General features: G+C 42.2%; 103 protein-coding genes and 1 pseudogene (1 of these 104 running past the window's edge). 29 read left to right on the top strand and 75 right to left on the bottom strand.

Features of this window, described 5'->3' with window-relative positions; genetic code table 11:
• On the top strand, nt 1–1,068 hold a 1,068-nt coding region (locus tag FNZ24_RS00760), incomplete at its 5' end, for a GntP family permease (RefSeq protein WP_153912505.1).
• A 193-nt stretch (nt 1,069–1,261) separates the two neighbouring features.
• The gene (locus FNZ24_RS00755; protein WP_153912504.1) at nt 1,262–1,840 is read left to right on the top strand and encodes an outer membrane protein; all 579 of its coding nucleotides are present in this window, start codon (nt 1,262–1,264) and stop codon (nt 1,838–1,840) included.
• A gap of 93 nt (nt 1,841–1,933) precedes the next feature.
• Here FNZ24_RS00755 and glnG read toward each other — a convergent pair whose 3' ends face one another.
• From glnG to typA, 5 genes are all read right to left on the bottom strand, one after another.
• Nucleotides 1,934–3,349 (bottom strand): nitrogen regulation protein NR(I), encoded by a 1,416-nt coding sequence (gene glnG, locus FNZ24_RS00750; RefSeq protein WP_153912503.1) that lies wholly within the window; start codon nt 3,347–3,349, stop codon nt 1,934–1,936.
• A gap of 30 nt (nt 3,350–3,379) precedes the next feature.
• Nucleotides 3,380–4,417 carry a nitrogen regulation protein NR(II) gene (glnL, locus tag FNZ24_RS00745; RefSeq protein WP_153912502.1) on the bottom strand — a complete coding sequence of 346 codons (1,038 nt, stop codon included), beginning with the start codon at nt 4,415–4,417 and terminating at the stop codon, nt 3,380–3,382.
• 135 nt (nt 4,418–4,552) lie between these two features.
• Complete coding sequence (locus FNZ24_RS00740) at nt 4,553–5,116, bottom strand: DUF4124 domain-containing protein (RefSeq protein ID WP_228768318.1); 564 nt, start codon at nt 5,114–5,116, stop codon at nt 4,553–4,555.
• A gap of 113 nt (nt 5,117–5,229) precedes the next feature.
• Complete coding sequence (locus FNZ24_RS00735; protein WP_153912501.1) at nt 5,230–5,541, bottom strand: pyrimidine/purine nucleoside phosphorylase; 312 nt, start codon at nt 5,539–5,541, stop codon at nt 5,230–5,232.
• Between the two features lie 218 nt (nt 5,542–5,759).
• Nucleotides 5,760–7,574 carry a translational GTPase TypA gene (gene typA, locus FNZ24_RS00730; RefSeq protein ID WP_153912500.1) on the bottom strand — a complete coding sequence of 605 codons (1,815 nt, stop codon included), beginning with the start codon at nt 7,572–7,574 and terminating at the stop codon, nt 5,760–5,762.
• A 471-nt stretch (nt 7,575–8,045) separates the two neighbouring features.
• On the opposite strand from typA, the gene glnA reads away from it, so the two are divergent.
• From glnA to FNZ24_RS00700, 6 genes are all read left to right on the top strand, one after another.
• The gene (gene glnA, locus FNZ24_RS00725; protein ID WP_153912499.1) at nt 8,046–9,455 is read left to right on the top strand and encodes a glutamate--ammonia ligase; all 1,410 of its coding nucleotides are present in this window, start codon (nt 8,046–8,048) and stop codon (nt 9,453–9,455) included.
• A gap of 196 nt (nt 9,456–9,651) precedes the next feature.
• A complete protein-coding gene (locus tag FNZ24_RS00720) occupies nt 9,652–11,883 on the top strand; it encodes a carbohydrate-binding family V/XII (protein ID WP_228768317.1) in 2,232 nt (743 codons plus the stop codon).
• A 102-nt stretch (nt 11,884–11,985) separates the two neighbouring features.
• Nucleotides 11,986–13,212, top strand: a complete 1,227-nt coding sequence (locus FNZ24_RS00715; RefSeq protein WP_153912498.1) for a dicarboxylate/amino acid:cation symporter — start codon at nt 11,986–11,988, stop codon at nt 13,210–13,212.
• 339 nt (nt 13,213–13,551) lie between these two features.
• Nucleotides 13,552–15,141 (top strand): diguanylate cyclase domain-containing protein, encoded by a 1,590-nt coding sequence (locus tag FNZ24_RS00710; protein WP_153912497.1) that lies wholly within the window; start codon nt 13,552–13,554, stop codon nt 15,139–15,141.
• A 315-nt stretch (nt 15,142–15,456) separates the two neighbouring features.
• Nucleotides 15,457–16,020: a type II secretion system protein gene (locus FNZ24_RS21860; protein ID WP_153912496.1), complete on the top strand. Its 564-nt coding sequence runs from the start codon at nt 15,457–15,459 to the stop codon at nt 16,018–16,020.
• 56 nt (nt 16,021–16,076) lie between these two features.
• Nucleotides 16,077–16,970, top strand: coding sequence for a hypothetical protein (locus tag FNZ24_RS00700; RefSeq protein ID WP_153912495.1), 894 nt, complete (start codon nt 16,077–16,079; stop codon nt 16,968–16,970).
• A 51-nt stretch (nt 16,971–17,021) separates the two neighbouring features.
• On the opposite strand, the gene FNZ24_RS00695 is transcribed toward FNZ24_RS00700, so the two are convergent.
• The 23 genes from FNZ24_RS00695 to FNZ24_RS00585 all read right to left on the bottom strand — a co-directional run bounded on the left by FNZ24_RS00695 (nt 17,022) and on the right by FNZ24_RS00585 (nt 35,609).
• A complete protein-coding gene (locus tag FNZ24_RS00695) occupies nt 17,022–17,303 on the bottom strand; it encodes a hypothetical protein (RefSeq protein WP_153912494.1) in 282 nt (93 codons plus the stop codon).
• Nucleotides 17,304–17,354: 51 nt separating this feature from the next.
• A complete protein-coding gene (locus FNZ24_RS00690) occupies nt 17,355–17,786 on the bottom strand; it encodes a hypothetical protein (protein ID WP_153912493.1) in 432 nt (143 codons plus the stop codon).
• A complete protein-coding gene (locus FNZ24_RS00685; RefSeq protein ID WP_153912492.1) occupies nt 17,786–18,787 on the bottom strand; it encodes a flagellar motor protein MotB in 1,002 nt (333 codons plus the stop codon). Before FNZ24_RS00685 ends, FNZ24_RS00690 begins: the two co-directional genes overlap by 1 nt.
• Nucleotides 18,787–19,644, bottom strand: coding sequence for a flagellar motor stator protein MotA (motA, locus tag FNZ24_RS00680; protein ID WP_153912491.1), 858 nt, complete (start codon nt 19,642–19,644; stop codon nt 18,787–18,789). Before motA ends, FNZ24_RS00685 begins: the two co-directional genes overlap by 1 nt.
• A gap of 15 nt (nt 19,645–19,659) precedes the next feature.
• The gene (locus tag FNZ24_RS00675) at nt 19,660–20,382 is read right to left on the bottom strand and encodes an RNA polymerase sigma factor FliA (RefSeq protein WP_153912490.1); all 723 of its coding nucleotides are present in this window, start codon (nt 20,380–20,382) and stop codon (nt 19,660–19,662) included.
• Between the two features lie 14 nt (nt 20,383–20,396).
• Nucleotides 20,397–20,855, bottom strand: a complete 459-nt coding sequence (locus FNZ24_RS00670) for a flagellar basal body-associated FliL family protein (protein ID WP_153912489.1) — start codon at nt 20,853–20,855, stop codon at nt 20,397–20,399.
• 15 nt (nt 20,856–20,870) lie between these two features.
• Entirely contained in the window at nt 20,871–21,980 is a 1,110-nt protein-coding gene (locus tag FNZ24_RS00665) for a flagellar hook-length control protein FliK (protein ID WP_194944960.1), read from the bottom strand.
• 4 nt (nt 21,981–21,984) lie between these two features.
• Nucleotides 21,985–22,308 (bottom strand): hypothetical protein, encoded by a 324-nt coding sequence (locus tag FNZ24_RS00660; RefSeq protein WP_153912487.1) that lies wholly within the window; start codon nt 22,306–22,308, stop codon nt 21,985–21,987.
• A complete protein-coding gene (gene fliS, locus FNZ24_RS00655; protein ID WP_153912486.1) occupies nt 22,277–22,657 on the bottom strand; it encodes a flagellar export chaperone FliS in 381 nt (126 codons plus the stop codon). Before fliS ends, FNZ24_RS00660 begins: the two co-directional genes overlap by 32 nt.
• A gap of 17 nt (nt 22,658–22,674) precedes the next feature.
• Nucleotides 22,675–24,030, bottom strand: a complete 1,356-nt coding sequence (gene fliD / locus FNZ24_RS00650) for a flagellar filament capping protein FliD (protein ID WP_153912485.1) — start codon at nt 24,028–24,030, stop codon at nt 22,675–22,677.
• A gap of 352 nt (nt 24,031–24,382) precedes the next feature.
• Complete coding sequence (locus FNZ24_RS00645; RefSeq protein WP_153912484.1) at nt 24,383–25,180, bottom strand: flagellin; 798 nt, start codon at nt 25,178–25,180, stop codon at nt 24,383–24,385.
• A gap of 235 nt (nt 25,181–25,415) precedes the next feature.
• Nucleotides 25,416–26,447: a hypothetical protein gene (locus FNZ24_RS00640; protein ID WP_153912482.1), complete on the bottom strand. Its 1,032-nt coding sequence runs from the start codon at nt 26,445–26,447 to the stop codon at nt 25,416–25,418.
• A gap of 20 nt (nt 26,448–26,467) precedes the next feature.
• Nucleotides 26,468–27,385 carry a flagellar hook-associated protein FlgL gene (flgL, locus tag FNZ24_RS00635; protein ID WP_153912480.1) on the bottom strand — a complete coding sequence of 306 codons (918 nt, stop codon included), beginning with the start codon at nt 27,383–27,385 and terminating at the stop codon, nt 26,468–26,470.
• A gap of 12 nt (nt 27,386–27,397) precedes the next feature.
• Nucleotides 27,398–28,768, bottom strand: a complete 1,371-nt coding sequence (gene flgK / locus FNZ24_RS00630; protein ID WP_153912478.1) for a flagellar hook-associated protein FlgK — start codon at nt 28,766–28,768, stop codon at nt 27,398–27,400.
• Between the two features lie 60 nt (nt 28,769–28,828).
• Nucleotides 28,829–29,305: a rod-binding protein gene (locus FNZ24_RS00625; protein WP_153912476.1), complete on the bottom strand. Its 477-nt coding sequence runs from the start codon at nt 29,303–29,305 to the stop codon at nt 28,829–28,831.
• Complete coding sequence (locus FNZ24_RS00620) at nt 29,305–30,414, bottom strand: flagellar basal body P-ring protein FlgI (RefSeq protein WP_416384803.1); 1,110 nt, start codon at nt 30,412–30,414, stop codon at nt 29,305–29,307. Before FNZ24_RS00620 ends, FNZ24_RS00625 begins: the two co-directional genes overlap by 1 nt.
• Nucleotides 30,415–30,529: 115 nt before the next feature.
• Nucleotides 30,530–31,213, bottom strand: a complete 684-nt coding sequence (gene flgH / locus FNZ24_RS00615; RefSeq protein ID WP_153912471.1) for a flagellar basal body L-ring protein FlgH — start codon at nt 31,211–31,213, stop codon at nt 30,530–30,532.
• 95 nt (nt 31,214–31,308) lie between these two features.
• Nucleotides 31,309–32,094 (bottom strand): flagellar basal-body rod protein FlgG, encoded by a 786-nt coding sequence (gene flgG, locus FNZ24_RS00610; protein ID WP_055025314.1) that lies wholly within the window; start codon nt 32,092–32,094, stop codon nt 31,309–31,311.
• A 64-nt stretch (nt 32,095–32,158) separates the two neighbouring features.
• Nucleotides 32,159–32,893 (bottom strand): flagellar basal body rod protein FlgF, encoded by a 735-nt coding sequence (locus tag FNZ24_RS00605; RefSeq protein WP_153912469.1) that lies wholly within the window; start codon nt 32,891–32,893, stop codon nt 32,159–32,161.
• A 9-nt stretch (nt 32,894–32,902) separates the two neighbouring features.
• Complete coding sequence (gene flgE / locus FNZ24_RS00600; RefSeq protein WP_153912467.1) at nt 32,903–34,111, bottom strand: flagellar hook protein FlgE; 1,209 nt, start codon at nt 34,109–34,111, stop codon at nt 32,903–32,905.
• Nucleotides 34,112–34,133: 22 nt separating this feature from the next.
• Nucleotides 34,134–34,802 (bottom strand): flagellar hook assembly protein FlgD, encoded by a 669-nt coding sequence (locus FNZ24_RS00595; protein WP_153912465.1) that lies wholly within the window; start codon nt 34,800–34,802, stop codon nt 34,134–34,136.
• Nucleotides 34,802–35,221 carry a flagellar basal body rod protein FlgC gene (flgC, locus tag FNZ24_RS00590; RefSeq protein WP_153912463.1) on the bottom strand — a complete coding sequence of 140 codons (420 nt, stop codon included), beginning with the start codon at nt 35,219–35,221 and terminating at the stop codon, nt 34,802–34,804. Before flgC ends, FNZ24_RS00595 begins: the two co-directional genes overlap by 1 nt.
• A gap of 37 nt (nt 35,222–35,258) precedes the next feature.
• On the bottom strand, nt 35,259–35,609 hold the full coding sequence (locus FNZ24_RS00585; protein ID WP_153912461.1) for a flagellar basal body rod protein FlgB: 351 nt from the start codon (nt 35,607–35,609) through the stop codon (nt 35,259–35,261).
• Between the two features lie 86 nt (nt 35,610–35,695).
• On the opposite strand from FNZ24_RS00585, the gene flgA reads away from it, so the two are divergent.
• From flgA to flgN, 3 genes are all read left to right on the top strand, one after another.
• On the top strand, nt 35,696–36,442 hold the full coding sequence (gene flgA / locus FNZ24_RS00580; RefSeq protein ID WP_153912459.1) for a flagellar basal body P-ring formation chaperone FlgA: 747 nt from the start codon (nt 35,696–35,698) through the stop codon (nt 36,440–36,442).
• 144 nt (nt 36,443–36,586) lie between these two features.
• Nucleotides 36,587–36,877 carry a flagellar biosynthesis anti-sigma factor FlgM gene (gene flgM / locus FNZ24_RS00575; protein ID WP_153912457.1) on the top strand — a complete coding sequence of 97 codons (291 nt, stop codon included), beginning with the start codon at nt 36,587–36,589 and terminating at the stop codon, nt 36,875–36,877.
• Nucleotides 36,870–37,358, top strand: coding sequence for a flagellar export chaperone FlgN (gene flgN / locus FNZ24_RS00570; protein WP_228768316.1), 489 nt, complete (start codon nt 36,870–36,872; stop codon nt 37,356–37,358). Before flgM ends, flgN begins: the two co-directional genes overlap by 8 nt.
• Nucleotides 37,359–37,446: 88 nt before the next feature.
• On the opposite strand, the gene FNZ24_RS00565 is transcribed toward flgN, so the two are convergent.
• From FNZ24_RS00565 to FNZ24_RS00525, 9 genes are all read right to left on the bottom strand, one after another.
• Nucleotides 37,447–37,629, bottom strand: coding sequence for a hypothetical protein (locus FNZ24_RS00565; protein ID WP_153912455.1), 183 nt, complete (start codon nt 37,627–37,629; stop codon nt 37,447–37,449).
• A 1,183-nt stretch (nt 37,630–38,812) separates the two neighbouring features.
• Entirely contained in the window at nt 38,813–39,226 is a 414-nt protein-coding gene (locus FNZ24_RS00560; RefSeq protein WP_153912453.1) for a flagellar FliJ family protein, read from the bottom strand.
• 46 nt (nt 39,227–39,272) lie between these two features.
• The gene (locus tag FNZ24_RS00555) at nt 39,273–40,646 is read right to left on the bottom strand and encodes a FliI/YscN family ATPase (protein WP_324187459.1); all 1,374 of its coding nucleotides are present in this window, start codon (nt 40,644–40,646) and stop codon (nt 39,273–39,275) included.
• Entirely contained in the window at nt 40,636–41,457 is an 822-nt protein-coding gene (fliH, locus tag FNZ24_RS00550; RefSeq protein ID WP_153912452.1) for a flagellar assembly protein FliH, read from the bottom strand. Before fliH ends, FNZ24_RS00555 begins: the two co-directional genes overlap by 11 nt.
• Before the next feature lie 35 nt (nt 41,458–41,492).
• The gene (locus FNZ24_RS00545) at nt 41,493–42,503 is read right to left on the bottom strand and encodes a flagellar motor switch protein FliG (protein WP_153912450.1); all 1,011 of its coding nucleotides are present in this window, start codon (nt 42,501–42,503) and stop codon (nt 41,493–41,495) included.
• Nucleotides 42,504–42,525: 22 nt separating this feature from the next.
• Complete coding sequence (fliF, locus tag FNZ24_RS00540; RefSeq protein ID WP_153912448.1) at nt 42,526–44,241, bottom strand: flagellar basal-body MS-ring/collar protein FliF; 1,716 nt, start codon at nt 44,239–44,241, stop codon at nt 42,526–42,528.
• 78 nt (nt 44,242–44,319) lie between these two features.
• Entirely contained in the window at nt 44,320–44,658 is a 339-nt protein-coding gene (fliE, locus tag FNZ24_RS00535) for a flagellar hook-basal body complex protein FliE (protein WP_153912518.1), read from the bottom strand.
• Nucleotides 44,659–44,718: 60 nt separating this feature from the next.
• Nucleotides 44,719–46,014 (bottom strand): sigma-54 dependent transcriptional regulator, encoded by a 1,296-nt coding sequence (locus tag FNZ24_RS00530; protein ID WP_153912446.1) that lies wholly within the window; start codon nt 46,012–46,014, stop codon nt 44,719–44,721.
• Nucleotides 46,011–46,817, bottom strand: coding sequence for an OmpA family protein (locus tag FNZ24_RS00525; RefSeq protein WP_228768315.1), 807 nt, complete (start codon nt 46,815–46,817; stop codon nt 46,011–46,013). Before FNZ24_RS00525 ends, FNZ24_RS00530 begins: the two co-directional genes overlap by 4 nt.
• 699 nt (nt 46,818–47,516) lie before the next feature.
• Here FNZ24_RS00525 and FNZ24_RS00520 point away from each other — a divergent pair.
• From FNZ24_RS00520 to flhA, 7 genes are all read left to right on the top strand, one after another.
• Complete coding sequence (locus FNZ24_RS00520; protein ID WP_153912442.1) at nt 47,517–48,398, top strand: FliM/FliN family flagellar motor switch protein; 882 nt, start codon at nt 47,517–47,519, stop codon at nt 48,396–48,398.
• Complete coding sequence (gene fliN, locus FNZ24_RS00515) at nt 48,391–48,753, top strand: flagellar motor switch protein FliN (protein WP_153912440.1); 363 nt, start codon at nt 48,391–48,393, stop codon at nt 48,751–48,753. Before FNZ24_RS00520 ends, fliN begins: the two co-directional genes overlap by 8 nt.
• Before the next feature lies 1 nt (nt 48,754).
• On the top strand, nt 48,755–49,483 hold the full coding sequence (gene fliP / locus FNZ24_RS00510; RefSeq protein ID WP_153912438.1) for a flagellar type III secretion system pore protein FliP: 729 nt from the start codon (nt 48,755–48,757) through the stop codon (nt 49,481–49,483).
• Between the two features lie 100 nt (nt 49,484–49,583).
• Nucleotides 49,584–49,853, top strand: coding sequence for a flagellar biosynthetic protein FliQ (locus FNZ24_RS00505; RefSeq protein WP_153912436.1), 270 nt, complete (start codon nt 49,584–49,586; stop codon nt 49,851–49,853).
• A 66-nt stretch (nt 49,854–49,919) separates the two neighbouring features.
• The gene (gene fliR, locus FNZ24_RS00500) at nt 49,920–50,693 is read left to right on the top strand and encodes a flagellar biosynthetic protein FliR (RefSeq protein WP_153912434.1); all 774 of its coding nucleotides are present in this window, start codon (nt 49,920–49,922) and stop codon (nt 50,691–50,693) included.
• Between the two features lie 3 nt (nt 50,694–50,696).
• Nucleotides 50,697–51,830 (top strand): flagellar biosynthesis protein FlhB, encoded by a 1,134-nt coding sequence (gene flhB / locus FNZ24_RS00495; RefSeq protein ID WP_153912432.1) that lies wholly within the window; start codon nt 50,697–50,699, stop codon nt 51,828–51,830.
• Between the two features lie 15 nt (nt 51,831–51,845).
• Nucleotides 51,846–53,927, top strand: coding sequence for a flagellar biosynthesis protein FlhA (gene flhA, locus FNZ24_RS00490; protein ID WP_153912430.1), 2,082 nt, complete (start codon nt 51,846–51,848; stop codon nt 53,925–53,927).
• A gap of 242 nt (nt 53,928–54,169) precedes the next feature.
• On the opposite strand, the gene FNZ24_RS00485 is transcribed toward flhA, so the two are convergent.
• The 3 genes from FNZ24_RS00485 to FNZ24_RS00475 all read right to left on the bottom strand — a co-directional run bounded on the left by FNZ24_RS00485 (nt 54,170) and on the right by FNZ24_RS00475 (nt 56,566).
• Nucleotides 54,170–55,360, bottom strand: coding sequence for a GGDEF domain-containing protein (locus tag FNZ24_RS00485; protein ID WP_153912428.1), 1,191 nt, complete (start codon nt 55,358–55,360; stop codon nt 54,170–54,172).
• Nucleotides 55,361–55,667: 307 nt separating this feature from the next.
• Nucleotides 55,668–56,315 (bottom strand): DUF2959 domain-containing protein, encoded by a 648-nt coding sequence (locus FNZ24_RS00480; protein ID WP_153912426.1) that lies wholly within the window; start codon nt 56,313–56,315, stop codon nt 55,668–55,670.
• A gap of 29 nt (nt 56,316–56,344) precedes the next feature.
• Entirely contained in the window at nt 56,345–56,566 is a 222-nt protein-coding gene (locus tag FNZ24_RS00475) for a hypothetical protein (protein WP_153912424.1), read from the bottom strand.
• 86 nt (nt 56,567–56,652) lie between these two features.
• On the opposite strand from FNZ24_RS00475, the gene FNZ24_RS00470 reads away from it, so the two are divergent.
• From FNZ24_RS00470 to FNZ24_RS00445, 6 genes are all read left to right on the top strand, one after another.
• Entirely contained in the window at nt 56,653–57,729 is a 1,077-nt protein-coding gene (locus FNZ24_RS00470) for a virulence factor BrkB family protein (RefSeq protein ID WP_153912422.1), read from the top strand.
• A gap of 261 nt (nt 57,730–57,990) precedes the next feature.
• On the top strand, nt 57,991–58,560 hold the full coding sequence (locus FNZ24_RS00465; RefSeq protein ID WP_153912420.1) for a hypothetical protein: 570 nt from the start codon (nt 57,991–57,993) through the stop codon (nt 58,558–58,560).
• 51 nt (nt 58,561–58,611) lie between these two features.
• The gene (gene dtd / locus FNZ24_RS00460) at nt 58,612–59,076 is read left to right on the top strand and encodes a D-aminoacyl-tRNA deacylase (RefSeq protein WP_153912419.1); all 465 of its coding nucleotides are present in this window, start codon (nt 58,612–58,614) and stop codon (nt 59,074–59,076) included.
• 132 nt (nt 59,077–59,208) lie between these two features.
• On the top strand, nt 59,209–59,643 hold the full coding sequence (locus FNZ24_RS00455) for a thioesterase domain-containing protein (protein WP_228768320.1): 435 nt from the start codon (nt 59,209–59,211) through the stop codon (nt 59,641–59,643).
• 150 nt (nt 59,644–59,793) lie between these two features.
• Nucleotides 59,794–60,423 carry an SCO family protein gene (locus FNZ24_RS00450; RefSeq protein ID WP_153912417.1) on the top strand — a complete coding sequence of 210 codons (630 nt, stop codon included), beginning with the start codon at nt 59,794–59,796 and terminating at the stop codon, nt 60,421–60,423.
• Between the two features lie 100 nt (nt 60,424–60,523).
• Nucleotides 60,524–61,915, top strand: a complete 1,392-nt coding sequence (locus FNZ24_RS00445; protein WP_153912415.1) for a methyl-accepting chemotaxis protein — start codon at nt 60,524–60,526, stop codon at nt 61,913–61,915.
• Nucleotides 61,916–61,990: 75 nt separating this feature from the next.
• On the opposite strand, the gene FNZ24_RS00440 is transcribed toward FNZ24_RS00445, so the two are convergent.
• The 30 genes from FNZ24_RS00440 to gmk form a co-directional block, all read right to left on the bottom strand.
• Nucleotides 61,991–62,752 (bottom strand): hypothetical protein, encoded by a 762-nt coding sequence (locus tag FNZ24_RS00440; protein WP_153912413.1) that lies wholly within the window; start codon nt 62,750–62,752, stop codon nt 61,991–61,993.
• A gap of 41 nt (nt 62,753–62,793) precedes the next feature.
• Nucleotides 62,794–64,026, bottom strand: a complete 1,233-nt coding sequence (locus FNZ24_RS00435) for a beta-ketoacyl-ACP synthase (RefSeq protein WP_153912411.1) — start codon at nt 64,024–64,026, stop codon at nt 62,794–62,796.
• Nucleotides 64,023–64,754: a 3-ketoacyl-ACP reductase FabG2 gene (locus FNZ24_RS00430; RefSeq protein ID WP_153912409.1), complete on the bottom strand. Its 732-nt coding sequence runs from the start codon at nt 64,752–64,754 to the stop codon at nt 64,023–64,025. Before FNZ24_RS00430 ends, FNZ24_RS00435 begins: the two co-directional genes overlap by 4 nt.
• 63 nt (nt 64,755–64,817) lie before the next feature.
• Complete coding sequence (locus tag FNZ24_RS00425; protein WP_153912516.1) at nt 64,818–65,294, bottom strand: hotdog family protein; 477 nt, start codon at nt 65,292–65,294, stop codon at nt 64,818–64,820.
• 37 nt (nt 65,295–65,331) lie between these two features.
• A complete protein-coding gene (locus FNZ24_RS00420) occupies nt 65,332–66,699 on the bottom strand; it encodes a beta-ketoacyl-[acyl-carrier-protein] synthase family protein (protein ID WP_153912515.1) in 1,368 nt (455 codons plus the stop codon).
• Between the two features lie 48 nt (nt 66,700–66,747).
• Nucleotides 66,748–67,329, bottom strand: a complete 582-nt coding sequence (locus FNZ24_RS00415; protein WP_153912407.1) for a DUF3261 domain-containing protein — start codon at nt 67,327–67,329, stop codon at nt 66,748–66,750.
• 2 nt (nt 67,330–67,331) lie between these two features.
• On the bottom strand, nt 67,332–68,654 hold the full coding sequence (locus FNZ24_RS00410; protein WP_153912405.1) for an NAD(P)/FAD-dependent oxidoreductase: 1,323 nt from the start codon (nt 68,652–68,654) through the stop codon (nt 67,332–67,334).
• Nucleotides 68,644–71,220 (bottom strand): MMPL family transporter, encoded by a 2,577-nt coding sequence (locus FNZ24_RS00405; protein ID WP_153912403.1) that lies wholly within the window; start codon nt 71,218–71,220, stop codon nt 68,644–68,646. Before FNZ24_RS00405 ends, FNZ24_RS00410 begins: the two co-directional genes overlap by 11 nt.
• Nucleotides 71,220–71,978 carry an outer membrane lipoprotein carrier protein LolA gene (locus FNZ24_RS00400; RefSeq protein WP_153912401.1) on the bottom strand — a complete coding sequence of 253 codons (759 nt, stop codon included), beginning with the start codon at nt 71,976–71,978 and terminating at the stop codon, nt 71,220–71,222. The genes FNZ24_RS00405 and FNZ24_RS00400 overlap by 1 nt, the downstream gene beginning before the upstream one ends.
• Nucleotides 71,979–72,034: 56 nt before the next feature.
• Complete coding sequence (locus tag FNZ24_RS00395; protein WP_153912399.1) at nt 72,035–72,544, bottom strand: acyl-CoA thioesterase; 510 nt, start codon at nt 72,542–72,544, stop codon at nt 72,035–72,037.
• Nucleotide 72,545: 1 nt separating this feature from the next.
• Nucleotides 72,546–74,111 carry an HAL/PAL/TAL family ammonia-lyase gene (locus FNZ24_RS00390; protein WP_153912397.1) on the bottom strand — a complete coding sequence of 522 codons (1,566 nt, stop codon included), beginning with the start codon at nt 74,109–74,111 and terminating at the stop codon, nt 72,546–72,548.
• Between the two features lie 4 nt (nt 74,112–74,115).
• Nucleotides 74,116–75,876 (bottom strand): glycosyltransferase family 2 protein, encoded by a 1,761-nt coding sequence (locus FNZ24_RS00385; protein WP_153912395.1) that lies wholly within the window; start codon nt 75,874–75,876, stop codon nt 74,116–74,118.
• Entirely contained in the window at nt 75,873–76,247 is a 375-nt protein-coding gene (locus FNZ24_RS00380) for a thioester dehydrase (protein WP_153912514.1), read from the bottom strand. The genes FNZ24_RS00385 and FNZ24_RS00380 overlap by 4 nt, the downstream gene beginning before the upstream one ends.
• Complete coding sequence (locus FNZ24_RS00375) at nt 76,240–77,607, bottom strand: AMP-binding protein (protein WP_153912393.1); 1,368 nt, start codon at nt 77,605–77,607, stop codon at nt 76,240–76,242. Before FNZ24_RS00375 ends, FNZ24_RS00380 begins: the two co-directional genes overlap by 8 nt.
• Nucleotides 77,600–78,151 carry a hypothetical protein gene (locus tag FNZ24_RS00370; RefSeq protein WP_153912391.1) on the bottom strand — a complete coding sequence of 184 codons (552 nt, stop codon included), beginning with the start codon at nt 78,149–78,151 and terminating at the stop codon, nt 77,600–77,602. The genes FNZ24_RS00375 and FNZ24_RS00370 overlap by 8 nt, the downstream gene beginning before the upstream one ends.
• Complete coding sequence (locus FNZ24_RS00365) at nt 78,151–78,399, bottom strand: acyl carrier protein (RefSeq protein ID WP_153912389.1); 249 nt, start codon at nt 78,397–78,399, stop codon at nt 78,151–78,153. Before FNZ24_RS00365 ends, FNZ24_RS00370 begins: the two co-directional genes overlap by 1 nt.
• 8 nt (nt 78,400–78,407) lie before the next feature.
• Nucleotides 78,408–78,662, bottom strand: a complete 255-nt coding sequence (locus FNZ24_RS00360; RefSeq protein WP_153912387.1) for a phosphopantetheine-binding protein — start codon at nt 78,660–78,662, stop codon at nt 78,408–78,410.
• Between the two features lie 28 nt (nt 78,663–78,690).
• Nucleotides 78,691–79,554, bottom strand: a complete 864-nt coding sequence (locus FNZ24_RS00355; RefSeq protein ID WP_153912385.1) for a lysophospholipid acyltransferase family protein — start codon at nt 79,552–79,554, stop codon at nt 78,691–78,693.
• 6 nt (nt 79,555–79,560) lie between these two features.
• Complete coding sequence (locus FNZ24_RS00350; RefSeq protein WP_153912383.1) at nt 79,561–80,313, bottom strand: beta-ketoacyl synthase chain length factor; 753 nt, start codon at nt 80,311–80,313, stop codon at nt 79,561–79,563.
• A gap of 252 nt (nt 80,314–80,565) precedes the next feature.
• A complete protein-coding gene (locus tag FNZ24_RS00345; protein WP_153912381.1) occupies nt 80,566–81,432 on the bottom strand; it encodes a DUF3014 domain-containing protein in 867 nt (288 codons plus the stop codon).
• A gap of 132 nt (nt 81,433–81,564) precedes the next feature.
• The gene (gene recG / locus FNZ24_RS00340; RefSeq protein WP_153912379.1) at nt 81,565–83,640 is read right to left on the bottom strand and encodes an ATP-dependent DNA helicase RecG; all 2,076 of its coding nucleotides are present in this window, start codon (nt 83,638–83,640) and stop codon (nt 81,565–81,567) included.
• Nucleotides 83,641–83,864: 224 nt separating this feature from the next.
• On the bottom strand, nt 83,865–84,488 hold the full coding sequence (locus FNZ24_RS00335; RefSeq protein WP_153912377.1) for a response regulator transcription factor: 624 nt from the start codon (nt 84,486–84,488) through the stop codon (nt 83,865–83,867).
• Nucleotides 84,488–85,675 carry a sensor histidine kinase gene (locus FNZ24_RS00330; protein WP_228768314.1) on the bottom strand — a complete coding sequence of 396 codons (1,188 nt, stop codon included), beginning with the start codon at nt 85,673–85,675 and terminating at the stop codon, nt 84,488–84,490. The genes FNZ24_RS00335 and FNZ24_RS00330 overlap by 1 nt, the downstream gene beginning before the upstream one ends.
• Before the next feature lie 135 nt (nt 85,676–85,810).
• Nucleotides 85,811–86,497, bottom strand: a complete 687-nt coding sequence (locus FNZ24_RS00325; RefSeq protein WP_153912375.1) for a tetratricopeptide repeat protein — start codon at nt 86,495–86,497, stop codon at nt 85,811–85,813.
• 226 nt (nt 86,498–86,723) lie between these two features.
• Nucleotides 86,724–87,650: a calcium/sodium antiporter gene (locus tag FNZ24_RS00320; protein WP_153912373.1), complete on the bottom strand. Its 927-nt coding sequence runs from the start codon at nt 87,648–87,650 to the stop codon at nt 86,724–86,726.
• Between the two features lie 175 nt (nt 87,651–87,825).
• Nucleotides 87,826–89,481, bottom strand: coding sequence for an AMP-binding protein (locus FNZ24_RS00315; protein ID WP_153912371.1), 1,656 nt, complete (start codon nt 89,479–89,481; stop codon nt 87,826–87,828).
• Between the two features lie 396 nt (nt 89,482–89,877).
• Entirely contained in the window at nt 89,878–90,261 is a 384-nt protein-coding gene (locus FNZ24_RS00310; RefSeq protein WP_153912369.1) for a RidA family protein, read from the bottom strand.
• A gap of 187 nt (nt 90,262–90,448) precedes the next feature.
• Entirely contained in the window at nt 90,449–92,563 is a 2,115-nt protein-coding gene (spoT, locus tag FNZ24_RS00305) for a bifunctional GTP diphosphokinase/guanosine-3',5'-bis pyrophosphate 3'-pyrophosphohydrolase (protein ID WP_153912367.1), read from the bottom strand.
• A gap of 13 nt (nt 92,564–92,576) precedes the next feature.
• The gene (rpoZ, locus tag FNZ24_RS00300; protein ID WP_055025248.1) at nt 92,577–92,855 is read right to left on the bottom strand and encodes a DNA-directed RNA polymerase subunit omega; all 279 of its coding nucleotides are present in this window, start codon (nt 92,853–92,855) and stop codon (nt 92,577–92,579) included.
• A 60-nt stretch (nt 92,856–92,915) separates the two neighbouring features.
• The gene (gene gmk, locus FNZ24_RS00295; protein WP_153912365.1) at nt 92,916–93,539 is read right to left on the bottom strand and encodes a guanylate kinase; all 624 of its coding nucleotides are present in this window, start codon (nt 93,537–93,539) and stop codon (nt 92,916–92,918) included.
• Nucleotides 93,540–93,880: 341 nt separating this feature from the next.
• Here gmk and FNZ24_RS21910 point away from each other — a divergent pair, with 341 nt between their 5' ends.
• From FNZ24_RS21910 to FNZ24_RS00275, 5 genes and pseudogenes are all read left to right on the top strand, one after another.
• Complete coding sequence (locus tag FNZ24_RS21910; protein ID WP_416384801.1) at nt 93,881–95,131, top strand: hypothetical protein; 1,251 nt, start codon at nt 93,881–93,883, stop codon at nt 95,129–95,131.
• A pseudogene (locus tag FNZ24_RS00290) lies at nt 95,125–95,313 on the top strand (IS110 family transposase); the annotation flags it as partial. The gene FNZ24_RS21910 and the pseudogene FNZ24_RS00290, both read left to right, overlap by 7 nt.
• Before the next feature lie 802 nt (nt 95,314–96,115).
• Nucleotides 96,116–96,493: a lactoylglutathione lyase gene (gene gloA / locus FNZ24_RS00285; protein WP_153912363.1), complete on the top strand. Its 378-nt coding sequence runs from the start codon at nt 96,116–96,118 to the stop codon at nt 96,491–96,493.
• Nucleotides 96,494–96,547: 54 nt separating this feature from the next.
• A complete protein-coding gene (locus FNZ24_RS00280) occupies nt 96,548–97,645 on the top strand; it encodes an alkene reductase (RefSeq protein WP_153912361.1) in 1,098 nt (365 codons plus the stop codon).
• A gap of 257 nt (nt 97,646–97,902) precedes the next feature.
• Nucleotides 97,903–98,778 carry a DMT family transporter gene (locus FNZ24_RS00275; protein ID WP_153912359.1) on the top strand — a complete coding sequence of 292 codons (876 nt, stop codon included), beginning with the start codon at nt 97,903–97,905 and terminating at the stop codon, nt 98,776–98,778.
• Between the two features lie 101 nt (nt 98,779–98,879).
• Here FNZ24_RS00275 and FNZ24_RS00270 read toward each other — a convergent pair whose 3' ends face one another.
• From FNZ24_RS00270 to FNZ24_RS00250, 5 genes are all read right to left on the bottom strand, one after another.
• Complete coding sequence (locus FNZ24_RS00270; RefSeq protein ID WP_153912357.1) at nt 98,880–101,390, bottom strand: cache domain-containing protein; 2,511 nt, start codon at nt 101,388–101,390, stop codon at nt 98,880–98,882.
• Nucleotides 101,391–101,579: 189 nt separating this feature from the next.
• On the bottom strand, nt 101,580–101,816 hold the full coding sequence (locus FNZ24_RS00265) for a hypothetical protein (RefSeq protein WP_153912355.1): 237 nt from the start codon (nt 101,814–101,816) through the stop codon (nt 101,580–101,582).
• Between the two features lie 139 nt (nt 101,817–101,955).
• A complete protein-coding gene (locus tag FNZ24_RS00260; protein WP_153912353.1) occupies nt 101,956–102,402 on the bottom strand; it encodes a polysaccharide deacetylase family protein in 447 nt (148 codons plus the stop codon).
• Nucleotides 102,403–102,677: 275 nt separating this feature from the next.
• Nucleotides 102,678–104,150, bottom strand: a complete 1,473-nt coding sequence (locus FNZ24_RS00255) for a phospholipase D family protein (protein WP_153912351.1) — start codon at nt 104,148–104,150, stop codon at nt 102,678–102,680.
• 101 nt (nt 104,151–104,251) lie between these two features.
• Nucleotides 104,252–104,554, bottom strand: partial view of a carboxylesterase family protein gene (locus FNZ24_RS00250; RefSeq protein WP_153912349.1) — the final stretch only. Its footprint extends 1,767 nt past the window's final position; the window shows 303 of its 2,070 coding nt (coding positions 1,768–2,070); its start codon lies beyond the right edge, outside the window; it ends in the stop codon at nt 104,252–104,254.

The raw sequence follows: 104,554 nt of genomic DNA, 5'->3' as shown, positions 1-104,554 counted from the left end.
TTCGCWGAAAAAGCGCCACTGGCATTGGGTATTGCATCATTGCTATTTGGTTTCCCGATCTTTTTTGATGCGGGCCTAATTGTGATGATGCCGATTATATTCAGTGTGGCCAAACGCTTTGGCGGCTCACCATTAAAATACGCACTGCCATCTGCAGGTGCATTCGCTGTTATGCATGCTTTTGTGCCGCCACACCCTGGACCTGTTGCCGCAGCTGATTTGCTTGGGGCGAACATAGGCATGCTACTAATGATTGGTATTTTAGTGGCGATCCCAACCTGGTATATAGGGGCTTATTTGTTTGGCTTATATGCAGGCAAGAAGTTTGATATTCCTCTATCTAAGGTCTTCTTAAGTTCTGAGACCGTGATTGACCCTGCTAAAAAGCCTAAGTTCATTACTGTATTAATGATCTTACTGTTGCCAGTATTGCTGATCTTCCTAGATACAGGCTTAAACACCTTGAGTGTTGCTGGCGTGATAGATGGCAGTGCCACTTGGGTTGAAAGCCTACGAATGCTAGGTAAAACCCCCATTGCATTGCTAATAACCTTGTTAGTTTGTCTTGCTGTGTTTGCCAAAGACTATGGGATGAAGCATCTTGAAAAACTTTGTGGTGATTCGTTAGCACCTATTTGTGGCGCTATTTTGGTTACAGGTGCTGGTGGCATGTTTGGTGGCGTTTTACGTGCCAGCGGTATTGGTGAAGCGCTGGCAGGTGCTTTAGAAAATACAGGGATGCCTCTTATTGTCGCAGCGTTTGTCATTGCAACGTGTTTACGTGTAGCGCAAGGTTCTGCAACCGTTGCTTTAACCACTACAGCAGCCTTGATTGCACCAATGGTGGCAGCAACCTCAGGACTAACTCAATTTGATTTATGCTTTATCGTGATTGCGATTGCCGGTGGTTCGACAGTGTTATCTCATTTCAATGATTCGGGCTTTTGGCTAGTGGGTCGTTTGATGGAAATGGATGAGAAAACCACTTTAAAGACCTGGACCGTGATGGAGACATTACTTGGGACTATCGCCTTTATTATTGTGGGCGTACTGAGCATGATTATTTAGTCTGCTTCAGGCTTTTAAATCGTTAAGCCAGTATTAATCGATTAGATAATGATAGGAAGGAGCAGCAATGCTCCTTTTTTATTAGCTTATTGTTATTGACACATTTTTGAACAAATACCTACATTTCAAGTGATTGATTAGACGGTTCTTTCTGCTATGCTGCCTGCGCTGATAAAATTATTAAGGAATGATGATGAAACGTTTATCTGTAGTAGCAAGTGCAATATTAATGGTTGGTTTATCTTTTAATGCCGCAGCCGAAGAGCAAAAGGCCCGCGATACAGGTTGGTATGTGGGTGGTGAACTGAGTAATGTGCAACTGGATGTCGGCAGTTTTGACGATTCAGGTGCAGGTTTTGGCGCTTATGGTGGTTATAATTTCAATCATTGGTTTGGCATTGAAGGAAAGTGGGTGCTGACAAATGATCTACAAGATGGTCGTGTTGATCTTGGTCTAGCCGTGTTTTCAGCAGCGCCGAAATTTACTTGGGCTATCAATGACACTTTTTCTGTTTTCGGTAAAGTGGGCTTAGCGATTCGCGCACTCGAAGTTGATCCTGATTACGATTATGACGAAGGCTTTGATACTGCCGATTGGAGTGGTGTTAATGTGCTTTACGGTGTTGGTATAACTGCCGCCGTTTCCGAATCTCTGCGTTTACGTTTAAGTTATGATTATGCCAGTGGTGATTTAGATTCCGATCGTTCTGAATTGCTAGATATTGATGCTGACACTTCGCAGTTAGCATTAGGGCTGCATTACCAGTTTTAAGCTTGGCGCTCTTTAACAAAAATAAGATAAAGCGAGTGAAAATAAAAAGGATAGCTCTCGCTATCCTTTTTCTGTTTTAACGGTTGCCGTAAATTAATCCATTTCTAATTCTTTTAATTTACGCGTTAAGGTGTTTCGCCCCCAACCTAAGCGTTTTGCTGCTTCTTGTTTATGGCCTTGAGTATGCTTAAGCGCTGTTTTTAATAATATCCGCTCAAAGGCTGGTTGAACTTCGGTGAGTAAGTCACTTTCGCCAGCAGCTAATTTTTCATCTATCCATTGGGTTAACGCCACTTGCCAATCTGATACACCATTGACTCTTTCGCCAGCACTGACAGGATCTTTTAATAACTCTGTCGGCAAATCTTGAGGCAGAATTTCTTGGCCAGAAGCCATTACAGTTAACCAACGACAAGTGTTTTCAAGTTGCCTGACGTTACCTGGCCATGGCAATTGTTCTAACTTGGTTGCGGTTTCTTTGGTGAGTACTTTAGGTTCAACACCAATTTCTTTAGCTGCAGAGACGAGGAAGTGTGTTGCTAGTTGAGCAATGTCTTCACGGCGCTGGGATAATGGTGGTAGATGAACTCGAATAACATTGAGACGATGGAATAAATCTTCACGGAAGTCACCTTTTTGCACGAGTAACTCTAAATCTTGGTGAGTTGCGGCAATGATCCGAACATCGACCTGCACTGCAATATGACCACCAACACGATAAAATTGCCCATCAGCAAGCACTCGTAATAAACGAGTTTGCACATCAAGAGGCATATCACCGATCTCATCTAAAAATAAGGTCCCACCATTGGCTTGCTCAAAGCGGCCTTGGCGAACATTAGCCGCGCCAGTAAAGGCGCCTTTTTCGTGGCCAAATAATTCTGACTCGATAAGATCTTTAGGAATCGCAGCCATGTTAAGTGCGATAAATGGGCTGTCTTTTCGCGGGCTATGCTTGTGCAGCGCGCCAGCGACGAGTTCTTTACCTGTACCTGATTGTCCATTAATGAGCACACTAATCGATGAGCGAGAAAGGCGGCCAATGGCTCTAAACACTTCCTGCATGGATGGCGCTTCACCAATAATTTCAGGTGTTTTAACCACTTCTGGTTCTGCACTTGGTGCAGGAACTTGTTCTGTTGCATGGGTTAGTGCACGCTCAACTAAAGCAATGGCTTCATCGATATCAAACGGTTTGGGCAAATACTCAAATGCGCCAGCTTGGTAGGCGCTAACGGCACTGTCTAAATCTGAATGCGCAGTCATGATGATCACAGGAATGTGCGGGTAATGCATTTGTAAGCGATCAAGCAGGGTAAGCCCATCTGTACCTGGCATACGAATATCTGACACAATCACAATGGGTTGCGAGATTTCTAATGCTTGCCACAGTGACTCTGCGGCAGCAAAACTGGCAGTAGAAATTTTAGCCCCAAGTAGGGCTCTTTCTAATACCCAGCGAATTGAGCTGTCGTCATCGAGGATCCAAACTTGTTCGCTTATACTCATGTTACTTCCTCTATAGCCATCAATGGCATGTTATTGTAATGGCAGGATAATAGTAAATTCTGTGTGTCCTGGCGCCGATACGCAATCGATTCGACCTCCGTGTAATCGAGCGATATTGTGTGCGATTGAAAGCCCTAAACCTGATCCTTCCTCACGTCCTGTCACCATCGGGTAAAACAGAGTATCCAACAACTCGGCAGGGATCCCAGGACCGTTATCAATAATGGATAACGCTAGCACTAACTTGAACCTTTGAGTGCCAATAGTGACCTGATGTTGAGTTCGAGTTCGAATTAAAATTTCTCCCCCGTCCTGCTCTAAAGCTTGAATTGCATTCTGGACAATATTAAGCACGGCTTGTTGCAGTTGGTCGGCATCCATACTCATATCAGGAATGGAAGGGTCGTAATCGCGAGAAAGAGTGACCTTTTCGGGTAAGGTTAACTCAATCAATTTTAATACTTTTTGTACCACTTGGTGGATGTTGTGCTCAGTGTGCTGAGTGGGACGCTGTGGTCCTAATAACTTATCGACCAAGTTGCGTAATCTATCAGCTTGCTCAATGATGAGATCGGTAAATTCTTTTAATTCAGGTTCAGCGAGTTCTCGTGAAAGTAGTTGGGCAGCACCACGAAGCCCCCCTAAAGGGTTTTTAATTTCATGGGCAAGGTTACGTACTAAAAACTGTGCAGCTTGTTGTTGTGCATCGAGATTAAGTTGCTGATGAATCCGGTGTTGTTGATCCACCTGTCGAAGCTCTAATAAGCTTAAGTTATCTTCGCTTTCCATAGGGCTTAGGGTGATATCAATAATATGGTGCACGCCATCTAACGTTATGAGCGCAGCAGTATTGACAGTAATGCCTTGGTTGGCATTGACTGAATCAATAAGTAATTGATTTTCAACCCCCATAAACTGATAAAGCTCTGGGAGGCGCTGTTCAAGTAGCTTGTTTGCACCAACACCAAGCAGTTGTTCTGCTGCAGCATTGGCGTAACGAGGCCGTAATTCGCTATCAATAACGAAAACTGCGGTAACTAAATGATTCAGCAGATTATTTGTGTCCATCAATTGTCCTGCATTATGAGGTTGCACCATCATGTTGCACCGATTTGGTGCGTTGTGCAACTTATTCTACATCGACAATCAAATCACAAATTTTTGAACTAAATAATACTATCTATATGAATAATATATTATTTATTAAGTTCTAGGTGTTGGTCTAGTCTTATTTAGAATCGATGCCTGATGTAGAAATATCTTTCTAGCAGAACTAGATGCAAGGACTTTGCCGTTTTGGGTCAAAATTTTAACCACTAAATTATGTTCGCCGCGATTCACTTCGGTGACATTAAATATTGCACTGGGTTGAGGTTGACCATAAAGGATGTCGTCAATATATAAAGCAAGCAGGTAACCTTTTGGTAATTCAGGTGCGGCGCTGGCCACAACAGTGAAATTACCTTGGTTATTACGGATGGTTTCTTCTTGAGTTGGGTTAACAATGCGCACGCGATAGGTGATAGGCTCAGCGCTTTTTTTCATCACTTCAGTTTCAGTCGGAATACTGACTGAAATATTATTTTGAGTGTTTGCACTTAAATCAACAGCTTCAGCGTTCTCTTTGGGCTCGTCACTATAATGGACTTTACCGTTTTCATCGACCCAACGATAAACGGTTGCATGGCTGTTTGAGATAGCCATACTAGATAAAATCAGGCTGATAATTAGGCTAGTCATTAAACTGGTCATTAGAGTCGAGCGCATTGGAGGTTCCTTCACCTTAGCTTTATTCAGTTTAATACTAGCCTCTTTTTAACAAAAAATCAGCAATTACTAGTGGACCGCTTTAGTTCATTACAGACATAAATATCAGCTAATTACTTGTACTGGCAGCGATATTCACTCACTTCAGATGTACGGATCTTAAAGTTAACATTGGCGTCTAGCTCAAATAGATTTCCTGCGGCAATGGTTTTCCATTCAGTGGCTTCTGGCAATAAAACCTCAAATTTACCTGCGGTAATATTCATGATTTCTGCTTGTGTGGTATCGAAATCATACTCTCCAGGCAATACGACGCCTAAGGTTTGATGACTGCCATCAGTGAAATGAATGGTGCGGCTGATGACTTTGCCATCAAAATAAACATTGGCTTGTGTGGCCACATTGACCTGATTAATTACGCTCATTACTGCTCTCCTGTTGGATAGGCTCAAATTTAAATAAGGTTATATGTTAATGAATATAAATGCATTTAACTTGAATATAAAATAATGAAACGTTATAGGTTAGATAGAAAAATAAACTTGATGAATATGACGCTTTAATTTTGAGAATGAGTAAGTTATAGGCAATAAAAAACCCGCCTTAGCGGGTTTTTTGAATCATTTAATATGATTAATAACGATTAAGAACCACGGTTGTGACGCTTACGCTCGTTTTCAGTTAAGTAACGCTTACGAACACGAATGTTCTCAGGTGTTACTTCTACTAATTCGTCATCATCGATGAACTCAAGCGCTTGCTCAAGTGTCATTTCGATATGCGGAGTTAGTACTTGTGCTTCATCAGTACCTGATGCACGCATGTTAGTAAGTTGCTTACCTTTCAGACAGTTAACTGTTAAGTCATTTGCACGAGCGTGTAAACCTACTACTTGACCTTCGTAAACTTCAGCAGCGTGACCAATAAATAGGCGACCACGTTCTTGAAGGTTAAACAATGCGAATGTCAGTGCTTTACCAGTTGCGTTAGAAATCAATACGCCACGAGCACGTTGACCAATATCGCCACCTTTCACTGGACCGTAATGGTCGAATGAATGGTAAATAAGACCAGTACCTGATGTAGCAGTCATGAATTCAGTTTGGAAACCGATTAAACCACGGCTAGGAATAACGAAATCGATACGTACACGACCCTTACCATCTAGCTGCATGTCGCGCATGTCACCCTTACGAGTACCAAGCTTCTCGATAACACTACCTTGATGCTCTTCTTCAACATCAACAGTTAGTGTTTCGTATGGCTCACACATTTCGCCATCGATTTCTTTTTCGATAACTTCTGGACGTGATACAGCTAACTCGTAACCTTCACGACGCATGTTTTCAATCAAGATACCTAAGTGTAATTCACCACGGCCTGAAACACGGAAACGATCTGGAGATTCAGTTTCTTCAACACGTAATGCAACGTTATGAATTAACTCTTGTTCTAGACGTTCTAGGATATTACGTGAAGTAACATACTTACCTTCTTTACCAGCAAACGGTGAAGTGTTTACTTGGAAAGTCATGGTTAGCGTTGGTTCATCAACAGTTAACGCAGGCAGTGCTTCAACAGCAGTTGGTGCACAGATAGTGTCAGAAATCTTAAGCTCGCCTAAACCGGTAATCGCAATGATATCGCCCGCGTTAGCTTCTTCTACTTCGTGACGGTCAAGACCCATGTAACCTAATACTTGGCCCATTTTACCGTTACGTTTTTTGCCATCAGCGCCAACAATAGTTACTTGTTGGTTAGTTTTGATGCTACCACGCTTAATACGGCCAATACCGATAACACCTACATATGAGTTGTAATCGATTTGAGAAATTTGCATTTGGAATTCACCTTCCGCATCAGCGTCAGGAGAAGATACTTTCTCAACGATAGCTTGGAAAAGTGGTGTCATGTCTTCGCTTGTTTCATCAGGATCTAATGTCGCGAAACCATTTAATGCAGAAGCGTAAACGATAGGGAAATCTAACTGTTCGTCAGTAGCACCTAAGTTGTCGAATAAATCGAATACTTGGTCAATAACCCAATCAGGACGAGCACCAGGACGGTCAATCTTGTTGATAACAACGATTGGCTTAAGGCCCTGTGCGAATGCTTTTTTAGTTACGAAGCGAGTTTGTGGCATTGGGCCATCAACTGCGTCTACTAATAATAAAACAGAATCTACCATAGATAGAACACGCTCTACTTCACCACCGAAATCGGCGTGACCAGGAGTGTCTACGATGTTAATACGGTAGTCGTTCCATTTGATGGCAGTATTCTTAGCCAGAATGGTGATACCACGTTCTTTTTCAAGATCGTTAGAATCCATTACACGTTCTGCGGCTTCGCCTCGACTTTCAAGGGTGCCTGACTGAGCCAATAGCTTGTCTACCAAGGTCGTTTTGCCATGGTCAACGTGAGCAATAATGGCGATGTTACGTAAATTCTCTAACACGGATAAAACCTCTATACCATCAAATAAAAAATAGGAGTTTATAGGGGCTAATAAGTATAGCCACTATAAAAAAGCGTGCCATTCTACTCCACCAAGGCCTGAGTAGATAGGATTATTTTTGAACACTTGTTTTTTTGTAAAAATTTAAACCTTAAAGATAGAAGATAAAAATCAAAAAGGATCATAATGCCGCAATAAAGTGACGCTTTAATGAACTAGATCAATTAAGCACGCAATACGATTGCACTGAAATGGACTTTTGCACCATTAGTGCGCATATTGGTGCACCGAAGTTGTGCGTTATTGGCGTTGTATGAAACTAAGATATTTTTATTGGAATAAAAATCAGTGACTTATCTTTCTGGCATGGAATTCGCTTTTAACTGAACAAATTCGAACAGCAGATATTACATCTGACGAATAACAAGATTACATTAAGGGACAACCCTTTACCCTACCGGAGGCTTAAGAATGTCAGTTGAATCAATCCTAAAACAAATTGAAGAACTAGAAGTTAAGTTTGTAGATTTACGTTTTACAGACACTAAAGGTAAAGAGCAGCACGTCTCTATTCCTTCTCATCAAGTGAACGAAGACTTTTTTGAAGATGGCAAAATGTTCGATGGCTCATCTATCAACGGTTGGAAAGGCATCAACGAATCTGACATGGTATTAATGCCAGACCCTTCTTCTTTCTTATTAGATCCTTTCACTGAAGAAGTAACTGGTCTTATTCGTTGTGACATTTTAGAGCCAGCTACAATGACTGGTTACGAACGTGACCCACGTTCAATTGCTAAGAAAGCTGAAGAGTACCTAAAGTCTACTGGTATTGCTGACACAGTATTAATTGGTCCAGAGCCAGAGTTCTTCTTATTTGATGACGTTAAGTTTGGTACTGACATGTCAGGTACTTTCGTTAAAGTTGATGCGAAAGAAGCTGCATGGAACTCAGGTACTAGCTACGAAGACGGCAACACAGGTCACCGTCCATTCGTTAAAGGTGGTTACTTCCCAGTTGCACCAGTTGATTCATCACAAGATATTCGTAGTGCAATGTGTCTAATTCTTGAAGAATTAGGTCAAGTGGTTGAAGCGCATCACCACGAAGTTGCTACTGCTGGTCAAAACGAAATTGCTACACGTTTCAACACGCTTTCAAACAAAGCTGATGAAATCCAAATCATGAAGTATGTGGTTCATAACACTGCTCATGCATACGGTAAAACAGCGACATTCATGCCTAAGCCAATTGTTGGTGATAATGGTAGTGGTATGCACGTTCACCAATCTTTAGCTAAAGACGGTGTTAACTTATTCTCTGGCGACAAGTACGCTGGTTTAAGTGAACTCGCTCTTTACTACATTGGTGGTATCATCAAGCACGCTCGTGCATTGAACGCATTCACTAACCCAAGCACTAACTCTTACAAGCGTCTTGTTCCTCATTTCGAAGCGCCTGTAATGCTAGCTTACTCAGCGCGTAACCGTAGTGCTTCAATCCGTATCCCAGTGGTACCAAGCCCTAAAGCACGTCGTATCGAAACACGTTTCCCAGATCCAACCGCTAACCCATACTTAGCATTCTCTGCATTGCTAATGGCTGGCCTTGACGGTATCCAAAACAAGATTCACCCAGGTGAAGCAATGGATAAAGATCTATATGACCTACCTGCTGAAGAAGCGGCTGAGATCCCACAAGTTGCAACGTCTCTAGAGAATGCACTAGAGAACTTAGCAGCTGACCACGAATTCTTAACTAAAGGTGATGTATTCAGTAAAGACTTTATTGAATCTTACATTGCACTTAAGTCTGAAGAGTGTGAGCAAGTATCTCGTACTACTCACCCAATGGAATTCCAACTTTACTACTCTCTATAAGTAGAAGTTGTTTAACGCAGATGCAGTTTGATTAAACTCAGCTGCCGTTAACGAAAAAGCCCTTACTGGTTTCAGTAAGGGCTTTTTTATTGGTCGTTTATAATAGCTAAATGTAAATAACCTCGTCATATTAGTTTAAACTTTGTTCAACTGTGCTATCTATAGTGTATAGATAAGCAGCAGCTAAGGAATTGTTATGAAAGTAAGATTACCGAGTTCGTTATTCAGGTTAGCTTTTGGAATTTTGATGCTTTGGTTGCTGCCTTTTTTTGCACAGGCGCTTGAGTGGCCACAAGAAGTTGATACTAAACTCGGCACGTTAGTGGTTTACCAACCACAGCCAGAATCCCTTAACGGTAATGTATTACAAAGTCGTGCAGCGATGTCATTTGAGGTAAAAAATCAACCAGATCCCGTATTTGGTGCATTTTGGTTTAGTGCCCGAATTGATACCACTGACGATGTAACAACGGTGCGTAATATTCAGGTGACTGAAGTGCGCTGGCCATCTTCAACAGAAGAAGATCAACAGACCTTTACCGATACCGTTTCAGAGGCATTAGCCACTACAAGCTTTGAAATCTCAATGGAGCGATTGTCAGCCAGCTTAGAAACGGCTGAGCAAGAAAAACGCAGCTTAGATAATATAAATAATGATGCGCCTGAGATTATCTTCAGTTCTACCTTGAGTGTTTTGCTGTCTTACGATGGTGAGCCACAATTTAGGGAAATCGAAAATAGCCCTTATGAACGCATTCTCAATACCCCTTTTGCGGTTGCCCGTGACACCCAGTCGAAAAAACTCTATTTAAGTAGTGGCACATATTGGTATGTCGCTGAAGATCCTATGGGGCCATGGCAAGTCACATTGTATCCTCCTGAAGATTTGGTCAGCATGGTGAATACCGAGGAGGATGAACCCGCTAAAAGCACTGCCAATGCGCCGCATATCATTACCTCTGATACCCCTACGGAATTGATAGCAACTGATGGCTCGCCCAATTGGCAAAGTTTAATTGATGGCAAGCTACTTTATGTAAGTAATACCGAGACAGCTTGGATCCGCGAAACATCATCAGGTGATATGTATGTATTACTGTCAGGTCGCTGGTTTAAATCAAAAAAACAAGCTGGGCCGTGGGCATTTGTGCGCGGGGATAAATTACCTGAAAGCTTCAAAGATATTCCGCCAGAATCAGATATCGGTGGTTTAAGAGTGTCAGTAGCGGGCACTGATGAAGCAAATCAAGCCATGCTAGATGCGCAAATTCCGCAAACAGCAGCGATTAAACGTGACGAAGCCAAACTTGAGGTGGAATATGATGGCGAGCCTAAATTTGAGGCGGTAACAGGCACTTCAGTTTCTTACGCTGTTAACACTTCAACCCAAGTTTTATTGATCAACAAAGTCTATTACGCCGTCGACAATGGGGTGTGGTTTACATCTGCATCAGCAAAAGGCCCTTGGATTGTTGCTGATGATATTCCGAATGAAGAAATTGCAAAAATCCCGGCAAGTTCACCTGTCTATAACACCACTTACGTACAAGTTTATGACTCAACTCCGGAAGTGGTCTATGTAGGTTATACCCCAGGCTATATGTGGTCTTATCCATATTATGGCGTGCCTATTTACGGTACGGGTTGGTATTACCCGCCATATTGGGGGCGTTACTATTATCCTCGTCCACCGACCTGGGGCTTACATGTAGGCTATAACCCTTGGACTGGCTGGAATGTGGGCGTGAGCTGGAGTAATGGATTTTTCCGTGCTGGTGTTGTTTGGGGAGGTGGCTACGGCTATCACCGTCCATATCGATGCTGCAGTGGCTATTATGGTGGTGGATACCGTCGCCCTGTGGTGATTAATACAGGCAATATTAATATTGGTAACAGTATTAGTGTGGGTAATAGAACTAAGGTGTCTAATCGAATCAATTCTACCAATATTAATGGTAATAGAATTGGTAAGCAGAATAATTTGTATAACCGCCCAGCCACTCGGGATCGTTTAGCGAGCCCTGCTGTCGCCAATAAGAACTTGAAAAAAGCCACTTACAATAAGAACCGCAGTAATGATGTGTTTGCTGATAAACACGGTAATGTGGCTCGTGATAATCAAGGTAAGTGGGAGAACCGCAGCGATGGCAAGTGGAATACGGCTCCTGCTACTCGGGACTTGAGCAAGCCCACGAATATCAGTAAACCTAGTAACATCAGTAAACCTAGCACGTTGCCATCCACTCGTCCGTCGACGTTACCTTCGTCAAGGCCGTCAACGATGCCTTCTTCACGTCCATCGAATATGAATAACTCAATCAATCGTAGTCGTCCAAGTGGAGGGTTTGATCATCAAAGCTTGAATCGCTCTCGTCAAGCCCGTCAATCAGGTATGGCAAGAGAAGGGCGAGGACGCGGCCATCGTTAAACTGGTGCTATAGTATATAAAGCCTGCAAGTTGCAGGCTTTTTTATTATTCTGACTATTAAGTGCAATATCTAGCAGCACAACCTTTAAATGGACCTAATTTATGTGGAATGCCCTTCAAGCTTATCGATCTTCAATCATTTTATTATCTGCTTTACTGCTTGGCGGGTTACTTGGGTTTGTATTGCCCGAATTTGCCATTAAGTTGAAACCTATAGGGCAAATTTTCCTGAATCTATTGTTTATGATTATCGTGCCTTTAGTGGCAGTAAGTGTGATGGCATCCATTGCGAGAATGACAGATTTAAAAAAACTAGGCTCAATTCTCGCATCGATAATGGGGGTGTCAGTGGTCATGGCGATGATTCCTGCCATCGGCATTGTCTTATTGGCACTTGCATACGATCCAGCTCAAGGCGTCACGCTGGAACTGAGCGAAACGGTCGAAACTGCTGGCAGCATGGACTTTGTGAGTTTACTCACTACTAATGACTTTGTTGGGTTGCTATCAAAATCGAATATTTTAGCGCTGATCATCATGTCGGTTATTAGCGGCATTGCTATTGGTCAGTCGGGTGAAGATGGTTTAAAAGTATCTGCGCTGCTAGATAGCTTAAATACCGTCATCATGAAGATTATTGCGATATTAATGTATCTCGCTCCATTAGGTTTAGGAGCTTATTTTGCCGCCACTATGGCAAGCCAAGATGCAGAATTAATGGGTACGTTTGCAAGGGCTGTTGGGCTATTTTTAGTCGCAACCCTAATTTACCTAACTTTGGGTTCAACCCTATACGCTTGGGTCGGCGGAGGTTTCAGTGGCGTTAAACGTTTTTGGCAGAATATGCTTGAGCCCGCTGTCACAGCATTAGGTACTAGTTCGTCTTTAGCGACCTTGCCTGTCAATATCAGAAGTGCAGGCAAAATGGGCTTAAATGAACAAATTGCCGAAATTAGCTTGCCATTATTAGTGAATCTTAATAAAGGCGGTGCAGCGATGATTACCGCTTTGAAAATAGTGTTTATCTACTCGCTATTAGGAATGGAATTTACCAGTGATGTGTTCATGCTAACAATATTGATTTCAGTTTTATCGGCATTTGTGATTGGCGGAGTGCCTGGGGGAGCGTTTCTTGGTGAGATATTCATTGTCACCACTTTAGGATTACCTTTAGAGGTGATCCCAATTTTAGTGGTACTAGGCGCAATAACAGATGCGGCATCAACAGTGATTAATGTGGTGCATGATTTAACGGCAACCCAAATTATTGAGCGTATCAATGGTAAACACTACCAATCTGAATCCAATTCCACTGATTCACAGAGCTAATCCCATCATTTAATTGATGGTTTGGCATCATTAATTATCACTCTCATCTTGTGTTGGATCAGCACTGCAACGATTTGGCTGCAGTGTTTTTCATTAAGGCATTAATTTTTGAAGATTTCATAATTAACTTAGCCTCAATATGTGTTTTAGAGTAACTATTCAGATTTGTAAGCTTATGGTTGAACACTCTTTGAGCGTATGTAACAATGCGCCCCTTAATTTGTAACAATTATTTGCAGGTTAAAATGGTAGGCATTAGTAGTGATCATGCCGCGTGATAAAACAATTGAAACGTCATCATTAGACGCATTGATAAGATAACCTGAGCATGGAATCTCGATGAAATTACCTTTTCGCCATTTATTATTTTTGGTGATGATACTAACGTCACTTATCCCTATTACAACAATTTCATTGTGGTCTGCTAATTCAGCCCTCGAAAACGAATACAACATGGTGCATGACAAGCATTTGTTACTTGCCCAAAATATCACTAAAGCATTGAATCGTTATGCCATGGATGCACTGGCAATATTCACGACTGTGACTAATATTAATAATAACCAAGGTGTTGCTAAGGATATGTTTACCTTACTTAATACCATTGATGTTGTGTCTATCGGTGTATTTAATCAGCAAGGTCAACGTGAAGCGGTCGTGTATGGTGAAGCGCAGTCTCAACCGTTAAGTTTGACAGACCCAGCTAACCCATTTGAATTGTCGGATTTATCTCAAGCACATTTTACGCCTATTCATAAGAATGGGGTTAAACAGCCAACCTTGTATATGATCCGCCAAACAGCAGATATGCGAATTTGGTTGGCCACGATGAATGCGACGTATATTGAGCAATTACAATCTGCAGTTATCTTTGGCAATAAAGGTCATGCAGCCATAGTTGATAAGCAAGGTAATGTATTAGCTCACCCTAATAGGCAGTGGCAAGCCGAGGCTAAAAACATCAGTAAAGTGAGCATTGTGCAGCAGATGATGAATGGGGAAAGTGGAGTTAGTCAGTTTTATTCACCAGCGGTAAAAGCTGACATGATTGCAGGCTTTGATGTGGTACCAATCACTGGTTGGGGCGTAATGATCCCACAACCCTTAATCGAGTTAGATCAGAGTGCATTTATTGTTATCAAATTTACCTTATTAGTGGCACTCGTGTCGCTGATAGTATGCAGTATTTTTAGTTGGTGGATCGTTGGTCTCATCACTCGCCCAATTGATATTTTGACTGCGAAAACTCGAGATATTACAGATGTCAGTGCTAAGGGGATTCAACGTCATCCTCGCGGATTCCATACCGCTGAATTTGCCAAGTTATTTGATAGCTTTAGGCAAATGTCATTAGAGATAATTAACGGCCGTGAAGAGTTAGAGGTCAGGGTTGCTGACCGCACTGCTGACTTAGCAGAAGCTCAAGCGAAAGCGCTGCACTTGGCTAATCATGATGCTGTGACTGGTTTGGCAAATCGAGTTGCTATTCGGTTTAAAATTGCTGAATTATTACAACAGAACAAGCACTTTTCATTACTGTTTATTGATTTAGATAGCTTTAAAGGCGTAAACGATCAGCATGGTCATCGCATCGGTGATGAGTTACTAAAAGCACTCGCAGATAAGGTCAATAAACACTTATTTATTCATGATATTTTAGCGAGATACGGTGGTGATGAGTTCATTGTTTTGATGCCAAACATGGATTCGATTTCAGCTGCTGAATGCGCTGCAGAAAAGTTACTGCAATTGTTTTCGCAACCTGTGATTATTGAAGATAAAGTCATTGCTATCAGTGCTTGTATTGGTTTGGCATTGTCTAATGGCACAGATAAAGATACCGACAGTTTAATTCATCGTGCAGATACCGCCATGTACCAAGCTAAGCACCAAGGTAAAAATCAAGTGACGGTTGCTAGGGCCTGTTGATCTTTCGAGGTTGTTTTTGCAGCGAATTGTTGGTCATTTGTACAAGGCAGAGACTTTGTGGTGTAGTTATTCTACATAAAAAGTCGATAACGCAGTAAAAATGACCAACAAACGCTGCCCGAAGGGTTCGACTAAAAGCGTTTTACCCTTTGTTGAATGCATCTTTGTGAATAAAAGGTGCTTAGATGACTAGGCATCAATTCATTCGCCTCGATTAAAACGCTTTTATTTCGAACAAAACTTAACCAGCAAAGATCAACAGGCCCTAGTTAGCAATATGGATAAGATAAAATTCTGGTGTTGTAAGGAAAGACTATGCTTGCAAGAAAAACAGACGCTACGGTTAATATGAAATACTACGTCAATGCTAATGCTTCATTTTGTGCTAAAAACTCAAAAAATCTCTCAAGTGGTTTTACCTTAATTGAGCTAGTTGTGGTCATTATCATTTTGGCGGTACTGGCTGTCATTGCAGCGCCTAAGTTTATTTCGTTAAAAGAAGATGCTTACGCAGGACAAATGCAAGGAGTATCTGGTGCGATTGGAAGTGCAAAAGATTTAATCTACGCGGCTTGCGTGCTCAGTGCTGATTGTGATGAAACTGAAGGACCAGGTAACGGAAATACTATTGAGGCTGAAGGACAAAATATAACATTAGCCTATGGTTATCCAAGGCAGACGGAAGCAGGTATTGCTCGCGCAATTAATATTGTGGACGGAGAGGACTTCGAAATTACCTCGTTTTCTATTAACCCACTAACGGGTTTACGGATTAGACCTGCAGCCGATTACTCAGTGAATGATTGCGAGATACGATATTCAGAGCCAAAAGCTATTGGGGAAATACCAATAGTTGCAAGAGACTTAGACGGTTGTTAGCGTTTGATTATTTAGCCTAAATTGACATTAACCCAGTAAAAATGGATTTTTACCCAATGAATCGATTGTTCATAGCGTTGGTTTTGCTTTTGATGCTGTTGAGTCATCATGCTGCTGCAAATGTATTTAATACTGTTGTGAACATCCAGTGTAACCATTGCACTTCAAATCAAGCATACCGCCAAGCCGCTTTATCAGCCCTAAAAGACAGAGAGCAAAAAGTCGTTAATGTGATTAATTTTAATCAATTCGATGTGCGCAAATTTGATGTCAAAAAATTGCTAGTGGAAGTATGCAGTGACTATGGAAAGTCTGCGACTAAAGGTTACTGTAAAATGGAAGATGGCTCATTGGTAATGTCATTGAAAGTCACTAATATTGCGCGCGAGCAGGTCATTTTATTGGCTGAATCATTATATCAAATGGACTTTTTTAAAAGCCAATATATACAGGTTGATCCTCAAGTCGCTAACACGGCTTGGGAGTTGATTGAGAGTAGTCATGTTATCGGCAAGGTGATGTTTAATTGGCAACAAGAATACCAATATGAATATTCAGCATTTCAGACAAACTGGCAACAAGGTGAGTTAGCAAGCCTTCAAGCTAATATGCCGTTGAAAAACTTATCTCCTCCAATTGTTGTTACCTTTGCTGACGGCTCAGAGAGCTATGCTGAAGTCGATTTTATTGATACGGACAATCAGTTACATTTTAGGTTTTTGCAGATTAAAGATGCTAACAGTAATCACCTTGTTTTAGGCCAGGAAAAACTATTTACATTAGGCGATAAGTTTCAGTTTGAGTCGCAGCAAAGTCATGACTTTATCAAGATGAAACAGCTTGTTGAATTGAGTGGATTTATGGTTGAAACCCAAGAAACACTGACAGGGATCAGTGCTTCTGTTGTGCCATGCTCATCGAGTGAAAATAGATGTAAATTGGGTTATTAATCGCATTTGATAGGCAATATTATGATGACTTTAGGCGCTGGATTACAGCGCTTAAAAAATAAAATAAACCAACAATAAAAAAGATAACAATCCACCACATATCACTGGATAAATAATGTAACCGTCAGTGGTTCTTTTCGCTCTTTTAGTGCACAGTTTGCCTAGAATTAAATTAAACCCTAGCAATAGAGCTAAGGTTAATAGCCCTTGCCTAAAGGTCATTCTACTGATGGTTGTAGTGGTGTAAATGAGTAAAAACCATTCGAGTAATATCAAATACAGGAAGATTTTTTGAAGGCCATCAGGTCCTTTTCTTTTATCTCTGGTCCGCACAATACCTCCCTATCTTTATGTAGGAAAAACGCTGCAAAATAAATCGGTGAATCATTGAGATTTCTGGTTGTTGATCTCAATTAATAGCTTGTTTATTTTGTCCTGATCACTCGACTTCCACTTACCGCCGATAAAGTTCAACCTTTGGTTTACTGGGTATTGACGCATGATGGTGAACGCAAAAAAAGATTGTTTTACTTCAACCCAAATGACTTGATTTAGCTTGAGTGTTGCTGGCGTAATCAATCCTACGCCGCTTAAGCTAATATCTTTGATATTCGCGATGCCAATCTCTTCCATGAGAAACCAGCCTTTTTTATGCAGTTTTACACTGATACCATCACAAGCTTGCGAGAGCTCTTCTGAAGAATCCCGTAGGCTCAGTCTGATATGGTCGCGGTTATCAACCTTAATTGGTTCAGATGAGTCAGTACGCGGCTCACGGGCAATAAATTCGGCACTGGCTTTATGTTCTTCAGTCATTAGTTTGGATACCGCATTCTAGGCATATTGTCTTCAGCTGCTTGTATCGCTTTATCGACTTTGCCACTAATATTACTGTTGCCCTCGGAGTGGCGACTTTGAAGTCCAGTCATCATTCTGAGGTTTTCTTCTGCTTCTTGCGTTAGCACCAGTAACTCGATTCGGCGGTTAGCTGCCGCAGCAGGATCATCCAGTACATAAGGAGATTGATCTGCCATTCCTGTGACTTGGACAACTTGTTTATAGTCAATACCGCCAGCCTCAAGTATCCGTCTTGCTAATAATGCTCGCTGGCTAGATAGTTCCCAATTAGTAAAGGTACTGCCTGCAAATGGCAGTGAATCGGTATGGCCTGAAATGCTTAACCCATTATTGATTTGCCCAAGTAGTGTGCCTAAAGCGATAAGCAAGTCTTCAAAATACGGCTGAATTTCAGCACTTCCACGGGTAAACATAAATTGTTCAACGTTATCGTGTACTAAAATCCGAATACCTTGAGGCACAATCTGTAAGTCCACATTGGCATTCATATTGACGCTGGAAATAATCTGGTCCAACTCTTTGGCTAATACTTCAAGCTGGGCTTGGGTTTCAAATTGGCCTGGCAGCATAGAGTTAAGCTCAACTCCGTCACCCGAAGGAGATGACTGCTCTCCTAGAGCATGGCGCTTGCTAATTGCGATTTCACTTTTACCTTGCCCTGAGGTTGGCACGATTGAAGTTTCGATACTCATACCGCCATCTAGATCAATAATCGAAGAAGAGTTACTTAAATCGAATGGATTAATAGGGCCTGAAGAATACATGTCACCTTTAAGATATTGCACAATCAAAGTTCGCTCTCTTTGATCGGCCACTTGCATGATCCACAACACCATAAACAGTGCCATCATCGCGAGAGTGAAGTCTGCAAAAGCCACTTTCCAGGCGCCACCATGGGCTGCGTGTTTTTTCTTACGCTTTTTCCGGCTGATAATGACCGGTTCTTGATGAATTGCCATTAGCCACGTTGCTCCTCAATCCAGCGCTCAAGTTCAATAAATGAAGGACGGTTCTCTGATTGAATTTGTTTACGGCCGGCATCTAAAGCTAGCATTGGGGGTTTGCCTTTAGCGAAAGCACATAGCGCTGCTGCCACACATCTAAGTTGCGAAGTTTTGCGGTCAACTAAATGTTCAAGGGATTTTGAAAGCGGGTCGAAGAAACAGTAACAGGCAAAAATGCCAATAAAAGTACCCACCAATGCTGCTGCGACTTTGACACCAATCATGGTAATAGGACCATCAATATTAGACATGGTTATAATGATGCCCATGACCGCCGCTAGAATACCAAAGCCAGGCATGGCTTCTGCGATTTTGGCTAAGGCATGGGAAGGGCGAAGACTGTCTTCTTCAATGCGTTCTATTTCTTCAGCAAGCATGTGCTCTAAGTCATGTGGAGATAGCTTGCCAATTGATTGTAAACGAAGGTTATCGATTAGGAATTGCAGTACATGAGGGTGCTCAAGTACCGCAGGGTACATCAGGAATAGTGAGCTTTCGTTCGGTTTATCAATATGCTCATCAAGGACTTTAAGGCCTTGAGATTGAATTTGGCTCATTAACATACCCATTAAGCCAAATAATTGCGGGTAGAGTTCAGGATCTTCTTTATCGGTAGAGAAAACAGTTTTAACTTGGTCAACCATTTCATCTAAAACTGAACGAGGTGAAGCAATAATTAATGCACCCAGTCCAGCTCCAAAAATAATCAATATTTCAGCAGGTTGCCATAATGAGGTTAGGCTGCCTCCAGCCCATACATATCCACCAAATACTGAAAAAATAATGATCGATATCCCAATTAACTTGCTCATATTTCCTGCCTGGTATTATCGCTCCCACTGTTGATATATGTTCTGAAGGTTCATAATAGCCTGTTTATGTAGTTGGCATATTCGAGTTTCAGTTAATCCAAGAGTCGCAGCGATTTCTTTTAAATTAAGTTCATGTTGATAGTAAAGCGACAGGATTACTTGCTCTCTTTTGTTTAATTTTGAAATTGCCTTAAATAAAGTGTCTTTATTGGTTAATTGCTCAATAAAACAACTTTTGTCCTTAAAATTGATTCCATCTGTTAACAACTCATCTAGACTTTTCATCGACTCAGATTGAGTCGCAAATAGACGATCTCGATACTGCTCTTTATTTAGGCCTAAACATTCAGCGACTTCTAAATCTGTAGGTTCACGGCCTAATTCTCGGATCAGTTTTCTTACGGTATCGTTGAGCTCATGGGCTTGCTGTCTCACAGGGCGTGGGCGCCAATCTTGACGACGTAACTCATCTAAAATTGCACCTCGGATCCTTTGCCCTGCAAATGAAATAAACCCATTGTCATATTCACCAGGGTAACGCCTTGCTGATTCTAGTAAGGCCATCATCCCTATCTGTTCCATATCCTCTATGGCCAATGCAGCGCCGCAATGTGTCCTTAAGTGCGAAACTGACTTTTTAACTAAAGGTAAGTATTGCTTCATGACTTGCGCTTCAGATAATCGATGGACATTTTTCTCATCGAACGCTTCTTGATACGCTAATTGACCCGGTTGCATATGGCAGTCTCTCTTTATTGGACAACCATTCTGGTAAACAGAACGTCATCTAATTCAATGGCAAAATTATTTTCATTTAGTACCGTTGCTAGTAATACCTGAGCTTCTTTTTGTAGTAATTTAAGGTGGTTATTAGCCTGAAGTTGTTCGTAATCTTTTTCAGCAAACATCACCATTAAGGCGTTTTTGATCAACGGATCTGCTTCGCGAATTGTCTGGTCTGCATTTTCTGAACGAGTTTTTAACGCCATTTCTAGCAACAAGTAATGAGAAGTGTCTTTTCCTGGCACAGAGAAAATAAATTTCTCTAATGGATAGAATTTTGCGACTTTAGGAGCTGGCTCAAAAGCGCCGAATGGCTCGCCAATGATTTCTGGCGACTTCCAGCCGACATAGAACATTCCCGCTGACCATGTTAGGAAAACGAGACTTAATACACTGAGTTTTCCGACTTTTTTATTACCAATAGCCATTGCTTATTTTCCTTTTTAGGCGAGTAAATCAACCTGATCTTGTTGAGTTAATTCAGTGGCTTGGTTTTGCTCACTTGATTGAAATTCAATATTGTTATTGTGGATCTGTGGTGCTTGTTGATGCTGCGCTTGTTGTTCTGGCTGAGATTGACCTAAGTCCACATCAATCTGTCCGCCATGATCCATGGCTAACTCCATACGCAAACGATCTAACCCCATAAGTAATGCATCTCTAACCGCTGGATTAGCAGCGTGCATTTGCACGTGCAACCTGTCGCCATCGAGTCTGATATTCAGCTCAACTTTGCCAAGTTCTGGGGGATCTAACCTGAGTTCAGCCGATTTAATCTGCTGATCTATTTGAAACCTGAGTTGATCTCTTAGCGGAGACATCATTTCATTGGCTTGTTGGAGCATTGGCGCAGATTGAGACACTGAAACAGGTCCCCACTGGCTGACACTTTGGCCTTTAGTATTGGTTTGAGTTAGTTGGTTAATGACTTGATTAATACTGTCTAATTCAGCGTTGGCAGCATCGGTGACATTGATAACAGCAGGCTGAAAATGAGCTTGACCAGAGACAGTCGTTGCAACTGACATAGGAGCTTCAGCTGTTGTCTGCAAACTGTTCTGAGCTATGGAATTTGAAGATAATCCATTTTGAGCTGGGAGTGATGATTGAGTCCCTTGCATTGATAGCACTGATGCTTGCGGATTAAATCTCGCATTCATATCAGTATGGTTTGCGCTCATATTGCCTGCTTGCTTATGTAAACTTGCTAGCAATGCCGAAAGTTCAGGGCTAAGTGGCTTAGCCTGTGCCGATGCTAGATTAGATAAATCAGCTGCAGTGCCAATGTCTGATTTAGGCGCAAGAGTGATTTGATCATTCAGAGTATTAAGCAGTTGAGGGTGCTGCTTTAACTCAGCCATAAGATGTTCAGGAATAGATGATATTGCAGCTGGCTGAGATGAAATTGTCTTTACTAAGCCTGATTGAGAGGCTTGGTTTTCTGGCATCACAAATCCCATGACTCCATGTTCATTCATTTCTGAATCAAGTGGGCGCATTGGTTGTTGAGATGAGGAGCTCGCTGCCCCTGTTACTGAAATTAAATTTGGCATGTAACTAATCATAAATTTCACCACACAGACTGGTCAGCTTGTAAGCTGAAATGCCATCTTTAGTTGCTTGGAACTGTTTCATTTCTTTACTGAGAGATTCTTTCTCAGCATTCGCTTGCGCAATCACCTGTTGATGAACTTTAGCTAAGGATTGTCTTGCTAATAGCTGCGACTTTGTTTTAGGTTTACCTTGAACGGTGAGCGCCATCATCATTAACTCGTTCACCTTTTCTACTTTTTTCCAATCTTTTAAATTGGCGTATTTCACCAGGGCAACTTCAAATTGTTGCCACTGGCTAGTTGAGGTTGGCCCAGCCGGCTCTGACATCGGTAATAACCTTAATTACGGGGGTTAGCTCTGTGATGCTATTTTCAACACTAGCAGTCACTAATTGGCGACTACAGTAGTCGTATAAGCGATTTAGCGTGGTGGCGACTTCGCCACCATTTTCAAGATCAAGCATGGAATCTAGACCATGAACAATGTTGAGACATTTATTGACGCTTTTACCTTTATCTTCAAAGCTTTGTCGTTCCATATAGCCACTGGTTCGCTCAATTTCTTCCAACAATCCATCCAGTAACATACGTACCATTTCATGGGGATTTGCCGAGGCGACTCTGGCATCTAACGTGGTTTGCTTATAAGCATTAAAAGGATCATATTCGTTCAACATTGTTCATTTATTCCTAATTAAAATAGGCCACTAGCAGTGTTTAGCTTGTTAATGGTGTTTTCCATTGCGGTAAATTGGGCGAGTAAAATTTGGTAGCGTTGACTCATTTGGTTATCGTGACGAGTCATGTTGTCTTCGATTTGCTCTACTTGAGAGTCGAGATTTTTCTGTTTTAAATCGATGTAGCCGTTGTTTTTAGTAAACGGATCAATAATCGAATTAATGTTATCGATGTAGCCACCATCGGCAGTAAACATTTCTTTGATAGAAGCTGAGTCACTGTTAATAGCTTGAGATAGTTTGTCATCATCAACAGATAACTTGCCATCACGGCCCATTTCAATACCGATATCCGAAAGGCGCATGCCATTAGGTGCTTCATTGAAGATGGCATTACGGACACTGTTTTGCAGCATACGCAGACTAGAATCACCTTTTAGGATCCCTATCTGGTCTTCACCAACAGATGAGTTCTCATCGTCATCATCTTCATCATCGTCATCAGTTTCTTTATCATCATTGATATCGTCTAAAACCGAACTGCCCATTGAACGAGTCAGTTGATTTAGTTGGGTCATTAATTCGTTGAAAGAATCGACGAAGTCATTAACGGCTTTTTCAGTGCCTTCAATATCGTTAGCAATAGTTATAGTGGCGCTTTCGCCTACAGCGTGGGCTTTTTTAAGCTCAATATTGACACCATCAATTACGTTATCTAGGTAGTTTGTACTGCTAGTGATATCGATGCCGTTGAGGGTAAACTCTGCGTCTTGTGCCTTTATTCTTTCTTGAGTACCCCAGTCAACACCATTCATTTCCATCGTAATGGTGCTATCAGCGCCAGTTTCTTCAGAGGTAAGCATTAACTCAACTTGACCACCAGTTCGCACTAATGAGGCTTGAACCCCCGGATTATCTGGATGGTTGTTAATGGCGTCACGTAGATCGGCAACGGTGCGAGTACCTGTCGAGTTAAGTTCAGCCATATCAATTTCAATGGTATTACCACCGACATCAATGCTGACTACACCTGTTGTTGGTAGAATTTCATCTTCGCTTGCAAACGACTTGGTGATTTGGTGAGCTTGAGCAAGTTGCTTCACATATAAATCGTACACACCTGTTGGTGCGTCACTGTCTACTGTGATGGTGGCACTATCATCGCTAATTTCTGAACTTTTGCCTTCAAAAGCATCATCACCCAAATTGTCCAAGTTACTGGTCATTTGATTTAGGGTACGTTCTAAAATTTTATAAGCATCAATTTGTGCTTTGCTGTTGTCTAAGTTGTTTTTAAATAAAACATCTTTACTCATTCGCTCTGCAGCAACTAATTGCTCGGCAAATGAGGCGGCACTCATACCTGAAATCATGGCAACTCCTATTGTCTAACGGACTTAAATGGCAATCTTTATGCCAATGGTTAAGTTATTGTTTAATAGCTATTTGTTGTTTTTTCGATTGTTATGTCGGTTAGACAACTTCCGTTTTGTGCAACACAATGGAAGCTGAGCTTCCGTTTGATTCACCGAGTGTCGAAAAAGAATTTATAACAATGAATAAAGGCGACAGGGATAACTGACGGCTAAAGTTTTATTAGTGTTTTTTACTAATAAAATTAGCGTGTTGGGGGATTTATTCTTAAAAGTTTGAAAAAGGCATTACATTGGTTGATCTAAAATTAAAAGGACCATAAGGCCCTTTTTGTAGACTAAATACGTGTTATTAACGTAATAGACCCATTACTAGACCAGTGTTTTGGTTAGCGTTAGAAAGTACAGTAGTACCGGCTTGAACTAATAATTGGTTTTTAGTCATGTTAGCTGATTCAACTGCGAAATCTGCATCCATGATACGGCCAGCAGCAGCTTTAGTGTTTTCAGTAACGTTAGTTAGGTTAGACGCTGTGTGACCTAAACGGTTGATGTTAGCACCAAGTGTTGAACGCTCTTCACCTACTGAATCAATAAATGCATCAACGTTGTCAATTGCAGCGTTAGCACCTGTTGTTAAGTCATCAGCAAGACCAGTTAATGCAGATGCACCTAGAGTTACGTTTAATACTTCGTTAGAACCTGCACCGATTTGGAAATCGATATCGTCTAAAGCAGTGAATAGGTTGTTACCTGAGTACTCAGTATCACCGATAATACGGTCAACTTCAGCACTTAACTCAGCAAACTCATCATTCAATGCATCTAAATCTTCAGCTGAGTTCACGCCGTTAGCTGCTTGAGTAGCGAGTTCTTTTTGACGCATAGCAATAGTCGTTAACTCTTCTAATGCACCATCAGCAGTTTGTAGCATAGAGGTTGCATCGTTAACGTTACGGCTAGCTTGCTCCATGCCAGTAACGTTCGCGTTTAAGCGAGTAGCAATTTGTAGACCAGCAGCATCGTCAGCAGAACTGTTGATGCGAAGACCTGTTGATAAACGCTCCATAGCGTTAGTCATTAGATCGTTGCTTTTTGTTACTGAGTTTTGAGCGATGTTCGAAGCAGTATTAGTATGAACAGATAACATAATGTCTTCCTATAGAATTAAAGTTATTGGTGTTACAACTAATTAAAACGACACTGGAAAACGAAACTTAATCCGCGGACTAAAATAATTAGCAAATTTTTATGAAATTCGATGTTTGAATCAGTTCTAGGTGATGGGATATAGAGGATAAAGCCTACTTTGATAGGCTTTATATACAGATGAGGGCGTTAATTGAAACTTGCCTAATAAAAGTGACTGAGACTTAAAATTAGTGCTATTGCTTAGTTTTTAATAAAGATGAAACATGATCGCGACTGACGTTAGCTTGCGCCATTAACGAGGTGACTTGGGATGAAAATGGATTTGGCTGCATTAACTCTTTTAATTTAGCCATATTTGTATCCAAGTTGCCATGAAGCTGTTCTTGATGATTAGCTCGCTTGAGCTGTTGTTGCACTTTCTGTTTACTGTTGCGAAGCTCAACAAGTTGCTGATTAACTTTTTGCTGGCTTTTAACCACTTTAACTTGGGTTTGCTTAACATCTTCGGCTTTGTCAAAACGCCACTCTTTGGGATCTTGCCATGACAGAATTTCGACCACTTTGACCGTACGAGCTTCACCTGCAGGCAAACGTTGACCTTGACCGGACATTAATAACCCAGATTGGATTTGTAACCATTGTGCATGATCTGTACTCAGCATGGCGGCATTTCGGGCTGGGGCTTGCACGCTAATGCCAATATCTTTAAACGCATTGGTGAGCTGTTTAGCTAAAAATTGATTATTTTGATGCGCAGGTAAAAAAGCGCGAGCATTATTGTCACCGTACTGGATGGTGATTCGCTCATCACGGGATTTAACTCCCACTAGGTCAACTGACTTTAATTGAAAAAAGTGCTTAGCAGCAGGGCGGTTGGCGTTTATCAGATTGAGCTGGTGATCCACTAAAGGCTGTTGCTGATAACTAATATCGAGTGCAACAAGCTGCTGCTGAATTTGTTTTGCAGTATCAGTTTGTTGCTCGGTTAACCCAGATTGTGGACTGGCATTATTCAAGGGAACCTGCAGTTTCTTTAATAGCTGTGAAACACGTAATAACCCTTGTTCAGCCACTTGATTGGCTGATATCGCATGTTGACCTTGGGTTACCTTGGCCCATTTTTGGTAACTGGCAAGCCTATGAGTTGGAATCGATGGCACGGCTTTCGCCGTCGCTGGCTGAGTGTCGTGCACAGCAGTAGGTGCAGGCGCAACCGTTTGGTTGCGCTGCAATACATTTAAACTTTCCGAAATACCTTTAAGCATGGATTTTACTGGCTACTAACTTACATGTGATTGAACAATGATAGCTGACTCACTTGCACAAAAGATTGTTGCGTCACCTGTAATGTGGTCAACTTCAAATTAAATTCCGCTGTGGCTTGTGCGTAATCTAATCCTTCGGTTTCACCGATAACCTCTTCACTAAATAAAATACGTTCAGTGTGGGTGGTTTGCATTAAGCTTAAGGCGTTTTGCTTACCACCGATATCAGTGATAGCACCACTAATCGAAGCCAATGAATCATCTAACGATTGCAGCATATCTTCAGCTGCTTGGGTAAAGGTATCATCACCAGGCGCAAGATTGGGATCGTTCAATACATCAATAAATTGCTTAGTTTGGTTTAAAATATCAGTGCCGCCGCCAGAGAATAAAAACTCCTGTGCTGTCACGTTACCTGTCATCCAAGCAGAACCTGAAATTTGTACTTCACGATGGCCATCATCACCTTGATAGAAGTAGTTACCATCGGCATCAATACCAATTGGAGCAGTACCAGTTTCATTACCTGAGAATAAGTAATTTCCGCCATCATCTTTAGCATTAACCACATCGACAAATGACTCTAATAGCTCACTAAGTTCCGCCGCATATGCCGCTCTGTCTTCAGGAGATAGCGCGCCATTATTAGCACCAATAGTGATCTCACGCATTCTCGCTTGCAGATTGGTCATACTAGAGAGGTATGTCTCTGAGCGGTCTAAACTGGTGCTTAACGATTCGGTGTTTTTTAGATACTGCGAAGTCGCCGCTAAATCTCGTTGAGTGGTAATCACTTTAGCCATACCAATGGGATCGTCAGACGGGCGTAAAATGGACTTGCCAGTTGCCATTTGCTGATTAACCTTAGCAACATCGCTGGTTAAGTGCTGCATGCTTTGTAGGTTTTGGCTGTACATATTCATCATGCTAACGCGCATAGCAGAACTCCTCTATTTGATAGACAGTAAAAGCGTTTGGAATAATTGGTCAGCAGTTGAGATGACCTTGGCGTTGGCTTGATATGATTGTTGATAAATAATCAAGTTAACACCTTCTTCATCCATGCTGACACCACTGGTGCTTGCCCATTGAGACTGGGCTTCCATTTGCAGTTTTAATGCGGTGTCCTGCGACATTTGTGCTTGACGAGATGCAGAGCCTAATTCACCGACTTTACTGGCGAATACATCCCCCATGGTGGTCGTCACGCCCATTGAGTCAAAGGTAAACTCGGTATTTGCGAGTTCGACTAAGTCTTTTAAGTTGTCGTTATCACCTGGGGTGCCATCTTTACCAAACGCTAGCATTTCGGCAGTAAAACCATCGCTGATTTTAATCGTACCCGCTGGGTTTGTTGGGTCGTAGGTAAATAAATCAATCGTTGGTGAGTCACCGTTTAAATCGGTACCGTTACGTAGTACTGCATTAAACTCATCGGCAACGGTTTGAGCTAATTCATTAATGAATTCCATCGATTCAGCTAAGCTAGTATCGCGATAATCCAACAAGGCACCTAAGCTGCCGCCAGTGGTTTCGTCTACAGGAAAACTTGAGTTACCAAACTGAATACTCACTTGTGAAACTTGTGGATTATTCGGATCTGGTTGAGTAGAAAGTGTTGACGATTTGGTGCCAGAAACTAATGGCTGCCCTTGAGTAAGAGAGATATTTTTCATCCCTTGAGAGTCTTCAACGACCCGTATATCAACAATGACGGCTAACTCATCAATCGCAGCATCGCGAGCGTCAAGTAACGCCATTGGCGGGTTATCACCGCCAGATTGAATTTCAGCATTAAAGCTGGCAATGGTTTCTAGTAGCGCATTAATTTCTTTGGTTGAGGCGCCAATTTGGCCCTCGACTTGTTTAAGTTGTGATTCGATTCCGTCACTGATGGAATTAAAGCGTTGGGTCAATGCACGGGATTCATTGAGGACACTCTGACGGTGAGCAATTTCATTGGGTTGCTCCATGGCTGAGTTAAGTGATGCAAACAATAAATCTAACCCGGCTGCAATGCTGTTGCCTTCAGAACCAAAGATTTGCTCAGCTTGGGTATAGTAACTTGCTTGAACACTGGTAAACCCCACATCACTGGTGGTTTTCCACATTTGTGCGACTTCGTATTGATCTGAAATACGGCGAACGCCGTCAACCATGACGCCCATGCCACCGCCATAGGTATTACTGCCCACTGAGCTCATTAATACTGACTGGCGTGAGTAACCTGGCACCATCGCATTGGCGATGTTATTTGATGTCGCATTAAGTGCTGCCATGCTGGCATTAATGCCTGACATCCCAATATTGAGCATGCTCATATCTAATCCTCATGTCACAACAACGAATATATAACCGCTAAGGGGCATGCTTCGCTGTTGTTATTTGTTCGGTTTGGCCATTAGTGGAATATTTAGCGCTGGCTGCATGGCTGTAGTATTAACAGCAACAACTGAATTAGGTTCAGCTATAACAGGCGTTTGGGCGGTATTATTCACGACTTGAGTGACTTGTTCGGTTTGGTTATTAGAAGCGACACTATCAGGGGCAGACTTAAGCGCTGCTGACAATTGTTTTGTCATGACACTCGCAAGGCCAGTGCTTTGTAGCTGGCTTAAACGGCCTGCAAGTTCAGCATCGTGCCAATCACGATACATGCCATCATTTTGAGACGATAATGGACTGTCTTTATCTGCCATCACATCGGAAGCTGAGCGCATTTGTTTCAGCACAGTTTGTAAGAACTGGGCTTCAAATTGTTGGCTCACAAGTTCTAATGCGCCATGCTCACCATTAGCTTCGATTAAGTCTTTGGCATTGAGGTTATTTAAATAACCGTGGTTATTGTCTAATTTCATTAAATCACCACTAGTTCAGCTTCAAGCGCGCCAGCTTCATCAAGCGCCTGCAAAATTGCCATTAAGTCCATTGGAGAGGCTCCTAGACTATTCACTGCACGAACAACATCATTTAAGGCAATACCTTCTGGCCAAACAAACATATGACCATCACCTGTATCTATGTCGATTTCACTGTCACTACCCACAACGGTTTGCCCCTGACCTTGGCCCATAAATGGTGCATTGGGTTGGCTAACAAATTCTTGCTCGACAATGGAAACGACTAAGTTGCCATGGCTTACTGCCGCTTTACGAACAACCACATTACCGCCCATGACGACCGTGCCTGTACGACTATTAAAGACCACTCGAGGGGATTTTCGGCCTTGCTCAATTTGTAATTCTTCTAGAATCGACATAAAGGTGACGCGTTCACGATTTGACTGCGGAGCGCGCACCAATACTTTTGCACTGCTATCTGCTTCAGCGACATCTGGGCCAAATAAATCATTCACAGCACGTTCAATATTACGTGCGGTTTTAAAGCTTGGGTCGCGCAGGTTTAATACGATATGTTCAGTTTCATTAAAGTTACTGTGGATTTCTGCTTCCAATAAACCGCCGTTAGGGATCCTGCCAACGGTTGGCACGTTTATCGTTAATGAAGTGCCATTTCGTCCTTGTGCTGACACGCCGCCAACGACCAAATTACCTTGTGCAACAGCGTAAACTTCACCATCAACTGCACGAAGCGGGGTCATTAACAGCGTTCCACCACGGAGACTTTTCGCATCACCTAAAGATGACACTGTGACGTCAATGGTTTGTCCAGGGCTTGCAAGTGGAGGAATGTTGGCGTGAACGGCAACAGCGGCAACGTTTTTAAGCTTAGGGTCGGTTCTATCATCGATTTGTACGCCAAATTGCTTCAACATGTTGACGATAGACTGGCTAGTAAAGCGGACTTGAGTTCGATCACCTGTGCCATCTAAGCCCACAACTAAACCGTAACCAACAAGTTGGTTATCACGAATACCTTGCACATCCACAATATCCATTAAGTAACGGTTCTGAACAGCTTGTTCATTTTGCGGCGCGGCGGTGGCTTGCAATGACATGATGGTCATTAGGACACTCGCGAAAAATGCGATGGCTTGTTTCATTTAACGCTCCATGTCAGTGCTAATAGTGGGGCACTAACAAAATTAACTATAAAGACTTTGGTTGGTAGTCGTAGATTTATCACAATGGGAACCATGGGCTATTAAAGTAACGTGAAGCCCAACCCATTTGGTTGCTATCTGAAATTGCACCTTGGCCACCGTAAATAATCCGTGCATCCGCAATACGTTGTGATGAAATGGTATTATCAGTGCCAATATCGTCGGTGCGAATAAGACCTAACAAACGCAGGTATTCATCACCTTGGTTTAATCTAAGCCACTTTTCGCCACGGATTAGTAACGCGCCATTAGGTAAGACTTTAGCCACAGTGACAGTAATCGAGCCCGTTAATTGGTTTTGCTGGGTACTCGAACCTGTGCCGTTAAATGAACGGCCAGTGTCAGCGCCGCCGCTTCCGGCAAAACTGCTATTGCCACTTGAACCTTGAGCGCCTATAGACATCGAGCTGTCTTTGCTGGTTTTAGTATCGGCTTTTTTGCTTGAATAGGTTTTCTCGTCCAATGACACCGTTAAGATATCGCCTTCACGAAAGGCACGTTTATCCTTGAATAAGGTCAACATATATCCCTGACGATATAAGCTCCCATTACTGGCTTCAGGCAAGCTGTAGTCAATTTCAGGTGGCGCCCATTCTGGTTTTCCTGGTGCCGTTTCAGGTTCAGGAAGATGTGATGCACAACCAGTCAGTAGTAGTGCTATCGCAATCCAACTATGTCTTATTAAACTCTTTGCTTTGCGCATAATAACCGTCAGTTTCAGTCTAAAAATCAGAGCTAGTCTTATCGATTAACGTTAGTGTTATCCATTAACACTAACGTTATAGATTTAACCCCAAATTACAGTGCTTGGTTCAAGAACTTAAGCATGTCATCAGATGAAGACACCACTTTGGCATTCATTTCATAAGCACGTTGGGTCGAGATCATTTCAACCATCTCTTCAACCACGTTTACGTTCGCACCTTCAAGAGAGCCTTGACGAATTTGGCCAATGGCTTGATCGCCAGCAACACCTTCAATCGCGGCTCCAGAAGCACCAGTTTCACGGTATAAATTGTCTCCGCGTGCTTCAAGACCTGCTGGGTTAGTGAAATTAACTAAGGTGATTTGGCCTAGTTCTTGTGCTTCAGCTTGGCCAGCCATTTGAGCTGACACTTGACCGTCAGAGGCGATAGTGACAGTTAATGCATCTTCAGGTATTTCGATATTCGGTACTAAAGGCAAACCTTGTGATGTCACCATTAACCCATCGCTACTGCGGAAAAATTGGCCATCACGGGTGTAGCCTAAGTCACCATTAGCTTCTTCGATTTGGAAAAACCCTTGGCCTTGAATGGCCATATCTAACTGCTGACCAGTAGTAAGAATATCGCCAGTAGTAAAGACTTTTTGAGTACCAGCAACACGAGTACCTGTACCTAATTGAAGGCCTGATGGTAATTCATTTTGCTCGTCTACTTGACCACCAGGTTGACGCTGTACTTGATAAAACAAGTCGTTAAATGCCACACGGTCACGTTTAAAACCTGTTGTGTTTACGTTTGCCAAGTTGTTGGCAATGGTGGTCATTTTAGTATCTTGAGCGCTTAAACCTGTTTTACTTACCCATAATGCAGACTGCATGATGTTATTCCTTCAAATTCTTTTTATGTCATTGCGAAGAAGCGGCGATCGCTGAAACGATTATTTACGCATCTCGTAGTAATCGATTACCTGCTTCAGACAGCTTTTCTGCGCTTTGCATGAGTTTAACTTGCACTTCAAATTGGCGACTTAAATCCATTGATGCGATCAGTTCGCTGACCGCTTGGACGTTACTGGATTCGAGAAACCCACTGCGAACATGGACTTCTTCGTCTGCTTCTAAAGGCAAACCATTATTGCTATAAAACAAGCCATCTTGACCTTTGGTCATCTGCTGCAGTTCAGGATTGACCAATTTCAGTTGACCAATTTCTTCAGTGATATTGCCTGCGTCTGCCACGATACTGATGCGGCCATCATCGCCGACAAACAGCTCACGGTATTCAGGTACAACAATTGGCCCTTCGATACCTGCCACTGGACGGCCATCAATGGTTAATTGACCTTGGGCATCAGGCACTACAACGCCCGAGCGGGTATATGCTTCACCGTCAGCAGTCATTACGCTGAACAAACCTGCATCACTGATCGCCAAATCTAACGTGCGACCCGTTGGGTTTAAAGTGCCAGCTTGCTGACTAAAACCACTGGTTTCAGTTTGCGCTAATACGCGAGTGTGCAAGCTGTTTCCTGTTGGTGTAATGACTTTGGCATTAACACGTTCAAGGTCGGCCTTAAACCCAGTGGTATCAGCATTGGCTAAATTATTGGCTCTGATCGCTTGCGCTTCCATGACTCTGGCTGCACCAGTGGCTGCGGTGTATAGCATCTTATCCATGGGTTACCCTTAAATGACGTTCAGCAATGCTTGTTGCATTGTAGAGTTAGCATCTAGCACTTTTGCGTTTGACTGATAGTTACGCTGTGCTGTCATTAAGTTAACCATCTCAGCGGTGTTATCGACGTTTGAGCTTTCAAGGTAACCAGCATTGATAGAGCCCAAGGTTCCTGTAGTTGGTGAACCAACAATTGGTTGACCTGCAGCGTTAGTTGCAGCCCAAGCATTTTGGCCAATAGGTGTTAAACCGTTTGGATTATTGAAATCAGCTAATACCACTTGGCCTTGTAATTGCTGCTCGCCATTAGTGTAAGTACCATACAAATTACCTTCGTCATCAAGGCGAATGCCGTTAAGCTCACCAGAAGTGTAACCGTCTTGGCTTAGGCTTGAGTTGTTATAATCAGCAGCATATTGGGTACTTTTGTCATAATTGATATTGAGGTTAATTGGATTTGCACCACCAGTGTTTGCAATTGTTAGATCAAAATCTGATGGTGAGTCTTCATCTAATATGCCATTTTCATCAAACTTAAGCTGGTGGCCACCAGGCATGACATCTTCACCATCTGCCATATAATAAACTTGCCATTCATTATCAGCTGTTTTTACGTAGTACTGGGTTAACGCATGCTCATTTCCTTGGGAATCATAAGTCGTTACAGTACTTGATGAGTGATATGTAGAGGCATCATCTGCGTCGAAGATGTAATCTGGATCATTAATATCTATCGCATCAACTCTAGCATCGAGATTAGAGACTAAACCGACTTTATTTGTAGCTGAAGCGGGCAGCGATCCTGCTTGAATTTGCAAGTCGGTTACGTTGCCATTTTGCAGTTGCCCACCTGGGCCCACACTGTAACCCTGTAAACGGTTTCCAGCAGGATCAGTGACATAACCATTAGCGTCTTGGTTAAACATACCCGCACGTGAATACATTGTAGTGCCATCTTGGCCATTCAGTACAAAGAAACCATCCCCTTGAATGCCCATATCAAGTTGACGACCGGTATAAGCTAAACTGCCAGCCATTGAAAAGTTTTGACTGGTCGACATGGTGTTAACACCACCTGGCTGGCCGCCATTATAAACTGCAGCAAATTCACTACGACCACTACGGAAACCAACAGTTGAACCGTTAGCAATGTTATTACTGATAGTATTTAGGTCTTGAGTTGTAGCCTGTAAACCACTTAAAGCAATATTGAACGACATGGGGTAATCCTTTTAATTCGAGTTATGAAACTTCGGAAATTTCGAGGACAGAAACCGTCCCGAGTCCGTTAGCTAATTCGGCCATCATTACGCCTGATGCGCTGACAAAGTGAACTTTTTCAATGGTTGCGGCAATGAAGGTATCGGCTGTTTCTGTGACGTCATCTGCTGTCATATTCGCTTCGATACTGTATTCGCCAGGAGGTAAATCGAGTGCTTCTGGATCAATGGTAAAGGCCACATCGCCAGGCTCTTGTGAGCCAAGCTCTAAGGTGTGAACCACATCGCCATGCTCATTTAAGATATCGATAGAGAGTTCTTCAACCGCATTGCCTAAGTAGACTTTACCTTCTACTGGTTCGATATCTAGCTCAAGTTCAGAGGCTGGTACCATTGCGGTTTTACCCACAAGTTGCGCTGATTGAACGATGGCTAAATTTTCCATCATCACCATGCTTGTCGCTTGGTTTGCACGCATATGCTCAAGACTTTCTACTTGTGAAAACTGGGCCAGCTGGCTGACATAGTCTGCAGGATCCATCGGATTTGTAGGGTCCTGATTTTGAATTTGTGCAATCATTAATGTCATGAATTCATTGCGGATAGATGATGCATCGTTACCCGGTGAATTCATGACGTCTGTGGCAGTAGTGGCTGGATCGCTACTCGTAGTACTTGGCGTGACATTCATTATTTATTTCCTAGCTGTAATAGCCCTTGCTGCATTGAGCGAGCACGGTTCATCACTTCAACATTGGTTTCAAATGAGCGACTTGCAGCCATCATGTCAGCCATTTCTTCAACGGTATTGACGTTAGAGTAGGCCACATAACCTTGTTCATCTGAAAAGGGATGGTCTGGTTCATAACGCATATCGAGAGGGGCGTCCGTTTCCACAATGGCAGCGACTTCCACATGTGCACCAGCGGCCTTTCCATCTTGCGTTTGATTATAAATAGTCGAAAACACAGGCTTTAATGCACGGAAAGCATCATCAGGGTTTTCTGCTGCTGCACCGGCATTGGCAAGGTTACTTGCAACGGTATTTAAGCGAATTGTCTGTGCATGCATACCTGCGCCAGCAATGTTATAAATTTCACCAAATGACATATCAGTTCCTATTGTCCTTTAAGTATTGCGCTTAGATTTATTGCCCTTCGATGGCTGAGCGTAAGCCGGAAATCTTCATGTTTAAAAATGTCAGACTGGTTTGATAGTCCATGGCATTTTGCGAGTATCTGGCTTGTTCTTTTCCAAGTTCTACTGTGTTCTCATCTGCAGAGGTTTGGTAAGGGACTCGATACGCTGTTTGATAGTCACGGCCCACTTCCATTCCTGCATTAATTTGAGTCATTACCGCTTTGAAATCTAAATCTTGAGCTTTATAACCAGGAGTTTCAGCATTGGCTAAATTACCTGCTAGCATCTTGCTACGTTCGACCCGAAAATCTAACGTTTGTGCGTGAATGCCTAAGGCGGTGTCGAGGTTGATAGCCATTAAAACTCCTAGTATGGTATGAACAATTTCAATATATGTCCCGTATATCCAATTAGTGTGCCAAAAGTTTAAGGTGAGTTTTATCAATGGTTTATGGCTATTTAAAAGATAAGATCGGAACTGCCGTTTCCTATGCGGTCGTCATGTGTTCCTGTTTGTTTCCGCTGACAAGCAGTGCTAAAGATCACATTGCAGCGACGCAACAACTTGAGCGTTCTTTGGTGAAGGTCTTAGAGGCTGAACTGCAGTATTGGCAGCGCCAAGCAGGACTTGAAAGCATTAAAAAAACGATTCAAGTGAACTTGCCTTCGGGCGCTGCAAATTTACAACAATGTCCCAATGAGGTTTATATTGCGACAGGGTCAAGGTTGCCTTTTGGCAATGTGCAGCGCCGTGCAACCTGTGATGCTTTAGGTTGGAGTTTATTCATCAGGGCAAGAGTGGACGTGACGGCTAATGTGCCAGTAGCGAATAGACCATTGGCGCGAGGTGAGCAGATCTCTGCTACTGATATTGAATTACAGTGGCTTAAGTTATCAGCTTCAGATAGAGATTTAATCACTAAAAAGTCGCAGCTCATCGGCAACCAAGTCAGCCATAAAGTCAGAAGGTTTAGAGCAATTAAAGCTAGCCAAGTCACTAATCCACAATGGATTAATATTGGTGACCGGGTGGTGATTGAAGCAAGAATGAATGGTTTCTACGCTAACATGCCAGGTGAGGCATTAGAGTCAGGTGGCAAAGGCTCAACTATCCGAGTGAGGAACTTAAGTTCGGGTAAAATTATCCATGTGTACCCAACTGAAAAGGGTAGAGTAACCACCCTGTTTTAATACTATTTCCAGTTATTGATCATCGTTTTTGTCTTTCTCGCATTGATAGTGAAATATCAGTGCGTTTTCTGATGTTTTTATTTTAGTTTCTGGTTTATTGCGCCGCTTATATATAGATATCGACGACATACATGGTGAACCATTATGGATATCAACAAAATATCGAGTCCAGTGACTGCGGATATGGGGACAACGAAGAGCAAGGCTAATACTTCAGGGCAAACTGAAGTCGCTGAGCTTAAACCCCGTAAAATGCCTGCGCAAAGTACCGTTAGTGATGATTGGAAACTCATAGAAAAAACACAACCTGAGCTAGCGAATATCAGTGATTTTGATGCTGATAAAGTCGCTGAGTTACGCCAAGCTTTGCAAACTGGCACCTTCAGCTTAGATGTGAAAAAAATTGCAGAGGCGATGAAGCAAAATCATGGTTAATAGTGAAAACTCTGCTGCAAAAAAGAAAATAAAACCAGAGCAAGTATCTAAGCGAGAGCAAGTGCAGGGGTTACTGCGCGGCGTACGTTTGGATATCGACGGTTATAAACAACTTCATGCATTATTAGTTCGTCAACGCGAGTTAATGCAACGCCGTGATAATGCAGGCTTAGCAGCCCATAATGAAGAGCAAACTAAGTTATGTGAATTGCTAATGGAGCGAGCCAAAAAACGCTCTATTACCTTGGTCGCGTTAGGCTTTACTGGTAACAGTAAAGGCATGGAAGATTTAATAGCAAGACTCCCAGAATCCAGTCAGAAACAAGTACTTTTATTGTGGCGCAACTTGGTGAAATTAGTACGAGAAAGCCAACAGTTTAATGAAGAAAATGGCAAGCTGTTAGTCAGCCAACAAGAAGTGATTAATTCTTTATTGAACAAGCAACCAGAAAGTCAAAATGACTATGGGCATGCTAGGTAAAGCCTTTTTGAAAAAGGGCTAAAGTATTCCAGTAAATAAGCGAAGCAGAGGGAGTGTAAAGTCTTCTTTGTTGCAAGTTTAAAGGTTGCTACTCGTCTCTCTCTTTGTCTTTCTGCAAGGAGAGAGCTGCCCCAATCGCTGTACCAACTCCAATACCCAAGCCCACATTCCCAAGCGCCACACCGATACCAGAGCCAATAGCTATCCCTACACCAATATAAAATGCTTTGGGATTATTAGTTGAATTTCCATTTTTGTTCCAATTACTCATTGAAGCTCCTGAGAATCTAATGTTTTGCTAAATATTCTATGTAAGTTATTGATTAATAATATCCTATTTTTCTTAAATACTAGATGCAAATAGAGCTTGTTGAGATCCAGCTTAATTAAGATCAAAGTCGTGGCGCTTCGCCCACACCAGAGCAAGAGGGGAAACAACAGCAATCCCCCTCTTGCATTACCCTTGCCGCTCCGACGAAGTGTTGTTCCTCATGCTATAGAGCGAATTTGCTATCGCCTCAGATTCGCCATCCCTGGCTCAATCTGAGGCTATGTCGGCGTCGATAGGCAGGAAGACTGAATGTCATGTAGTGCATGGATGCACGAGAATGACCTGCCTCCATCACGCAAATTAGCTCAACGCATTCGGACACTTCCAACGGAGAATGTTGAGCCCGCAGGTTCGTTTCGTTTAGCTTGGTAAAGAGCATAAAGAATATTGTTTTTGGGTCTTTTTATCTTATCTGTATGTTCAATTTGAATTGAGGTAAGCAAGAAAATTACGTGAGTTTGACCATGGATGGTCAACTAGCTTTCGAGGGGAAGGGACGACCCATCGGAAGCGTTAGTGATTTTTAAAGCTTGCCAAAGCGGGCTACAAATGACGTCGAAAGCTGGATCAGACTCCGTTGGAAATAATCGTTTTTCAGATTATTTCGCCGGAGCGGCGAGGGTGATGCAAGAGGGAGTTGCCGTTCACTCCCTCTTGCTCGGGTGTGGGTGGAAAACCCACGACGTTAATCCAAACGAAGTTTGGAAATACGGGAAGAAATCACGAAAACTTGAATTTGGTGAGGGCGAAGCGCCACGACTTTGATCTAATCCAAACGAAGTTTGAAAATACAAATAGTCCTTACACCATGAAAGTTAGCTACTTTTACTTCTAAAGTAAGTTCTGTGGTTTCTTGATATGTAAGCTAGTCCAAAGCTCAATACTATTATGGGGATTGAGTAATACGTTACCTTTACTCCTACGTAGGTTAAGTTCACCACTAGAAAGAGATATAACAGAGTTGTTGCTATACAAGTGATTGCTGACCATTTATGAAGATTACTCAAAATGACATTCCAGTTTATATTCAAAGTAACCTCTGAGTGTTAATAAAGTAAGGGAGAAGGGAGCTGCAACGTTATCCAAACGAAGTTTGGCAATGAATAACATCATTTAAGTATGTTTACTTAAGCTGATACCTGCAGGCTAAATCATCCAATTGCTTTTGCTCTTGTTTATCCAAATGAGCCTGTCGTTGTTTCAAGCGATCTTGATAGAACCAATTAATCCCTTGTTGGCGTCCTAATTGGCTACGCCAGATCTTATCCACTCTTTGGTGTTCTTGTTCCAATAGAATCTTTTGGCGGGTGAGCTTTTTCTGTAGTGGCTTAATAGCGTTAATCATTTGCACGCTGTTTTGCATCAATAAGGGATTAGCACATTGTTGGGGGTATGCATGGTATTGGCTCACCATGCTAGAAAGCTGTTGTTGCTGATGACCTATTTCAATCAATCGTTGTTGGCTGGCATTTTTTTGCTGACTAAGCTGATGCAGTTTCTTTTCTTCTTGTTGGCATAACTGTAAAAGCTGTTTCATTTAATTTGGCCCATTTTGTAATAGATAAGCGTTAATGCAACATGGTTCATTCAGCAATTGGCGCTTGATAGCCTAAGCCTTCGATTAAGGATTGCAGCAGAGTGATGCTGTGCTGATGATCCGCTTGGCTATGGGTTGTTTGCTGTAAAAATGCTGCCATTTGCGGGTAAGCCTGAACAGCAATATCCAGTTCTTTATCTTGGCCTGGTTGATAACCACCTAACGGCAGTAACTCTTTGACCTGCTGATATTTACTGTTTAAATGCCTGAATACCTGTCCGTGAGACAAGCTATCTGGACTGGCTACTTGTGCAGCGAGTCGGCTCACTGATGCGCCAATATCAATCGCTGGGTAGTGCCCTTGTTCAGCTAATTTTCTGTCTAATACAATATGGCCGTCCAGAATCGCTCTGGCTGCATCTGCAATAGGATCTTGCTGATCATCGCCTTCGGTTAATACAGTATAAAAAGCGGTTAAGGTGCCTGTAGGATGTTGGCCGTTACCTGCCATTTCGACCAAGCTTGGCAGTTGAGCAAACGCTGAAGGTGGATAACCTTTGGTAGCTGGTGGCTCACCTAAACTTAAGGCAATTTCACGTTGTGCTTGGGCATAACGAGTGAGGGAGTCAACCAGTAATAGCACTCGCTTGCCTTGATCGCGATAAGCACATGCAATGTGATGACATAAACGCATGGCACGCATACGCATCAATGGTGTTGTGTCAGCTGGTGCGGCGATTACCACTGAACGCTCTCGACCTTCCTCACCTAAAGATTGTTCGATAAATTCTCGCACTTCACGGCCACGTTCACCGATTAAGCCAACGATGACAATGTCAGCTTCAGTAAATCGAGTCATCATCCCTAGCAAGACACTTTTACCCACACCAGAGCCTGCGAATAAACCCAAGCGTTGACCACGGCCAACTGGCAGCAGGGCGTTGATCGCTCTAATACCCACATCTAGCGGTTCAGTAATCGGTTTACGTTTGAGTGGATTGGTGCTCATTGGCACCATAGGAATTTGTTGAACTTGAGTCAGTGGGCCTAAGTCATCTAATGGCTGACCTAAGCCGTTTAACACTCGACCCAATAAGCCTTTGCCTACTGGAATTTGGCTGCGCTCAGCGATGGGCATGACGCGCGCCCCAGGCATTAACCCTGAGGTTTGCTCAATGGGCATTAAGCAAACGGTATCTTTATAAAAGCCGACGACTTCAGCTTCGACTAATCGGCCGTCACGACATTCAATATTACAACGATCGCCTGTGCCAAGTTGGCAACCCACCGCTTCAAGTAGCAGTCCGTTAACACGGGTCAGTTTACCGTAAACTTGTGCTACAGGCACCGCTGGCCAATCTAAAATTGTGGCGCTAGATTGACTGGATGTGACGATAGCTGACTTGGCGCTAGCTTTCACCTTGGCCTCTATCGGTTTCTAGGTTAGTTTCAGTGTCTGTGGGCTCAAGAGCGGGTTCAAGTACTGGTTCTTGTGCTGCTGATTGCGCCAGTTTTTGCTCGATATCTGTGCGTTTTAAATGGTTTTCTACTTGGTCTAAACAGGCATTTAATCGCGTTTCCATAGAGGCGTCAGCATCTGATTTTTCGCTAACGATACGGCAACCTCCTGCGCTAATAGTGCTGTCTGCAACCAAGGTCCAGTTTTGAATTTTATCTGCAGCCAGCTCTTTAAGCTTGTTCACTGCAGTTGGTTCTAAGTGGATTTTCACTTCAGTGGGGTCGTCAGGAATGGCGGCTAATGTCTCTTCGACCAGCGCAAGAATTTGCTGCGGTTGTAAGGTGAGTTCACAACGGATCACTTGAATTGATACACGGCGTACTAAGTCTAAAATCAGCTCTTGTTGTTGCATGATTTGTTGACTATGGCCTTCTTCTAGCAAAGATTTCATGGCTGCAAGTGGCGCGATGAGTTGATTCAATTGATCATCAATTAAATCTTTGCCTTTATGCTGACCTTCAATACGACCTTGATTAAAACCGGCGGCATATCCAGATTGTTGGCCTTCTTCATGACCTGAAACTAGACCTGCCTCGTGGCCTTTTACGACGCCTTCATCATAGCCTTTATCAAATGCTTGTTGATAATCCTGCCAAGAAGGCTCGCCTACAGCTGGATCGGTTTCATTAGCATGTAACGGACTAAATTGATGGCGACGAATGCGCTCACCATTGAGGCGAAATCGAATATCGGAGCCGTGTGACTTGTTCATTAGGGCACTCTTTTGCTGGTTCAATAATTTACTCATTACTCAACAACCTGCTCTTCAAACAGCTGCAGTTCAATTTGACCTTCATCCATCATTTGCTTAGCCAGTTCCATAATATCTTTACGGGCAGCGGTAGCTTGGCTTAATGGTACGGTACCGATGGCTTCAATTTGAGTTTCAATAGCAGACGACATACGCTTAGGTAGGGCACGTAATAAGGTCTTTTTCAGCTCTGGCTCAATCCCTTTAAGCGCGAGGGCTAAGGTGTCGGCAGGTACTAATGCCATGATTTCTTGTAGGGTTTCAGCTTTCTGACGACCAAGAATAATAAAGTCGAACATGTTGTCAGCGACTTCACCTGCGAGTTTTTGGTCATGGAGTTTAATCATTTCCATTAACTGCTCTCGATTACCTTCGAAACGATTTAATATGTCGGCAACTTGGCGAATACCTGACACTTGAGTGTGACTTTTTTCCATCGCGATCAGCATGCAGCGTTCAACTAAATGACGTAATTCTTCAACCACGCCACGTTCTAATTCACCAAGTTGTGCAATACGCACTAATAGTTCATCTTGACCCGCTTCTGGTAATCCTGATAACACCTGCGCGGCGCTTTCTGGTGGCAGTAAACCTAATAAAACAGCTTGTAATTGACTGTGTTCATTGGTTATTTCACGTGCCAGTAGTTTTGGGTCTACCCACTCTAAGCGTTTTACTAATGTCTTAATTTCATCGCCGTAGATGTTGTCGATTAGGCTTTTAGCCACACGATCACCTAAGGCTAAATCTAAGGTTTTTTGCAGGTAAGAGCGCGAGGCTCTGGCAATACCTGATTGTTCTTGATAGCGCTTAAAGAAGCGCCCAATGACAAAATCAGCTTCGTTTTGAGTAATGCTAGATAGCCGTGCCATTTTATGACTGAGATGCTGAACATCATTGCGGTCTAAATGCGCCATTACCTGTGCAGCGCCTTTTTCGCCCATGCTAAGCAGGATCATGGCGGCTTGATCTAGGTTATCTAAATTGATATCAAGTTCATTCATCATTTTATTATTTCCTGTTCAGCAATTACTGTTGTTTAGCGTCTTTATCGCTGATCCAGTGGGCGATGACTTCGGCAACACGTGCCGGCTCTTTTTCTGCTAATACGCTAAGGTGTTCCATTTTCACTTTCAGTGGCGAGCTAGTCTCTGGTAAGCCAATACTCATCAGATCATCATCTGCTTGCGGCTGACCTAATCCCATTAATTCATCTGCAAGTGATTGTGCATCGTCACTGCTATTTGCCAATTTAGCTGAGCTAGCCTCTTGGTACTGAAGGCTGTCTTTCTCTTCTTCGATATCTTTAAGTGCTGTTAAATCAACAGTTTTAGTTAAGTGACGCACTAATGGTCTTAATACGAAGAAGATTAAGCCGATACCCAGTAATAAACCAATGAAGTATCGAAGGTATGACTCGTAACCTTCAGTTTGCCACCATGGCATAGGTTGGAATTCGGCGATTCTTACTGGCGCAAAATCAAAGCTATTGATACTGAATTGGTCGCCACGTACTGCCGCAAAACCAATGGCGTCTTGAACCATGCTGCTCATTGAGTCTAGTTGTGCCTGAGTCCAACCATTTTCTCCAGCCGCTTGGTTGTTCAGTAGCACTGAAACTGAAATATTTTCTAACTGCATTTGCTGATAACGGGTGTGCGTGACAGTGCGACCGACATCGAAGTTACGGTTCGTTTGTTGAGTGAGGTTACGACGCTGATTATTGTCTTCGCCCTCAACAGCTGGAGCAGGCGGTTGGTTGGCTAATGCCCCAGGAATGCCCATAGCCATATCGCCGTTAACTTCATTTGAACTTTGCTGTTCAGTACGCATAACTGATTGTGGATCTAGTGACTCATTGGTTTCTTCAACTTGATTGAAGTTAACTTGTGCTGCCACTTGAACTTGAAAGTTCTCTTGTCCCAAAATTGGCATCAGCATGCTAGAGGCGCGATTAATTAAGTTTTGTTCTAGTTCGTGAGTGTATTTAAGTTGACGGTCACGAGCTTGGGTAATGTCATTGTTGAGCGTTAATGCAGAGCTTAAGTGATTACCTTGTTGGTCGACGACTTGAACTTGCTCGGCAGTCATACCCGTGACGCTACCAGCGACTAAGTTAACAATTGACTCGACTTGCTCTGTTTGAATATTACTGCCTGCATAAAGATCTAACATGACTGATGCTGATGGTAGTTCTGGCTGCTGGCGAATAAATAAGGTTTTCTTTGGAATAGCAAGATGAACTCGTGCAGTACGAACTGAACGTAACGCCATGATGGTGCGAGATAATTCGCCTTCTAGACTATAACGATATTTTGCCTGCTCCATAAATTGGCTCGTACCGATGCCAGAATCACCCAGTGATTCCATTCCCATCGGCATTTGGGCTTTAACACCACGAGCCGCTAAGATCATCCGTGCCTTGCCTAACCTATCTTCAGGTACAAGCACTAAACCTGAATTAGTATCTAGTCGATAGCTAATTCCTTCGGTTTCCAGTACTTCAATGATTTGCGCGGTTTCGACCTTTTCTTGGCTGCCATACAGCGGGCGATAGCCTTGGCTAGCAGTCCAGAGCATTAACACGATGACACAGGCCACTACAATGGCAAATACTGCTAACACAGCGACTTGTTTGTCACCTTGGTTAAAGCTAGTCCATTTCTCTTTTATCGTCTTAAATGGCGATGCTTTCTCACCAACATCAGTAACAGGTTGGTTAGGCTGAGTAAGAGTTGTAGGCATTGTTTCTAATATCCTTGGGCTAAAATGCTTTGTATCTATAGGGATTTATCGATATTGAGCTCGTTAAAAACTCTACATTTAAATTGGCATTTTCATTACTTCATCAAATGCTTGCACTAAGCGATTACGAATTTGGATCATGGTTGAAAAAGATAAACTGGCTTTTTGTGAGGCCACCATCGCGCCAACAAGATCATCACTTTCACCACTATCTACAGCGCGCATTAACGCAGAAGATGTATTTTGAACAGTGTTTACTGCTGCAACTTTTTGTTCCATCAATTCAGTAAAAGAGGGCGTTTGAGTACCAAAGTCGCGCGGATTAGCGGCTACTTTGATGGCGCCTTTAGCCATTTCTGAATGTACGTTCATCTGATCCATCAAAGATTGAACATTCACCATAGGTGCGTTCACCATAGTTGCATTAGACATCTATTTTCCTATCTATTACTAAGGTACTAAGAGTAAGAGGGTTATTTAAGCCACTTTGCCAAGGGCAAGCTCAATATCAATGCCTTGTTCACGCATTTGAGCCAGCTTGTAACGTAATGCTCTGGTCGTCATACCTAATGAGTCTGCTGTGAGATTTCGTTGACCATTGAAGCGCTTTAAGGTGTCGAGAATATATTGGAACTCAGCTTGACGTTTTGAGCCTTTCAGTCCTGAATCTTGGCTAGCCACTTGCGACGATTGTGGTTGTTCTATACCAAGTTCAACCGCTTGAATTGCTTGACCTCGACGCATGACTAACGCGCGTTGAATGGTATTTTCAAGCTCCCGGACATTACCGCTCCAGTCATGACTTAGCAGTAAATTGCGTGCTTGGTCGCTGAAGTAGCATGCTTGTTCAGTATTGTTATTGTGGTAAATATCTAAAAAGTGCTCTGCAATCGGTAAGATATCTTCACGGCGCTGACGAAGCGGGGTAATTTTTAATGGCAGCACATCAAGCCGATAAAAAAGGTCTTGTCTAAATTCTGCATTTTCTACCGCTAAGCGTAAGTCTTTATTGGTCGAGGCAATGACGCGAATATCTAAAGAGATCGACTTGTGGCTACCTAAACGCTCAACTTCTCGCTCTTGCAACACTCGTAGCAATTTGGCTTGTAACAGCAGCGGCATTTCACCTATTTCATCCAGTAAAAGTGTGCCGCCATTGGCTTGCTCAAATTTACCTGATTGATCGTTAACAGCGCCTGTAAATGCCCCTTTAACGTGACCAAACAAAATAGATTCTAAAATGCTTTCAGGGATTGCCGCACAATTGATTGAAACAAATGGGGCATCAGCGCGGTTTGAATGACGATGAATATAGCGTGCAAGAGGTTCCTTACCAGTACCGCTTTCGCCGGTCAGTAATACAGTGGCATTGGTCACTGCAGCACGCTGCGCTAGCATGAGTAGTTGGCGGCTTACTGCTGATGAAGCAATGATTTCTGAGTCTGTTTTATCTATTGTTTTAAGGCGATTTAGTAAAGAGATGAGCTGCTGATTATCAATAGGCAATAATAAATAATCCTGCACGCCTGATTGCATCGCTATCCCAGCAAGTTCTGTTTGCTCTGGGTCTAATAATGCTATTTGGTTTTTACTTGGGAACATAGACAAGCGCTGGGGGACTTGTTCTGGTTCACAGTCAGATAAATTAACTAAATTGAGCCATGGCTGAGAATGAGGTGTATTCCACAGTTGAAACCCATGATCTAGCAGCAAAGTGGCCCCGGCTTCTGATAGTTGGGTATCAACTAATTGTATTGAATATTGCTGCTTCATCGAACTGCCTTGTGTGGCTGGACTGATGCAAGTGCTTTACCTTTAACTAATCTCACCATCACTCGACGATTTAACTCACGCCCTTGGGTGCTACTATTACTGGCAATAGGATTCCTAGAACCATGGTTTCTCACTTCAATCATACTTGCAGGTACACCGAGCTCGATCAATCTGGACTGGACTTCAAAAGCTCGTTCTTTACTCAGTTGTAAGTTAACTAATCGATCACCTGTCGCATCAGCATGACCATCAATAAGTACTTCAGTGATATTGGCATCTGCATCAATGTAGCGCGCAATAGCAATGAGATCAGATTCGAACTGTTCTTCTAAACGACTTGAATTGCTATTGAATTGCAAATCAACTCGTCGAACATACGAAAAAGGTTTCGGTAATAAATCTTGCTTACACAGTCTAAATTCTCTGACCACACCTCGGGTTGATACTGGTGTTGAGCGAACTTGATATTTAACGTTGCTGACTGGATCTATGTTCACTTGCCATGTCAGCCCTTGTTCTAGCGCTTCTAGAAATGCAGAGCTATTTCGACTGGTGTGAGCAATATTGCCTTGCCAATTTAATTCAGAGACAGCGAAAGGTTTATTAAGTTGCTGTTGCCAAGTTGAGCTTTCAATCAAAATCTCACTTGATTGATTTTGTAACTTCAACCAATCGGCTTGCAAACTAATGATTAATTCATCTCCAGGGCTTGCTGTGAGATTAAATTTACCGAACCCTTCAATTTCGTGGCTAATATCACACTTGAATATATTTCCGGAAAACTCCCAAGAGGATTTCTCCATTGGAGTCTTATAAGTGTTCTCTATGGTATCAGCATAGGCGTTTAATGAAAAAATAAGAGATATAATTGTTATTGGTATTATTTTTTTCAACTATCAACATCCTATTTTAATTTGTAAATTGAATTGTTTAATTAAGTTTTGCAGTATTAAACACTAAATAAAAAACTATTCAAATGAATTTTTTGTAAATCTTTAAATTAATCAAACTATGTGAGCTAATAATGTTTTCTATGTTGTTTTTAATGAATTAAATGATGTAGTATCTTGCGGAAATACTGGTTTTACATAGACATACTAAGATGTTTGTCAGGTATTCAGTTTTTAAATAGCTGATTTTTATAATAAAAATTAATATCTAAGTTTATTTTGAAATTTGTTTTAGTTTTTTGAAAGTTTAGTCGCCTTATATAAAGCTTTTAGTTTTGAATTAATTCTTTTTGGTTTTTATTGTTATTTGGTTGTTTTGTTTTTTTGATTTATGGTCGCCATTAGAAGTTCTATTAATATTTTTTGTTCATATGTAATTCGTCAAAATATATTATTACGTCAAAAAAATGTCGATTTAGTTTTTAATTGACGAGATTGGTTAATTTTAGTTCGACTAACTTCCTTTGGAACTGTTTTTGTCGATACAAATTATTACTAGTATTAAACGTTCATGAATAAATGTATTTATGTTGAAGTGAGTTTTAAATTAAAATGAAAACCACAGCCAAAGCAAGTTTAATAAAAAAACAGCAACTTCAGAAAGTCAGAACTGTCGCGCTAGTTCAAGAGAAATTAGCCCGTAGTCGACTTGTGCTTCAATTAGAGCGCTGTCATCGTTCGTTGCTAGATAATATTAATGACTTATTAGGACCCATTATTGGCCAAGGTCATCATGCGTTATCAAAAGTAGAGTTATCTACAGAGCTTAGTCCAGTTGTCCCTGACTTGAATCATGCTTGGTTCTTAATGAGCTATAGACGCACACCACTTGCATGGTGGCGGATTGACAAATGTACGTTAGATCAGTTGGCCAGTGGTTATTACGGCAGCTTTTCAAGCCCGCTTCAGTCGCCCCTTAGAGCACCAAGTTTGTCGGAGTTTCGATTAGTAAAACGGTTAATGCGTTCTGCGTTAGATGTTTTGCCCATTACTGAACTCGAAGATGACGGCTTAGATCTTGAGCTGGTCGTGAATACCACTCCTATGGAAGTGCCGCTGGCATGGACATTAAGTTTTCCTGCAGAGCATGTTGGCCCGCCAATGATGTTATGCATGACAGAGTTTGCTCTTGGGTTAATGGCTGAACAGCCAAGTGAGTTTCAAGCGGCAACTGACTTGACCGCTAAATTGAGCCAACGATTAAGACAAATTCCGATTAAAGCGACATTAGAACTTGGTCATCAATTGGTGCCTGTAACGTCTCTTGAAGGATTAAAAGTGGGTGATATTTTACCGATGAATTTACATTCTCGATGCCCCGTTACTATAGGTCGCAGACCGTTATTCTATGCCACTGTCCACAATGATGATGGACAAATGGTTGCCAAACTTACCCAGGAAGCGTTTCGCTCAGAGGACACTACCCATGCCTGAAAATATACTTTTACAAGATGATGATTTCTTACTTGATGATGACTTGTTGCTAGAAGATACCTTGGTAGAGTCTCAACCAGATCCAAAACCTAAGGCATTAAAAGATATGTCTTTTTTTCATCAATTACCTGTTCAGGTGACCCTTGAACTCGCCAGCACTGAAATGTCGTTGGGTGAGTTAACCCAAATGGGAGAGGGTGATGTCGTGGCGCTTGATCGTATGGTGGGTGAACCACTTGATATTCGTGTTAACGGTGCTTTATTAGGTCGCGGCGAAGTGGTTGAAGTGAATGGCCGCTATGGTGTGAGACTGCTTGAAGTAGAAGCCATTAGCTTGACTGGAGCGAACGACTAATATGGTTCGTGCCATTCTGCTACTGTTATGTTTATTAGCACCCAATGTTTATGCTAATGATGGCTTAACGCTATTTACACTAGCGGATGGCGACCAGTCGCAGACCGTCAACGTCAAGTTAGAAATCTTAGCCATGATGACCATGCTAAGCTTTATTCCTGCGATGTTGATGATGATGACGAGTTTTACACGGATCATTATCGTTCTGGCGATTTTAAGGCAAGCACTTGGTTTGCAGCAAAGTCCGCCGAATAAGGTACTTATTGGGATCGCGCTAGTATTGTCGGTATTTATCATGCGCCCCGTTGGTGAGGTCATTTATGAAGATGCATTCTTGCCTTATGACCAAGGTGAAATAGAGTTAACTGAACTGATTGTTCGTGCTGAAGTGCCAATAAGACAGTTTATGTTAGCGCAAACCCGCGAAACCGATTTAGAGCAGATGCTTAAGATTGCCAATGAGCCTGTCACGTTAACCGCCGATGAAATTCCATTCTTTGTATTAATGCCTGCGTTTGTATTAAGCGAGCTTAAAACTGCCTTCCAAATTGGGTTCTTACTTTATATTCCCTTTTTGGTGATTGATTTGGTAGTGGCGAGTGTCTTGATGTCGATGGGTATGATGATGTTGTCTCCTTTGATTATTTCCTTGCCCTTTAAGTTAATGGTGTTTGTGCTCGTTGATGGTTGGGCGATGACGGTTGGTACCTTAACTGCGAGTTTTGGTTAGCTAGGGTCAATGACGATGTTGAAAACTAAGATCCACTTTCTAGCAAAATTACAAAGCCCACTTTGGTTTTGTCGGTTAAATGGCTGTAGGAAATTTTAAGATGGACGTGAATGAGCTAACTTCATTTTTTGCGGAAGCCATTTTTTTAGTGGTCATGATGGTCGGGGTGTTAGTTGTACCTGGTTTGCTTGTTGGTCTATGTGTTGCTGTTTTCCAAGCTGCGACGCAAGTGAATGAACAAACCTTAAGTTTCCTGCCTCGCTTAGTGCTGACTTTATTGATGGTGTTATTTGCCGGTGAATGGCTGTTGATGAAAATTAGTGATTTGTTTGAGCGTCTGTTTTATAGCATTCCCCATGTGATTGGCTAAGGCGAAGAAAATGAACGGGATGACCTCATTTAACGGCGCAATATTAATGCTAAATTTAGCCCTATTATGCTGTCGTTAACATCAATTCAAATCAGTTCATTTATCGGTACCTTTTGGTGGCCGTTTTGTCGTTTTATGGGGGCATTTATTGTGATGCCCTTTTTAAGCAGTAATTATATTCCCGCTAAAATACGAATATTATTTGCTGTGCTGCTTAGTGCGCTTGTTGCTCCTTTATTGCCTCCTGTACCTGCGGTAGACGCCTTGTCTTTTGCTGCACTCATTTTGGCTATTGAGCAATTGCTTGTCGGATTTATGCTGGCATTATTTCTACTTTTGCTGATCAGTGTGATGACCAAAATGGGCGCAATGATGTCGATGCAAATGGGCTTAGCCATGGCGATCATGAATGACCCTGCTAATGGCAACTCTAACCCCATTCTTGGCCAATGGTTCTTGCTGTATGGCACGTTACTATTTCTTGCTCTAGATGGTCATTTAGTGGCGATTGGAGTGATTGTCGATAGTTTTTATTTATGGCCAATTGGCACGGGTGTATTCGAATTACCCTTAATGGGGCTAGTTGAGCGGGTGGGGTGGTTATTTGCCGCAGCATTCATGTTGGCGTTACCTGCTATTGTTGCCATGCTGATGGTTAACCTGACTTTTGGTGTACTCAGTAAATCAGCACCTTCATTAAATGTTTTTGCTCTTGGCTTCCCTATGTCTATGTTGATGGGGCTGTTGTGTGTGTTCTTTTCCTTTAGCGGTTTAGCAAGTCGTTATAGTGATATTTGCCTCGATGCGCTTTCTGCAATGCATCAGTTTATTGGGGGGTAATGCATGAGTAATAAAGATACTGGCCAAAGCAAAACAGAAGATGCAACTCCGCAAAAACTAAAGAAAGCACGTGAGCAAGGCCAAGTTCCCCGCTCAAAAGATTTAGCCGCTTCTGCACTGATTATTGGTTGTGCAGTCATGTTAACGACGAGCGCGGATTGGATTGCCAGTGAAATGGCAGAAATCACTCGTTTCAATATGAATATCACCAGAGAGCAGCTAGACGAACCTAAAATGCTAGAAATGCATATTGGGGCCGCAATCGTGGGGATCCTGCATATTTTAGGGCCATTATTTATTTTAGTCGGTGCTATTGCAATGATTGCAGGTGCTTTGCCTGGCGGGCCACTATTTAGTATTAAAAATGCATTTTTTAAATACAGCAGAATCGACCCTATTGCAGGGTTGGGACGCATGGTGTCGATAAAGTCACTGGTTGAGCTTGTTAAGTCGATACTTAAAATTACTTTGCTGATTGGCATCATGCTGTACTTTTTGAGCAGCAATTTGCAAGGGATTATGGCCAGTAGTCAGTTGCCTGTCGATGAAGCTGTTCGATATAGCATAGATACGATTTCAGCAGGGATGTTTTATCTAGGCGTTGGCTTATTGATCATTACCTTTATCGATGTGCCTTATCAGTATTGGCATCACCATAAAGAACTCAAAATGTCTCATCAAGAAGTTAAAGATGAGCATAAACAGCAAGATGGTAAGCCAGAAATTAAAGCAAAAATTCGCCAAATGCAGCAAAAAATCAGTCGTTCACGTGCTGACTCTGCAGTGCCACAAGCAGATGTATTACTGGTTAACCCAACTCATTACTCTGTTGCACTTCGTTATGATGCAGATAAAGCCGATGCGCCATATGTTATTTCAAAGGGGGTGGATGAACTGGCTTTATATATGCGCGAAGTCGCCCAACGCAATGACGTTGAAATAATTGAAATCCCAGCGTTAGCGCGTGCGATTTATTATTCCACCAAAATTGAGCAACAAATTCCGGCTGCATTATTTGTCGCCATTGCACACGTACTGAGTTACGTATTGCAAATCAAAGCCGCAAGAACGGGGACTCAGGATAAACCTGAACCGTTACCGCATTTTTATATTCCTCCACATTTACGACATGATTAAAGGAAGCATTAAGCCATGAATTGGTTTGCGCAAGTATTTACTGGCAATCGAAGTTATATCGGTATTCCGATAATGTTACTCGCCGTTTTGGCTATGGTTATTTTACCTTTGCCACCTTGGCTGTTGGATATTCTATTCACTTTTAACATTGTGCTTGCTGTTATGGTGCTGCTGGTCAGTGTGTCTATTCGTAGACCGCTAGAGTTTTCAGTGTTCCCAACCATATTGTTATTGGCGACGTTAATGCGTTTGACGCTGAACGTTGCATCAACAAGGGTGGTGCTTATTGAAGGCCATCAAGGTGGTGATTCAGCGGGTAAAGTGATTCAAGCCTTTGGTGAAGTGGTCATTGGTGGTAACTATGTTGTCGGTGCCGTTATCTTCTTAATATTGATGATCATTAACTTTGTGGTGATCACTAAAGGTGGCGAACGTATATCTGAAGTATCTGCTCGCTTTACCTTAGATGCCTTACCTGGCAAGCAAATGGCCATTGATGCCGACTTAAATGCTGGTGTACTCACCCAGGAGCAAGCGCGAGTGCGTCGCCAAGAAGTCGCGCGCGAAGCAGATTTCTATGGTTCGATGGACGGTGCCTCTAAGTTTGTTCGTGGCGACGCCATTGCTGGTATATTAATTCTGATGATAAACATCATTGGTGGTATTGCCATTGGTGTATTCATGCATGATATGGGTGCTGCAGATGCATTCAAAACCTTTGCTCTTCTTACCATTGGTGATGGTTTAGTTGCACAAATTCCGTCGCTATTATTAGCAACGGCTGCTGCGATTATTGTTACCCGTGTTTCAGACGCAGAAGAAATGCCAGAGCAGTTACAAAAGCAGCTACTGGCTAATCCGAAAACCTTGGCAACAGCTGCTATTGTGATGCTTATCTTAGGTGTCGTACCTGGTATGCCTGCGATGGTATTTATCTCGTTTGCTGCCTTGCTGGCATTTGCATCCTGGAAGCAGAGTCAAAACAAACCTGAGATCGTGGAATCAAAGCTTGAGCAAAAGCTTGAGACCAATACCGCAGAACCTTCTCCGCCGAGCTGGGATGCCTTACCTTATACCGATTTAATTGAGGTACGTTTAGGCTATCAGCTGGTGCATTTAGTTGAGCGTACTAAAGGGGCTGAATTACAGAAACGTTTAACAGGGATACGCCGCACGTTATCAGAACAAGCGGGCTTCTTGTTAGCCGAAGTAAGGGTGAGGGATAATTTATCGTTAGCGCCTAATGCATATCAAATTAATATGATGGGCAACCCTGCGGTTACTGCTGAGCTGCAGTCAGAAAAGCTGATGGCAATTCAAAGTGGCCCTGTATTTGGTGATATTGACGGCATTATCACTAAAGAGCCTGCTTACAATATGGATGCGATTTGGATTGAGCAGGACTTAAAAGCCCGTGCACTTAATTTAGGCTATTCAGTGGTTGATAATGCTACCGTAATTGCCACCCATGTAAGTAAGCTTATTCGTGAAAACCTGCCTGACATGCTGCAGCATGATGATGTATTAGCCTTAAGTGACCGTTTAGCCAAACAGTCGCCTAAGCTGGCTGAAGCGCTGAATAATGCATTAACGCCGATTGTGCAGTTAAAGGTATATCGCTTATTACTCAAAGAACAAGTGTCGCTGAAAGATATCCGCACCATTGCCACGACGTTATTGGATTGCAGTGAAAACAGCAAAGATCCAGTGTTACTGGCTGCAGATGTACGCTGTGCATTGCGTAATAACATTGTCCACAGTATTGCTGGAGCGGATCCTAAGCTGAATGTGCTCACCTTAGCGCCTGAGCTTGAACAAACATTGATGAATGCTCTAACTCAGTCACAGCAACAAGGCCAGGTTGCGTTAGATAGTTTCCCTGTTGATCCAACACTATTGGCGCAGCTGCAACAAGGCATGCCGCAGATTTTGGCTGATGCTAAAGAGCAGGGGCATAGTCCAATGTTATTGGTCGCACCACAATTAAGACCGATATTAGCCCGTTACGCATTAGCTTTCGCCAGAGGTTTGCACGTTCTGTCTTACAATGAAATTCCTGAAAATCGAGAGCTGATGGTGGCAGGGCAGTTAGGCTAGCTAACTAAGTCCGTCATCAAAATATTGCTAGCGCCTTGAGCATAGCTCCTGTTCTAACTGAACAGGGTCTAACAAAACAGGGTCTAACTAAAAAGCCCAAATCAATCTGATTTGGGCTTTTTGATATCAGTATTTAATAGATGAATAATCACTTATGCATTAACTAGAAAAGATGCTTTGGGTGTTATTCCTTTAGATGATCCACACTTCGAGAAACTTAGTTCTACTAAAGACAGCTTTATTTAAAACCTAACCTGATTACGGCCTCTATCTTTAGCGCGGTATAAGGCTTTATCAGCCAGTTTCATGCTTTGCTCAAAGCTCTGGTCTGGCTTATGTTCGGCGCAACCAATTGAGACGGTCACGTTAACGGTCTTCTTTTTAACAGGTGTTTTACTACGATTTTTCTTAGAACTTGTTTTACGGCTCTCATCACGCAATACAATGTCATAATCTTCAATACTCTGTCTGACATCATCAAGGTGTGAATACACTTGGTCTATGTCTTTGCGCGGGAATACGATAGTAAATTCCTCACCACCATAGCGGAAAGTCTTGCCGCCACCGGTCACTTTAGACAGTTTAACCGCCACCAGTTTTAACACATCATCACCAACATCATGACCATAAGTGTCGTTAAAGCTTTTGAAGTGGTCGATATCGACCATGGCAACGGTATATTTACGTCCCAATGCCAGGCTTAAGTTAAATAATGCTCGTCTAGAAGGCAGTCCAGTTAACTCATCTCGGTATGCTAAGAAGTAAGAGTCAAACAGCACAGTGACCAAAAAACTTACCGCGATACAGCAAAATAATATTGATAGCGGCAAGTTTGTCGGCACCAAGAAATAACAGAGCCAAAGGAGTAGGCAAATGCCTAAGCTTGTTTGGGCTAAATTACTGTTCCAGCTGAGTTTGCAAAATAGCACTATTGCTAATGGGTAAATGGGCAATAGATATAAAGGAGAGCTTTGGGCATTTAAGCCAAAAGTTTGCTGGAATTGCTCTATGGCTTGAGGGTATAGCATGGTGAGGTATACCCAAAGGTAAGCAATAACGCCGCAAACAATAATCCCACCAATACGGAAAAAACTATGCACACTGAGTACGCCCCGGTCTTTAATGAAGCAAAACATGCAAATGACCAAGGTACCAAATAATGGTAAAAACTGATGGATAATAGGCGATAGAAATAAGCGATTATTTTGTAATGTATAAAAAACAAGTAATAACAAGCCAATATAAAACAATCGACTACGATTGAACTGTAGACAAATTAATGAAGAGGCAGCTAACAACCAATACGGCGCGTAATGCAGTGTATCTTGCCAATCTATCCAATGACTTTGAAAATGTTGTAACAAGCCTAATGAGAGAAAAGTGATAAAGATAGGCAGTATAAAAAAGCGCATGGTATGCATTAAGCTGCTCATTGAATCCACCATAATAAGACTGCCGTTAAGCGAGTTGATAAAGAAAATAACCAAGACTAAACAGGTGCGATAACCGTTTTAAATCGACCAGTTATAATACAAAGAAATTAAAAAACTGCTCTAACAGAGCGACCTTGTAATAGCTAAACTGAAATATAATTCAAATAGATTGATTGCTAAAGTCATTTGCCTGTATTTGGTGCGCTATCAGCTGCCTTCATCTTAGAGACTAAAAAAGGCAATAAAAAAGGCGCAAGTGGTTGTTTACGCCTTTCGATTAAGCTTTAGCTAGTTAATGTCAATTGGGCTAGCCTTGCTCCATCGCTTCGATGAATTTATTTGATTCAGCAATCGATTTATTCATTTCAGTGATCAAGCTTGATATGTCAGATTGTAAGCTATTAAACTCGCCTTTAATCGCGCCAATTGCTTGGGCGTTAAGGTTGTGTTTAAGGTAAAGCATATTGTCTTTCATCGCGGTTAAGATTGGTGGCATTTTAGCTTCTGCACGGCGCATTCCCTTCACTAATGAATTATATGAACGCTGAGTTTCATTTAACTTATTGGTACTGTTACGACGAAGGCTTGCTTTGCTTATCTCTTGAATTTCAGTTTCCCACTCGTCAAATAAAGCTTCTGCGACATCTTCTACTTTATCAATACGACTACCTACTTCGTCTGCAGCCGACTGAGCTGATTCATACTCATCTTTTGCTTTGTTGTAAGCATCCTCAAGATCGCCACCATCAAACGCCAGCAAAGCCTGCATTTCTTCTAATGCTGAGCTGAATTGTTCTTGAGCCTCTTCTTGAGATTCTTTCGCTTCTTGAACGCGATCGACCATGATGTCACGCTTGTGATAACCGACTTTTTCCATTGCGCCATAATAGGCACTTTGACAGCCACTTAATAATAAGCTGACGCTGAGGAATGCGAGTGATATCCATTTCTTCATCTTGTGCTCTCTTTATTGTTGTCGTTGAACTAGTCTGCTTTAAATGTGGCAGCGTCAATAACGCTCCAAAGATGAAAGACAGCACCAATAATTGCTGGGATAATTAAAACCCAAAAGAAGTAACCTACTGCTGTAATACAGAAAAATAGAATTGCAGCTATAATGCGTCCTTGAACCAGTTGGCCTAAGCCTGGGAAAAAGAAGCTGGCAATTGCGGCAATAACATTGCCAGCAGAACCTTGTTGAGACATTAAATTGCTCCCTAGGAGTGTAACTATCGTGTTATAACATTGTACGAAGTTAAACGCGTAATTGAAATTAATAATCAGAGAATATTGTGACAAATAAGATAGATGTAGCTTATTTAAAAAATATCAATGTCAGTATTTGGCAATTTTTAGTTCACCTGAAGCAAAGACTGCAGGAAGACCAAATTAATGTCAAAGCAGGGCATTTAGCTTATGTGACTTTATTATCATTGGTGCCAATGGTGGCAGTGATGATGTCGATGTTGTCGGCTTTTCCTGGCTTTTCAGGGATCCGAGGTCAAATCGAAAGCTTCATTTACAGTAACTTCATGCCGGCATCAGGCGATACAGTGCAAATTTATATTAATGAATTTGTCGATAATGCCTCTAAGGCGACCTTTGTGGGGGTGATGGCGCTTGTGGTTGTGGCCTTGATGTTGATATCTGCCATTGATAAAGCGTTAAATAATATCTGGCGAACCACTGAAAAGCGTTCATACGTGGTGTCATTTTCAATGTACTGGATGGTGTTAACTTTAGGGCCAGTATTGATGGGGGCAAGCATTGTAGCTACCTCTTATGTCGTGTCGCTAAAGGTATTTGATAGCAGTGAGATTTCTGCATTGATGACCTGGTTAGTGGAACGTTTGCCAATGCTGTTTTCTGTCGCGTCAATTTTATTGCTGTATATGGTGGTACCCAATAAAAAGGTTCACTTTTGGCATGCGCTAATTGGTGCAATTGTGGCGGCAATATTATTTGAAGCTGGTAAAAAAGGTTTTGCGTTTTATGTGACTCAGTTTCCAAGTTATGAAGCGATATATGGCGCGCTGGCGACCATTCCTATTTTGTTTGTTTGGGTGTATTTATCTTGGGTTATTGTACTTTTAGGCGCCGAAATAACCGCTGCCCTGCCTGAGTATTTAACCCCAGGGTTATTTTCACGTAAGAGAAAAACGTCATTACAACCAGCTGAATCCAATGCAGCAGACGCTAGTCACCAAGTTGCAAGTGATGTCGTAAGCCATGAAGTGACAACTCATGAAGCAACAACTCATGAAGAAAAAAGCCATGAAGCAACAAGCAATAGTGATGTGGCTGAACTGACTCCATCTAGCCAAGCCAAAAAACAGCAAGACACTAACGAAAGAAAAGCTAAGTTCTAAGTTAAGTACTAAGTTAAGTACTAAGTTAAGTACTAAGTTAAGTACTAAGTTAAGTACTAAGTTAAGTACTAAGTTAAGTACTAAGTTAAGTACTAAGTTAAGTACTAAGTTAAGTACTAAGTTAAGAACGCAAGATGAATAATTTAGCTGTGCTTAAGTTACCTGTACACGGTATATTGCCATACAAGTGTTAAATAATAATAAAACTTCGGCTGCAAGTTGAACAACAGTTATGCAGTGAGTACTCAACAAGGATCGAAAATGAAAAAATTAATAATTGCAGCATGTGTATTAGGTTTAACAGCTTGTGCTGCAACGGATAATTCGACAGAAGCCGATGCAAACAATGCCGCGCCTAAAGTCATTAATATGGCGGGCATGACAGATCAACAAGCTGCTGATGAACTTTACAATGCCTTACTAAAATCAAGCTATTTAGCGACTAAACTAAGCCCTAACAGTGTTGCGGTTCAATTTGGTGATAACCAATTTGTATTGCAGCCAAGCATGAGCGAACAAGGTGTAGACCGGATTTTAACTAACCGTTTGTTTGCTGTTCACCCGCAATTACACGGTAGTAAAGAGCTACTGGTATTAATTGGATCATTAAATCAAAAACTAAACTTTGCTAAGTTTGTCATTCGTGAAAATGGCGGTGTTATTCAAGTGCAAGGCGCGGCAACGTTTGTCGATTCTATTGAGTTAGAAGAGTTACGTCGTTTTATGCTATGGACTGATGAAGGTCTTAAACAAGTGGGTAAATCCTTTCCAAAAGGTTCAGAAAACCTGATTAAGCCTATTCCTGTGATAAAGCCTGACACTGGGGCGTAATATTGTAGAATATGGTCACTTTCAATTGGGTGAACATAATAGGAAATAGCATTGATCGGGTTAATCCAAAGGGTGGCACACGCCAGTGTCACCATTGCCTCTGAAGGCGAAGATTCTGAACAGGCTGAGCACGTTACTGGCAGTATTGGTAAAGGGTTATTAGTACTGCTAGGTGTTGAGAAAGATGATGACATTGAAAAGATGCAAAAGCTTGCTAAAAAAGTCATCGGCTACCGTATTTTCAGTGATGAAAACGGCAAGATGAACTTGAACCTTCAACAAGCTGGTGGCGAGCTGCTGGTTGTTTCTCAATTTACCTTAGCGGCTGACACTGGTAGAGGTTTACGTCCTAGTTTTTCTTGTGCTGCGACTCCAGAACAAGCTAATGAGTTATACGAAGCATTTGTGGCTTATTGTCGTGAACAAGGCGTAACGACCCAAACGGGATCATTTGGCGCAAATATGAAAGTCGAATTGCTAAATGATGGCCCTGTGACCTTTAATTTGCAGGTTTAACGGTATAGCTTCATGACAACTGACTCTAAAATGCCTTCGGATGCGACTAATGAAACTGCAGCACAGAATCCTTCAGAAGATTTAAAATTAAGCATTGAAGGGCGCCAGAATAAGAGTGTTAGTGCTCAAGAAATAGAGGCTTTATTACTTGAGTTAAAGCAGACATGGCACCAAACCATTCCTGTGAGTCAGTTTATGCAAGTCACCCCTATGAGTTATGACGGCAATCGCTTTACGGTGTCAGCGCCGATGGCTCCCAATATTAACCTTCATCAAACCATGTTTGCTGGCAGTATTTATACCCTAATGACCCTGACTGGATGGGGAATGCTGTGGTTACAACAACAAATAGCAGGTGTTGAAGGCAATATCGTCTTAGCTGACGCCAATATCCGTTATAACGCCCCAATTACCGAAGCTCCCATCGTTACCGTTATTTGGCCTGAAGCAATCACACTCGCGCCGTTAGCCACTGGTGGCAAAATCAAAGTAAAACTTGAAGTTCAGCTGCATTGTGCTGATAAGCTTTGCGCAACATTCAGTGGCTTATATTTTAGTCTTGCTTGATTAAATTTCTATTATCTCTCCTTATGTATTAGTGCTAATAGTAGCTTTAAAACTGCGGCTATTATTGAAGTGAAGTGTGGCTTTTTTCTTCACTTTTTGTTCTCCAAGCCGATAGACTATTAATGTGTTGTAAGTATTTGGCGTCATTCTATGGGGTTTGTTCAAAAGAGTATTGCTGCTGGCTTGATCCTATTAAGTTTATTTTCTATACCTTTACTTATGCTTTCTCAACAATGGTTCGATGAAAGTGAAACTAGTTATGGTATACAAGCTGGCGATATTGATTCGTTATCGTTCCAATGGTTTGACTGGCAAAGCGAAAAGCAAAGTTTTCCGTTTGAGCAGCCAACAATGACTTATTTGTTTTTGGGTTTTCTGTCTTGTTCAGAAATTTGTCCTATTAGAATCCAACAACTCAGTCAGCTTGAGAGAGCCATTGAACAAGATGAATATTTAGCAAATCAATCTATTCGATTTTTATTTGTCTCCTTTGACCCTGAAAATGATACCGCACAAGTAAGAAAGCAAGTCATTGATAATAAATCAGCACGTTTTACCAGCGCTATTTTACCTGATGAGGATTTGATGACGTTATCAAATCAATTGTCAGAAAACATACAAAGAGAAACTGAAACAATTAACCATGTAGGCAATTTATTTCTGCTGGATGAAGCAGGAAAAATACAAAGGATCTATACCGCAAAACAACTATCGACTAATAAAATGCTAAAGGAACTAGCTCATTATCTAAATCAAGATTCGAGGGCTAGTAATGAATGAAACTCAATCCGAAATTTTAAAAAATCACGATTCATATATTTATCGATTATTAATGCTTCAAGTGCCTATTCTCATTATAAGTGGCTTCTTTGGCGCAAAAATGCTGACTTTTTCCGGCTCTTCAGCCTTAGTTATATTCATACTGGTTCAGTTAAGCTATAGCCTGCTAAAAGGGACTTATTTATTCGGCATTGTTGGTGCTGTATTAATGATGACCGTATCTGCAATGCTAGTACAAAGTCAGATGGGTATGATTGAAATGCATTTTCATATCTTTGCTTCTATGGCTGTATTTTTGATTTATCAACGCTGGCAACCATTGCTAGCCTCCTTACTTACTGTCGCTATTCATCATGTTTTATTTACTTATATTCAGCTGTCTGGCTGGGAGTTATTTGGCACCCCAGTGATGATTTTTGCCGGCGACTGTAACTGGAGCATTATGTTTGTTCACGCAGTATTTGCTGCTGCAGAAACACTCATTCTTATCCGAATTGCAGGCTTTATGCGTGCAGATTCATCGGCTAATCAACGAATTGCTGAGGCTATTCAAAATATTTCCGAGAAAAAAGATTTATCGCTACGGTTAAGCTCTGCCAATACTAGTGCAGAAATTGCTTTTAATAAGATGCTTGAGGAGTTGTCTCAATTATTTTTTGATTACCGTCAGATTGCCAACAAGATGAAATCGACATCAGATAATCTGATGGGGTTAAGCGAACACACTCAAACAGCCATGATGCAACAGTGTCACCAAGCGGTAGAGGCATCTGAAGCGACTCAAAATATTATTAACTACTTCCAACAAGTGGTTGATAACAGCCAAATGTCAGCGCAGCAAGCGAGTGATGCCGCCTCGTTGAGTGTGGAAGACAGGCAGCAAGCATTAGATATTATGACGGACATGCAATTGCTTGAAAGCACCACAACTGAAGTGACAGTGTCCTTAACGGACTTAACTAAGGATGTCGCCGCAATCACTTCACTGTTGCAAGCTATCAGAAGTATTTCCGAGCAGACAAACCTATTGGCACTTAATGCCGCGATTGAAGCAGCAAGAGCGGGTGAGTCAGGGCGAGGTTTTGCTGTTGTTGCTGATGAAGTGAGAGCTTTAGCGCAGCGCACGAGCCAGTCTACCGATGAGATTGAAGTCGTGTTAAACAGATTAAATAGCAGCATGTTAAAGACGGTAGAATCTATGGATGTGGGCAAACAACGTACTAGTGAAAACGTCCAAAATACGAGTGATATTGCACATAGGTTAGAGCAGCGAGAAGTACAGATTGATCAAGTCGCGGGGCTAAGTCGCAATGTAGCTAATGAAACTGAGCAGCAAAGTAGTGAACTAACTCAAATCGGTAGTAAGATTTTAGAAGCTGCAGATACCGCGACTTTACTGTCTGAACAAGTTAAAGAGTTATCGAGTGGTGCGGTAGAAATGAAACGAATAACAGAAGATTACCAAACTAAAGCTGCGGCATACAAAGTTTAAACACGTCTAAATATGGTTCACTCTCTATGGATCAAAATTAAGGCCACTTAATTGTGGCCATATTTGAACATATCGTTAGTAAAACTTTCTTAAATACTTGGTTGCGTATTTACGGAGTTTCTTTTGATCTGCTGTTTCAGCCACCTCTTCGACCACAGGTTTATATTTATCATTGCCTGAACTTGCAAGCGCGCGAGTCACCCATGCGTAGGTATCAATGGCTAATTTACTATCGTCCATAAGACGCATTGGTTTTAACTGCTTAACGAGCTGTTCAAGCATGTAATCGTCAAATATGTACTCACTGGCAATACGTTTAGCTGTTAGTCGCATTAACTCTAAATCATCACCACGAAGTGCTGCTGCGTATACATTTTGGCGGTGAGGTTGGCTGTCGTCATAACCTGATTTGTCTTGCAGAATGACATTCCAAATTTCAAATTTATTTAAATCATTAACCGCGCGTTTAGCGTATTTTCTGATTTTCTTATGGGCGTCGCCTTCAGAGAGGTTAGTTAGAAACTCTCGATATTGTGGGTCGCCAGAATAACCTAAGCCTTTTGTTAACCAAGCAATATTATCAATGGAGTATTTATCGGTGGCTGTTGGTAGCAGAGTTTCAATTTTCGATTGAATGGTTTTATAGATTTCAGGATCTTCAAGACCCACTAAAATCATCGACTCAATGGCTTGTTCTTGCTTGTAGGTATCGTCCCCAGCAAAGATTTGTTGGTATTCTTCCGTTGTATAGCTTTTCGCAAATGTGACAGGGCTGAGAAGTAAGAGACCAATAATAATCAGCGTGTTTAAAATGAGTGCCTTGATAGCAGAGTTCATTACATATCCTTATGAATGATAGTTGAGGTAATTGCAGGCAATTATGCCTGCCAACGTTTAAAAATCAATGAAGTATTAATCCCGCCAAAAGCAAAGTTATTACTCATGACGTAATCGGTATTTAGCTGTCTAATCTCGTCTTTGATGTAATCAAGTGGTGCACACTCTGGGTCAACTTCTTCAAGATTAAGGCTTGGAGCAAACCAACCTGCATTCATCATCTCAATACTGACCCAAGCTTCTAATGCGCCACATGCGCCTAGGGTATGGCCAGTGTAACTCTTAAGGGATGAGATAGGCGTATGCTCACCGAATACGGCGTGAGTTGCTTTTGATTCTGCGATATCGCCTCTATCTGTGGCTGTGCCGTGGGCATTAATATAACCAATTTGATTTGCATCGATTTCGGCATTGCTCAGTGCAAGTCGAATGGCGACTTCCATGGTATCAGCATTTGGCTGAGTGATATGCAGGCCATCAGAGTTAGTGCCAAATCCGACTAGCTCAGCATATATTTTCGCGCCGCGGGCCTTGGCGTGTTCAAGCTCTTCAAGCACGAGTGTACAAGCGCCTTCGCCAATGACTAAGCCATCGCGCTGACGATCAAATGGTCGAGGCGTGGTTTGTGGCTTATCATTTTTGGTGCTGGTGGCGAATAAGGTATCGAATACCACAGCTTCAGTTGGACATAACTCTTCACCACCACCGGCGAGCATCAGTGTTTGCTGGCCAAATTTAATGGCTTCAAAGGCGTAACCAATCGCTTGGCTGCCTGAGGTGCATGCGCTACTTGTGGTGTGTACTCGGCCTTTAAGGCCAAAGAAAACCCCCACGTTAACAGCGGTGGTATGTGCCATCATACGAATATAGCTAGTAGCATTGATACCTGACATATCACCGTTTTTTAGCATATCCCCAAAGCCAATAATCGGCTCGGTGCTGCCGGTCGATGACCCATAAGCAATGCCCATCTCTCCTGATGACACTATAGGATCGTCTAACAGACCAGCATCTTCTAAAGCGACTTCACTGGCACGGGTAGCCATAATAGATACTCGCCCCATGGAGCGAATTTTCTTGCGTGAATAATGTTTAGGCTTTTCAAAGTCGGTGATCGGCGCAGCTAGGCGGGTATTGAGTGATGGGTATTTGTCCCACTCGGCCATGGTAACGACGCAGTTATACTTTTCTTGTAATCGCTTAGCGATTGTTGGCCAGTCGTGACCTAATGCGGAAACGCCACCTATGCCAGTAATAACCACTCTGCGGCTCATATCATGCCTCCATTTACTGAGATGACTTGGCGGGTAATATAAGCTGCGTCATCAGACATCAAGAAGTTGGCAAGTCCTGCGATTTCATTCACCTTCCCCATACGTCTCATTGGCACGATTTGATTGACCATGTCTTTAGGGAAGTCGCTCACCATATCGGTTTCAATTAACCCCGGTGCGATACAATTGACGGTGATTTTTCGTTTGGCAAGCTCCAGAGAAAGCGCTTTAGTGGCGCCAATAAGTCCGGCTTTGGAGGCGCTGTAATTCACTTGACCACGATTACCTGCAATACCTGATACCGAAGCCATAGTAATAATTCGCCCACCACTTCTGGCTTGGATCATTGGCATAATGGTTGGCTGAATAACGTTATAAAAGCCATCAAGATTAGTATGGATAACACTGTCCCACTCATCTTCTGTCATGGCAGGAAATGCGGTGTCTTTGGTGATCCCTGCGTTTAATATCACGCCGTAATAAGCACCATGTTGTTCAATGTCCTGCTCAATTTTTGCTTTAGCAGCAGGTCGGTCAGCGACATCAAAGGCAATTAAACTGGCATTAACGCCTAAGGCTTGAATTTCTGTTTGGGTTTGCTCAGCAGCGCTGGTATTGCTGTGGTAATGGATTGCAATATCAAATCCTTGGCTTGCAAGTTTGAGGGCTATTGCTTTGCCTATACCACGGCTTGAACCTGTGACTAATACGCGTTTATTTGTTGTCATGTTATCTCCATTTAGTGCAGCGCCAGATTATTTTTATTCGATTGAGCCTATGCTCATGGCTTGCTACACCGAACTTTCTTTTATATAAGCTTGAGTATCTTGCGGTTGAAATACGTTTACGTTAGCCGAGGCGATAACGGTTTCATCTGCCTTAATTTGGCAATCAAAAACAGCTAAACCTGAGTCTTCTTGATACAGCCTAGTTACCCTGACTTGATACGCTTTGCCCAGTTGATAATGAGGTTGATGCATTAGTAGTTTGCGAGTACCTAATAAAAAACCGACTCGAATTTTATCATGTCTTAAATGAGCTTCAACACCAGCTAAGGCGGCGATACTTTGCGCCATATATTCAATACCCACGTAATTGGGAACACCATTAATCGCAGGGTTAAAATAGGCACTCTGTTCGGTTATTACTACTTCTGTGAGTAGGCTATCAGCTTGATGTACAATGATGCTATTAATCAGGATCATTGGAGCTCTATGGGGGACGAATTCAGCAATATCTTTTGCTAGCAATTTTTCATCGGCAAGCATATTTTCATTGTTATTCGCAGTCTTGTTGGTCATGTATTCAGACATCTTGATTTCCTGCTTTTGCAAAAATGATACTGGCATTGCTGCCACCAAAAGCAAATGAATTACTCATTATATAATTGAGTGATGTTGACTGTGTCGGGGTGACAAGAGGTAACACAGGATTGTTAGGGTCTTGCTGCTTATCCCAGACTTGAGGTGGTAGCAACTGTTCCCTGTTATAGGAGCTTAGCAATAAATAACAAAATGCCGCTTCTATCGCTCCCGCAGCACCTAAACAATGGCCAGTTAACGGTTTTGTTGAACTGCATAATGGTATTGATTTAGTTGGATCATATTTAGTTGAGTCATATTCAGTTGAGTCATAGTTAGCAGAGTTAGTGGCTGTTTGCTCAGCAAATACTTGATGCATGGCAATGGACTCCATGGCATCATTTTTAGGTGTCGCAGTGCCATGTAAATTCACATATGACACTTGGCTTGCCGTCAGCTCTGCATCATTTAGTGCCGCTTTCATGGCTGCGATTGCCCCTAAACCTTGAGGGTGGGGCGCCGAGATATGATGAGCATCTGATGACTCGCCAATACCTGCAAGTAGTACTTCTGGATGTTTGGCCTCTGGCTGCTTTTCGGCTAATAACTTATCTGTATCTGTATCTGTATCTGTATCTGTATTTGTATTTGTATTTGAACTTGGGCTGGAAAGCTGGAGCATAAATAAAGCGGCTCCTTCGCCAATGTTAATGCCATCTCGATTTTCGCTAAAAGGATTACACAAGCCTTTTGATACCGACTCGAGGGAATTAAAGCCGTTTAAGGTTAACTGGCACAAGCTATCAACGCCGCCGACAATCACCACATCACATAAGTTAGCCTTGAGTAATCGCTGTGCGCTGGCAAACACTTTAGTACTTGATGAGCAAGCGGTTGAAACGGTATAGCAAGGGCCGTTTAAGCCATAGAGTTTTCGTAAAAAATCACTGGTACTACCCAGCTCTTGCTGAGCATAGTGATAACTTGGCGGAAATTGACCATGTTGCTCATGATACTCTAATGCTGCTTCACCTTTTGAAATACCAGAAGTACTGGTACCCAATACAACCCCAATTCTGTCATTTCCAAATACGCTTTTAGCTTGTTCGATATTGGATGATAGCTGCGACGCTGCAGTAAATAATAAGCGGTTATTGCGGCAATTATACTGCTGTAGTTCGTCGGGGATAGTTAATAAATCAGTATCATTGATTGCGCCAACGCGGGTGGTCGCATTAAACATTAAGTCATCACGAAGCACCATAGCGTCAGTATTACCAGTCAGTAAGTTTGCTAACACTGATTCTGGTGTATGTCCTATTGGAGTACATAATCCAATGTGTGAAATTGCTATGGAACAACTCTTGGGCATAGTCATTTTATCTTATCTGTGATTTACATTACTGGTTTAAACAAACGATTAAAGTAATGGCGATATCGTTAAGGTGATATTCGCCGCAGGGAAATGTAAAACCACATCGGCGATCCATGGATTTTCATGGGTATAATCAATCGTGATAGCGCGGCTACTATTTACAACTAATGCGCTGCAACGAGCTTTATCACAGTCCACATCCTGCATTGCGCCTTGGCTGAAATATGGATTAACTTGCTCATGAGGCCAATATATCAGCTGCATTATTGCCATTAAATACTCAGCTTTAAAATCCTCACCCATTAATACGTTCTGTTGACTTAACACTTCATCACCATCAAATGTAACGGTAAATAGTGCTTGGCCTATTGGCGCTAGGCCGACCATGGTCATTGTTGTGGGTGTCAGTTCAAGCTGAGTTAATAATTCATGATGTTTTTCACCGTGAGTGAAACTGATTTTCTGACTTAATATTTTCTCGTCATTTGCTGATCCTGTCAGCATCGGGGCGAGACAGTAATTGACTTCAGGTGTCAATTTGACACAGGTTTGACGCAGCAATTGTTGGCTACAACCTGAAACCAATAAGGCTATTATCACAATCGAAAAATGAATGACTCGATGCATAATTAACTCGCTTTAGTGTGGTCGCGACATAAGTCGACAATCATATTAAGTCGACGTTCAGAGTCTTTTACAAATGGATTTTTAGTATCCCAAGCATAACCCGCCAAGATAGAACAAATCATTTGTTTTATGGTTGGATTTGGGTCTTCGTAAAAAATGACATCTTGAAAACGTCCATCGTACCAAGCTTGCACATAAGTTCGGAAGGTATCGACACCTTGCATTAAGGGTTGAGCATAGTCTTGCTGCCAATTAACATCTTCACCATCGAGCTGCTTCACTAAGGTTTCAACAGCCATTGAAGCTGACTGCATGGCGATGGTCACGCCCGATGAAAATACCGGATCTAAAAACTCACCCGCATTCCCCAGTAGAGCAAACTGCGATGTAGCAAGTGTTGAAACATTGGCTGAATAACCTTTCAGGCTAGCGCTCGGTTGCAACACTTTAGCGTTAGCCAGTAATGCCTCTAAGCCTGGTTCTGCATTAATGAGCTGCCATAGTTGTTGCTCGAGTTCGACTTGAGACTCACCCTCGACTCCACTTTGATGATGTTCAATCAAGTGTGGCTCAGCCACGACTCCTACTGAACAACGTCCATCACTAAAAGGGATCAGCCAATACCAAATATCTTTTTGAGTTGGGTGAACGCTAATTAATATTTTTTCTCGATCAAAATTAGGATCGGTAATATTGTCTTCAATATGAGTAAAAATGGCGCTGCGAGCAGGCAAGTCTGACGGTTTTTCTAAATCTAATAATCGGGGTAATACACGGCCAAAACCACTGGCATCAAGTACATACTTAGCAGTGACTTGATAGGTATTATTTTGCTCGTCTGTTACCGATAATTTGGGCTCTGAAGTTGAATCAAGCCCCAAGTCAATCTCGTTAACACTGTGACCATAGTGGATCTCAACACCTTGTGAAGCTGCAGTATCTGCGAGTAATTTATCAAATTGTCCACGCTGTACTTGGAAAGTCGTTCCTGGACCTTCAGTAAATTTATCGGTGAAGTTAAACGTGGTGTAAGTGCCATCATGACGAAATGCTGCACCATTTTTAAATTGGAATCCCGCTTGTTCAACTGCTTCTAACATACCTGCTTGCTCAATAAACTGCATGCAGTATGGTAGTAGACTTTCTCCTATAGAAAATCGCGGGAAATGCTGTTTTTCAAGCACTAATACTTGTTTGCCCTGCTTGTGGAGCAAACTCGCGGCAATCGCTCCTGACGGACCAGCACCGATGATGACGACATCGACATTAATATTGCGGTGATTCTCTTGTGCATCCTTGCGCGAACCGAACGGGTTACTTTCCATAATGTGCTACTTCTCTGGTTATTTTTTTAGTATTAATGCTGATCAGCGGGGCGAGTAAAAAAGTAAATCCAATGCCAAATAATAATGTCAGGCCAAAATAATGAATCGCATTGGTTTGGCTTAATGCCAGCAGGCCAAAGGCCAATAAGGTCGAACAAGCTGACATAAATACCGCCATCATTACGCCACTTGCTGCAGCAGGTGAACTGGATTTTACGGAGGCAAAAAACAAACTGTAATCAATACCTATCCCTAACACGAGAATAAGTGCTAATGCATGGAATAAACTCAATGGTGAACCCGCAAGCCCTAGACATGCTAACGTCAGTAGTATTGAACAAGCTGGAATAGAGACGATCCCTATGGCCAGCTTTATCCCAAATTTGAAGCTAAAAATACACACTGCGATAGCGCACACCATGGCTAGAAGTACTAGAGTGATCCATTTAAATTTTGCCATCAATTGGGATATTTCAGCGACTTTATCGACTAACTGCACTGAAAGACCGCTTTGAGTCACCCGAGCATTTAACGCGTTTAAGTCTTTAATTCCGCCTAATAAGATAATGCTGCCAAACTGCTCTGAGCTTGAGTCAGTTCTTATACCAGTTCTTGTATCAGCTATTGTACCAGCTCTTGTATTAGCGCTGTCATCGGTTTGAATCCAAAGGCTAGCTAAGTCTTTGCCGGCAATCTTAAGGACTTCATCTGGGGTGATTAGATCATCCTTTGACTGCGTAAGGCTTGAAAGTAAATCTACTTTTATAGATTCATCTAACCCAAGTTGGTCAATAATTTCATCTAAATGCTGTTGATATAAGTGCTGATATGCGAGGTAGTTTCTGTTTTGCGACTCGGCGCTGGGTAAATAGCGGCTTAAACTGACAAAGCTGCTTAGCTCTTGTGCTTCAACCGCTGAAGTTAACATGGCCGATGCACTCGCTAACTCGGTTAATAGTGCTTGTTCACTATCAGCACTCACCAAGATAAACTGATTATCTGTGCCACCACTGAGTACCTGTCTTAGCTTGTTTTCTTCAGCGGTAATACTGGCAGGGCTTTGCTGCAAATTACGAATATCATCATTATTAGTGAGCTTGGATAAACCTAAAGCGGTAAAAAGCACCATAGCTAAGCTCATTAAAGCCAGTTTCATATCGCGGCTATTTTGACTTGCAGAGAACTTAGTGGAGAGCCACAGCAGGTAATTTTCTGCTTTGAGCAAAATGCGGGATGAGGCAGGTAATTTATGGTTCGCGAGTAGTGGGTAGGCCAATACCAGAGTTAAGTATGCGCCTAACAGACCTGCTGCGCAGAATATGGCAACTTGCTGCATCCCCGGAAATGGCGTGAAGCCGATTGCAATAAAGGCAATTGCACTGGTTAATAACGCCAGAGTCATCGCGGGGGTAATCCGTTTGATAACATCCGTGGCGCTATGGGTTTTATGTAGCAGCTTTTCACAATAAAAATGGAAACTGTAATCAATAGCAACGCCAATTAAACTGGTGCCAAATACTAACGTGAGAAGGTGTAACTCGCCGAAGATGGACAAGGTGGCGACAACGGCAAATAAAAAACCATTGGATAGGGTCAGTAATGCCAACGAAAGCGGCATGAGACTTCTAAAGCTAAACCACACTAACAGCATGACCCCGATCAAGGACAGCCCACCTATGGTCGACACTTCAAGTTTTGCAGTTTCTGTCGCTGCTTGTGCATGAAAAAGGGTGCCAGCTTTAAGCACGTCGATATCAGGATAAAGCGCATTTATCGAGCTAAATGCATCAGTTAATACGGCAATTTGTTGCGCTTGACCGTCTGGGTTAAAAGCACTTCTTACTCCCTTAGCAATGACAATCGCTGTACTTTTGGTTACGACAGTCGTGGTAGCTTTAGTCGCGTTAGTTTTAGCCGCGTTAGTTTTAGTATCGGTCGTTTTAGCGTCAGAACTGTTTTGATACTCACCTAAAAGAATATTTTGCTCACTGGTTAACTGATTTGAAGGCGCGAGCGCCATAACATTATCTGGGAATAACAGTAATGGATCTTGAGCTAACAGTGCGCTGCTGGCATAACCAAAACTGCTATATAACTGTTGCTGAGCTGCTAACAGTAACTGCTGCCATTGGTCTGAGTTTTCACTGTCAGCAAGTAATTTATGCTGTTTATCCGTGAGTAGAAAGAAGCGTTTATCAAAGTAATACTGACTTAATGCCTGCATATGCTGACTATCGCCACTGCGGATATCGGTAAATACTTCAGGAGATTGCTGTAATTGCCCGATTAACTTTGTCGCAGCTGCGATTGCCTGCTGTTTATCATCAGCGACCAAGCCAATATAAACTTGATCAGCTAACCGCAGTTCAACACTATCTAACGCTTTTTGAGTTAATGGCGCTTCACTGATTTTAGGCAGCATAGCCAAAATGTTACTTTGGATTTTTGCCCCTGACTGCCATAGCGCAGCGCCATAGGCTGCAACGGCAACAACCAGTAAAAACCAAACGATAAAACGTGTATAGGCTTGTTTGGATGAGGTAAACCAATTAACCAGCTTGGACATTAATTTGCTTCGCTATCAGTATCGCTAGCTTCATAAATCGCAAAGCGTTGAATATCGTCTTGAGTAAGCTGCTGAACAACATTGGCAAAACTGATGATCGTTTTATCGCTGGTTATTGTAGAGTCATTATCTGGCTGAGTGGATAACATAGTGAGGCGCTTGATTTGGTTAGTTCCATCCATGTCACCTCCTTCTATATAGCCTCCTTCTAGCACCATGGCACCAATGGCTTGTTTGATTAAGGGGTCTTTAGCCACTAAACCTAATTGCCAATTGCCAAGATCTGCGAGGCTATTTGCAGTATTGCTTTGAAAAGAGCCATTTGAAGGCATAAATAACTCAAAGTCATTGGCTAATGCCTTAATATCTCCCATCAATAAAGCCTGCATCAATTGTGGTAATTGTTCTGCCATTGCCGAGCTAGTTTGATTGGCTTGGCTATGGGAAATATTACCAAAACTGTCTTGTTGAATAAGGGTGTTTTGCTTTAACACTATTGTGCTAGCGAAAGGGGATGTTTGTTGCCACAACAGGCCAGTATCTTGGCTGAAAATAAATATCCCAGCACTTTTTAAAGGCCGTTTTAGTACAGCGAGATAACGAATTTGGCTAAATTCGCCTTTAGCTTGTTGCCCAAGTTGTAGTTTTTGCGCCAATATCGTGAGCTGAGCATTGGTTGCATGCATGGTGAACAAGTTCGCTAGTTGCTCACCGGTTAACGCTTTTTCTGTATTATCAATTGGTTCTGCGCTAGCCATAGTTAAGCTTATCGCTATGCTAAATATTAGGCTGAATATTAAGGCAAGTCGCAGCTTCATTGGCTATCAACTTCTTGATTAACTGACTGATTGATAGTGTTAGAAACCTCTGCGAGTTCAGCGGCTAATTCTTGTTTTAGCTCACCTTCTTCAAGCAATGGCAGAATTTTTTCTCTAAACACAGGCGGGGTGACAAAGCACAGCTCCTCGGTTTCTATCTCTACAGCGGCTTGAATAGTATAGCCTTTAGTGATCCTTTGATTGGTTTCAGCATCGCGTATTTGGTAATTAATCTTCAGGCGATTTTCCCACTCAACAATGCTTGCATGAACAATTAAGTGTTGATCAAAAGTGCTGTTTTTTACATATTTAAGCTGAGTGTCAACAATCGGCCAAGCATAGCCTGAGTGCATCATTTGACGATAGTTATAGCCAAGTTCATCGAGTAATTTGCAGCGTGCGACTTCAAAGTAGCGCAAATAGTTACCATGCCAAGTGATGCCCATCGAATCAACATCATGGAAAGGGACCACCATGGTAAGCTCGGTGCTGAAAATGGCTTTCATATCAGCAAACCTCCCATTGACCCAATTGAATCTTTTCAACGGTTTGACGTAAAACCGCCTCCAGTGGGCGATCTTCAGTCAGCAACTCAAAATCATTGCTCACTTGTGCAACGGTTTTTGCCAATGACGGCGTTAATGACTCTTGGGCTAATTCGTTTTGCGCAATACGTAAATGAATGCCCTGAGTCATGGCCAATAATGCCGCCGCAGCAACCTGCTCAGTAAGCTGTAATACTCGCATGCAGTCTCGAGCAGCAATGGTGCCCATGCTGACTTTATCTTGGTTATGACATTCAGTTGAGCGAGAAAATACACTGGCTGGCATGGTATTTTTTAATGCTTCAGCAGTCCAAGCCGAAACGCCAATCTGCACCGCTTTAAAACCATGGTTTATCGCTTGTCGAGCGCCTACTGATGCAGATAAGTTAGCCGGTAGACCATTATTGAACTTAGGATCCATGACTAGTGCCATTTGCCTATCAATCAAATCTGCTAGGTTGGCAACGGTGTTTTTCATCGAATCCATCACAAAGGCAATGTGGCCACCATAGAAGTGCCCGCCATGAAGAATATGCTCGCCTTCGCCATCAACAATAGGGTTGTCATTGGCACTGTTTAATTCTGTTTCAATGAATTGGCGCATAAATGGCAATGCATCTTGCAGCACGCCAATGATATGCGGCGCACAACGAATCGAATAACGGTCTTGTAATCTGTCTGAGTTTCTTGGATGAGTGTGATGATTTAAATCTTCACGGATCCAAGTCGCAATTTGATTTTGACCTGGGTGTGGTTTGGCATCAAATAAGATGTCGTCAAAATGATTCGAGTTACCTTTTAAGGTGAGCGATGCCATTGCGGTTATACGACTCGATAAGCGAGCTAGGTACTGGGCACGATCATAAGCTAAACAGGCTAAAGCGGTCATCACTGCCGTACCATTCATTAGCGCTAAGCCTTCTTTAGGTCGCAGCGTTAATGGCACAATATTAAGCTCAGCATACACGTCTTTGGTTGGGCGGCGCTTGCCTTGATAAACCACATCACGTTCACCAATTAATACCGCAGCTAAGTATGAAAGCGGGGTTAAATCACCACTTGCGCCGACTGAACCTTCTTCAGGGATAACAGGAGTAATATCAAGATTGAGCAATAATTCAATGCGTTGTAATAACTCATAAGTGACCCCAGATTTACCCACTGCCAATGAGTTTAATCGACAGGCCATTACCGCTCTAGATTGCATTGGCGAGAAAATATCACCTAAGCCACAACCATGAAATCGAGATAAGTGCAGCGGTAATTCATGGACCAAATCAAGTCCAACAGTCACAGTACATGAATCACCGTAACCTGTTGTCACGCCATAAACCACGCCCTCTTCGTTAAGCAGGCTATCAATAAACCTAGCCCCTTTTTGAATGTACTCTTGGTACTGCGGCGTGTCATTTAACTTAACAGGTGCGCCTTTAGCAACACTGACGACTTGCTCTAAGCTAATCGAACGCTGACCAAAGTTTACCGTTGCCAAGGTCGATGATGCTGAGGATGGAGTAGATTGGCTCATGGTATTACTGTTCCTGCTGCGTATTAGATGGATTTTTCTGTGACTGACGAGATTTTTTCTCAGTCTCATTTAGAGCCTGTGCCGATTCAGATTGCACTCTTTGTGAGTGCTCGTCGCGGCGCCAAAAATCATAAAAGTTAAACCACTGCAGCGGTTGGCTGGTGGCAAAGTGCTCAAGGCGACGGCTATATTCCGTGGCAGCTTGGGCTAATCGTTCTGTACGGCCTTTACGTGGACCTTTTAAGCTATCTGATAAGTGTTCTACATGGACACGATAACGACCTTGTTCTTGCAAGCAGAACATAGTGTAAACTGGACAATCAAGCAGACCGGCAAGAATAAAAGGGCCTTGAGGAAATGCAGCTTGCTGGTTGATAAAATCGTTATAAAATACCCGTCCTGCTGTATCGGATGAGGTGCGATCCGCAGCGATTACCACTAATTCACCAGCGGTAATTTTATCTTGCAATAACATTGCAGTACTAGGGCCAAGCTCATTCACTTGAATGAGGTTTAAACCACTATTCGGGTTTAATTGCTTAAGGACATTATTAAAATTCTCTGCATGGCTTGTGAGTACCATGACATTGACCTTAACTTGTTGCTGGTGGATTGAAATCGCCCTGCACAGTTCAAGGTTACCTAGGTGAGACACTAATAAAACTGCACCTTGGCCAGATGCCACTTGGTCTGCTAAAACGTGTCGGTCGGGGAAATCCACTTGAGCGAGTTTAATGCGATCGCACCAAGCATCAATTCTGTCTAAGGCAGCATTACCAAAAGCAAAGAAATGCTTAAGGCTATCTCGCCACGTAATAGGGTCTGACAGTAAAGGTTGCTCTGGGTGCTGTTGTTTTACTCGTCGCAAAAAGTCCATCGACGCTGTTCTTGCTGTGACTCCAGTGAGGAAGAAGTAGCAAATAACAGGGTACATTATGGCTCTGCACAGCCAATGGCCACCTAAGCGATAACTGTCGGCAATGAGTTTAATACCCCAATAGCTGCCACGTTCACCCATAGCAGACCAATGTTTGTTAGCGTTTTTTTTTGAAAGTATCTGCGGTAACCGTTTGAGCATGCCGAAAAATAATCCCGTGTGCATTGCCGAGATACGAATATTGTCTTTCACGCCCTGAAAGTGGCTAATGCCGTCTTCAGGATAAATAACTTTGGTCGGAATGTGGGTGACAGGAACACCTTGCCAGTGCAATTTCACCATGATTTCGATATCAAAATCCATTCGCTCGCCTAAAGCTTGATCGCGAAAAAGCTGCTCTGTTGCGGCTAGAGGATAAACCCTAAAACCACACATGGAGTCTTGAATATCAAAACTTAAGGTTTCAACCCACACCCAGAAATGAGTGATATAGCGGCCGTAAAGTCGACCTTTAGGCACCGATTCATCGTATTGCGGTTTACCAGAAATCAGCGCAAGCGGCTCCGCTTCACTGGCTTCAATCATGGTCGGGATATCGTCTAAACAGTGCTGGCCGTCGGCATCAATCTGTAATGCGTGGGTGAAACCATCAGCAAATGCTGCGCGCAGTCCTGTCGTAACAGCTGCGCCTTTACCACGGTTAAAAGGGTGGGTAAGTAAGCTTACCCAATCATATTTATCGGCGAGTGACTGCAATAAATAACGGGTTTCATCGTTGCTACCGTCATTAATCAAATAACAAGGCAGGCCAAATGGCTCCAAAGCGATTAAGGTATCTGCAATGGCTTGTTGATGATTGTAATTAGGAATAATAAGAGCCAGCTTCATGAATGGCTTTCCTTATCTTGAGTCGTGGCTAATGCAATACGTCCAGAAGCATAACGCTTATCACCATCACGGTAACTGAAGGTCAGTTTAGATTTAGCTGCATTATGACTGATAAATAACTCAACTTGGCTGTCTGGCAACAACAGCTGTTGGAACTTAAGCACTTCAAGGCTTGCGACCTCAGCTTGGTAGCCAAAAGCCTGACAACCCAATTGAATCGCCCAATCAAGTTGCGTCACGCCAGGTAACACAGCTTGCTCATCAAAGTGACCTTTAAAATAGTCGAGGTCTGCAGCGACAAATATTTGCCAACTGACCCCTTCGTCCGTGGTTTGCTGAGCAATAATTTCGGGTAAAGCTGATTTAATCATCATTGAATACTGTTAATAATTCCGTTTGAATACGCTTACTTTGTTCATTGAGCGGTAAGGTTTCTGGGTAGCGCCAACGACGAGGCAGTGTCACTCGTTCGAATTCGCTTAATAAATGCTTTTTAAGATGATTGTTAACGCTTAGCTTACCTGACTCATCAAGTTGGCTTAGGCCTTCATCTGTTAGCGTAATAGCGGCGCCTAGCATTAATCTAGGCTCTGTTAATTGCACCACTGCCGCTTCTTTCACAAATGGGTGAGTACACAATAAGCTTTCCATTTGTGCCAGTGATAAACGCTTTTCTTCAACTTTAACGATGCGATCTAGTCGATGCAGCAGACTAAAGCGACCGTCGGCAGCAAGTTCAATTTTGTCATCACACTTGTACCATTCGGAATCTGAGTTCAAATAAGGTGACTTGATCATCAGTGCACCATCTTCTGGCGCTGCTGAGATATCAATTTTACTGAATGGCAACCAAGTTCGATTGGGTGACATTTGGCGACGGTATGCAATACCACCGGTTTCTGTACTGCCAAAGACTTCAATTGGGAACTGGCCATAGCAGGTATGGATATGTTGCGATGCTTCGTAGCTTAGTGGCCCACCTGAGCTAAAGATAAGGCTGGGCGCCAATTGCTGTTGTTCAAACTCAAGGGCTTCTGGTAAGCGTGATAATTGAGCAGGACTACTGACCAGGCAAAGGTTTGGCATTAATGCGATGTAGTAGCTTAAGGTTTCTGGGTATTCAATTAAGTCACTCAAAAAAGGGCGACTGGCGGCTAATGGCCACAAAATTTTGAATAGTAAACCATAAATATGTTGGTGAGAAACGGTCGAAACCACACTACATTGAGGTAATCTTGAAGCGAAAGTGCTTTCAAGTACGCTGACTTCTGCATCGAGTTGTTCAATAGATTTTTCAACGGCTTTTGGCTCACCACTGCTGCCAGAGGTAAATAGGACTAAGTCACCAATTTGCGATGATTGCGGCCAAGGTTTATTGGCAAGCCCCATTTCTTTTTTTAATAAAATAAAGTGCTTAACTTCAGATAATGGTTGATCTGCTATCACGCCATCGAAGGCATGGTTTAACTCATTTAATGTGCCGCCTTGGGTATTTGAAGGCAAGACCACTTGCTTGCCAGCGAGTAAGGCCGCGCAAATACCTGCAGCAAATAAATCACTGGTTTCAGCGGCTAATAACCAACGCTTAATTGGGCTAGCATTGAGCTGCTCGAACAAATGAGCTACATGGGCGGTAAACAACGAACCCGTTACAATGTCATGATGATTGAAACTAATCAGTTGTTGCGTTTTAGGGCCCGTATTAAGCCAGTTTATCAGCAAGTTATTCATGTTTTTTCAACCAAAAGTTACGGTATATCCATTCTCCACCGAGCAATAACCCCATGAAGATATAGGCAATTAATCCATTATAAAGTGTCCACAATTCCAATGTGGCAAACTCTGCAGTATAAAACGCAGCTAAACCATTAATGACAAATAACCCGCACCAAAGTCGAGTGACATTATTTAAATATGGAATGGCTGAGTCTGGTAAATCAGGCTCTTTTAATTTGGCTAAACGTTCAATCATGCTTGGGCCATTTTTTAGAGAGTAGCTAAACAAACCCAGCATGGTTAAGTTAATCACCACTGGGTAATACAGCAACCAATCATTACGCTTAGCGATAAAACTGGCTGCGGTTAATCCAATGCCCACCAATATGGGCAGCGCCATGGTTTTAACTTGTTGCTTGTTTAGCACTAATCGAGCAATTAATATCGCACAAAGCAATAACGCGATTGTGCCAGGTGGAAGGTACTGCAAGCCAAAGTAAACTGCTAACGGGTAACAGATAATGACGATGGCAGTGACGATTTGCAGTAGCAGCACCATTAGTCTTTCATTAAGCCTTCAATGGCATTCACGACATCTTCAACTGTGCGCACGGTTTTAAATTGTTCAGGTTGAATCTTCTTGCCGGTCATTTGTTGAAGCTTAATCACTAAATCGACAGCATCAATACTGTCTAAATCTAATGACTCATAAAGCGAGGCGTCTAGGCTGATATCTTCAGCTTCGATTTCAAATTCATCGACTAAAATTTGAGTCAACATCTCAAGGATTTGATCACGATTTTGCATGATAACTCCTAAGAACGTTGAGATTCGATAAAGCTAGCTAAACTCGCAACACTGAAAAAGTGAGCTTTAGTGGCATCTGAGTTTGCTTCGATTTTTATGTCGAATTGTTTTTTAATTGCTAAGCCTAATTCAAGTGCATCAATCGAGTCTAACCCCAGACCTTCACCAAAAAGTGGTGCATCGGTTTCAATATCATCAATACTGACATCTTCTAAATCGAGGCAGTCGATAATGAGTTGTTTAATTTCGTTATGTAGATTCATATTCATATTCTAATTTTGTTGATTGTAATTATTTTTTCGTCGTTACAGAAAACGGCGGTAGCGCGGTTATCTGTTGCGAATAAAGCTGCTCTAACTCTCTGGTTAGTACTCTAGCCATTTTGGCATCACTACTTTGACTAGTATCATACCTCAGGTGGTCAAAAGCTGCGCCGATTTCTACTGACATATTTACAGTTTGCCTCGGTGGCTCGTACCAAGGCTGTTGCTTAGTGAGTCCAGCTACATCGACATGGAGCATGACAGGGATGATGTCAGTGCGAGTGCGAATTGCAATGTTAGCCGCACCGCGAGCAAATGGATTAAATTTAGAGCCAACTACTGTGCGGGTGCCTTCAGGAAAAATGATTAAATTAGTTTGGCGATTTAGCACCTGTTGGCAATCAGCTAATAGCAAGTCAGCGCCGCGATTGGGGATGTAACCTGCAGAGGATAGGACGCCTCGTATAAATGGATTACGCCACAAACTTTGTTTAACAATGCAGCCAGCATTAGGCATTAAACTGATTAATACGACAACGTCGATGAGAGTGGGGTGGTTTGCAATCACAATCACCCCTTTGGCATTCGTTAATGCTTGGGTGTGCTGACTGTGAACTTTAATCAGCCCAGTAAAAGTGAGCATCCACACAAAGCCTTTAAACATGATATGTACGGCTTTTTGTACTCTGGCGATACGTTGCTGTTTTGAACCTGGCCAAAAACGTAATACAGGTAAAACGGTAAGTGAGCTTAATAAGCCGCCTAGACCAAACACCACGTAACACATCACTCCACCAATCCAGCGTGGGATGTAACCTATACCCGTTAAATAAGGGAAAGGCTTTGGTTCAGCTTGATCATGGTACTGGCTGCTTTCTGGAGTTTGGCTCATCTGAGGTTATCGCAGGTCAGGTTCAAGTGGCTGGGTTAACTGCCAGTGCCAATGACAAAGTTGACCCGATAATGATTTTTGGCAAGCGATGGCGTTTATGAGTTCAGCAAAGCTTAATGCCGCCTTGGTTGTTGCCATGGCATCGCTACAAGACGTTAAGGTCAGTTGGGCGATTGCACTTTGGTGGCCATTATTTTCTGGTGCTAAATACAAACCTAGCGCAAGCGGTAACTCGAACTCTTGGGTGTATTGGTTGTAAACAGGCGGTACCGGATCGTCGCCAAATACCAGTAGCACAGGTTCTGGATTGTCTACAAGCTGAGCGTACGTTTCGATGACCGCTTGAGATAAGGTTTCTTCACCTGCCGCAATAGAGGTTGAGGCCGCAGTATTACCACTTACCATGCCATAAATGCCGCTGGCAGTATTGTGCACGGATTGACTAAAGGCGAGGGGAGACAAGGCTTCTTTACTGACAATATCTTGTAATAACCCGAGAGTACGAGTGAGTTCACCGTGTCTTGAGGCAAATACACTTCGACAGCTACTAGCAGGCTGACAATCATGGGCAGCTGTTAGCATCATTTTAGTTAAACGACTAAAACGGCGACGCTGCATAGCAGGAACGTGAGCTAATGCAGGGGATGCTTTATTGTCTGATGACGCTGTGACGCTATTATCCCAATTGAGCCAGCTTTCTTTATCTTGAAAGTCGACAGACCAGGCGCCCCACGAAAGAATATCAAATACTAATTGCACTACATTGCCTCTGATATGACTCAGCTATCCCTAGTTGAGTTACTTTTTGTGCTGTTTGATAGTTAGAACTAGTTATTAATTAGCTATTCTAAAGTCACTATCAGATTGTACCGTAATATCTGTGATTTGATGAAGTTTTTTCAATGGCTGAAAATAAAAAAGTAGCGGCACTTATGCCACTACTTTGTTTACACAGGTAAGCTTAAATTTTTATCACACTAAAATTTATAATTAAGCTTTGATAGCAATAACTTATTTTGCTAATTGTTGCTGTAGTTTTCTAACTGCAGCTTTAATCTTACGTGTGTTTTCTGGCCCCATTCGTACCATGAATTTCTGCACGTTTGGTAAGGCTTCAAGCTTAGTATCAACAAACTGATAATTCACACTGATTGATGAAAGCTCAATAGGATCTTCGATAATAGGAGCAGCCAAGATCATTTTAAATGCATCTTGCATGCGATCTTCAAAGGTCATATCACCATAGCCTAGTTCATCAAATGCTTGATTGAATAAAGGAGATAACTCTTCAAAGGTGCTAACCAGTTGCTCGTCATTCATACCTGCAATCATGTCAGCGTATAAATCGTAACGGTGGTAGCTGTCTGGGTTTAAATATGTTTTGTTGGTAATTTCGCTGACACTGAAACTCGCTTTCGGGCCTTTTAATGGGCTCGCTTTGCGGATGACTTCACCTTGTGCCATGTTATCGACAAATACCACAAACTGGCGGGCGATATCTTTTTTCAGAATGATAGATTCGATTTTCATGCCATCGGCCATATCGATAGTCTTTTGCTCTACAAAATCATCACTTTCAGTCAGTGCTGGTAATGGTTCAACCACTACTTCAGGTTCAGCTGGAAGCACTTCAGGCTCAATGACTTCAGGCTCTACAATTACTTCTTCAATCGGTTCTTGCTCAATTGGCTGCTCAGGCACTGGTTCAGGTAGTTGAACCGGAATAGGCTCAATGACTTCAGGTTCTTTCTCTGAAGTAAAATAAAAATAACCCGCACCCGCTAATAAAACGGCTACAGTGATTCCGATGACGCCTGCATTGCTACCACTGGCTTTGCTTGACTGTGGTGTCGCTCTGTCTTCTTGATTGACTTGCATTTCTATTCCTTAGCTTTAAACGTCGAAAGTGGAACTGAACACGGGATAAAAGTATTTAACCTTAAGCTCAAATCTCATTCTGCAATATTCTTAACACTTGTCTAGTGATAACAGACTTAGGTTAACAATAATTTATGCTTGTACGTATTGTTGGCGATCGCCTAACCAGCGATGAATGATGCCATCAACATTATCAGGGACTTGCTGCATGACATGTCCTGCTAGCTTTTGAGTATTCTCAATTAAATACTGATCCCTGACTAAATCAGCAATTTTCATTTCAGCCAACCCAGTTTGACGAGTGCCGAGCACTTCCCCTGGGCCGCGGATTTCTAAATCTTTTTGAGCAATCACAAAGCCATCGCTACTTTCTCTTAAGACACCTAAACGTTTAGTGGCCGTTTGAGATAAAGGGGCTTTGTAAAGCAATACACAGTGACTGGCAATTGAACCACGCCCAACTCGGCCACGTAACTGATGCAGTTGCGCTAAACCTAATCGTTCAGGGTTTTCAATAATCATTAAACTGGCATTGGGCACATCAACGCCCACTTCAATGACTGTGGTAGCCACTAATAAATGTAGCTCACCCGCTTTAAATTGGGCCATTATTTGCTGCTTTTCGGCGCTTTTCATGCGCCCATGTACTAGGCCAATCTTAAGTTCGGGCAGTAAGCGACTAAGTTCTTCTGCTGTATCTTCAGCAGCTTGGCACTCTAATACTTCCGACTCTTCAATTAAGGTACACACCCAATAAATTTGCCGATTGTCGTTAAGGGCTGCTTGTTTTACTCGCTCAATGACTTGATCGCGTCGGTTATCGCTAATGGCGACAGTGGACACCGGAGTCCGCCCAGGTGGTAATTCATCAATTACCGAGGTTTCTAAATCAGCGTAAGCTGTCATTGCAAGGGTACGTGGAATTGGGGTCGCGGTCATAATGAGCTGATGCGGATGAAAACCTTGGCTAACGCCTTTTTCACGTAAACCTAAACGTTGGTGTACCCCAAAACGATGCTGCTCATCAATGATGATTAACGCGAGCTTGTTGAAACTAACTTGCTCCTGAAAAATAGCATGAGTACCAATCACCATTTGCGCGCTGCCATCAGCTATATCAGCTAGGGATTGGGCGCGGGCTTTACCTTTTAACTTACCCGCAAGCCAGCCAATTTTTAGTCCCAAAGGTTCAAACCAAGCAGCAAAATTAATCGCATGTTGCTCAGCTAATAGTTCAGTGGGCGCCATCATGGCGACTTGGTAACCGTTTTCAATGGCTTGTAGTGCCGCAAGTGCGGCCACAAGCGTTTTACCCGAACCAACATCACCTTGCACAAGACGCATCATAGGGGTTGGCTTTTCGATATCTAGCGAGATGTCTGCGCCAACCCTTTGCTGAGCGCCAGTAGGCTTAAAGGGTAAGGAGGTTAAAAAAGGATTTAATAACTGACCCGTTGCCGGTAAAGTCACTGCTTTATCGAGATTATTTCGCTGACGCAGTTTAAGCATACTTAAGTTGTGAGCGAGCAGTTCTTCTTGCACTAACCGCTGCTGCGCAGGGTGCATACCCAGCTCCAAGTCGGTTTGGGCAATATCATTGGGTGGTCGGTGAATAAGCTGTAAAGCTTGACCAATACTCATATTATTGGGCTGCAACTCATTTGGCAGTAATTCGCTTAGGCCGCCTTGGGACAATTTATTAAGCGCTTGTTCGGTAAGCTTGATCCAACTGGCTTGTTTTAGGCCTTCAGTGGATGGATAAATCGGCGTAAGTGAATCGCTTAAGGCTGGGTTTTCGCCTTCTTTGATAATCTTGTATTCAGGATGAATGATCTCAAAATGGCGTTTTCCCCGTTTAATTTCGCCATAGGCACGGATAATGGCGCCGTTTTGCATGCCATTGCGCTGTGCAACAGAGAAATTGAAAAAACGTAATGTCAGCATACCGCTGTCGTCAGCAATCGTGCAGGTCAGCATCTGTCTGCGACCGGGGACAATTTGAGTCGAGATAATCTCGGCTTCAACGGTGCCATACATGGCAGGGTATAAGCCAGCAATGGGATAGATTTGGGTGCGGTCTTCGTAGCGCATAGGTAAATGAAACAGCACATCTTGTACTGTTTTAATACCCAGCTTGTCGAGCTTTTCAGCGACTTTTTTAGCGACGCCTTTTAAGTCGGTTATAGGAACCTGATCCAATGGTTGCAAATCCACAATGCCTTTATATTGTCAGTGACGACTATATTTACCCGTTACCTATCTCTCTTGTAGGGGTTAACTAGATAGAGTTATCCCAAGAGTTATACAAGTCACTATTCAGCGTTAATGCTTGTTAGGGACGATAGTACTGTAAATATATACAGATATACGGCTTATCTTAGCAGAGTTTTAAAACAAGGCAATAATATTACCCAATTCTATGCTAAGCGACTCTATAACCAGCCTTTTTGTTTAGCAATACGGGCAGCATCGATGCGATTGGTGGCATTGAGTTTACTGATGGCTTCTGACAGGTAATTTCGCAATGTTCCTTCAGCAATAAATAATTGCGCTGCAATATCACTGGTGGTTAACCCTTCACTGGCAAGTCTTAAGGCTTTGCGTTCTTTGTCATTTAAGGGGTCAATGTCGCCAATCGCGCTGATAGCAAGTTCTGGATCGATGACTTTCTTGCCTGACATCACTTGCTTAATCGCACAGAGCAAGCTTTCAGTTGGCGCATCTTTTAGTAAAAAGCCTTCAACACCCGCGCTTAACGCGCGTTTGATATAACCTGCACGTCCGAAGGTGGTTAGGATAATAATTTTGGTTTTATCAGTTGATCCCGTCTGATGTTCTTGCAGCCACTGTGCAAGCTCAAGACCTGTGTGTTGCGGCATTTCAATATCACTTAACAGTAAATCATATGAATGCTGCTTTAATAACGCCATTGCTTGAGCACCATCTTCGGCCTCCGTCACTTCAACTTGACCAAGCTCAGCATCATCGGTAAGTGTTAATAATGCGGATAGTGCACCGCGCACCATGGCTTGATCTTCTGCCAGCAAAATTTTCATTAATTAATATCCTTATTAGTTTCTTCATTTGCAGCCGAATTCGGTAAAGGGTCTATGGAAAGTGGCAGTGAAATCATGAATCGATATCCATCGGTAATATCGTAACTAAATTGACCAGCAAGTAGCTCAACACGTTCTCTTATGCCTTTAATGCCATTACCTTCAATGATGTCTTTAGCTGCAGCATTGTCACTGAATTGAATGTTGACTTGGTCGTCAGCAGATTCAAATTGCCATAGACATTGAGTTGCATTGCCATGCTTAATGGTATTATTGACCAGTTCAGTAAACATCAGCCCTAATTGCGACTCGACCAAGCTGGGCATATTCGGCAGCGAGCCACTGACATGAACCTCTATGCTTTGCTCGCGTAAAAGTTCGGTTAATTGCTGAAGTGTGTCGGCAAGCCCTTTATGTTTATAGTCCGATACCGTCTGACGTATTTGGCTTAAACTGTCTCGTGCGATATCTGCAAGCTGTTTTAGATGCTCTTGAGCTAAAGGTAAGTTGCCTGTTTCAACTAATTTTTCGGCCAATTGTGCCTTTAAGGCAATAGACGATAAGTTATGTCCCATGATGTCATGTAAATCTCGGGCAATACGTTCACGTTCCAATGCGGTCGCAAGGCTAGCGATCTCATCTTTAGATTGGCGTTGTTGACGTCTTACTCGTTCATTATTGTGCTCGATGACACCAAATACCCCGACAACAAATACGATAAGCATGCCATAAAGCGGGAAGTAATATCCCTGAAAACCAACCAGGTAATCAAGTATCCACAGCCAAGTCGAAATAATAATAAAGCTAATCACAGCGGTGCGAAGTGAATAGAAAAAACCAATAAAGAATGCAGCAAAGCTGAAAAATGAAATTGCACCTCCGGTAAAGGGGGCGGCAATACTCGCCGTGAACAGCATTAATCCGATAGGGTAGATGGCCTTTGCTGATGAACTTTTATAAGCCCAAAAGTAGCTATATAAAAAAGGCAGTAACAGTAGCAGGCTGACACTGACCCTTAATAAATCATCCTTTAAAAAATACAAAGGAATAAAGTAAAAAATCAAATTGATCAGATACACCCAGGCTGTTTTTTGCTTATAAGCTCTTTCTGGGTGGCAAATATCTTGAGTGGTCATATCCTTGTGAACCATTCCTTGTTTGTTGGCAGATAATTGTTGGTTATTCATAACCTTTCCTTGCTGAGTTAGCATACAGTAGCAGATTAAAAACCTGCAACTGTATGCTCGTTTTACACTATCAAACAGTTTGACGTTACTCGTCAGCCGCTTAAGTAACTCAAGTTTTGTGAATACTGGAATTTATTAATATTGCTGCGCCGAAGTCGGTGGATTAAGTAAAAAATTAGCCCAGCTATAGTTAGGGTCAATATCGATAGCTTGTTGCCAGTCTTGCTCTGCACCTTGTTGATTACCTAACTCTTGCTGAGCGAGTCCACGCCAAGTGTAAGCTTCACTATGTCCCCAACAAATATCATCACAAGGGTTTTGATAGCGCTCAATGGCCACAGAGGCGAATTGTTTGGCTTTTTCCATGCCTCCGCCGTATTCCGAAGGGGTATAAAAGGCACTCATGGCTTTGACTAATGCAATGCGAGGGTTATTAGGGTTTAACTGTTCTGCGCGCTCAAGTAGCACGCCTGACTTCATCCCTAATGTTTGTCCTTTGCTTGGGTCTGCTGAGATTTGCATGCCATAAACTGAGGCGAGTAATGCCATTGATTCAGCATCATCTTCACGGGTAAGAATACTTTCTAAGGTTGATTGCGCTTCATCTAGTGCACGTTTTGAAACGCCACGTTGGCCAACAATATTCGCTGTAATTGCTGTGCGGTACTCTGCATATGCATGTTCGTAATCCACGCTTTGCTCACTAATTTGTTTAAGCTCATTGATGTTCATTGTGTTGGCAGCCGCATCAATTGCGCTAATATCTGCCATGCTACTATGGCTGACTAATGAAAGGGTGACTGCGATAAATAATGTTTTCATGATTAACTCCGTTTATTCAATTAAAGGTTTGTTGCTTCGGAATTAGTATCTAAGAATGGGCGTAAATTGTGCAGGCACAAACGTCATCAGTTTGAGGTGACAAATGTCATTGATGTATTTTCAATGGCGTAAAATGCAAAACGCCAGCCTATTGCATCAATAGACTGGCGCTTGAAAAAGACTGAATTTAGAAAAGACGAAGTTTTAAAAATAGAGAAATGAAAGCTTATGCTTGCACGACTAAATAACCGATATAGCCAAGATAACTGAGCACTAATACTGCAGCTTCACGTCGACCTATGCGAAGGCCTGTATAAGCAAAAGGCAGCAATACCATTGCCAGCGCTATCATAGTGAACCAATCAAGGGAGCTAATTTCGCTGTTCAAAATGGGATGAATCAACGCTGTTACACCTAAAATACCTAAGATATTAAATAGGTTTGAGCCAATAACGTTACCAATGGCAATATCACTTTCGCCTTTCATTGCCGCAACGATAGAGGTCACTAACTCAGGCATGCTAGTACCAATCGCTACGATTGTTAAGCCGATAATGACTTCACTAATGCCAAATGATTTAGCCATAGCAACGGCGCCATCAACAAACAAAATACCGCCGCCCACAAGCATAGAAATACCAATAATGATTAACACTATTGATAGCCAATTACTTTGCGAATTCGCTGCTAAACCCTCGTCATTACTTTGCTTATCTGCGGTAATATAGCTAAAAGATAAGTAGCCGATGAGTAAGGTTGTCAGCAACAAGCCATCCCAAAAACTCAGACCGCCATCTAATAGTAAACTCCAAAACAGCACTGAAGCAGCAATCATGATCGGTATATCACGGCGAACCATTTGCGACTCAATTTTTATTGGCCGGATCAGTGCGGTAATACCCAAAATTAAACCAATATTGGCAATGTTTGAGCCAATTACGTTACCTAATGCAATGCCACTATTGCCCGCCATCGCAGACTTTACACTGACCGCAAGCTCAGGTGCACTGGTGCCAAAGGCAACAATGGTGAGACCGATTATTAACGGTGTTAGTCCTAATTTCAGGGCAATCTGACTCGCACCTCGTACCAGAGCTTCTGCTCCTATGGTTAGGATTAAAAAACCGCCAATAATCGATAATAAAATTAACATGATCAACGCTCACAAATGGGTTAAATCGAAAAGGATGGCAAGCATAGAGCCTTTTTAAATTTGCGCAATTTAATTTAGTGGTTGCAGGGTTAAATTTCGTTAATTGACCAAACAAAAAGGGCACACTAAATAGTGCGCCCAATAGGTTAATCAATGTCGAAAGTATGCCTGCAAGTTACAGCTCATCTTCCCAAGTGACTTTAGCTCCACGAACACCATCAACTTTAGCGCTAAATTGCTTTTCAAGCACATGACGCTTAATTTTCAACGTTGGTGTTAGCGCGTCATTCTCTACAGTCCAAGGTTCATTTACCACGACAACAGCATCCACATGTTCATGTGATTCAAGATTTGGATTAATGCTATCAAGCGTTGCTTTAAGTGATGAACGCACTTCTTCACGAGGTTGTAGGGCTGAACCCTCAGATAACTGCACTAAGGCCACTGGATGCGGTAAACCAGAACCAATCACACATAACAATTCAATATGTGAATCTTGCGCTAACTTACGCTCAATTGGCACTGGCGCAACATACTTACCTTTAGAGGTTTTAAAGTTATCTTTTACTCGACCAGTAATCGAAATGTAGCCATCTTCATCGATTTCACATAAATCACCAGTATGGAAGAAACCATCTTCATCAAAACAAGCTTTAGTGGCTTCTTCTTGCTTATAGTAGCCCGTCATTAAACCAGGGCTTTTAACCATTAACTCGCCATCATCAGTGCGGCGCACTTGGCAGCCTTCGACTGGGCGACCTACTGTGCCGATTTTGCTGGCATCGAATGGGAAGTTAATAATTGAATAAGCACAGTTTTCAGTCATACCCCAAGCTTCTGAGATATTCATTCCAATTCTGTTGTACCACTCTAATTGTGTTGGCGGAATTGGTGCAGAACCAGAACCTAATAAACGGCAATGCTCAAGGCCTAATCCTTTTTGAATCTTACGTTTAACTAGGCTGCTAATAATTGGGACTTTAAGTAAAAAGTCCAATTTGGCTTCGCCAGCTTTATTAATAATATTGAGCTGAAACAGCGTCCATAAACGCGGCACTGAAAAGAATACCGTCGGTCTACAGCGCTGAACATCGGCAACAAACGAGTCTAGGCTTTCAACAAACGCAACCGAAGAGCCTGAGTAGAAAGATGAACCTTGAATAGCAACACGTTCAGTAATGTGCGCTAAAGGCAGGTAAGACAGTAAGCGATCTGCAGTATTGGTTTTTAAATCACGCACTACAGCTTCACAAGTCCAGCCATAGCTGCCAAAGGTTTGCATTGCACCTTTAGGTTTACCGGTTGAACCTGAAGTATAAATGAGTGTCATCATATCTTCAGCTGATGGCGTAGGTGCATCAACTAATGGGGTACCTAATTCAAGGAATTTTTCCCAATGGTACTGAGCAGGCATGGTTTCGTATGGCATAGAAATACGAAGGATTTCGCCACCAACACCAGCTTCTTGATCTGCCCAGTAATCTAACTTACCCGTGAAAATAGCTTTCGCGCCGCTATGTTCAAGGACATAACGAATCGTTTCAGCGTTAGCGGTTGGGTAAATTGGCACACTGATATAGCCGCCATACATTAAGGCTAAGTCGGTGATAAACCACTCGGCGCAGTTTTTTGATAAGACAGCTATTTTATCACCCGGCTCAAGGCCTAAATGACGTAACGCGCCCGCTACTTGCTGTACTTTTTGTTGTACTTCACGCCAGGTAAAGTCAACGTATTGACCATTAATTGGTTGGCGTAAATATACCGTGTCGCCTTGAGTCTCAACCCAGTGCGATAACATTTCTACTGGCGTTTTCATTAGATTTTCCATCGACAATTCCGTGTTCATTTTTGTTTTAATGTAGGACGTACATATTTCAATGTCATTAACGCAATAATCTATTGTAATCGGATTGAATATCTAAGCAGTTCAGACCAGTCTCAATTCGCTCTAATTTAGTTTTATGCAGTAAAAGCGAATGGCTATTACTGGATGTAAAACCCTAAAGCTTATTTCGAGTAGCCCCCATTGAACGATAAGATATTGAATTAGATTGGTACCAGTATGGCTTTATAAAGATACCTGCGCAAACGATAACCTATAAAATTTAGGTAATTACGACTAATAAACTAGCAGGTTTAGCTGAAAAGTGAACCGTTATCGAGTAATAGCTCTAATAAAAAGGGCACCAATAGGTGCCCTGTAGTGGAAAAATCGGTTTGTGACCTAGATCTCCATTATTCCATCCATTTCGACTAAAGAGTCTTTTGGTAGCTGTTTTACCCCAATTGCAGCTCGTGCTGGGTAAGGTTGAGAGAAATAACGCGCCATAATTTCATTCACTGTCGCAAAGTGAGATAAGTCAGTCAGAAAAATATTCAGCTTAACGATGTCAGCCATGCTGCCGCCAGCGGCTTCAGTTACAGCTGTTAAGTTCTCAAATACTTGAACTACTTGCTCAGAGAAGTCATCGCTAACCATTTGCATGGTGCTTGGAACGAGTGGGATTTGGCCCGACAGGTAAACAGTGCTACCTACTTTTACAGCTTGAGAATATGTACCAATTGCTTGTGGAGCTTTATCGGTTGCGATAATGATTTTTTCTGCCATGACGCCCTCTACAAAATTAAAATCTGCTAGATGAATAAAAGATGCAAACAAGCCTAAACCGAGTGAGTCAGTTTAGGAGAGTTAAATCAGCAATCTGAATAGCTAAAATAAACAACAAACAAACCTAAGCTGACTCATTAAGTTAGAGTTGTTCAGCTTAGGAAAGTTAGATATTAGACTAATCTTACTAGCGATTACGTGAGGTACGCAAGACTTCCGGTAATACACGAATACGGCGCATTACATTGGCGAGGTGAACGCGGTCGTCGACCGAGATACGCAGGTTGATGAGATAAACTCGGCCATCACGTTCTTCAGTGCTCAAGTTATGAATATTTGAGCCTGCAGCTGCGATGATATTGGTAATTTTAGCCAAAGCGCCTTGATGGTTAACAATCTCAACACGAAGATTTGCTTGGTAAGTTTCGCCCTCGACGTTATCCCAATGAACAGGAATATACTTGTCAGGCTCACCTTGGTAACCACGAATGTTGGCACAGTTTTCCATGTGGACCACTAAGCCTTTACCTGGACTTACGTGGGCAACAACCGCATCACCTGGAATAGGGCGACAACAGTTAGCAAAGGTCACTAACATACCTTCAGCGCCACGGATTGGCATCAATTGCTCTTCAGTGTCGTCATCTTTATCGGTTGTAGTCAGTTTCTGACCTAACAAACGCTGAGCAATAACAATACTCATGGCGTTGCCTAAACCGATATCAGCTAGCAAAGAGTTTAAATCGTCATGCTTGGTTTCTGAAATCACTTTATCAAGCTGTTCAGGATCTATGCTATCAAGCTTGGTTTCACCCAAAGCGTGATTCAATAGGCGTTTACCTAGTGCTACAGCATCGTCACTGGTTAAGCTCTTTAATACTTGGCGTATTTTGCCGCGGGCTTTACCGGTCACCACAAAGTTTAGCCACGCCGCATTCGGGCGAGCGCCTTTAGCAGTAATAATCTCAACGGTTTGACCTGAGATTAATGGCTGGCTTAACGGATAGGCTTGACGGTTAACGCGGGCGCCAACACAAGTATTACCTACATCGGTATGCACTTCGTAAGCAAAATCGACAGCAGTAGAGTTAACCGGCAATTCTAAAATACGGCCTTCTGGGGTGAAGACGTAAATTTCCTCAGGGAATAGTTCTGTTTTAACGTTTTCCACAAACTCAAACGAACTACTGGCACTTTGTTGCAGCTCCAGCAAGCTTTGCATCCACTTATGGGCGCGAATTTGAGTGGTACTTTGTTGCGAACTACTGGTGCCGCTCTTATACATCCAGTGAGCAGCAACCCCTTTATCCGCCATGAGATCCATTTCTTCAGTACGAATTTGTACTTCAACAGGAACCGCATGAGGGCCAAATAATGAGGTATGCAATGATTGGTAACCATTGGCTTTTGGTATAGCAATATAATCTTTAAAGCGGCCAGGATGTGGCTTATAAAGACCATGCATAGCACCTAACACACGGTAACAGGTGTCAATGGTATCGACCATGACTCTGAACGCATAGATGTCCATGACTTCTTGAAACTGCAGTTCTTTATTGCTCATCTTACGATAGATGGAATAAAGGTTTTTCTCACGACCTTTGACAGTGCCTTTAATACCGGCATCTTCAAGACGAGTCGTAATAGCACCTTCAATACTATTAATCAGTTCTTTTCTATTACCACGGGCTGCTTTAACGACTTCTTTAAGCACACGATAACGCATTGGATAATAGGCTTGAAAACCTAAATCCTCTAACTCGCTTTTGATATTGTGAATACCAAGACGGTTGGCGATCGGAGCATAAATCTCTAAGGTTTCGCGGGCAATACGACGACGTTTGTCAGGACGTAATGCACCCAAAGTGCGCATGTTATGCGTTCTATCTGCAAGCTTGATTAAAATAACGCGGATATCCTGCGTCATTGCCATCATCATTTTGCGGAAGTTTTCAGCTTGGGCTTCTTTTTTATCGCGAAACTTAATTTTGTCGAGCTTTGACACGCCTTCGACAAGTTCAGCCACAGTCACACCGAATAACTCAGTGAGTTCTTCTTTGGTAACTGGGGTATCTTCGATGGTGTCATGGAGCAGGGCTGCCATTAATGTCTCGTGATCAAGACGCATGTCAGCCACGATGCGGGCAACCGCAACGGGATGGGTAATATAAGGCTCGCCACTTGTGCGCATTTGCCCTTCATGGGCATCACGCGCAACAATGTACGCCTGCTTGAGTAACTCTACTTGCGCGGGTTCTAAATAACCTGACGCAGACTCCTTTAGACCTTCAAACAGATACAAGTGGCGCTACTCCTTAAAGCGTACGGCCTTCAGCAATTGCAGCTACTGCAGCAATTTCAGCGGCTTCACGTTCGCGAACAGTTTGACGCTCATCAGCGTCTAAAGTGTTAGAGGTGACTAAGCCTAATTCGATTTCGCGTAAAGCGATAACCGTTGGCTTATCATTCATCTCTTCTACCATTGGGTCTTTACCTTGCACAGCGATTTGGCGTGCACGACGCGCTGCAACCAGGATCATATCAAAACGGTTGCCGATTTGTTCTACGGCGTCTTCTACAGTTACGCGAGCCATGTGGTGAAACTCCAGTGTTATATATGGGAAAAAATGACGCAAAATTGTACACTATGACAATTAATCTGCCAATAGATCGTTAATCATATCATTGTGAGTATGGATCTGACTAGCACAGGTTGATCTTTGACTGCGAATGATCGCGCAAAGATCGCCTAAAGCGACATCAAAATCATCATTTACTATAATATAATCTGCATCTTTGTAGTGTGACATTTCTGATACGGCCTCAGCCATACGTCCATCAATCACGTCTTGGCTGTCTTGACCACGGCCAGTTAAGCGGCGTTCAAGCTCAGCTCTCGAAGGAGGTAAAATAAATACCCCAATTGCTTCAGGCATCAGTTTTTTAACTTGCTCGGCGCCTTGCCAATCAATATCTAAAAATACATCAATACCGTTCGCTAATGTTTGTTCAATAACCGTGCGGGATGTGCCGTAGTAGTTGCCAAACACTTCAGCCCATTCAAAGAAAGCTTCTTCAGCAATTAATGCCTTAAATTCTTCTACCGAGACAAAGTGATAATGTTGACCATTCACTTCACCTGGGCGTGGCTGACGGGTGGTGTGAGACACAGACACTTGCATGTCGCTTGGCTTATCTTTTAATAATGCAGAGATAAGTGAAGACTTACCGGCGCCACTTGGGGCTGACACAATAAATAGATTTCCACGAGCGCTCATAGTGCAATTTCCAACCAGATTATTTATCAGGCCGAGTATTATACTCAAAGCGATGCAATTTGCGAGATTTGTGATAGATAAAGTGCAGAAATCTATCCTTACACCAATAGATTTTTAAGACGAGTAATTATTATCAAAGGCCTTTGCAGCATTAGCTTAGCTGCCGAGTAGACTGAAATTAACCTTAATTGAAAAACGAGCTGGCTGCGGTTTCGAAGTGATTTAGCTTCAAATTGACATTTTTAGAATTAATTTATGTCATTTTTACACGGTTTCACTGACTTTAGCGGTGAAATTGTTTAGTCTGCCAACAGATCATTTTTTAGATAGTAGGATTTCTCGTGTCAATCGCATCCTTATTTTGTCGTCAAGGTCGAGACAACGGCCTAAGAGCCTTAGCCATTCAATTAAGCTGCTTAGTGTTTGTGTTGATCATCGCGCTATTATTTTCAAATACAGTCGTGACCTTAATAGCGGCTGCTATCGCGCTGCCTGTTTGTGGTTTAAGCAGTTTACGCCGCGTAAAAGACGCAGCTAAACCTAATTCATTAATCGCCGCTCCACTCACCTTATTATTGATATTCAGTTTATCACTGAGTTTGAGCTTTCCTGCGGTTGTTAGCAGTATCGTATTTATTTTAGCTGCACTGGTGAGTGCGGCTTTCGCTTGGTTGCCTGCGCCAAAAACCAATCAACGCAAAATGACCTATGTCATGGGTTATAACGGACCACACGTAAAATCGGATTCAGCATCTGGACAAGCGCGCCGCAGACGAGAACCAACGATTGGTGAATCAGGCCACGGAAATCTTAATTCAGACGGCTTTGATGACGAGCAAGCATATGAGCAAGGCTTTGAACCTGGATACCAGCAAGAAACCGTATATAAAGAAGAGCAAGATACAGCGTCTGGCTTTGGTGGCTCAGAACAAGGCTATTCAGCTCAAAATCAAGATGACAGTGATTCAGCCTACGCCGCCGATGATAAACCAAGCTATCGTGTCGATCGCGGCGCATTAGAATCAGGTTCGTTATCTGAGTTATTAAAATCCTGGCTTATTTGGGCGCAAAGCAATCAAAAAGCATTAATAATGGTGGCTAAAGGTTTAGGCATAGTATTAGCCATAAGCTTAATTATTTATCTTATCAGCCTGTTGTTTTCTGGTGATGAAGTTGAACAAGCTCCAGTAGAGATAGCGCCAATAACCCAGCCAGAAAATATTAGCGAAACCGCACGCGTAAAACTACCCGATGGTTTTTGGCTGATACTACAACAAGACCTACTTGTGCTGCGCTGGTTAGGGGATGAGGGTGACGCTCAGCCTATTTGGCGCTTAGACACGGCCGAAGGTGATAACCGCTGCGCCGAAATGATTTTTAACGATGGCAGTAAATTCCGCCCGATGCAGGTGAACTTAATGGCAGACAGTGGCACCGAAGCAAGGTTTTCGCCATTAGATAACAAACGAATAATCGACAGCATTGCCATGCGAGGCAGCTTTAAATTGTGTGGCTATAACTTCAGTTTGAAAGGCAGCCAAGCAACGTTATCAAGCCAGCCTGCTTTTGAAAAATACCTCAAAGGTTTATAAAGTGGGCAAGAGCGGTTCTTTACCATAGTGAGGCTAAAGGGGATAAATTTAGTCGYTGGGCAACCGCACTTGCAGAAAGACGTGGCTTTAACAGAGCTTGTGTTGCCGTCGCGAACAAGCTTGCACGGATAGCGTGGGTTATAGCAGCAAGAGAAGATGAATATCGTATCGCTGCTGCATAAAAGTAATCATTAACGCGCTAACAATTAGTTTTACCAACCACCAAGTTGCCAAGATAATTGAATTGATGATGAGACAGTCAGACTGTTCTACTTAAAACCTTCGCCTGGCATTGGCTCTAAAGAAGCCGTAAGGATGATAAGGAAAGTAGAAGCAAATATCCATCAGGGCCAGAGGAGTACCTCAATAACAGGCCGAATATATGGGTGCAATGAACTATTCTCAAAGTCGATATTAAATATCTTGCAAACCGGATGGGTCCATATATGTCTGGCTAGCTTTCGAGGGGAAGGGACGCCCCATCGTAAGCGTTAGTGATTTTTGTAGCTTGCCGAAGCGGACTCAAAATGAAGTTTAAAGCTGGATCATTCTCCGTTGGAAATTTTGCTGTTTAAATTTCGCCGGAGCGGCAAGGGATATCGAAAAGGGAAATGCTGTTGTTTCCCTTTCGTCTGGTGTGGGCGAAGCGTCACGACTTTGATTTTTTTCAAACGATAACTTCAAAATTTGAAACAAGTTTTGGGGCAAAAGCTTGTTAAATGCTCCAATGGCTAGTATGAAAAGTTTCAATCTTTAATGTCTCTATTTCACACTTTATTCTTTAGTTTCAGACTTTAATGTACGTCGACAATTGCAAGTTAACCTGTGGTTCTGGCTATAAAATGGGGAATACTTAGTTTTGATAACAAAAAATTATGATTTTAAGAATTTTTAATGATTATATTTTTATAATACGAAGTCGTAAAATAGCTTTATTCGCTAGAGACAGCTGCACAACTATTTGAACATGCTTAAGGGTATTTTATGAAATTTCTACACACTATGATCAGAGTTGCTGATCTTGATACATCAATAGAATTTTACACTCATGTATTGGGTATGAAAGTGCTAGAACGTCATGAAAATACTGATTATCGCTATACTTTAGTGTTTGTTGGTTACGAGCAAGGCGGCACGACTATTGAACTAACTCATAATTGGGATACCAATGAATATGAAATGGGTAACGCTTTCGGCCATTTAGCCTTAGGTGTTGACGATATTTATACGGCGTGTGACAAGATTAAAGCGTTAGGCGGAAACATCACTCGCGAGCCGGGCCCAGTTAAAGGCGGCGAAACTCACATTGCTTTTATTACAGACCCAGACAATTACCAGATTGAACTGATTCAATTAGATTAAGTTTTCCTTGGCATATTGCCGATTGATTTCCCATTTTCGTTATAAGGAAAGACCATGAAAGACGCATTATTTCAAACTATCCAATTAGGTGAACACGCCCTAAAAAACCGTATTGTTATGCCACCAATGACACGCTCTCGTGCATCACAGCCAGGTAATTCTGCAAACGATATGATGGCTGAGTATTATGGCCAGCGCGCGCAAGCGGGTCTGATTGTGGCTGAAGGCACCCAAATTTCAGCTATGGGTCAAGGTTATGCTTGGACACCGGGCATTTACTCGCCTGAGCAAATTGCAGGTTGGAAGAAAACCACTGAAGCTGTGCATGCTAACGGTGGGGTTGTCTTTGCCCAGCTTTGGCACGTAGGCCGTGTTACTCATCCTGAAAACATTGGCGGTGAGCAACCTATTTCATCATCCGCGATTAAAGCTGAGAATGTAAAAGTATTCATTGATGATGGCAGCAATGCACCGGGCTTTGTTGATGTGGTAGAGCCACGTGCAATGACCAAAGCTGACATCGAACAAGTGATTGGCGAATATCGTCAAGCTGCATTGAATGCCATTGAAGCGGGTTTTGATGGTATCGAGTTACATGCGGCAAATGGTTATTTGATCAATCAGTTCATTGATTCAGAAGCGAACGATCGCACTGATGAATATGGTGGTTCAATCGAAAACCGTCTGCGCTTTTTAAGTGAAGTGGTCGCGGCAATGACTGATGCCATTGGCGCTGATAAAGTGGGTGTGCGTTTAGCGCCATTTACTTCATTAAACGGCACTGTTGATGCAACGCCTGTTGAAACCTATACCGCCGCTGCGGCAATGCTAAATACCCATAACATTGTTTATTTACACATTGCTGAAGTTGATTGGGATGATGCGCCAGAAACGCCTGCAGAATTTAAAGTTGCGGTGCGTGAAGCCTTTAAAGGCGTGTTAATTTACGCCGGTAAGTATGATGCAGTAAAGGGCGGACAAGCGATTAACGATGGCTTAGCTGACATGATTGGTTTTGGTCGTCCGTTTGTATCAAACCCAGATTTACCGAGTCGCATTAAAAATGGTTACCCGTTAGTTGCCCATGATCCTGCTACCTTATTCGGCGGTGATGAAAAAGGCTTAACTGATTACCCAGAGTACAGTGAATAGTAAACTAGCTCATGGCTAAAAAGATTGGCTAAAAAGATTGCCTAGTTGAATCCGCTGCGATCAACTAGAATAGACACTAATAGCAACCTTGCTAACGCTTGGTTGCTATTTTTTTGGTATTTTAATTATTTTAATCCATCGTGATAAATCTCGTTGATTTCACAGTTTGCAAAAATGATGTTCGTGACTTTATCGATAATCGTTTATAACAGCGTCACTTATTTTCATATTCATCAATTCTACTTTAGAGGCCATACATGCGCGGAGCCTTGTTTTTATTCATTGCCACTTTGTTGGCTGCACTTGGCTGGATAGCCTCGAAAATTGTGGTAATGGATATGCCAGGCGAAACCTTTATTGCCAGCCGCTTCATGCTAGCAAGTTTAGTGTTGCTGCCATTTTGCTATCAAAGTTTATGGCGTTTGCGGGCGAAACAAATTCTGCTTGCTTGTGGCGTAGGGATCTTTCTCGGTCTGGCATTATTAGTATGGGTACATGCCGTATCAGTGACCCAAAGCCTGTCTGAAGGGGCTTTTATCATGAGCTTAGCCATGATCATTGCACCGATGACAGCCTGGATATTATTTAAGATAAAACCTAACAAAGCTTTTTGGTATGCCTTGCCCATGAGTATTGCTGGGATGATGCTCATGACATTAACCAATGGCTGGCAAGTGGATGAATCTCAGTGGTACTTTTTACTAGCTTCAGCGTTATTGTCAGTTCATTTTGTATTAAATAAGAAGATCAGTAATCGTATTAAACCGTTAGATTCAATCTGCTTACAGTTATTTATGGTGGGGGTTGTGGGTGGTATTTATGTTGCCCTCACGCAGCAAGCATCATTTGAAGTCAGCAGTAATTTGGCGATATGGTTTGTCCTATCGACAGTGTTTGCGACATCGCTGCGTTACTTATTACAGACCATAGGTCAGTATTCTGTGAATATGGAAACCGCCGCGTTGATTATGATTTTAGAGCCGATTTGGACCTTAATGTTGAGTATATTGATGTTAGGGGAAAGCGTGGAAGTTCAAAAAATAGCGGGTGGCGTGGTGATCTTCTTGTCATTGATTATGTATATTAAATTGTCAAAAAGAGAGACGGCTCAGTTCAAAAAATCATTACAATAATAACCCAAGTAACGGAAGCTATTCATTGACTTAACGCCCTCATAAGAGGGCGTTTTTATTAAAGGGCTTGTATTACTGTAAGTGTGTGAATGTAAGTTTATTCAAGCTCCATTAGATACAAATTTAAAGTAGAAATACTTCAATTTAAGCTGTTCTAAGGTAAGTGGCTTATCAAAATAATACCCCTGGATAAGGTCGCATTGGTAAGATTTTAGGGTTAAGAATTGCTCTTTTTCTTCTACACCTTCAGCGACGACGGTGATGTCGTATGCTTCACTAATGGCGAAAATAGCTTTTACCAGTGCGTTACTTTGACGACTGCTATTAATATTGTTGATAAAGCATCGATCAATTTTAATCTCGGTGATCGGAAGTTCATTTAGGTAACTTAACGATGAATAACCCGTACCAAAGTCATCAAGGGAAATCCCAAATTTCAGCGCTTTTAATTCATTTAAAATGATAGCGGTCATTTTTAAATCTTGAAGGACTAAATTTTCAGTGATCTCTAAGGTAATACGGTGAATATCAATTCCGACTTCATTCACTATTTGAGTGATAGATTCAGCGAAGTTGATATGCATTAATTGCTGCGGCGATATATTGATTGATACATTGATAGCGCTGTCTCCATTAGGTGAGAGAGCAAGAGTATCTTCACAGGCTTTACGGAAAATGAACAATCCAAAGTCGATGATTAATCCCGTTTTTTCTGCGATACCAATGAAAACGTCTGGTGAAATAGCGCCAAGTTTTGGGTTTGTCCAGCGAGCAAGCGCTTCAATACTTTGCAGTTGCTCATTTTTAGTGGTTATTTGAGGCTGATAAAGCACACTTATTTCATTGTTTGCTAACGCTCTTCTGAGTTGCTCTTCAAGTTGGTACTCGTAGCTGACTTGGGCATCAACTTCGGCATTAAAGAATGTCACCTGGCCATTTAATGCAGCTTTTGATTTATAAAGTACTATGTCTGCCTTATGAATCAAGCCTTCTGGATCGAGACTGTCTGAAGGGTAAATACTAATGCCCATACTCGCTTTAATATTATATTGAGTGTCGTTTACCGCGAATTCTCGATTAAAAATATCCTGTAATAAGGTTACCTTTTGATGGACTTGTTGGACATTATCTAAGTCAGGAAAACAAAATCCAAATTCATCGCCACCAAAGCGGGCAACCGTATCTTGTGCTGCAATAGACTGTTCAATTGCCTGACTGAGTTTTTTTAGTAATGCATCACCCGAGGAGTGGCCGTAAACGTCGTTAATCTTCTTAAAATTATCAATATCGACAAGAACTACAGCTAGCTTTTTCTCTTGAGCTATTGTGGATTGAATATCTTGTTTAATCTGCTCTAAAAAACAAGCACGATTAGGTAAGCCGGTTAATGCATCATGCAAGGCCATGTGTTGCATAGTGGCTTTTGAATTGGCTAACTTCTTAAAATCTTTTTCAATTCGATTTTTAAATCTCTTAAATCTGTTAGCAATGAGGTTACTTGCAAACAAACAACCACCCACCATGGCGAAAGTGGAAATAATGCTTAAAGTGAGCACTTTCATGAGCTTTTCGTGGTTATTAAGTAATAACGCTTCTTGCTTTACCTTAAGGTACTTTTCAAAGTCGAGAGAATTAAAATGAGAGCCAATAATCCAGCCCCACGACTCGAATAACTTCGCATAGCTGATTTCAACAGGCTGTTTTTTTACTTCGGTTAAGTTTGATAAATCAAACTCCATGAAATTACCTTCAATGCTCACCTGATCTAATAAGTGTTTTACCATTTGCTGAGTTGTGTGCTCATGGTGCTCAATAAAAGCATGTTGCTCATGTGAAATAGGGTTAGCTAATATTCGACCGTTAGTATCAATCACAAATAAACGTTGATGGTCGCCGTAATCATATTCCGAAATCCACTTTAATAAAGTCGCCTTAACATCATTTTCGACATCAGCAATGTATTCGCCAGTGCCGATAAACCAGTTGAACGGTGTAAACTCTCTGCCAAAACCGACTTTTTCAAATTCTTGTGTAACTGGATACCCAGGCTTTTGATACCACCAGTGATAAAAAGCTTCACCTTGTTGTTGCTGGATTTTATTGATGTGTTCTCTAAGAATAAAGGTGCCGCGTAAGTCTTGGGCATCCCATACCGAAGTGCCTTCTAAATGGGGTTTCAGTCCATGAAGTATATTGTTTCCATCCATATCAAAGATGAAAAAGTAGCCTCTACCCTCATTAAAGTTAATGGGTCTTAAGGCGTCAGTTATCATTGTTATGATTTCAGATTGCGGCTTATCATAATTGTTTTTGAAGATATTTGAGGCAATAGCGTGGGCTTCATCTACTCGAGACTTTGACTCTTGTTTAAGCTGTGAAATTGCTAAATTTTTTCTGAATTCAACGACACTGACTACTTGGTTAACCTGTTGGTGTATTTGTTGTTTTTGATGTGATATTACGTCTTCTCGAAGGGATAAAATACTGTCATTGGCTTTTTCTTGATTATCAGTGATTATCACAATATTAATGACGATCATAAAAAAGCACACAGTAACAGCTGGTGCGTATTTAATTAAGCTAATCAGTTTATGGTCGTTCCATACCAACATAATCTTCCTTGAACATCCTTGTGATTCTACTCCAGCATAAAGCTTGTATAAGGTTAAGTATAGAACAAAACCCCTTAGGGCAATTATTGAAAAAATCACTCAAACAGGACTTATTACAGCGCTGCATTCATACTTTCTTCAGTAATGTCAGCTTTAAAAGTCTGCTTCCTTTTTATGATAAACCTGCAATTACTTTTCGATGTTTTCATGTTCTGCCATGACATGAAGCATGATATTTCGATATGTATCGACCCAAAGAGTGTCTTGGTTATCCTTTAAATATGCTAATAGTTCATTATGAGCTTGTTGACTCACCGATAGATAATCACCTCCCACTCCATGAAATAAGATATTGGCAATCCCGCCTCTTTGCTGGGCTTGTTTTACAAAGTTAATCAAAGTTGCCCCGTCAACATTATCAGGCATGAGCAATAAATCGAACTTAGGATCTAATTGCGGGTTAAAGCCTTTGACTGCTACAAATTCATCGCGAATAGCTTCAACATAGTTGCCATCTTGGGTGTGAAAGTCTCCGCATGGTGGTGTAAAGGTTCTCTGTGTTTGTTTATCTATCTATTGCTTGTAAAAATGTGCTGGCAAGCGCCACTTCTTGCTGCATTTGTGCCACCGTTTTGCTATCCATATTATGATAGGACTCGACCCATTCGCGGCCATCAATGCTTTTACTACAAGGATGAAATAAAGTGTGGTTACCAAGTTCGTGTCCATTAGCTGCGATACTGCGCCATTGCTCAAGTGTGACTTGGATATTTGGATTAGATAAGGTGAGGAAAAAAGAAGCTTTAAAGCCGTGTTTATCGAGTGCAGGAATAGCATGGTTTAGTTGGCTCATTAGTCCGTCATCATAAGACAAGCTAACCGCTGCTTGATAATGTTGAGGCCAGCTAAAGCTAGCTTCATTCGCTCGGACTTGTACCTTAAAGCCTACATTGGCAATTAATATCATCAGTGCTATAAAGACTTTAATTAAAGTTATATTGCTGTGATTCATTCATCTTCCCTGTGATGTTTAGCTTACGTTTTTATGTCCCTGCTGGTTTGTCTAGTTTCTCTAATTCTAATTCTAATTCTAATTCTGGTTCTAATTCTAATTCTAATTCTGATTCAGATTGAGACTCTCAAAAGTTAACAATGTCATTATGGGCTAAGAAGCGCCAGTATAACAGGCGCATGCAGCTTAACTCATGAATAAAGCCAGTAGCTAATGCCAGTAACTAAAGTTAGTAGCTAAAGCCAGTAACTAATGCAAGTAACTAATGCCAGTAACTACAGCTCTGACTCGCCATCCATTTTTTTGAATAGCCAATCTGGAAGCTTATGCCAGCTGCCATAGTTAGGATTAGATTTCAGTACTTCTTGTTGAGACTGCCATTCAATCTCGCCTTCAGCGTTTTTGCTCACATGCCAATACAGTGTTGACTGCTGGGCAAATAAATAGTGATTTAGCTTTTCAGCAAAAGCTTCACTGTGAACGAAAAGGCCAAATTCAACGTTTAAAAAATCTGATCGCGGATCAAAGTTTGATGAGCCGACGTAAGACAGACGGTTATCTAAAATTAACGTCTTATTGTGATAATAAGTATCGCCATGATAATAGTGGTCATCGTTTTTGGCGGTGTCTTTATACTCATAAATTTCAACGCCCATATCCAACAGAGTTTTTCGATGCTCCTCGTAATAGGCTGGTATAAATAACGAGTCATTCGATGCCGATGAGTTTGTGACTAACTGCACTGCCGTGCCTTGTTCGGTTAGCTTTGATATCACACTAAACTCACCATTAGTTGGCACTATATAAGGGGTTGAAATCGTCGCTGTTTTAGCATTATTTAATTCATCTTGGATAGCAATTTCAGCCCGCTGCCTAAAATAAGGTAAACGATTATCCATTTTTTCTAGTGAATCAAATACTGGTGATACAGTCACATCAATCCACTCAGGTTGAGGCATTGTGCTAATCGTGTGTTCAATATCAGTAATAATTTCGCCATGTTTTTTACTCGCTTTATTGAAGGCTTTAGTAAAGTAGCGAATATCATTAATGTCTTTTTTGACCTTAATAAGTTCGGCAATCGGTACCACGTGCTTACTCTGCCATTGCTGTTCATAGTTAGTCGCAAAAGGGGCAATCACGTCGCCAGAAAAAAGCACATCTAAATCGTAAAAGTTAGCCGTTTTACTGTAGCCAAAGTACTCATCTCCAATATTTCTGCCGCCTAAGATCATCTGTTGATGATCCACATTAAAATATTTCTCGTGTAGGCGGTTATCTAGCGTGTCTTGATGGATTTGAAAATCAAATACACGACCTGCCCAACCCATTTTGCGTGAGTTAAAGGGATTAAATATTTTGATCTGGATATTAGGGTGCTTATCAATATCAGCTAGCCATTTCTCATTAAAAACTAATAAGTCATCTAAGGTTAATCTGACCTTCACGCCTCGCTCAGCCGCTTGGCGGACTTCATGTAGCAGAGTCAGACCTAAAGTATCGCCATTCCATGAAAAATAAGTCATGTCGATGCTGGTTGTCGCTTGCCTTGCTAGTTCAATACGGCGGGCAAACGCTTCATTAGCAGCGGGGATGATATAAGCTTTTGCTTGGTAATCACGTTTTTTAAAATTTTCCTCAAATCCTTCTGGTACGGTTGGATTCGGGGTTGCGCATCCAGTAAGCAGCAGCACGCTGCACAGCATTGCCCATAAAGAAGCATGCTTGTAGTGTTTAAATAAAGTCATTGAAAACCTCTTACCTTAGCAAGAAAAAGTCATAAAAAAGGCCAGGGAACTGGCCTTATAAAAATGTCATTAGTGCGTTTTGATATGCATGTAATTGATGCTTACATGTAACCTAAAATCAGGTTAAGGTCTTCAAGTCCTTGCAAACGACCGTTGCGCAGCTCTGGGTCAAGACCCGGTTGCTTGCTATCCCAATCTTGGATGAAGGTTTCAACGCCATCTTCATCAAATACCAGTACGCTGTCATTGTTGTATTGGTAGTCGTTAAACAGCTCATCGCTGAACCATAGTCGAGACATTCTATCCATCAATGCTTGGTCTTTAGTGCTTACTTTTACAGCAGAACCATCAAGCTTTAATGCTTTGTTAAATACAAATGGCAGTTCTGATGCGTTACAAGCGCC

The organism is Shewanella sp. TC10 (assembly GCF_009663145.1).
Lineage (GTDB): Bacteria > Pseudomonadota > Gammaproteobacteria > Enterobacterales > Shewanellaceae > Shewanella.
The sequence above is the reverse complement of the archived record's forward strand: the minus strand, read 5'-3'. Positions and strand labels throughout refer to the sequence as shown.

What these genes read in the sequence shown, in the direction of transcription:
- flhB (WP_153912432.1), top strand. Translation starts at nt 50,697, where the DNA reads ATGAGTAATAAAGATACTGGCCAAAGCAAAACAGAAGATGCAACTCCG.
- FNZ24_RS00320 (WP_153912373.1), bottom strand. Translation starts at nt 87,650, where the DNA reads ATGTTAATTTTATTATCGATTATTGGCGGTTTTTTAATCCTAACCATA.
- FNZ24_RS00665 (WP_194944960.1), bottom strand. Translation starts at nt 21,980, where the DNA reads ATGCCAAATTTAATTTCAGTAACAGGGGCAGCGAGCTCCTCATCTCAA.
- FNZ24_RS00440 (WP_153912413.1), bottom strand. Translation starts at nt 62,752, where the DNA reads ATGAACTCTGCTATCAAGGCACTCATTTTAAACACGCTGATTATTATT.
- FNZ24_RS00270 (WP_153912357.1), bottom strand. Translation starts at nt 101,390, where the DNA reads ATGTTGGTATGGAACGACCATAAACTGATTAGCTTAATTAAATACGCA.
- fliN (WP_153912440.1), top strand. Translation starts at nt 48,391, where the DNA reads ATGCCTGAAAATATACTTTTACAAGATGATGATTTCTTACTTGATGAT.
- FNZ24_RS00355 (WP_153912385.1), bottom strand. Translation starts at nt 79,554, where the DNA reads ATGAGCCAAACTCCAGAAAGCAGCCAGTACCATGATCAAGCTGAACCA.
- glnA (WP_153912499.1), top strand. Translation starts at nt 8,046, where the DNA reads ATGTCAGTTGAATCAATCCTAAAACAAATTGAAGAACTAGAAGTTAAG.
- FNZ24_RS00660 (WP_153912487.1), bottom strand. Translation starts at nt 22,308, where the DNA reads ATGTCAGAGCCGGCTGGGCCAACCTCAACTAGCCAGTGGCAACAATTT.
- FNZ24_RS00430 (WP_153912409.1), bottom strand. Translation starts at nt 64,754, where the DNA reads ATGACAACAAATAAACGCGTATTAGTCACAGGTTCAAGCCGTGGTATA.
- FNZ24_RS00670 (WP_153912489.1), bottom strand. Translation starts at nt 20,855, where the DNA reads ATGGCTATTGGTAATAAAAAAGTCGGAAAACTCAGTGTATTAAGTCTC.
- FNZ24_RS00545 (WP_153912450.1), bottom strand. Translation starts at nt 42,503, where the DNA reads ATGATGAATGAACTTGATATCAATTTAGATAACCTAGATCAAGCCGCC.
- rpoZ (WP_055025248.1), bottom strand. Translation starts at nt 92,855, where the DNA reads ATGGCTCGCGTAACTGTAGAAGACGCCGTAGAACAAATCGGCAACCGT.
- FNZ24_RS00395 (WP_153912399.1), bottom strand. Translation starts at nt 72,544, where the DNA reads ATGAAAGCCATTTTCAGCACCGAGCTTACCATGGTGGTCCCTTTCCAT.
- FNZ24_RS00715 (WP_153912498.1), top strand. Translation starts at nt 11,986, where the DNA reads ATGTGGAATGCCCTTCAAGCTTATCGATCTTCAATCATTTTATTATCT.
- FNZ24_RS00710 (WP_153912497.1), top strand. Translation starts at nt 13,552, where the DNA reads ATGAAATTACCTTTTCGCCATTTATTATTTTTGGTGATGATACTAACG.
- fliS (WP_153912486.1), bottom strand. Translation starts at nt 22,657, where the DNA reads ATGTTGAACGAATATGATCCTTTTAATGCTTATAAGCAAACCACGTTA.
- fliR (WP_153912434.1), top strand. Translation starts at nt 49,920, where the DNA reads ATGCTGTCGTTAACATCAATTCAAATCAGTTCATTTATCGGTACCTTT.
- FNZ24_RS00720 (WP_228768317.1), top strand. Translation starts at nt 9,652, where the DNA reads ATGAAAGTAAGATTACCGAGTTCGTTATTCAGGTTAGCTTTTGGAATT.
- FNZ24_RS00425 (WP_153912516.1), bottom strand. Translation starts at nt 65,294, where the DNA reads ATGCTTGCCGATGAAAAATTGCTAGCAAAAGATATTGCTGAATTCGTC.
- FNZ24_RS00410 (WP_153912405.1), bottom strand. Translation starts at nt 68,654, where the DNA reads ATGGAAAGTAACCCGTTCGGTTCGCGCAAGGATGCACAAGAGAATCAC.
- FNZ24_RS00480 (WP_153912426.1), bottom strand. Translation starts at nt 56,315, where the DNA reads ATGAAGAAATGGATATCACTCGCATTCCTCAGCGTCAGCTTATTATTA.
- FNZ24_RS00375 (WP_153912393.1), bottom strand. Translation starts at nt 77,607, where the DNA reads ATGAATAACTTGCTGATAAACTGGCTTAATACGGGCCCTAAAACGCAA.
- FNZ24_RS00740 (WP_228768318.1), bottom strand. Translation starts at nt 5,116, where the DNA reads ATGCGCTCGACTCTAATGACCAGTTTAATGACTAGCCTAATTATCAGC.
- FNZ24_RS00385 (WP_153912395.1), bottom strand. Translation starts at nt 75,876, where the DNA reads ATGAAGCTGGCTCTTATTATTCCTAATTACAATCATCAACAAGCCATT.
- FNZ24_RS00700 (WP_153912495.1), top strand. Translation starts at nt 16,077, where the DNA reads ATGAATCGATTGTTCATAGCGTTGGTTTTGCTTTTGATGCTGTTGAGT.
- FNZ24_RS00405 (WP_153912403.1), bottom strand. Translation starts at nt 71,220, where the DNA reads ATGTCCAAGCTGGTTAATTGGTTTACCTCATCCAAACAAGCCTATACA.
- FNZ24_RS00325 (WP_153912375.1), bottom strand. Translation starts at nt 86,497, where the DNA reads ATGAAAACATTATTTATCGCAGTCACCCTTTCATTAGTCAGCCATAGT.
- FNZ24_RS00380 (WP_153912514.1), bottom strand. Translation starts at nt 76,247, where the DNA reads ATGATTAAATCAGCTTTACCCGAAATTATTGCTCAGCAAACCACGGAC.
- FNZ24_RS00475 (WP_153912424.1), bottom strand. Translation starts at nt 56,566, where the DNA reads ATGTCTCAACAAGGTTCTGCTGGCAATGTTATTGCCGCAATTGCCAGC.
- FNZ24_RS00685 (WP_153912492.1), bottom strand. Translation starts at nt 18,787, where the DNA reads ATGGCAATTCATCAAGAACCGGTCATTATCAGCCGGAAAAAGCGTAAG.
- FNZ24_RS00735 (WP_153912501.1), bottom strand. Translation starts at nt 5,541, where the DNA reads ATGAGCGTAATTAATCAGGTCAATGTGGCCACACAAGCCAATGTTTAT.
- FNZ24_RS00755 (WP_153912504.1), top strand. Translation starts at nt 1,262, where the DNA reads ATGAAACGTTTATCTGTAGTAGCAAGTGCAATATTAATGGTTGGTTTA.
- flgH (WP_153912471.1), bottom strand. Translation starts at nt 31,213, where the DNA reads ATGCGCAAAGCAAAGAGTTTAATAAGACATAGTTGGATTGCGATAGCA.
- flgM (WP_153912457.1), top strand. Translation starts at nt 36,587, where the DNA reads ATGGATATCAACAAAATATCGAGTCCAGTGACTGCGGATATGGGGACA.
- FNZ24_RS00560 (WP_153912453.1), bottom strand. Translation starts at nt 39,226, where the DNA reads ATGAAACAGCTTTTACAGTTATGCCAACAAGAAGAAAAGAAACTGCAT.
- FNZ24_RS00640 (WP_153912482.1), bottom strand. Translation starts at nt 26,447, where the DNA reads ATGCTTAAAGGTATTTCGGAAAGTTTAAATGTATTGCAGCGCAACCAA.
- fliE (WP_153912518.1), bottom strand. Translation starts at nt 44,658, where the DNA reads ATGGTGAACGCACCTATGGTGAATGTTCAATCTTTGATGGATCAGATG.
- FNZ24_RS00595 (WP_153912465.1), bottom strand. Translation starts at nt 34,802, where the DNA reads ATGAATGTCACGCCAAGTACTACGAGTAGCGATCCAGCCACTACTGCC.
- FNZ24_RS00645 (WP_153912484.1), bottom strand. Translation starts at nt 25,180, where the DNA reads ATGTTATCTGTTCATACTAATACTGCTTCGAACATCGCTCAAAACTCA.
- FNZ24_RS00345 (WP_153912381.1), bottom strand. Translation starts at nt 81,432, where the DNA reads ATGCAAGTCAATCAAGAAGACAGAGCGACACCACAGTCAAGCAAAGCC.
- FNZ24_RS00260 (WP_153912353.1), bottom strand. Translation starts at nt 102,402, where the DNA reads ATGAATCACAGCAATATAACTTTAATTAAAGTCTTTATAGCACTGATG.
- flgC (WP_153912463.1), bottom strand. Translation starts at nt 35,221, where the DNA reads ATGTCATTTGGTGAAATTTATAACATTGCTGGCGCAGGTATGCATGCA.
- FNZ24_RS00465 (WP_153912420.1), top strand. Translation starts at nt 57,991, where the DNA reads ATGAAAAAATTAATAATTGCAGCATGTGTATTAGGTTTAACAGCTTGT.
- FNZ24_RS00690 (WP_153912493.1), bottom strand. Translation starts at nt 17,786, where the DNA reads ATGACTGAAGAACATAAAGCCAGTGCCGAATTTATTGCCCGTGAGCCG.
- FNZ24_RS00435 (WP_153912411.1), bottom strand. Translation starts at nt 64,026, where the DNA reads ATGAGCCGCAGAGTGGTTATTACTGGCATAGGTGGCGTTTCCGCATTA.
- FNZ24_RS00620 (WP_416384803.1), bottom strand. Translation starts at nt 30,414, where the DNA reads ATGACCATCATGTCATTGCAAGCCACCGCCGCGCCGCAAAATGAACAA.
- FNZ24_RS00360 (WP_153912387.1), bottom strand. Translation starts at nt 78,662, where the DNA reads ATGAATCTACATAACGAAATTAAACAACTCATTATCGACTGCCTCGAT.
- motA (WP_153912491.1), bottom strand. Translation starts at nt 19,644, where the DNA reads ATGAGCAAGTTAATTGGGATATCGATCATTATTTTTTCAGTATTTGGT.
- FNZ24_RS21860 (WP_153912496.1), top strand. Translation starts at nt 15,457, where the DNA reads ATGCTTGCAAGAAAAACAGACGCTACGGTTAATATGAAATACTACGTC.
- FNZ24_RS00255 (WP_153912351.1), bottom strand. Translation starts at nt 104,150, where the DNA reads ATGACTTTATTTAAACACTACAAGCATGCTTCTTTATGGGCAATGCTG.
- fliD (WP_153912485.1), bottom strand. Translation starts at nt 24,030, where the DNA reads ATGATTTCAGGTATGAGTGCCGCCTCATTTGCCGAGCAATTAGTTGCT.
- FNZ24_RS00520 (WP_153912442.1), top strand. Translation starts at nt 47,517, where the DNA reads ATGAAAACCACAGCCAAAGCAAGTTTAATAAAAAAACAGCAACTTCAG.
- flgG (WP_055025314.1), bottom strand. Translation starts at nt 32,094, where the DNA reads ATGCAGTCTGCATTATGGGTAAGTAAAACAGGTTTAAGCGCTCAAGAT.
- FNZ24_RS00315 (WP_153912371.1), bottom strand. Translation starts at nt 89,481, where the DNA reads ATGGAAAATCTAATGAAAACGCCAGTAGAAATGTTATCGCACTGGGTT.
- FNZ24_RS00605 (WP_153912469.1), bottom strand. Translation starts at nt 32,893, where the DNA reads ATGGATAAGATGCTATACACCGCAGCCACTGGTGCAGCCAGAGTCATG.
- FNZ24_RS00310 (WP_153912369.1), bottom strand. Translation starts at nt 90,261, where the DNA reads ATGGCAGAAAAAATCATTATCGCAACCGATAAAGCTCCACAAGCAATT.
- FNZ24_RS00565 (WP_153912455.1), bottom strand. Translation starts at nt 37,629, where the DNA reads ATGAGTAATTGGAACAAAAATGGAAATTCAACTAATAATCCCAAAGCA.
- FNZ24_RS00485 (WP_153912428.1), bottom strand. Translation starts at nt 55,360, where the DNA reads ATGAGCAGCTTAATGCATACCATGCGCTTTTTTATACTGCCTATCTTT.
- flgN (WP_228768316.1), top strand. Translation starts at nt 36,870, where the DNA reads ATGGTTAATAGTGAAAACTCTGCTGCAAAAAAGAAAATAAAACCAGAG.
- FNZ24_RS00420 (WP_153912515.1), bottom strand. Translation starts at nt 66,699, where the DNA reads ATGCCCAAGAGTTGTTCCATAGCAATTTCACACATTGGATTATGTACT.
- FNZ24_RS00265 (WP_153912355.1), bottom strand. Translation starts at nt 101,816, where the DNA reads ATGCCTGATAATGTTGACGGGGCAACTTTGATTAACTTTGTAAAACAA.
- FNZ24_RS00275 (WP_153912359.1), top strand. Translation starts at nt 97,903, where the DNA reads ATGCGCGGAGCCTTGTTTTTATTCATTGCCACTTTGTTGGCTGCACTT.
- glnL (WP_153912502.1), bottom strand. Translation starts at nt 4,417, where the DNA reads ATGGACACAAATAATCTGCTGAATCATTTAGTTACCGCAGTTTTCGTT.
- FNZ24_RS00400 (WP_153912401.1), bottom strand. Translation starts at nt 71,978, where the DNA reads ATGGCTAGCGCAGAACCAATTGATAATACAGAAAAAGCGTTAACCGGT.
- FNZ24_RS00335 (WP_153912377.1), bottom strand. Translation starts at nt 84,488, where the DNA reads ATGAAAATTTTGCTGGCAGAAGATCAAGCCATGGTGCGCGGTGCACTA.
- flgK (WP_153912478.1), bottom strand. Translation starts at nt 28,768, where the DNA reads ATGAGCATGCTCAATATTGGGATGTCAGGCATTAATGCCAGCATGGCA.
- glnG (WP_153912503.1), bottom strand. Translation starts at nt 3,349, where the DNA reads ATGAGTATAAGCGAACAAGTTTGGATCCTCGATGACGACAGCTCAATT.
- FNZ24_RS00585 (WP_153912461.1), bottom strand. Translation starts at nt 35,609, where the DNA reads ATGGCTATCAACCTCGACACCGCCTTAGGCATTCACGCACAAACGTTA.
- flgL (WP_153912480.1), bottom strand. Translation starts at nt 27,385, where the DNA reads ATGCGCGTTAGCATGATGAATATGTACAGCCAAAACCTACAAAGCATG.
- FNZ24_RS00625 (WP_153912476.1), bottom strand. Translation starts at nt 29,305, where the DNA reads ATGAAATTAGACAATAACCACGGTTATTTAAATAACCTCAATGCCAAA.
- FNZ24_RS00505 (WP_153912436.1), top strand. Translation starts at nt 49,584, where the DNA reads ATGGACGTGAATGAGCTAACTTCATTTTTTGCGGAAGCCATTTTTTTA.
- FNZ24_RS00330 (WP_228768314.1), bottom strand. Translation starts at nt 85,675, where the DNA reads ATGAATAACCAACAATTATCTGCCAACAAACAAGGAATGGTTCACAAG.
- FNZ24_RS00675 (WP_153912490.1), bottom strand. Translation starts at nt 20,382, where the DNA reads ATGCAACCGGGTCAATTAGCGTATCAAGAAGCGTTCGATGAGAAAAAT.
- flgE (WP_153912467.1), bottom strand. Translation starts at nt 34,111, where the DNA reads ATGTCGTTCAATATTGCTTTAAGTGGTTTACAGGCTACAACTCAAGAC.
- flhA (WP_153912430.1), top strand. Translation starts at nt 51,846, where the DNA reads ATGAATTGGTTTGCGCAAGTATTTACTGGCAATCGAAGTTATATCGGT.
- fliH (WP_153912452.1), bottom strand. Translation starts at nt 41,457, where the DNA reads ATGAACAAGTCACACGGCTCCGATATTCGATTTCGCCTCAATGGTGAG.
- FNZ24_RS00445 (WP_153912415.1), top strand. Translation starts at nt 60,524, where the DNA reads ATGCTGACTTTTTCCGGCTCTTCAGCCTTAGTTATATTCATACTGGTT.
- FNZ24_RS00365 (WP_153912389.1), bottom strand. Translation starts at nt 78,399, where the DNA reads ATGCAAAATCGTGATCAAATCCTTGAGATGTTGACTCAAATTTTAGTC.
- FNZ24_RS00390 (WP_153912397.1), bottom strand. Translation starts at nt 74,111, where the DNA reads ATGAGCCAATCTACTCCATCCTCAGCATCATCGACCTTGGCAACGGTA.
- FNZ24_RS00280 (WP_153912361.1), top strand. Translation starts at nt 96,548, where the DNA reads ATGAAAGACGCATTATTTCAAACTATCCAATTAGGTGAACACGCCCTA.
- flgA (WP_153912459.1), top strand. Translation starts at nt 35,696, where the DNA reads ATGGTTTATGGCTATTTAAAAGATAAGATCGGAACTGCCGTTTCCTAT.
- FNZ24_RS00415 (WP_153912407.1), bottom strand. Translation starts at nt 67,329, where the DNA reads ATGCATCGAGTCATTCATTTTTCGATTGTGATAATAGCCTTATTGGTT.
- fliP (WP_153912438.1), top strand. Translation starts at nt 48,755, where the DNA reads ATGGTTCGTGCCATTCTGCTACTGTTATGTTTATTAGCACCCAATGTT.
- gmk (WP_153912365.1), bottom strand. Translation starts at nt 93,539, where the DNA reads ATGAGCGCTCGTGGAAATCTATTTATTGTGTCAGCCCCAAGTGGCGCC.
- gloA (WP_153912363.1), top strand. Translation starts at nt 96,116, where the DNA reads ATGAAATTTCTACACACTATGATCAGAGTTGCTGATCTTGATACATCA.
- FNZ24_RS00525 (WP_228768315.1), bottom strand. Translation starts at nt 46,817, where the DNA reads ATGGAGAAATCCTCTTGGGAGTTTTCCGGAAATATATTCAAGTGTGAT.
- FNZ24_RS00450 (WP_153912417.1), top strand. Translation starts at nt 59,794, where the DNA reads ATGGGGTTTGTTCAAAAGAGTATTGCTGCTGGCTTGATCCTATTAAGT.
- fliF (WP_153912448.1), bottom strand. Translation starts at nt 44,241, where the DNA reads ATGCCTACAACTCTTACTCAGCCTAACCAACCTGTTACTGATGTTGGT.
- FNZ24_RS00530 (WP_153912446.1), bottom strand. Translation starts at nt 46,014, where the DNA reads ATGAAGCAGCAATATTCAATACAATTAGTTGATACCCAACTATCAGAA.
- FNZ24_RS00370 (WP_153912391.1), bottom strand. Translation starts at nt 78,151, where the DNA reads ATGGTGCTGCTACTGCAAATCGTCACTGCCATCGTCATTATCTGTTAC.